Consider the following 115,343-nt stretch of genomic DNA (forward strand, 5'->3'; position numbering starts at 1 on the left):
TGAGCATACCACCGAGCCAGCGGTGGTTAACGTAGGGCATGTTGACGCGGGTTGCCTGGTCAGCAATTGCTTCCTGAGCCTGCTTCTTGGTACCAACGAACAGTACGGTGCCGCCGTGTGCAACGGTGGTCTTGACTGCTTCGTATGCCTTGTCGATGAATTCGAGTGACTGCTGCAAGTCGATGATGTAGATGCCGTTGCGCTCGGTGAAAATGAAGCGCTTCATCTTGGGGTTCCAGCGGCGGGTCTGGTGACCAAAGTGAACACCTGAATCGAGCAGCTGACGCATAGTTACGACGGGCATGTCGTCTCCTTTAGAAAGTGGTGCCGGGCAGTCCCCTGGTTCCAGGCTAGATCTGCCACGCGCATAGTAGTTATCGGTTACACGGCAAACTCTTATTGTTTTGCCCCTGGCAAACCGCCGGTAATCTTCGAAGAAGTGACGAAGTTTTCACCGTCGAGCCCTGACTGCTGGTGCAGACCGAAGGTCTCTTATCACTGCGTAAGGGATCGGTTGCTACCGCAAGAATTTACGGAGCTGTTGAGCCTTAGCATGTGCGCGGGTTTGCGCGTTGTCAGATCGTTAGGTAACTAACGATGAACACGCGTGTAAGTGCGTTCTTTGTCTTTTCGTAAAGTTCTTTACGAAAGGCAAACTGCAAGCACCAACTATACCCCAGGTTGTGGTGCATTCAGCGGTTTTGTGAGGCAAAATGCACCAAAGGAAAGGATTGAGTGATACCCCACACACCACTTACCTGTGGATAAAGTTGATAAGGGGGTATTTATCCACAGATTTAAGGGTTTTACTCCCCCAATCGACGTATCTGTGGTTCGCTCGTTACATGAACTGCACCCAGTATTTATCTTCTTTTCATTTTTATCTTCAACGGTGGACGCGCCGCGTGAGCTCCCGGACCATAATACGGGTTGCGCTGGCAATAGTGATGCTAGGGGTTATGGTAGGAAGCACCCCCGCAATTGCTGAATCCACCCCATCCTTACCCAGCTGGCACCCACCGGTGACACATCCTTATTTAGTAGATCGGGAGTTCGATAAGCCCGCGAAGAAGTGGCAGGCAGGGCACCGCGGCGTTGATTTTAGGGTTGATGCGGAGGCTAAGGTTTACTCCCCTGCTACCGGTGAAATTACTTTTTCGGGAACGGTAGTTGACCGTCAGGTGATTACCGTAACCCACAGCGACGGGCGTAAATCCAGCTTTGAGCCTGTCGCTGAACCGTTGCCAGTCGGTGAGCGCGTTGAGGCGGGGCAGGTAATTGCTGTAATGGACGCCAGTATTGAACATTGCGCGGGCGGCGGGCACTGCCTGCACTGGGGCGTGCGAGAGAAAGAGACAGAGGAATATCTGAACCCGCTGCTACTTCTGGGTGAAGGTGCGCCCTCCGTTCTCTTACCCATTACCGATGATTTTGCGGCATAGACGACAGACACCCCGTACTGCCTACCTTAAATCGCCAAGGGATGCCGTACGTCCCTTGTGAAAATACCCAAATACATTGGCATGGACGTACAGCACCCCTTGAGAGTTGAGAGCGACTACTGCAAAGAACTAGTAGGCGCGTAGGGCACCGTGATTGCTGAGTCGGTACATGAAAGCACCCATCGCATCGCGTTTCACGGGGCTGACCGCACGGAAAGTGCGGTCAGGCCACCCTGTTGAAATACCGGTTGCAGAAAGCCAGGCAATTTCGTTTCCCCTGTATGCCTGAATACCAACATACGCCATCACGTATTTTCCATTGGCTGCCTTCTCAACAGAAGGAGCCCAGGTTTCAAAACACCCTGAAACTGCCGTATTGCAGTTGGGCTGTTGCTTAACCCAGGTGCCCGGTAGAGCCAGAGTATCGTTGTACCAATAATCAGAGGCGTTCGCAGGCTTGCGACCTGCGGGGCTGACTACAGGGGTGTATCGCTGGTTGGTCGTCCATTTTTTCAGGTCGGTGGAAGTAATCAGGGGGACGTTGCCTCCGCCCATGCTCGTACCGTAGGCGTAGTAGGTGCCATTTTCTTGGAAGACATCGGGATCAGCGAGATCGCCAATGGTGATGTTATGTCAGGGTACCCACTGACCAGTTGTTACGTAAGGTTTACCGGCAACGAACCAAGGACCATCGGGGTAAGCGGACGCCGGTGGCATAGCGAGCGCTGCAGCCACTGTTGCTGCCGCTGCCGCCAAACCCACCTTTTTGAGCGCTCGAAAGCGTGAGAGAAGGGCAGACATAGAGTATGTGCTTTCTTGTGTGTGAGTGAAAAGGTTTTCGGGTTCTATGGTAGGTGCGTTGCCACCCATTGACTTTTCGGCTCAGAGGGGACGATTGCTCGAACAGGTGGCATTTACTTAGCCGCGTTTTTTGAGCAGCTGTTTCTGGTCAGCGCGGTACATAAAAGCTGCCATTGCCTCACGAGTGACGGTGGCACGGGGGCGGAAGGTGCCGTCCAACCAACCGGTTGTTATACCGGTAGCAGCAAACCAAGACACTTCATGATAGAACATGTCGTTGGCGGTGATGTCAGTAAAGGGCGAGCGTGTAGCAGCAGTGTGCGCGGGTTCTCCTGCCATGCGGTAAAAGAAAGCTGCCATGGCGTCTCTGTTAATGGCTTGGTCTGGTCGGTAGGTTCCGTCTGACCAACCAGTGCTAATACCGTTTTCTGCTAGCCAGGAAATCTCGTGGTAGAAGGGGTGGGTAGTGGGTAGGTCTTTGAAGTTGGGGGTTGTCGGTGCGGTGTAGGTAGGGGAACCCGCTAGACGGTATAGGAAGGCAGCTATATCAGCGCGGCTCACTGTTTGATAGGGACGGTAGGTTCCGTCTGACCAACCGGTGCTGATACCTGCTTGTGAGAGCCACCGTATTTCTTGTGCGAAGCTAGAACCAGTGATATCGGTGAAGCCAACGCGCGTCACTCCCCCAGTGGGTGTCCACCGTAGCTTCACGCCGCTGGTGAAAGTGACAGTGATAGAGCCATCCGGTTGAGGCACCTCACCTGTGACCGGGTAGCCCAGTGTGCGAGTAAAGCCGTTATTGCGCCAGTGCCAGTAGAGAGCGCCCTTGAGGTTGAGGGTTTGTACACCGCCCTGCGGTGACCAGATGAGGGCGGTTTCTACCCCGGTTGCGGTGCGGAAGTTTTGGATTGCTCCGGGTCCTAAGATGTGCTCCGCATCGGTGGGGTAACCGTAGGCGTTTTCGTAACCGGCTGTGCGGTAGAAAGATCCGATAGCGCCATTGAAGTAGACGGGTGCGGCACCGGTGAAAGGCGACCAGTAAATAGTTGTTCCAGAATCAAAGTTTTGGGCGTACCCGCCATCGCGTAGAGGAAATTCAGCGCCGAGGGGCTGACCGAAGTGCGTGGCACCGCCACGGCCCCAGTAGTAGTTTCCAATTGCTCCGGTCAACGCAAAACGCGGTACAAGGACAACGGCTTCCGTTGCTTTTCGGGCATTCACCATCAGGTAACCGTTAACAGAGGTTCCTGTAGCTTTGAGAATTTCGCGAATACGCTCTACCGAAAGATTCGGGTCGCGTTCCTTCATCAGGGCAACAATTCCGGTCACGTGTGGCGCTGCCATTGAGGTGCCGTGTAAATAGCCATAGGACGCAGCCCCCTGGGTATAGGTGCCGGTATTCTTTGTTGACCACAAGGGCGCAGCTGAGTTGCCACCGGGAGCCAATACATCGAGCATTGGACCCCAGTTAGAATAACCGACCATTGTGTTATTGATGCTGGTTGATCCCACCACGATAGCGCCCAGACAGTTAGCGGGCATCACTGTATTGGCGTTAATACCCTGGTTACCCGCCGAAGCAATCACCGGAACGTTGCGGGCGTGCGCGAGGTTCACGGCGTCCTGCATAACCTGAGGGCAGCGTCCGGTAGGCATAACGATACCTTCAGAAAAGTTAACCACGTGAGAGGGTGTGGGATTGTTGGGCACACCCGCCTGAGGAACTCCGGCGCTCCACGCCACACCGGCTGCCTGGTCTGAAACGTAGGTGGTGCCGTCCTTACCCATGACGCGTGCGTGCTGAATCTGGGCGTTGGGCGCCACACCGGCAACACCTATACCGTTATCGGTTGAGGCAGCGGCGATCCCGGCAACATGGGTTCCGTGCCAGGTTGAGACCAAAGAGTAATGGGGACCCCAATCACCCTCATCGTTAGGGTTGGGGTCGCGTCCATCTCCGTCGCGGGAGTGATCAATCGTTGAAACAAAGTCATACCCGGGTAGCATTTTCCCGTTGAGATCAGGGTGGGATGTCTGACCCGTATCTGCCACACCAATGCGTATTCCCTGCCCGGTTGCAAAGCGCCAAGCACCCGCGGCGTCAATGGCGCGCATATTCCACTGATAACCAGCGTAGTGGGGGTCATTCGGTGGATTGCCGGGAATTGCCGCTAAACCGCCGGCAATAATGTAATCCGGCTCTGCGTACTCAACGTTGGGGTTTTCTTCTAGCTTTTCAACAGCCTCTGCTTGCTCAGCTTTATCAAGAAAAGCACCCGCGTCAATTACCTCAGCCCCAGCAATGGTTTCTTTGACGATATCGGCGCTCTCGGTGACCGCTGTAGTGTCAGTGAGTTCTTCGACGATGCTCTCTTTAGTCTGCTCGCTGACGTCCTTAGCGAACTTGACGATGATCTGGTCAGTTTCAGCTAGCACCGTGGGGTGGGCGTTGCGTTCAATGGTTTCTTGATCTTCAGCAAGGACGCGGAGGGGCGGGGCATAGGCGCCAGCTTGAGGTGTAGATGGGGCAGCCAGTGCTGGGGTCAGCGCCCCGAAGAAAGTGAGAGCTGCTAAAGAGAGCGTGAGGCGCCGAAGCGATGTGCGTTTCATGGTTGTTCCGTTTTCGGCAGAGAAAGTGTTATGCAACTAAGTTTACCCATCAGTAGTTTTACCGCCGGAATTATTAAGGGGTACTCCGTCTTTAGAGTGGGGTTGCCCAGTTCCCCCTCAAGATATCTACGGCATCCCTCCACGGTTTTCACTTCGGGCAACCCCGGTGAAAGCACACAGCAAACCCCCGACTGAGCCAAGCCAGACGGGGGTTTTGCGTATTTATATGTAGGGCCTGCGGGACTTGAACCCGCGACCAAGGGATTAGAAAAAGCGGGGTTCATCTATATTTATAGAGAATGAAAAATAAGGCTCTGACTAGGCTTTACGCCGATTCCTTAGTGTGGTGAGATTCTTTTTTATTCATCTTCTTTCGTTTGTAATTGGACAGTTTTTGGACACCTATTTAGCCCGCCCGCCCAGCAGTGCCACAGAGCTACCTCATGGACACCACCCACCCCATGCACCACCAACAGCGAGCGCAATTCTCTGCCCTGCTCTGCCGTCACCACGCCCACCCCGGGCAACTACCGAGAAAATCTCGGTGGTTGCTTGGGACGGGAAGACCCGTGAAATGACCGCTCTGCATAAGGGCGCTGTGCCGATGTGGCTTGCCACCCTCTCAGAGAACAAGGTCAAGCAAGAAGCTCGCCACCAGCACCGCATAAAAAGCATGGGGGGGGAACCCCACCCCCTCCCCGCCCCCTTTTTCCCCGTTCGGTGGTGTCTGTCACTAGAGGTCTGTACGGTTGCCAGGGGTTTAGAATAACCCGCTTTGGAGTTGATAAATATGCGATGTCCTATCTGCGGCGCGCCGGTTTATGCGCACACAGGGGCACACCCTTTGCCAGCTACAGCCTGAACCGCGCTCGCCACCAGCTGTGGGTGTTACACCCACAGCTGCTCATTCATCCGCGGCAACAGCTGAAACTCAAAACCACCAAATCGGCGGTTTTGAAAATCACCTGCCCTTTGTGTTTGTGGAAAGTTGCCGGGGGGATATTTCTCTATACCGAGGGGTGTGACTGGCTGGTAGGAGGGGAGGGGATACCCCCGTGGAGAGAAAGGACGGCGGCACTCCGGGGCGGGGCAAAGCAGGGTGTTGCTGGTGGCGTTGTCGTCCCTTTGCTCTTGCTCTGTTGTAACCTCAACGAACGGGTGAAAAATACTGACCCTATCCACAGGGTGTTATTCCCCCGCCTGTTGAGTTCTGAACCTGTGCATCATCACAGGTGCTATGCGCTAGCGGTCAAGGGTCAGATGGCGGCGGGGTCTACCCCCTACGTTCATGGTGGCTAGGAAGTCTTGGGCAACCGATATGAACATAATATCGGTTGGTGCAGATGGTCGGCGGGCACGAGAAAGCCCCCTCATACACGGGCAAGCGTGCTACACAGATAATCTGTGTAGCTGGTGCAGATGTACGTTTTTCGTACACCAGCTAAAGCCCCTCATGCGCGGGCAGGCGGATGACAGGATTACTATTCCGGTCATCGATTCTTCATGTACGGGTGACCGCCCAGACTAGCAACCGCAAGCGAGCGCGGATACAAGAAAGCCCACGAATATCGTAGAAAGGGTTCGCGAAAGCTCCCTCTGCATTGTGGAGGTAGATACCGGCTGCGGCTAAAGCCAATGAATTTCATAGACGAGCGCGGGTAATAAGAGGGGTATGAGTTTTATTCACACCCTTTTGCGCAGACGCAGGTAAGAGGTGAAACACTTTTTACCCGAACGGTTGAAAAGTCCCTCAAAGGGTCTCCACATTCTGGTGACCCTTATATTAGCCCCCTCAGGGTGTGGTCGAGAGATGACGGTGCTCTAACCGCCACCGGCTGACAGAGACAAACGGGACATAGATTCTCTATTATCAGCTCCACTAAATTATTACCCCCCTTTTTTACCTAGGCTTGTTATATAAGAAAGTTCGCCCCGTTTGTCCCTTATGGGTTGTTTTGCCCTGTATTTACAGGGTTTTTGTAGGGACATAGACCCTAAAAAGTTTGTCCCTCGTTTGTCCCTCCTATGTCCCTTTCTGTGTGAATGCTGGGTATTTACTGTTAGCTAGATGGGTATTTTGGGCTCTTGGCAAGGTGAACACCAGCAATAAGGGACATAGAAAAGGGCACGAAAAAGGGGCGTTTGTCCCTCGTCAAACGCCCCTAAAACTCACCCGAAAACGGTAGACCAAAACCGGCAAACCGGCTGCCTCAGCCCTGTGCCTTAGTCCTCTCGCTCGTTCTCTGCCAACAAACCTATGCCCCGATAAATCCTTATGCTGTCGCTCTTGGTATCGGTCACCCCGCACCTTTCAAGCCGCTGCTTATACGCGTCCTTTTGCCAGTTCCCTTGAACCCCGTTCACCTGACAGTAATTTACGAACGCGTCCTTGAGCGTCCTAATAGGCACAGCCTGACCCGCCCCAAATGAGCACCACCCCGCCAAAAACCCCGCGAAAGGATCAGCAGCAAGCTCATATTCATTAGTCGCTGCTTGCACCACATCGGGAACGGGAATCTTCTTACCGCCCTTCCAGTAGCGCCATGCGCCCTCAATACACCACGCCAACACCTGACCGCCGTGCAACCGTGAAAGTTTGTGCTCAAGTTCCGGGTCTAATTCATCGGGGCTGATAGTGCGAGTAAAGGGAATGACCCGAATACGCCGCCACATCGAAAGCCCGCCACCTGTAGGGATAAGGGGCTTGTGATTACCCACCAAGAACAGGGAAAAAGTAGGGGTTATTTCCTCAGCATTTGCCCGCATACGCGACACATAGAGCGCGTCCCCACCTGTCAGGCGCTTAATCTTGCCCTCATTCAAAGCGTCAGCGGCGTTGATTTCAGGCAAGATAACAGCCCTTTTGCTCTTGAGCTTGTACAAAGAATGCTCATCTTGACGGGCGTTCGGGTTGCGGTCAGTGGTGACAATCAAAGGGCTTGCACTGGTGGCATAGTCCCCTAGAACGTGTTGCAGCGTATTGAAGAAAACGCTCTTACCATTAGCGCCTTGACCGTAAGCGAAAATAAAGGTGTGCTCGTATATCTGCCCATAGAGCGCCGCCCCTATCACCAGCTGCAAGTAATCAATCACCTCAGCAGGTAGCACGCTGCTCAGAAAGTTATCCCACTCACCGCCGCGCCACTGCTGGGCAGGGGTAGCGCCGGTAATCATCGTGTGAAAATGGCTAGAGTCGTGCGCTCCTATGTGCCCGGTAGACAGCTCCACCATTCCCCCCGGCGTGTTCAGTTCCAAGAGGTGAGTATCAAAACTTTTTTCGCTGATTGCTAGGCTCGGTTTAGCCAAATCAAGAACCGCGTTTATCCGCTGGGCGTTCTGCATTTTTTCCTTGAACTTGCGCTGCTCTTGCGTCTGCTGGGGCAGTTTCTGCACCGTCTGGAGAGCTTTTTTCTTAGCAGCGAGCGCATTAGGGTCTGACACCCACCGCGTGCCGTCCCACTTGAACCATTTACCCGGCTCTGAGTCAGCGAAAACCAATTCTGCTTGGTGCTCTTTCACATAGCGCTCGCTCACCCCTAGCTCAGTTTCAGCGATTACCCCGGCGGTATCGGTACTACCGACCCCCTCATAATTGCTGTGTACGCGCTCGCTAGAGGGTGCTGCCGCCTTTGTGTGGTGCGGGGTGAATGGTTGCCCGTAGCCTTGCGCGCGTAGGTCTTTAGTAAGTTGTCTCATGTCCTCGTTTCCGTAGGTGAGTAGTGCCAGCACCCGAGGTGCTGAGTAGCTTCTTTCCGCTTCAAAGGGGGCGGCGTTGGAACTGAAAACGTGCAGTACCTGCCGCCCGTCTGGTTGCTGGAAAACAGTTGCGCTGTTGCCGTGCGCGCGTTTCTTGCCGGGGCGGGTCATGAGCGTTCTGTTGCCTTGCTTGCCGTGTAGCGTCCACCCGTGCCCGGTCAGTATTTCTACTAAGTCGTTTTGCTCTGCCCAATCATCAAGAGGGCTTGCCCCTGTGGGGCGCTGGGTTGGTGCAGCAAGGCGGGGAACATACGCCGGTGCGCTGGGCGCTGGTTGGCTCTCTTGCACCCCGGGTACTGACAGTGAGGGGTCAAGGTTGCACACCTCCCATAAGAGCCGGTGAAAGCTGGTGCGCTGGGCGGGGGTAATCACAGGCACAGTGCTCAAGCCGCCGCTGATAAGCTGCCACCGGTTGCCCGTAGCATGGTGCGCCCCGGGTGTTGGTGCTATCACGGTGTAGCCACCCTCTGAGCGGGTTTCTGCTGAGACCTCAAGTACCCCGGTATCAGTGTTGGGCATACGCGCTATCTTGGTATTGCCGCTCATAGGCTGACCCTCGGGCAAGTCCACGCGGTAGAACCAATGCACCCCGCCAGAGGGCGAGCGCTCTACCCACCCGCTCAAGGCGCGTGATAGCTCGGGGTGTTCTTGGCTTAGGCGTTCTTGTATGGTCGGTAAGAGGTGCGCGGCGCGTCCCTCTATTTCCGTCATTTCAAGGTTTCCTGACACCCTGCCGGTGATAGCTGCTAGACCGTAGCTATTACCAGCGAACCAGCCTTTCACTTGTTCCGGTGTGGGCAAGGTGCTCTGAAATGGTTTCCAGCTCACGGCGGGACTTTTGGACGTGTCGCGGCGTATCGGGATAAGGCTAATGCCGTTCTCTAGGGCGTTCAGAGCCGTTTCTAAGGTTGTGGTGCTCATGCGCTCACCGCCGGTTCTTCTAACCCGCTCCAATTCCTCACCAGCAACTCGCACGCCGGGCACACCTGCAAACACTGTGCAGCGTCCAAAGCAGCCGCAAACGGGATAGGTTCAGGCACAATAAAGGCATACCCACACACCGCCGTGACCTGCTCACCCACACGCGGTAAAGACTGCCCTGTGTGACGTAAAAGGTGCAGGTAGTCATCTGCATTAGGCAACACTCTCTACCCCCTGCCCGCCCTCAGCCGCTAGCGGGCGTGACTCCTCAAGTGCCCACCATGCCAGCAGCTCACCCAGTAACTGCCGAACCTCGCTAGCGGTCAAATCATCTTGAGGCACGCTCACTACATAGCGCGGTTCAAGAGCAGGGTTATTCTCAGGGTAGATAATGGCTGTGGTCTCTAGCAGTTCGTTCTTAATACCGGCGCGTTCGAAGTAGAACAGCTCACCGGTTGCCGCGTCTCCTGCCGGGGTAAACCCGGTGGGCACTTGAATATCCCCCACCTGTATTACTGGCACAGCGCCCTCAGCAGGTGCGCCGCTTGCCGTGGTTGTAGGGCGCTCACCGCTGCCGCTGGGTAGGGACAGGTAAACGCGCTGACACTCAGGACACACCGGCAACTGAGCATAAACCCCGCTAGCAGTAGCAGCAGCAACATTATCCCTACCCACTTCTAGGGACTCACTACACAAGGCGATAACTACCCCTGAACCGCGCTCTAAGGCACGCTCACACCCTACAACCGGGATATAGTGCAGATACTCAGCTGCCGGGCTTTGGTGTGCCTCACCAACAGATACGCTAGGGGTGTTGATAGTCTGATTCATAGCTAGATAGCCCTTTCAAGTAGTAGACACAACCCGAAACGGTAATGTCTGTTCTGGAAAATGAACCCCTTGTAATTGGGGTATCTGGTGGGGTTGCCCCCGCTAGTGGTCTTGCTGGACTCACTAGCAGGTTCACCCTTTTTGCGAGCGCTCGCGGTGCTTATCTTCTTGGCGGTTGATTCACCGTGAGCGCTTTTTTCATGCCCGCGCCGCTGTTCATAGAACCCGCGCGTATTGGGTTGTTTCGGTTTTCTCATTCCTTTTTATTCCTTACTAGGTGGCGGGTGCTTACGCCGTATGTTCCCCGTCTTGCTCAAGGCTTTGCAAGACCTGTTGAGCAATCAGGGGGCGACCTTGCCACACCGACAGTACGCCGCCGGTACGCGTTGATTTTGTATAGCCTATGAACTCAACGCACTTGAGCACCTGTTTATCTCGCATGATTGAACCCCATTTAGTGTGATGATTAGGTTCACCGACTGCTGGGGTGTGTAGTTCATCGGCGGTGAAGGTGCGCCCGGTGGTTGCTAGTTCTATGGCGCGGCGGGTGGCGCGGGTGCGCCATTCCAGCGAGCGCGGGGTTTCGAGGGCTAGGGGTGTTGCCACGTTTCCACCTGTCTTTCTACGCTGTCGCGTTCATGTGGGACTGTTCCCATTCGATTACGTCGCTGAGTCGGTAGCGTACGAGCCGCCCGCCGCCGGGTCTGAAAGATTTAGGGGCGACCCCTTTCATTTCCCAGACTCGTACGGTATTCAGCTTTACGCCCTCACGCGTTGCCAGCGCTTTAGCGTCAAGAATGACCTGCGTGGGGTCAGCCTGTTCAACAATTTTGGTTTGCATCTCACACTCTTGATTAGATTAGGACTGATTTAGATGAATATTAATCATCTTCAAAATATCGTATATCAACCCTAAAAAAATGGCAATACTTGCTACGATTAGGACATGACTACACGAAAAACCGCACCCGCCAAGGGGGAACAAAAGGTTTGGGCGCTAGAGTTTAGCGACCGAGTGGCTGCAAATCTGCGTGCATACCGCGAAAAGTTGGGCATAAGTGCCGAGAAGTTGAGTAGGCTAACGAGCGATACGGGCTACACCATTCCCCGCAGTTCGCTGGCAAATCTTGAATCAGGTGCTAAAAAATCAATCACAGCACATGAGCTAGCAGTTCTTGCACAGACGTTCGGCATCCCAGAACAAGCATTAATCTGGGACATCTTTGAACCAGCAAAGGAATTTTCCTTTTCCCCGAACAGTCCAAAAGTTCCTGGATACTTAGTTTTCTCTGAGCTAAATATAAGCCAGTTAAGATTTTCTTCAAATGCCCTACTCACAACACAACTATCTTTTGTGCAATCCCTGGCAGAGATAAGAAACCAAATTATGGAAAGCGCTTATCACGCGCGTGTGACTTATCCAAATCTTGCTAATAAAGCATACGCCTTAGACCAAGAAGCCCTAGCAAGAGATTTTGAACGTCAATGCAGAATTGGAGAACTAGAACATATATCGCTCAGTGCCGGGGTGGAGATACGAGCAAAAATGGCAGAGCAGCAACAAATAAAGATATGGGACATGTGGAAACAAGATATCTATATCTCTACTTTCCCGTTTGCGGTTTTCCAGATAGTCTATGATTTTGAAAATGACTCTGATAGTGAGCTGCCGACTGACTTTAAAGCGCCACTTGGAATGCCGAAAAAAGATATGCTCACATCGCTTGGCATTGAGACCGGGAACCATAAGAAAGTTATTCGTAATGAAGATTTTCCCAAATCTCCTTACTACCAGATTACCGAAGAAGACCGCGCACGGTTTTCTCCTAAAGTCTTTTGGGAGTTCTAAAAATGCCGCGCGAAGTTAAGCCGCTAGGGACTCACGGCAAAATCAAAACCACCGCGCTACCCAACGGAACCTACCAAGCAGACACCAGACTACGCACCCACACCGGGGAAATAGTCAGAGTCAGAGCCCGCGGCGCATCAGCCTACAAAGCAGAAACAGCGCTCAAAGCAAAAATTACTGAGTACAACGCACCCCACCGACACAACAGCATTCACCCCGGAACAAAAATAACCGAACTCGCCACCATCTGGTTCGAAAGATACAAGAGCGAGAACCGCGCGGTAAACACCCTCAGCCGCTATGAGGGCGTGATTACCACCTACATTATCCCGCGCATGAAAGGGCTAACCCTCAAAGAATGCAGCGCCGGAATTACTCACAACGTCCTCACCGGAATAAAAGACACCCACGGGTACAGCAGCGCCAAACAAACTAAAACAGTGCTCTCAAACATGTTCAATTTAGCCCGTGAGTACGACGCGATACAGATAAACCCAACAGCCGGGCTGAAACTCAAAAAAGAATCAGGGCACACCAAAAAGGCAGTAGACGCACTTTCACTAGACGAAGTACAGCGAGTCACCAGCGCCCTAAGCGGCGATATTCTCACCGTAGCTCAGGTCATGCTAGGCACAGGCGGGCGCATAGGCGAGGTACTGGCTCTACGGTGGCAAGACGTAGACCTCACGCCGGGACGAGCAGCAATACATTTCACCGGAACTTTCGCACAAGCCTACGCGGGCAAGCCAGCACACCGGCAGGAAATGACTAAATCAGATTCATCATTACGCATGGTCTTTATCCCAGATGAACTAGCGGCAATCCTACGTGACCGCGCTCAAAATCATATCCCGGCGTATGCAGAGTCTACAGCGTGGGCGACCTCTGACGCGTTCGTATTCCCCTCGGGTAAGGGGACGATACTAGACCCGAACAATTACCGATCCCGGTTCAGGAAACAGATTCAGGGTGCCAACTTAGGGCGGGATATATCGCCGCATATTTTTCGTAAGACGGTGGCGACTTTGGTAAGTAGTAATGATTCACTTGCTGTTGCGTCTCAGTTGCTCGGGCATAGCTCAGAAAAAATTACTGAGGAGTACTACATCAAGAAGCTCAGTGAACAGCCGAATGCGTCTAAAACTTTGGGTGTTCTTTTTGGTGCGCCGGTTTTGTAATTGGACAGTTCTTGGACACCTTAGGCAGTTCCAACCCCCGAATGAAGAACCCCCGCTTGACTGTTTAGCCTAGTCAAACGGGGGTTTTGCGTATTTATATGTAGGGCCTGCGGGACTTGAACCCGCGACCAAGGGATTATGAGTCCCCTGCTCTAACCAGCTGAGCTAAGGCCCCGTGGTAGTACGCACGACGCGCGCAACACACCTCTAGATTACCGCAAAGTCGCAGACGCGCAAAAAATACCCTAGCCGTGCGCCTTGCGCCGGTCGTGTACCTCCGCAAGAGCTTTATTGTAGTGCAGATTTGAAACGTAGAGGGACTCAAAAATCTGCCAGGTATTTTCAGCCCGATGCGGGGCAACCAGTGCTTTGCTGGCTTTTCCCATCTGCTGCCGCCCCTCATCATCCAGCAAAAGAATCGAGGCGAGCTTCTCCGCTAGATCCCGAGCGTTGCCCGGTTCAAAGAGGTAACCGTTTTCGCCCTCGCGCACCAGATGGGGCAGAGCAAGCGCGTCCGCCAACACCACAGGTAAGGACGCGCTGAGCGCTTCAAGGGTCACCAGCGACTGCAACTCGGCAGTACCGGGCTGGCAGAAAACATCCGCACGCAGGTAACCCGCGCGAAGCTCCTCATCTGAAACGTACCCCAAGAAACGCACGCGGTCACTTATACCCAGCTCATCAGCAAGCGCCGCTAGCTTATCGCGCTGCTCACCATCACCTGCGATCTCAAGCACCGCGTGGGAAAGCTCCGCAGGGAGCAAAGCGAAGGCGCGCAAAAGAACATCGATATTTTTCTCAACCGCTAGGCGACCCACAAAGTAGATGGACAGCTGATCGGGATTCTTCTCGATGCTCTCATGGTCCTGTAGCTCATAATCCCCGATTTCAATGCCGTTAGATACCGCAATCGCATCGCGCTTAAACACTCCAGAATCGTGCATCGCCTGCACCGCGATGGGTGTCGGGGTGGTCACCACCTGCACCTTGCGCAGCACCCTACCCATATCCCACCACAGACCCTTAGCGATAGCTCCCTGAGCCGCATGGGGAACAGGCAGAAACGGCGCAAGATTCTCAGGCATCATGTGGTTGGTAGCCACCACGCGAATACCGCGGCGAACCGCCTGAGCTGCCAGCACGCGTCCCACCACCAGATGGCACTGAAGATGCACTACATCAGGCTTAACCTCATCAAGAATTCGCCCCACCTCACGCCAGATTTCCCAGGGAGAACAGATCCGCAAATACTCGTGCGTGGGTACCTTATGAGAACGCAAACGGTGCTCAGTGATACCATCCTCAATCACACGGCGGACGCTAGAACCGTTCTCGGGGTTTGCCGCAACCACGTGTACCTCATGACCACGATCTCGCATAGCAAGAGCCAAACGGTGACCGAATTGCGCTGCCCCATTAACATCGGGCGGGTAGGTGTCAGCACCAATCATCACAGTCAAAGCAGGCGAAACCATCTCATACAACCTTTGAATCACTCGGCGGGGTTTTCAACGTATTCAAGAATACCCGGTATCACAGCCCTACCGATTCTTCACAACAGTTTTGGGCAGTAAATTACCCAAGGCACAAAAAACTGGCCCGTCACCCTATCCGGTGAAGAGCCAGTTTTATAAAGGGTGTTCACCGCTTTTATTTGCGGATCAGCTTACCCAAGAAAACAATGAACGCGGTCACCGAGGCAGCCAGTGTAGCAAGCGGCTGCCAGCGTGCCTGCAGGTTCTGCGCGTCAGAAGCATTGCGACCGATACGAGCACCAGCGTTTGCAACTCGTGAAGGAGTCTGCATCGCAGCCTGCTTTGAGTTATTGGTCAGGGTCGCAAGGTTAGTCTTGACCTGAGCGGTGTGACGATCGAAATCATCGCGCAGGCTCTTCATATGCTCACGGCGCTGCTGAGTGCGTTGCTTGAGCTGATCCTCGTTAGGTGCAGGAGCAGCAGGAGCCTTCTGTGAGCCGTCTTCGTTCGTTGATTCAGCCTTCTTCTCAGTTTCCTTCTGCCTTTCCTTCTCACGCATTTCGCTCTTGACGCGCTGGGAAGTCATTGCTGAGCCTTCCTTCAGAACACCAAGGTCGTAAAGAATACCGAAGATCGCAGATTCAGGCTTGAAAGGCAGCTGTTTCATAATCATCTTGTAGCCCGCAAACGCTAGGATTGCAGCAAGCACCAAGAAAATAAGAACCAGTACCAGTGCAGCAGCCCACGGAGGCATGAGCTTCGACAGACCAACAAACATCAAAATAACCAGTGCAATTGCCATAAGCAGAGCAAAGATAAGACCAACAACAGCTACTGCTGCGCCCTTGCCAACGGCAATACCCTTGTCTTTGAGCTCAAGTTTTGCAATCTGAACTTCGTCTTTAACCTGCTTGGGAGCAAGACGGGTCAGTACCTTACCCGCGTCAGCGACACCAGTAACGCTAGCTTTAATGCGTTTAATACTGGCACGCACGCCCGATTCGGCTCGCTCTGAACCGTTAAGGTTTTCGTGAGTGGACATATCCACCTCTCATTCATAGTAAGTCTACTTCTAAAAATACTTTACGCGTCTTTATCTAAGTTTAGGCTGATTTAGCAGAACACCAAAGCCCCACTGCAAGAAAACTCACTTTACTGCGAAACTTTTAGCCCTCTTCAGCGACAACTTCAACGGTTCCCGTTAGCGTCTTGTGAACTGGGCAACGGCGCGCAATCTCAAGCAGACGCGTCCGCTGTTCAAAACTCAGCGATTCAGCAAATTCAATGACGACGGTAAAACGGCTACGGCGCTCTTTGTTAGGCATTAGTTGAGCGCAGTGGGTTACCGAAACGCGTGTGTCACCCAACTCGATGTTCTTACGACGCGCGTACATACCAACAGTCATGAGAGTGCAGGACGCCAGTGCCGACTGAAGCATCTCGTAGGGGTTAGGACCCAGCCCCAAACCACCGGGGACGCTTTCCGGTTCATCCATGACCCACGCATAGTGCTTAGTCTGCACCAAGGTCGTGAAATCACCTTCACCAGTGGCTCGAACACTGACCATACCGGTAGGCAGCTCAGCGTCTGCTACTACCTCAATCTTTTCAGCAGAAATATTCTCAGTCATATTTTCTATTTTGACAGCTTTACCGCGCGTCCGGCATATTTCGCAGTTTTTACTGCGCGTAAAGGCGCATAACAGCGAAAGCGATACCCCCTCCAACGTGACCGTCTTCAGTTTTTCCGAGTGTGCGAGGAAGTAAAAAGCTGAAGACAGAAAGCCCGTACAAACCAAATCGCCAAGGCTGTACCCAGGGTAAATGGCGGGTGCCCTGTTTTTGGGCATGAAAAAAACGCCACCCACTTGGCTGTTTAGCCTAGTGAATGGCGGTTTGCTTGCTCCCCCGACTGGACTCGAACCAGCTGTCTTCAGTTTTTCCGAGCAAGCGAGGAAACAAAAAACTGAAGACAGAGAAACAAAAAGACTCAGCCGAAGCTGAGTCTTAGTTTTGCTCCCCCGACTGGACTCGAACCAGTAACCCTTCGATTAACAGTCGAATGCTCTGCCAATTGAGCTACGGGGGAATGTTCCCTGCGATATTTCAATCGCTGCAACGAGTAATAACTATACGCAGGTTTTTGGGGTGGTGCAAATCGAAAATAAATGAAGTGCATCACATGGGCTGGTTGTTGGTGTGAAAAGCTGGCGCTCCGTCTAGTCTTGCCCTTCCATGATGCGTCTGCGCGCGATTTCGAGCTGCATAAGCTCGCGTTGGATGCGTTGGAATTCTTCGGGTGCAGCATCGGCGTTGAGCCGTTGAATTTCCATGAGGAGGTCTGATTTTTGGCGGTTGATTTGTTGTTCGAAGAGTCGGTTGAGAATATCGCGGGCGTAGCGTGCTAGTTGCTCTTCGGTGGAGGCAGGTATGGGCGCGACGGTGAGTTCCGCGAGCAGAGGGTGTACAGGTTCAGGTGCGTAGGCGCGGATGGTATTAACCCAGGTTGCTCCGGGTTCTGGCCACATCTGTGCGGCGGCTCCGATGATTCCGCGTCCGAGTGCGGCGTGTACTGAGTAGCGGAAGCTGATTTTCGCGAGTTCTTGCCATTGCCCTTGTCCCAGAAGCTGCGGGCACTGAATGATGATTTCGAGCGCTTCGCGTTCCATGCGGGCTACTGGGTCACGCATATCGGGTTGCTCGAAGGCGTCCGCGCCGGTGGCTGGCGCCTGCTCTGTGGCAGGTTCGGTGCGGGTTTGCTCTGCGAGTCGGGCACGTTCGCGGGCTGAAACCTGTGGGTTTTGTAGCGCCCAGCTGACGGCTCGTTGTACCTCGTCAATGTCAAGTCCCAGCTGACCAGAAACTCGACGTATGTAGGCAGGACGCAGGGAGGAATCTTTGATTCCCGCGACGATGGGAGCAATAGCTCGCATGCCACGTACACGCCCTTCAACGGTGGTGAGGTCGAAGGTTCGCAAAGTAGCGTCGATAGCGAATTCAAAGAGCGGACGCCTCGATTTTACGAGGGCGCGCACCGCGGCATCCCCTTGTTCAAGGCGCAGATCGCAGGGATCCATTCCCGAGGCGGCAACGGCAACGAAGGTCTGGGCAACGAAACGCTGGTCATCTTCAAAAGCTGAGAGGGCTGCTTTCTGTCCGGCGGCGTCCCCATCGAAGGTGAAAATAACTTCTCCGCCGCTGCCGTCGTCCCCCATGAGCCTGCGAATGATTTTGATGTGCCCCTCACCGAAGGCGGTACCACTGGTAGCAACGGCAGTATCAATACCGGCAACATGCGCTGCCATCACATCGGTGTAGCCCTCTACGACAACAATTTGTTTCTTCTTGGCGATGTTGCGTTTTGCAAGATCGATACCATAGAGCACCTGGGATTTTTTGTAGAGCGGGGTCTCTGGTGTGTTGAGATATTTGGGGCCTTTATCGTCCTCGTACAGACGGCGAGCGCCAAAGCCTATTGTTTCGCCGCCGAGTGCGCGGATAGGCCACACGACGCGCCCGCGAAAGCGGTCGTAGAGCCCTCTGTTACCTTCTGAGAACATGCCGGTTTCGCGCAGTTCATCGTCGGTGAAGCCACGGGAACGCAGGAATGTGAGGAGGTTATCCCAACCTTTGGGTGCATAGCCGACACCGAACTTTTTGCAGGTTTCGGGGTCAAAACCTCGCCCGCCCATGAACTTTTGCGCTTCGCTAGCGGCGGGGGTATAGAGGTTGCGTTGAAAGAATTCCGCGGCGACTTTGTGAGCGTCAAGCAGTCGTTGGCGCTTACCGGTTTCGCGTTTGTCGGGTGCTTGCCCGGCTTCGTAGTGTAGCTCGTAGTTGATGCGAGCAGCGAGCTTTTCGACAGTTTCAGTGAAAGAGGTGTGGTCCATCGCCATGACGAAAGCGATGACGTCACCAGATTCTCCGCAACCGAAACAGTGGTAGGTGCCCATCTGCGGGCGCACGTGAAAAGAGGGCGTGCGCTCATCGTGAAAAGGGCACAGCCCTTTAAAGGAGCCGATACCGGCACCCTTGAGGGTCACGTACCCCTCAACGATCTCGCGGATGTCGGTGCGAGAACGAACCTCGTCTATGTCTTCACGTCGAATTAAACCTGCCACAGATAACAGTCTAGTCCACCTATGCCGGGGTAGAGCCGGTGCTTGCTGATAGCTCAAGATTTCATGCGCTCATACGCTAAAAGCACGTTGATCCCCTTTACTGAAAAGCTATCTTCCCGTTGTTGTTATCTGTTTGAAGAGATCAAGGGCTGAGCGGTCGGTGAGTGAAGCTACCTGGTCAATCACCAAGCGCAGACGTGCGGCATCGTCATTGGGACCTAGCTCTACGAGGTCTGCACGGAAAGTTCTATCAAGTAAAGAAGTGTCTTCAAAAAGCGCGGTAACAAGAACACCGAGGACGCTGCGCTGCTGTTCGTAGTGGGGCAGCGCGTCCCGCGTGGTCATCACGTAGGCGGTGGCAATCCCCTTCATCACCGCGATTTCGTGTTCAGTTTCAAGCGGAACAACAAGAGTAGCGTTGTAGCGTACCAAGGGATCGTTCCCGTATTTTTCACGGGTTGCATGTACGGCAGCGGCGGCAAAACGACCAATCACATCTGAGGTCAGGGCTTTGAAACCCGCCATGGACGCGCGCGAGCCGCTCATGTGTGTACCCCACCGATCAATGTTCTCTAAACGCATGAGGGCGGCGTTAAGCTGCTCGTCGGTGGCATTGGGTAGATACCACTGGCGGGTTTTCTCAAAGACCCGTTCGCGTGCAGCGGGGTCATTGAGGTGATGCAGCTGCACATGACCGCCGAATACCGCGTCTTCAACGTCATGCACAGAATACGAAATATCGTCGGCAAGGTCCATGACCTGAGCTTCCATGCACTTTTGAGTGGGTGCAGCACCTGCTGCCACTGCCTCAGAACGGAACCATTCAAACACCGGCATATCATCTGCATAAGCCCCGAACTTACGGTTGGGTTTGCCATCGGTACGAGCGGGCGCTGCCTCGCGCGTCCAAGGGTATTTGCAGGAGGCGTCCAAAGTAGCGCGGGTCAAATTCAGCCCGGCACTACCATCGTCATTGCGCATGACCTTGGGTTCTAGACGGGTGAGCAACCGTAAAGTCTGAGCGTTGCCCTCAAATCCGCCGGCGTCCTGCGCTAGCTCGTTCAAAGCAGTCTCGCCATTATGCCCAAAGGGCGGATGCCCCAGATCGTGCGAAAGACAGGCGGCATCCACCAGGTCAGGGTCGCAACCCAGCATGCGCCCTATTTCTCGACCAATCTGGGCAACCTCAAGCGAGTGGGTGAGTCGGGTGCGCACAAAATCATCGGTATTCGGATCCAGCACCTGAGTTTTAGCACCCAAGCGCCGTAGGGCAGAAGAGTGCAAAATTCTCGCGCGATCCCGCTCAAACGCCGAACGGTAGACGTTGCGATGGTGCTCAGGCACCCACCGCTGAACGTCCTGCTCGGTATAACCGGTAGAGCTACCAATTTCTGGAGGCTGCCCCGCATGAGGCTGGTGGTTCGACGTAAAACTCATGGTGGGCGTCCTTTCCTAATGCTTAAAGAATATCGCTATCGTCGTCAAACCCGTATTCGGGAGGGTAAACGATAGTTCCCGGCGCTAATTCAAAATCGGGGTTAAGATTGCGCACTAAGAAGTGACTGCGCTCGATGGGCGCTTCAGTTTTAATGCCCTCGTAGCGAGCAGGTTTAAAACCCAACTGAGCGAAGAAATCTGGGGTATGAACGGCATCTGCGTGCGCGAGTAAGCAGCTGGGAGTACCTGTACTCCGCGCGTCCGACTCTGCCCGCTGACTCAAGGTAGATAGTAGTTGCATGGACGCGCCTTCCTCCCCCGCAAGCCCAGCAAGAAGAAGGGTCGGGAAGCTACCAACCCAACACCGCACAAACGCAACGTGAGCTACTGCCACGCCGATTTCAGCGCCATTATCACGAGCAGTGAGCGAGTAGTGGGGCAACCAGATAGTGCGGTTTTCCTCCAGCTCACGGAGTAACGCTAAAGTTTCGGGGCGATCAGCGTAGAGGTGGGCGTAATCGGTCATAGCATCAAGCATAAAGAAAGTACCGTCTTCGGGCGAAAATATGAGCTGCTCCCCAAAGACGGTATTTTCGCTTTAAGACGGTACATTTGAGGGGTGTTTTACCCGCCTGAGATGTCCAGCTCGGCGCCCACCAGACCCAAGCGTTCGGCGTCTCCCAGAATCCGCGAGTTTAGCCACCCATCGGGCAGGTGCGGTTTCTTCGGTGATCCAGCGCGTCCACGGGAACCTTCTACCGAGGCACCGGGATAGCCAATGGAGTGATCCAGTTCTGATAAGTATTCGCGCAAGGTCGCCAGATCAGGCACGGTTGCCATCTTGGCACGCAGCTGACCGCCCACCGGGTAGCCGTGAAAGTACCAGGCAACATGTTTACGGATTTCGCGCAGCCCCTTGAGTTCATCACCAAAAGTCTCCACCAGCAACTCAGCATGGCGGTAAATCATATCGGCAACTTCGCTCACGCCGGGGCGATGGCGCTCTTCAGAACCCTCAAACGCATTCTGCAAATCACCAAAAAGCCACGGACGACCCTGGCAACCGCGTCCAATCACTACGCCGTCAATACCTGTTTGCTCAACCATATCGATAGCGTCCTCAGCGGCGAAAATATCACCGTTACCCAAAATGGGAACATCGGGAATCGCTTCGCGCAGCTCTGCAATAGCATTCCAGTCTGCCTTGCCCGAGTACCGCTGTTCCAGGGTGCGACCGTGCAAAGCGATACCAGCGACGCCGGCGTCTCGAGCAATTTTTGCTGACTCAATAAAAGTTAGGTGGTCTTCATCGATACCCTTACGCATTTTGATAGTCAGCGGAATATCGTTACGCGATGCTTCTTTGACTGCGTTCTGCACGATGGCGGTGAAGAGGTCAGTCTTCCACGGCAGGGCAGAGCCACCACCAAGCTTGGTAACCTTGGGGACGGGGCAACCAAAGTTCAGATCGATGTGTTCGGCGCGGTCCTCTTCGACCAGCATGCGCACAGCCTTACCAACGTTCACCGCGTCCACACCGTAAATCTGCACCGAACGGATTTTCTCATCATCATCGTGTTCGATAATGCGCAAAGACTCGGGATTGCGTTCCACCAACGAACGGGCGGTCACCATCTCGTTGACGTAGAGCCCTCCCCCGTACTCACGGCACAGGCGACGAAAGGCCTTGTTCGTCACCCCAGCCATGGGAGCAAGAATAACGGGCACGTCAATAGTGTGCTTACCCAGGTGCAAGGGAGGCAGCTTGAGCTGCTTTGAGCGAGAGGTATCGATAGTTTCAGTCACCTAGCAATTTTCGCATACTCAGCGTATGCGTGGGGTTTGCGGCAACTCACAACAGAAAAAGCTAGTTTTAGAGCAAATGAGGGGCGCGCCTCTATTGCCACATACGGCAGGTCAAACAAGAGAGCCCCCCCCCCGAAAAATCCGAAAGCAATGAAGTACTCTTTTTAATCAGTTTTCTAAGATTATTTTTACAAGAACAAAAGCAGTAGGTAGGTTTTATACATGGATGAAACGCGAGTAGAACGTATTCTGCGGGCGGTCGAATGCATCCCGGCTAGTGAAGTGGCTACCTACGGCGATCTGGGCAAAATCACGGACGAATCCCCAAGAGTCATCGGTAGGGTCATGGCGACCTGGGGCTCCAATGTTCCCTGGTGGCGGGTGGTGAACGCTAAGGGTCAGATCTCCGGTCATTTTGCCCAAGCGCTACCTCATTGGCAAGCAGAAGACATAACGGTTAAAGAAGAAGCCGGTGCGGTCGCTTTGAACAAGCACCGCACCGAGCTCTCGGTTCTTCAAGTCGCTTGGTATCAGGCGGTTGCAGACCTTACGGAGTCATCATACTGCCGGTAATCCCCAGGGTTTCACCGCTGACCTAGGACGCTTCGTCCGAGGCAAGGAACACATAGGCACCTACACATTCGGCGGGCTGACCGTGGCTGGGTTACAAGGGAGTCAAGAAGGGGCGGTCAGGTACGCGGAGGACACCGCGCGGGCACAGTGCCTGCGCTAGACCCCTTGCTGAAGGTGTTCTGTGTTGCCTTAGTCAGAGCGTAATCCAGCAAGATAGCTGGGAGCTTGTATGCCTGAATCGCCACCCCCTCATCAGGGCATGGCGTCCCCAAAGACGACCATGACCAACAGAAGATTCAAAGCCCAAATCTGCAAGGGGCTCCATCTTAGAATCCAAACCCGGTTTTTCTTGCTCCTACCCCAGAGGTTTCATAGCTTCGTACTTGCTACGGGGTCATCAGTTCAGACACAATATCTCAACTCAACGCTGGTTTTAATGGTTAGTCTGTAACGCTAGGTACTGACGGCAAAGCCCCGTGCATTTCTCGTATGAAGAATTGCACGGGGCTTTGTTACACCTAGCTAGAAATTAGCGAGGGAAGAATTAGAACTTACGGTTCTGCTCGTCGCCTTCAACGATGATTTCTTCCTTGCGTACGTCAGCTGAAACGCGCTCGGTCTCAGTGTGTACTTCCTTGCCCAGTGAAACGCGCTCGGTTGCAACGGTTTCGGTTGAAACAACGGGACGCTCTTCGTGTGCGGTAACGGTTACGTCAGCGCGTGCTTCTGCTGAGTCGAAGTCGTAGCCTTCAACTACTTCGCCGTCACGAACTTCGCTGCGCTCAACAACAATTTCTTCACGACGTACGGGAACCTCAACGGTCTCGGTGTCGGTGTGAACAACCTTACGCAGGCGAACCTTGCCGGTTTCGCGTGCTGAGGTTGCAGTTGAAACGTTCAAGCGCTCTTCGTGAGCAACAACATCGCCCTCGTGCGCGTCAACGTCGCGGTGAGCGTCAGCGTGCGCTTCGGTACCTGCGACACCTGCGGTGGTGGTTGCAGTCTCGGTTGCATGTACGTCACGGTCGCCAGCTACGGGAGCTGCTGAGAGTGAGTAGTACTCGTACAAGCGCTGCTCTTCAGCAGGTGAGAGCTCGCCGTCTTCAGCGATGCTCGGAGCGTCCTTGACGAAATCCTTTGAGAAGGGAACAACAATCTCATCACCGTTGTACTGAGCGTTGTTCAGAGGTACGAAGGTCTCGTTTGCGCCAAACAGACCGGTTGCAACAGTTACGAAGGTGGGCTGGCTGTTGTCTGCGTCGAGGTAAACTTCGCCGACCTTGCCAATCTTTTCACCATCGGTTGCTACAACAACGCTGTTACGCAGGTTTTCAATTGAAGTGTTAGCCATGATTAGCTACCTTTCTTTCCCTATCATGTGAAGAGCGGTTTGCCCTTCCATCGATACTGTTCTTTCGAACTGCAGATAAGACGAACCAAGTTGACTGTTTATCACGCTACTGAGTATTTTTACCGAAAAAAATTTTTGACGAGAGTCACAGACTCCTGCCAAAATCTTCAGTTTTCAGTTTTCCCAGCCTGCCACAAACTATATGTTCAGCCCGAACTTTCTTGAGACTCAGCTTACCACCTTTCAGAAGTAGTTCGCCCACTTTCTAGTGACACAGGGCACCCCCAGTGTGTCTGAGGTAAGCAGCAAAAAATTTCGTGACTTTTTACGTCTATACCCCGTCGTCACCTGCATTACCTGTCCGTCCCCACCCTTCCGATGCATACTGACAGACCCCAAAAAGCTCACTCCTCAGAAGACCGCCTACCGTTACAAGCAGCCTTTTCTTCCTCACGGCGTGAGCCGGGTCTATCTTCCCGATTTTGCTTGATTTTTCAAGCAAAAAGACGCGACGCTACCTCGGCAAGAGGGGCGACGCGTCCACAGGTTTCAGGGTTTAGAGAGCTTTGAGAGAAGTCTCAGCTACCACCATGGTTTCAGTAACCACAGAAGCTGCCCCCGACTTCACAAAGTGGTCAATAAGCACCGCTAAATCCTCCATAGAGTCATCAACTTCAACCGTCACAGGGTACTGGTACGCCAACAGCGAAAGCACCTGAATAATAGCTTCTCGCACCCCCGCGAAGTCATAATCGTAACCAAGTAAAATTTCGGTTGCGGAGCCCTCCGCAATTTCAGCACCGGGTACATCAGCCTGCAACGGACGGTAGCTCACAGCGAAAGCCTTAATATCGCCCTTTTTGCCCTGCTTCTTGGCAGCGATGATGTCATCACGCAGAACAATCGCGCCAAAAGCCTCAGCCTCATCAGAAAGAAAGAGGCGATTGACACGCGGCAACGGTGTTTCAGCTGGAGGATCCCACGCGTGTGATCGCACATAGAAATCCCACAGTTTCTGGGTGAGCTCGATCGAGCCGGTGGCAAGATCTTCAATTGCCTGGTGGGCACGTCCATCTTCATCTTCGTGCAGTGGCACCAGTGGAATCGCACCCGCCTCAATACGAACCAGACGCGAGCGCTGCAGATTCTCCAAGCCGTGTGCCTGCGCGAACGCTTCCCCTGCGCTACCGGGTTCAACCTTCGTGCGCAGAGTATGAACACCCGAGGGAGAACTTTTCGCCAGCTCTCGAAGTTTGTTCAGCAGTAAAGTACCAACACCCTGCCTGCGGTGTTCGGCAGCAACCTCAAGATAAGACCATAAATGGCGATGATGAAGGGACGTTTCGTAAATAGTGCCCGCTGCTACCGGAATACCCAGGTGCTCAACAACCAGGGTTCTTGACCAAGGCTGGGCATCGGAGTCAGCCGTAATGGACGCACGGAATGCCTCATTCGTGCTGTTATCAGCATCGTGCCAAATCTCAAGCAGAGCTAAATCATCGCCATCTTGCCAGGGGCGAACAGTAAAATCTTTCATAACACCTCATGTGTGAATAAATGCAGCAACCGAGCTGCTCATAGCCGAAATTCTTAGTATTTACCTACCAGTCTACGAGAGCTAAAGGGCGCACCCGGCAACTGTTCACCTGAACGCAAAGTTTTGCTACGTACCAGTTAGGTATGATCGTTAGATTATGACTATGTCCAAGACTCTCGCAGATAAACCCACCATCACTGGCGACCTGGTTGAACTGCGTCCATTCGATAGCGAAGCCACCGAAGCAATGCTCAGTTTCATCAAGGAGCCCGATGTCCTCAAGCGCACAGGCACCGTACATTCTACCGAGGACGCAAAAAGCGGCGCCCCCGGTGGCTACGAGCACGCCCGCAGGTGGTACGAAACACGCAACGAGCAAACTGACCGCATCGATTTGGCGGTCTTCTCTTTGAACGAGAAAAAATATGTGGGCGAAGCAGTGCTCAACGAATATGACGCTGCAGATCAGTCACTCAACTACCGTATTCTTATTGGTTCTGCTGGACAGGACAAGGGATACGGAACCGAAGCGACCCGCCTATTAGTTGATTACGCCTTTAGAAACCTTGATATTGAACGCATCAGACTTGAGGTATTCGACTTCAACGCCCACGCCCGCTACGTCTACACCTCGGTTGGTTTCACAGAAATTGAACGCGTCCCAGACGCGCTGATCTTTGACGGCAAAACGTACGATTCCATCATCAAAGAAATAACCCGCGCAGACTTTCAAAAGTTTCAACCGCTGAAGCAGGTAGGGGCAGCTGCGTAAAAGTTACCCCGCCCCGCCTGTTGCGGTTTACGCACACGAAGCATACGAAGCACCCGTGAGGTAGCGGGTGCTTCTTTGTTGCCGCCCCTAAAAACCTTTGGTGCAAAGAGTCTATAGGACTAAGGACGCGTTGCCCTTCCCCGCGCCTCAAGCAGGGGATGAACAGCGCGTCCGGGTGCATACGCTCGCCGGTGCCCTCGCACCAAATCGCGTTCTTTTTAGAGAGCCAACTTATCTGCCAGGTAGCTCTTGACCTGACCCAAAGAAACGCGTTCCTGGTTCATGGTGTCGCGCTCACGGATAGTGACAGCATTATCTTCAAGAGTGTCAAAGTCGACGGTAATGCAGAAAGGGGTGCCGATTTCGTCCTGGCGGCGGTAACGACGACCGATTGCACCGGAGGTGTCATAGTCGATGTTCCAGTTCTTGCGCAGTTCAGCAGCCAGCTTCTCAGCAGTCGGGGTCAAGTCTTCCTTCTTAGACAGAGGAAGAACAGCAGCCTTGACCGGAGCCAGACGCGGGTCGAGCTTCAGCACAGTGCGCTTATCAACGCCACCCTTGGTGTTAGGAGCTTCGTCCTCAACGTATGAATCAACCAAGAACGCCATCATGGAGCGGGTCAAACCAAAGGAAGGCTCAATCACGTAGGGTACGTAACGCTCACCGGATGCCTGGTCAAAGTACTCAAGTTTGGCATTTGAGTGCTCGTTGTGTACACCAAGATCATAGTTGGTGCGATTGGCAACGCCCATGAGCTCGCCCCACTCGCTACCCTGGAAACCGAACTTGTACTCCAGGTCAATAGTGCCTGCTGAGTAGTGGGCGCGGTCGTCCTCAGGAACATCGAACTTACGCATGTTATCGGGATTAATGCCCAGGTCAATAAACCAGTTCCAGCAGTCATCGACCCACTTCTTGAAGTGTTCATCAGCTTCATCAGGATGAACGAAGTACTCGATTTCCATCTGCTCAAACTCGCGGGTGCGGAAGATGAAGTTACCAGGGGTGATTTCGTTACGGAAAGCCTTACCAATCTGACCGATACCGAAGGGAGGCTTCTGACGAGCAGCGGTTACCACGTTGTTGAAGTTTACAAAAATACCCTGAGCAGTTTCAGGGCGTAGGAAGTGCAGACCCTCTTCATTATCAACCGGGCCCAGGTAAGTCTTCATCAAACCAGAGAAGTTCTGGGGTTCAGTCCACTCACCGCGGGTGCCACAGTTGGGGCAGGCAATTTCAGCCATACCGTTTTCAGGCGCGCGACCCTTCTTCGACTCAAAAGCCTCAATGAGGTGATCCTGACGCAGACGGGTGTGGCAGGAAAGACACTCCACGAGAGGGTCAGTAAAGGTAGCAACGTGACCAGACGCCTCCCACACTGCCTTCGGCAAAATAATGGAGGAATCAAGACCAACCATGTCCTCGCGTCCGCGCACGAAAGTCTGCCACCACTGCTGACGGATGTTTTCTTTCAGCTCAGCACCGAGAGGGCCGTAATCCCATGCTGAGCGGGTACCACCGTAAATTTCACCCGCCTGAAAGACGAAACCGCGGCGCTTCGCAAGCGCAATAACGTTATCGAGAACTGACTTCTCTGCCATGAATCTTTTCGCTCCTTGTGCTCCACCACTGGATGCGGCGTGCTGGGGTTTCTTATTGGGTCTGTGCGTTTGAAAGTTCAACGCGCTTGAACTAGGTTACCAGCGTTCACCTGCTGCCAGGAGAAAAATGAAGCGAGTAAAGTGTGAACTATGAGTGATATTGAAGAAGTTTATATTCGCGATGAAATGATTCGCTTGGGTCAGTTTCTGAAACTCGCCTCAATGGTTGAAAACGGTGTGCATGCCCGCGAGGTTATTGCGGACGGTTTGGTCAAGGTCAACGGCGATATTGAAGAGGCACGCGGCAAGCAGCTGCACCCCGGTGACACCGTGACGCTGAACGGTGTGACTGTAAAAGTGGCACGCGAGGAGTTCTAAAGCGCGTCCCGCACGCCGGAGCTAAACGTCATTCACCTTTAGATGCACGATTCACCTGAGATGCAGAGGTGAATCGTGCATCTAAAGGCAACCCGCTTCTTGAAGGACGCAACAGCTCGGCACGCAGAGCGTCTTAGTTCATGACCTTCTGCTCAATAAATTCAGCCACGTGCCCGATTTCTTGGGCGTTGACGCCGTGACCCATGCCCGAGTACAGTCTCTTGGTCGTCTCAAAGTGGTCACCTGCGTACTCAAGGGTGAACGCTACCTTATCTTCGGGAATCACAGGGTCTGCCTGGTCGCGTCCGTAAAACAGGGGAATCTGAGCAGCAGCCACCGCGGCATTGTCAAAGTAGTTGCTCTGCGTTTCAATAACGTAGCCCGAGAGACCAATCACTGCCTTTACAGCGGTAGGACGATGACGCGCCACCGAGGTAGCCACCGCCATGCCCTGCGAAAAGCCAAGGAGGGTAATGTCGCTATAAATACCGGCGTGATCATCGAGCCACCGCAGTACATAATCACTGGCAAGTTCGACCCCGCGCACGTTCGTATTCAGGCGCTGATCCAGCGAGTACCACTGATAGCCCATTGCGCTACCGGGAATATACGCCTGATTTAGTTCAGCATCAAAAGGCGCACCTACTGGTTGCGGGGCGCGCAAAGCCACGTAAGTCATACCCTGATTCGGCAGATGCGGGGTCAGCCCCAACAGGTCTCGCTCGTTAGAACCATAGCCGTGCAAAAGCACTACCAAATGGCTATCTTCGCGCTGTTCAGGACGGTTGGAATATTCAGCGGTGTAAGTCATAGCCCCATTCTCGCACGGTGTAGTCGCACCCCAGGAATATTGAAGAGTTAGGCGTTGGCAACCCGAGCTCTTCAAGCGGCAGCAGCCACCTGGGAGGGCACTTCCCTGTTCTCCTCTTCTCGTTCACTGTGTTCGGCAAGTGCCTGACGCAGAATCCTCTCTACTTGACCGGTCTCAATCAAGAACCCGTCATGCCCTGAGGGCGAGTGAATGACCTGAGGTTCTACCGGGTGAGGCAGTGCGGACGCAAGAATGTGAGAATCACTGGGAAAAAAGAGACGATCCGAGTCAACGTAGGCAACCAACCAGTGGCAGTGCGCCGTGGGTTCTAGCGCCTGACGTAGGCTACCGCGTCCGCGCGCCACGTCGTGAGTTAAAAGAGCCTCATTGATTGCCAGGTAGGAGTTAGCGTCAAAGCGTTTAACAAGTTTTTCGCCCTGGTAGTCTAGGTAGCTTTCGACCTGGTACCTGCCGCGACCGGTGTTGTAGGAGGTCAGGGGCTGTTCGCCAGGCTGGACGTCGCGTCCAAAGCGGAAGTCGAGTTCGGCGGCAGAACGGTAGGTTGTGTGAGCGATACGGCGCGCCAAAGCCAGACCTGTTTCGGGGGCTGCTCCGTCGTAGTAGTCACCGCCCGCGAAATGAGGATCCTGACGAATCGCCAGGTTCTGCATATGCCCCCAGGCGATAGTATCTGCCGTTGCCGATGATGCTGACGCGATCACAGCACAACCGCGTACCCGATCGGGGAAAGTGGCTGCCCATTCCACTGACCGCGCACCACCCAGGGAGGCGCCGATAACATAGCTAAAACTCGGAATACCCAGGGCATCGGCTAACCTCGCCTCAGCCCGTACGGTATCACGAATCGTCACCTGCGGAAAACGAGAACCCCAGGGTTTGTTCTCTGGATCTATAGAGGAGGGAGCGGCACTGGCAGGCCCCGTTGAGCCATTGCATCCACCTAAAATATTGGGAGAAACCACAAAATACTTGTTAGTATCAATCACAGCACCCGCGCCCACGATGCCCGCCCACCAGCCCTCAGTCTCAGCATAGGCACGGGTCTTCGCATCGGCATCACCGCCTACCAGTCCCCGCGAAACGTGGGTATCACCGGTCAAGGCGTGTAAAACCAGAATCGCGTTTGAAGCGTCGTGGTTTAACTCGCCCCAGGTCTCATACGCAAGAGTAACCTCGGGCAGCACTTCGCCTGATTCAAGGGTGAGATCACCAACCGTCTCGAAACGAAGTACTCCGTCTTCACGAGCAAAATTGCGGGGTTGAATCGTCATTGATGGTTTTTCCTAGACTATTGCTGGGGTCAAAGGCAGACAGATAAAAGTAGGCGATCAAGAATAAAAATCCCCTGCCAGTGGGCGATACCCACCGGCAAGGATCGGTGGAGAGCTTAGCTAATTGCCTCAAAACCTAGTTCGAGGTCAGCAAGGATGTCATCGATGTGCTCAATACCCACCGACAGGCGAATAAAGGCAGGATTAATACCGATGGCGGCAAGCTCCTCATCAGTGGACTGCGAATGGGTGGTTGATGCCGGGTGTACCACCAGCGAGCGCACGTCGCCCACATTGACCAACAAGGAGTGAAGGTGCAAGGCGTCGACGAAGTTCTGGGCGGTAGTGGCATCAGCGTTTTTGAGGGTGAAGCCCAGCACCGCGCCGGGGCCGTTGGGAATGTATTTCTGTGCCAGCTCGTAGTAGGGCGATGAGGGTAGCCCCGCCCATGTCACCGATTCAACAGCTTCGTGGGTTCCAAGGTACTCAGCGACTTTGCGAGTGTTCTCAATGTGGCGTTCCACGCGCAGCGAGAGGGTTTCAAGACCAATAGCAATGTTGAAGGCGTTGGTGGGTGAGATTGACGAACCTAAATCGCGCAACAGTCCCACGCGGGCTTTGATGATGTAGGAGACGTTGACGCCAAAGGGTGAATCCGGTCCCAGATCACGGGCGTAGACCAACCCGCCGTATCCCTCGTCCGGGGTGTTGAACAGGGGGAACTTCTCGGGGTCTTTACCGTAATCGAAGTTGCCCGAATCAACGATGACACCACCAACCGACGTACCGTGCCCACCCAAGTATTTAGTGGCAGAATGAACCACGACGTCCGCGCCCCACTGGATGGGGTTCAGTAGGTAGGGGGTGGGAATGGTGTTATCAACAATTAGGGGCACTCCCGCCTCATGTGCAACGCCTGCAACACCCTCAATATCAAAGACATCGCCGCGCGGGTTCGGCAGGGTCTCACCGAAGAAAGCCTTAGTGTTGGGCTGGACCGCTGCTTTCCATGCCTCAAGGTCATAAGGATCTTCCACGAAAGTGGTTTCGATACCAAAGTTCTTCAAGGTGTACTTGAGCAAGTTGTATGACCCGCCATAGAGAGAAGGGGATGCAACAATATGATCGCCTGCGCCCGCTACGTTAATGAGGGCGTAGGTGGTTGCTGCCTGACCAGACGCTAGCAGCAGCGCGTCCACACCGCCTTCAAGGGCTGCAATACGCTTCTCTACTGCCTCTTGAGTGGGGTTGTTGATGCGGGTGTAAATAGGACCAAGCTCTGCCAGGGCGAAACGGTCTGCTGCCTGCTGAGAGTCTTTAAAAACAAAGGATGTAGTCTGGTAGATCGGCAGTGCGCGAGCGCCGGTTGCCGCATCGGGTTCTTGCCCGGCGTGAATCTGCTGTGTTTCGAACTTCCACCCGGTGGGGTTTGAGGGGGTGGGAATAGTGCGCTCTGACATGTATGCCTCCAATAAGTTTTGTTTTTCTTAGTGGGGCTGATGCGTACAGGGGTTGTTTTTACCCGTACACGGTCAAAGTTTCTTGAGCACACAGTACATCTGAACCCTTAGTATTACCTGCTGAGAGTGACAAAGAGTCTGTAAGCGCATCAAGCCCGCGTTTGTAACGTTTGGTGCTGCAAGGCTTAGAGCCTTGCAGTCGTTACCCGGTCTTCACCCAGGGCACCCCACCGCGGTTGGAGGGTTGCCGACCAGCTAGCTGGGGCTTAGCGCTGGCTCTCATGACCTGCCTCTATGTTTTCGTATGCACCGGTGCCCGGTCAAGACAGCCCGAATAGATTTCTTAATGTGTAAACATTACGTCAGATATTAAGCCGCCGAGATCCTGCTATAAATCAGGTTCTCGGCGCAGGGGTATGAGCTTCTTACAACACCGCCCACAGCGTAAAATGATTTTTTAAGATTTGAACTCATCGCTCAGGAAGTAAACCCTATGGTTACGCATCAGCCCCCCGTAGCAGCCCAGCATCCGACCGTTCGCACTTTTCATGAAGATAGTGTCAGCGACTCTTACGAGTGGTTGCGCGATAAAGACAGCGAAGAGGTTTTAGCTCACCTGCACGCTGAGAATGCCTACACTGAGCAGGTCACAGCGGATCAACAACCGCTCCGCGAAGCAATTTTCAGTGAGATTAAAGAGCGTACCCTTGAAACTGATCTCTCGGTGCCAGCCCGTAAGGGTTCGTGGTGGTACTTTGCGCGCTCGGTTGAGGGTGAGCAGTACCCGGTGATGTGCCGGGTTGCCGCGTCCACTACTGACGATGATATTGCCGATTACACTCCCCCGGTGATTGAACCGGGCGTTGCCCTTGCCGGTGAGCAGGTGCTACTCGATTGCAATGAGTTCGCCCGCGAGCTACCCTACTTTTCTTTGGGTGGCTACAGCGTGAGTTTCGATGGGGCGCTGCTGGCGTTCTCGGTTGATTCCAGCGGCGATGAGCGCTACACCCAGCATTTCTTGGACTGTTCTACCGGCACCCTGTTAGATGAAACTATCGACAATATTTTTGCGGGTTCTTTTCTAACTCCCGATGGTTCATCGCTGATTTATACGGTTGCCGATGAGTCGTGGCGTCCCTATGAGGTGCGTAGGCATCTACTGGGTTCAACGCAGAAAGATCAGCTGCTCTTTCATGAAGCGGACGCGGGTTTCTGGTTGGGTGCCGAAATTTCTAGCGACCAGTCCTCGCTCATTATTGAAGCCGGTAATAGTGAGTTCGCCGAGGTGTATGTGGTTGCCCTCGATGCGCTCGATAGTGTGGACGCCGCCCACCTCACCCCTGTCATCTCGCGAAATGAGGGTGTGCAGTACGGGGTTGAGCCTGTGACCGTTGCGGGCAGTCAGCACCTGCTCATTGTGCATAACTTTAGGGCAGTTAATTCTGAGGTGGTGTTAGCACCAGCTGTCCCGATGCCTTTTAACCAGTTGAAGAACGCTTGGGTTCAGGTTCTGCCCCATCAAGAGACCGTGCGTGTTGAGGGCGTGGCGCTTTCCCGCGACCGTCTGGTTGTTGCTGCCCGCGCTAACACCACGAGCAGACTCTTTTTTGCCCCTGTCTCTGCGCTGCAAGAGCTCATGGTCAGTGGTACTTCACCTAAGTTTGACGAACCTGCCGATTTCACCGAAGAACTTTATACCTGCACGCTCAGTGCCGCGCACGGAGACTCTCCCGTGGTGCGCTTTAGCTACGGTTCGTGGGTCACTCCCACTCGCATCTACGATTACTTCCCGGCAACCGCCGTACTTGAGATGCGCAAGGAAACCCCGGTTTTGGGTGGCTTTAACCGCGAGGATTACCGTGCTTACCGGGTCTGGGCGCAGGCGTCCGACGGAACCGATATTCCCGTATCCATCATGCACCGCGCTGACCTTGATCTCACCCGCGAGCACCCTGTCTTGCAGTATGGCTACGGCTCCTACGAGGTCTCTATGGACCCGGCATTCAGCATCGCCCGCCTTTCGCTACTTAATCGCGGTGTCATCTTCGCGGTCGCGCACATTCGCGGCGGTGGAGAGCTGGGTCGTCAGTGGTACCTTGATGGCAAAAAACTCGCCAAGAAAAATAGCTTCACCGACTTCGTTGCTGTTACTGATTATCTGGCTGCCCAGCCCTTTGTGGACGCCACCAACATCGTCTGCATGGGCGGTTCAGCTGGTGGTCTGCTCATAGGCGCAGTGCTCAACCTCGCCCCCGAAAAATACCGGGCGGCTATTGCTCAGGTTCCCTTCGTAGATGCCCTCACCAGCATCCTCGACCCGGAACTGCCGCTTTCAGCCCTTGAATGGGAAGAGTGGGGTAACCCCCTTGAATCGCGTGAAGTCTACGAGTACATGAAGTCTTACTCACCCTACGAGAACATCCACCCGGTACGCTACCCACCCATCGCCGCAGTGACCAGTCTCAATGACACGCGCGTCCTCTACGTCGAACCAGCAAAATGGGTTGCGAAACTGCGCGAAACTATTGACCCCACCTCGCCTGTACCCCTGCTCAAAATTGAAATGGACGGTGGTCACGGTGGCGGTTCCGGGCGTTACACCCGTTGGCGCGATGCTGCCTGGGACTACGCCTTTGCCCTCACCCACATGGGACTCTAATACCCGCTGTTGTGAATTCTGACCAGTGACCCCACACCGGCTTGAGCGCAAAAGCAAAATCCCCTTTGCTTTCTGTTCAGAAGGCAAAGGGGATTTTGCTTTGTGCTAGCTACGAGCACTCTAGAAGAGCCAGAAAGAGTTAGCCCTCAACGCCCAGCTTTTCAAGAATTAGCTCGCGGACGCGGGCAGCATCTGCCTGACCGCGGGTAGCCTTCATGACCTGACCGACGATTGCGCCAGCAGCCTGCACCTTACCGGCACGGATCTTATCGGCAACATCGGGCATCGCAGCAAGCGCGTCATCAATAGCGGTGGTGAGAGCACCATCGTCAGAGACCACAGCAAGGTTGCGCTTCTGCACAATCTCGGCAGGCTCACCCTCACCATCAATAACGAAGCCCAGTACCTGGCGGGCAATCTTATCGTTGATTTTCTTCGCTTCAATAAGCTTATTCAGTTCAACAACAGTCTGCGCAGTTGCACCGGTCTCAGCCAAATCGACCTCACGGTCCTTGGCGATACGAGCAATCTCACCCATCCACCACTTACGGGCAACGGCGGCAGGAGCACCAGCAGCAATGGTCTCTTCGATAGCGTCCATAGCACCAGCGTTTACCACATCGCGGAACTCTTCATCAGAGAAGCCCCAGTCAGCCTTCAGGCGCTTGCGACGCTCGGCAGGAGGCTCGGGCAGTTCTGCGCGCAGACGCTCGATCCACTCTTCATCAGTGACCACCGGCACCAAATCGGGCTCCGGGAAGTAGCGGTAATCATCGGCATCAGACTTAGGACGACCTGCGGTGGTTTCGCGGGTATCCTCATGCCACATGCGGGTTTCCTGAATAATCTTTTCACCAGCATCGAGCACAGCAGCATGACGCTGAATCTCGTAACGTACCGCGCGCTCCACCGAACGCAAAGAGTTCACGTTCTTGGTCTCGGTACGGGTACCAAACTCGGTGGTGCCCTTAGGCATGAGGGAAACGTTAGCATCACAGCGTACGTTACCGCGCTCCATGCGAGCGTCCGAAATACCCAGATTCTTCACGATTTCGCGAATAGCGGCAACATAGGCGCGAGCTAGCTCGGGGGCACGCTCACCGGCACCGACAATCGGGCGAGTCACGATCTCCACCAAGGGTACACCCGCACGGTTGTAGTCAACCAGTGAGAAGTCAGCACCCTGAATACGACCGGAGGAGCCACCCTTGTGGGTCAGCTTACCTGCGTCCTCTTCCATGTGTGCACGCTCAATATCGATAGTGAACACGGTACCGTCTTCTAGCTCAATATCAATCGAACCGTTGGCAGCAATCGGCTCATCATACTGAGAGGTCTGAAAGTTCTTGGGAGTATCGGGGTAAAAATAGTTTTTACGCGCGAAATGAGAGACCGGAGCAATCTCACAGCCCAAAGCCAGACCCAGCTTAATAGAAGACTCCACAGCCTTACCGTTCACCACCGGCAGCACTCCGGGTAAACCCAGCGAAACGGGAGTGACGTTAGTGTTCGGAGTATCGCCGAACTCGTTGGGAGCCGCATCAAACATCTTGGTGGCGGTATTCAGCTCAACGTGTACTTCGAAGCCCAGCACGGGATCGTACTTCTCCATGGCCTCTTCAAAGCTCAAAATTTCATCAGACATTGTGTATTACGCTCCAAAGTCGAAGTCACGAATAAGGTCACGAGTATCAGGCATCTGAGCATGCAAAGGAGCACCCCACTGAGCCTCCAACAGAGCCTCCAAACCAGCGCCTGCGCGGTAGAGACGCGCGTCCTCGTGGGCGGGGGCAGTGAACTGAATACCAACGGGCAGACCGTCTTCATCAGCCAAACCGCCGGGGATTGAGATAGAAGGAACGCCTGCCAAGTTAGTGGGCACCGTAGCGATATCACCCTTGTACATTGCCATGGGATCGCCCTTGGTCTTCTCCCCCAACTTGTAAGCGGTGGTGGGAGCAGTCGGGGAAATCAGCACATCGGCAACCTCGAACGCCTTGGCGTAGTCACGCTGAATCAGGGTACGAACCTTCTGCGCTGAACCGTAGTAAGCATCATAGTAACCGGCGCTGAGTGCGTAAGTACCCAGAATGATGCGGCGCTTAGCCTCATCACCAAAACCTGCTGCGCGGGTAGCTGACATAACGCGCTCGATAGTCACGGGACCATCTTCGGGTACAACGCGCAGACCGAAACGGACGCCGTCGTACTTAGCGAGGTTAGATGAAACCTCAGACGACATAATCAGGTAGTAAGCACCAATTGCCTCTTTCACAGAAGGCAGGGAAACCTCAACGATTTCAGCGCCAGCCTGCTTGAGCAGCTCAACAGATTCGTTGAAACGCGCCAGTACGCCCTCTTGGAAGCCTTCGCCGGTGAGCTCTTTAATAACACCGACGCGCAGGCCTTTGAGACCGCCTTCAGTAGCGCCCTGACGGGCTGCGTCCGCGTAAGCACCAACAGGTTCATTGAGAGAGGTGGAGTCTTTGGGGTCGTGACCACCAATGACCTCGTGAAGCAAAGCGGTATCAAGAACGGTGCGCGCACAGGGCCCCACCTGGTCAAGGGAGGACGCCATCGCAATCACACCGTAGCGTGAGACAGAACCGTAAGTAGGCTTAACACCCACTGAACCGGTTACCGCTGCGGGCTGGCGGATAGAACCGCCGGTATCAGTACCCAACGCCAAAGGCGCCTGGAAAGCAGCAACAGCGACAGCTGAACCGCCACCGGAGCCACCGGGAATACGATCCAGCGCCCAAGGATTGCGGGTTACGCCAAAAGCGGAGTGCTCGGTGGATGAACCCATAGCGAACTCGTCCAGGTTGGTCTTACCCAAAATAGGCATGCGGGCTGCACGAATCTTCTGAGTCACGGTGCCGTCATAGGGGCTCATCCAGCCCTCAAGCATGCGAGATGCCGCAGTGGTGGGCTGCCCCTTGGTGACAATCAAATCTTTAACAGCGATAGGCACCCCTGCAAGCTCGGGGAGCTCTTGACCAGCGGCGCGATCAGCGTCCACACCGGCTGCTACTTCCAACGCTTCTTCAGCGTTAACGTGCAGGTAGGCATTCAAACCACTCTTACCGGCAGCACGGTTGTTATCGTCCAGCGCCTCACCGTCGGTTCCCACAATGTGGTCGATGTACGCCTGGGTAATCTCAACAGAGGTCAGCTCGCCCTCGCGCATTTTCTGCGCGAGCTGGGCAGCTGATAGTTTAATAATCTCAGTCATGTGTATCTACTTACGCCTTAGCTTTCATCCAGAATTGCCGGAACCCTAAACTTACCGTCCTCAGCATCGGGAGCGCCCGACAGTGCCTCTTCGGCGTTCAGGGTATCGCTCACTACGTCTTCACGGAAAACATTCTTGAGAGGAATCGGGTGGCTCGTTGCCGGAATATCATCTGACACAGCATCAGATACAGACTTCACAGAATCAACGATGACGTCTAGCTCTGAGGCCAAAGCCACCAGCTCATCATCGCTCATCTCAATATGAGCAAGCTGCGCTAGGTGCGCAACCGTCTCACGGGTAATGGCAGACATGCAATCTCCGTTTACTCGGTGTACGTTATCCTCCCCAGTTTACCGGCATTGGAAGGCAAACACCCACCTGATTTCAGGTAAGCGGGTAAACAAAACGGTTCCCGTGCCCTTTAGGTAAAGGACGCGGGAACCGCGAAAGATTCAAAGATGAGGTTTTATATTCAAACCTCTACTCGCAATTAGCGAGCGGGAAGAATCAGAACCTGACCAATTTCAATCAGGTGGGGGTTGGGGATGATGTGTGCATTAGCCTTAGCCAATGAGTCCCAGCCCTGGTAACCGTGTGCCAGAGCGATTTCTGACAGGGTATCACCGGCAACAACGGTGTAGGTGCCAGCAGCAGGAACGGTTGCTACGGGAGCAGGTGCTACTGCAACGGGTGCAGGAGCAGGTGCTACTACAGGAGCGGGAGCAGGTGCTGCCTCAACAGGAGCTGCTACGGGTGCAGGTGCCTCAACTACCACGGGTGCAGGAGCAGGTGCTACTACAGGAGCGGGAGCAGCTGCGGGTGCTGCAACCTGAGCGGGTGCGCCACCGGTGCCGTATGCGTGAAGACCGAGCTGAGCTGAGCATGAAGGCCATGCGCCCCAACCCTGCATCTGCAGGAGGTTCTCAGCGACGCGAATCTGCTCAGCCTTTGAAGCTGCTGCGGGCGAGCCTGAGCCACCTGCTGCTGCCCATGATGAGGGGCTGAACTGCAGACCACCGTAGTAACCGTTACCGGTGTTGATGCCCCAGTTGCCACCTGATTCACACTGTGCCAGTGCGTCCCATGCTTCAACGGGTGCTGCGTTTGCGGGGGTCAATGACGCTGCAACTGCGGCACCACCGAAAGCGAGTGCTGCTGCTGAACGACGAATATTGGAAGTAGTCTTCACAATGCTCCATAAAAGGCCACCTCGCGCTCGTTCCATCCCTGGACGTCTATGCGCTGCCGTCTACCTATAAAAGTTTAGGTTTCATGTGTTTAGGCTTTGCCCTGTAGACGACGTCAGGTGTGCGGCAAAACCCAGCATGTGTTCGAAGTTTTCCGGCTTCGAACTGCCACCGAAGATGGTGGCGTTTGATTCGTTGATAACGATACTGTAACGATTTTGGTTTTGACAACCCATTTTTGAGGTTAAACACCCTAGCGAGAGTGGACTCTTATGCCCTGTGTTTCGTGGACCTGGAGGTCATCAACAATCTTTAAGCAGAAACTGTACTTTGCATTAACCGCTAGATTCCGGGTCAAAAAGGTCTATTTTCGTTATCAAATCGTTATAAAAATTTTCCACGGGGTCACCACCTGCACCAGGGGTAGAGCACCAGAAGTTTCTCCAAAAAATTTTTGAGAAAAACGTGTCGCACCGGTTAAAACCACAGGTGGTGGTGAGAAGAACCCCGCCACCACCCTCATGTTCTACTCTTGAGGTCCTTTCTCTAGGAGGTTAATAAAGCCTTCTTCATCGAGCACCGTCACACCCAGCTGTTCTGCCTTATCGAGTTTCGAGCCAGCGGAGGCACCTGCCACCAGGTAATGGGTTTTCTTTGATACTGACCCTGAGGCTCGACCACCACGAACAATGATTGCCTCTTTGACGGAGTCACGCGTGAAATTTTCGAGCGTTCCCGTCACGACAATGGTGAGACCTTCTAAGGTGCGCTCTAGAGACTCGTCACGTTCGTCCTTCATCTGTACGCCAGCAGCTGACCAGCGTTCGATGATTTCGCGGTGCCAGTCGACAGCAAACCATTCAGTAATAGAATCGGCGATTGTTTGCCCTACCCCGTCTACTGCCGCCAATTGCTCGGTCGAGGCAGCAGCAATAGCGTCCATCGACCCGAACTCGGTGGCAAGTGCGCGTGCCGCGGTTGGCCCCACATGGCGAATAGAGAGAGCAACTAATACACGCCACAGGGGCTGAGTTTTAGCTTTCTCTAGCTGATCAAAGAGTTTGAGTGTGTTGCGCGAGGGCACCGAAGGTTTACTTACGGTGCCACGGGTGTAGAAGTAGGGCACAAGCTCTGTGGTACCGGCTTTGGCGTTTTTACCTTTTTTCTCACGTTCGATTCGAACCTCGCCTAAATCTTCTGGACGCAGGTCGAACAGATAAGCCTCGCTGGTGAGCGGCGGAATCTCGGGAGCAGCGGGGGCAGTCAGCGCGCGTGCGGCTTCCTCCCCCAGTGCCTCGATATCTAGCGCCCCGCGAGAACCAATGTGGTAGATACGCCCCATCAGCTGGGCGGGGCAGGAACGAGTATTGAGACAGCGAATATCAACGTCCCCATCTTTAGCTGGTGCCAGCGGTTCTCCGCAGGAGGGGCAGTGGCTAGGCATCACAAACTCACGTTCGCTACCGTCACGTAGGGCAACAACTGGCCCCACGATTTCGGGGATCACGTCTCCGGCTTTGCGCAGCACTACGGTGTCCCCAATCAGTACACCCTTAGCTTTGACGACATCCTGATTGTGCAAGGTTGCCATCTCAACGGTTGAACCGGCAACTTTGGTCGGTTCCATCATGCCAAAGGGAGTCACCCGCCCGGTACGACCCACGCTCACGCGAATATCGTAGAGCTTGGTGTTGACCTCCTCCGGCGGGTACTTGTAAGCAGCTGCCCAACGCGGCACGCGCGATGTGTGCCCCAGCTGCTGTTGGGTGGCAAAATCGTTCACCTTGATGACGATGCCGTCAATTTCGTGTACCAAATCATGGCGGTGCTCACCGAAGTATGCAATGAACTCCAGTACCTCCTCAGCAGTGTCGAGCATCTTACTGTAGGGGCTTACCGGCAGTCCCCATTCCTCAAGGAGTGCGTACATCTCAGACTGGCTGGTAACACTCAGCCCAGAGTTCGCCCCGATACCGTGTACGAACATACTCAGCGGACGCGCAGCGGTGACGGACGCGTCCTTTTGCCGCAGCGAACCGGCAGCAGCGTTGCGGGGGTTCGCGAAAGGAGCTTTTTTCTCTTCAATCATGCGCTCGTTCAAGGCACGGAAGTCCTGGGAAGAAATGAAGATCTCGCCGCGCACTTCAAGCTCTTCAGGGTGGTCCTGCCCCGCTAAGGAGGTGGGAATGCTCTTGATGGTCAGCACATTGTGGGTCACGTCCTCACCCGTGTAACCGTCGCCGCGGGTTGCCGCGCGCACGAGCTTACCCTTGCGATAAAAGAGGTTGATGGCAAGACCATCAATTTTGAGCTCGCTCAGCCACTGGGCTTTGTGACCGGTGAGGCGCTGAGCATTCTGAGCGGTCTTCTCGATCCACGCGATGATTTCATCCAGGGAGAAAATGTCTTCCAGCGAGTACATGCGAGCGCGGTGAGTCACCGGAGCGAAAGCCGTAGAAACTTCACCGCCGACTTCTTGGGTGGGCGAATCGTTAGCTACTAGTTCGGGGTTCAGCGCCTCAAATTTTTCCAGCTCGGTGTAGAGAACGTCGTAGTCGGCATCCGAGAGAGTCGGCGCGTCATTGACGTAGTACTCGGTGCGGGCTGCACGCACTTTGTCGATGAGCTCAGCGTAGTGCTGTTTGAGCTCTTCAGATACATCGGGGCCTTCAACTTTTTCGCGGTCTGTTACAGACTCAACAATGGCTAGATCAACGCTCATGGCACTTACCTCACACACGGTTCTCTGGGGTTTTCTCGCTCAGGGGCGGGGCTTTGTCTATTGGGTGTTGTGTCTAAGTGTAGAACACTCGAAGGCTGAGTTACCCTGCCGGTAGCCGGTAGACGAACGCCCCGCTTGTGAGAGACAAACGGGGCGTTGTAGAAGGGGGGGTGAGGTTACTGCTCGTCTTTGTAGTAGAACTCCTGGTTTAGTGACCGTTCAGAGACAAATTCGGGGTCTTCTGAGCTAGCAGTGGGTTTGACCTCGTAGTCCTCAGCTTTTTCGAGGATTTCGTGAGATTCGGTAGCGGTCAATTCCTTGAGTGCTTGAGCACGCGCGTCCGCTTCTTCTTCAGTAATAGCATCGACCACAACAACGGAGATATTGTCGCGACCACCGGCGCGCAGGGCAGCTGTTTGCAAAACGTCCGCGGCGTCTTGGGGGTGTTCAACGGTGGCGAGGACGCGCGCCATGTAGTTGTGTGAGAGCTCGCCAGAAAGACCGTCAGAGCAGAGCATCAGGCGGTCACCGGGTTTTGCCGGAATGACCCAGAAATCGGGTTCCCAGTAGTTGCCGGTGCCCAGGGCGCGGGTGATGACGTTGCGGCGGGGGTGGGTCAGGGCTTCCATTGCGGTGATCTGACCGGTATCAACGAGGTACTGCACCTCAGAGTGATCAACGGTGATTTGTTCAAGACCCACACCGTCGAGTTCGCCAGAAAGCGATAGCGATTCCTCATTCGTTTGTAGGTCTTCGCCACGCACTAATCGGTAGGTGCGTGAATCGCCAACGTTGAAGACAAACCACATATTTTGATCGCCAATGTAGGTCAGCCAGGCACCGGTGAGAGTGGTGCCGGCACGCTGGTTCAAAGTGGATTTAATAGACTCATCAGCTTCACCGATGATGCCTCGCAGGCGCTCCAGGGTCTTCATAATCTGCTTGTTCAGCGCGGTCGTATTCTTGCGGCGGCGAGAGCGAAAGTTCGCCTGCGACTCCTGAGCCTCAGCCTCGCGCTCGGCAATCATATCTGCCAGTGCCTGTTCGTTCTGCTCTTTGGTCATCCCACCGGGCTGAGTGAATAGCGAAGAATAGGCGAGGGTTCGCGCTGCCAAACGTGAGGCGACCTCACCGGCTTCGTGACCACCCATACCATCGGCCACCACGGCAAGGGTGCCGGCTACGGTCAGTGCGTCCTCATTATTATCACGAAAAGCACCCTTGTCTGTTGCCTTACCGGTAAAAATCGTCAGGTGAGAGGTGCTCATTCGAAATCAATCTCCAGTTCATTACCGATGCCCGGGGTAATAGCCACAGGCGATACATTGCCAAAACCACGCACGTTACGAACGCCCTGCGGAATCAGCACAAATTTTTCATTATCTTCAATAGTTTCAGCAGTGTGATTGTCGGTCAAAACAACCCCCGGCTCTGCTAATGCCACAAGCCGAGACGCCAGGTTAACAGTGGGACCGTATACATCGCCCAAGCGGGGCATCACTCGTCCCCACACAAAAGCCACACGAGCCTCCGGCAAATCAGGATTCTCGCGAATCATCTTTGAAAGCGCCAAAGAAATACGAGCGGCAGATTCAGGTGTTTCGGTGAGGAACATAATCTCATCACCCACCGTCTTAATGATGCGACCCCCACCCACAGCAACAATCTCAGCGCACTTTTGTTCAAAAGAACGCACCAGAGACGCAAGGGTTCGTTCATTCATCTGACGCGAAAGCGAAGTGTACGATACCAAATCGGCAAAACCGATACCGCGAGCCAGCGGCAAATCGCTCTCACTAATATCTGGATCGCCCTTCTCACCGCGCAGGGCAAGTCGCACCACCGCAGCGTTGAGCTGACGGCGGTAACCATAGACCGCCAGAGCCTCGAGGTCCTCTAAAATTTCGGGCAGCACCGTCAATAGTTCTTGACGTGCCTCAGCATCGGTGGCACCGCGGTGAACCACCATGTCTTCGACGATGGTTTCGACCTGCCACGCCACCATACGATCCATCATCTGCCCCACTGAACGGATCAAAGAATTCAGACCGTCTTCGGTTACTACCCCACGCTCACGCAACTTATCTAGGCGCTTCAGAGCGTGTGCATCCATCGGGGTGAAATATTTATCGTCTTTTTTGAGGTTCGGGAACCCCAGAACCCGCCACACCTTGCGCGCAGAAAGCAGGGAAACACCCGCCATATCCGCAGCCTCTTGACGGCGAAGGGAACAGTTCTCGCCGAGCAAGGCTTTTTCGAGGCGTCGAATGCCCTGCTTAGCCCTGTCACTGCGGTACACGTTATTCAGTACGTTGTTGCCCAGAAGGTTTATTGCAGTGGTAGCTGGCCCTGTATCGGGAAGGTTGCTTGAACCTTCAGCTGTGGGTTCCACTGTGAGTACCTTTCATCAATGTCTGTGGTCACTGCGCCGCGTGTTCGTCGTGAAAATATACGCTCGCTTTTCACAGTCTAACGGATGTGAGCCACAATACTCTAAATAGTTCTTATGTTTATGACCTAAAACTTACTCTTTATTGAGTTAAAGGCAACTAAGACTTTTACTCACAACCCTCCCAGTTCGTGCTGAGCCCGACGCACCAGAGTCGAAAACTTCTGCGGGTAACCAATGCCCTGAATTAGATACTCGCCACTGCGCGTGTGCAGGGTGAGATTCCCGCATATCTTAGCCCTCCACCCAGAACTCACCATTGCACCGTGAATTTCGGGTAGACCAACTGACAGCAGCTGACTACCACGCATCTCGATCACCCTATAGTTGGTCAAAAAATGCTGATGAGACGCCCACTCCAGAACCGCACGAACGCTTTTAATCAGCGCCCACAGTGCCCCAGCAAAAACCAGCAACCCCAGAATTTTTGCGCTGGGGTAAACAGTGCTCGCAAAACTAGCGCTCACCACAGCAACGAGCAAGGACGCGAGCGCCGGCAATAAGGTACACGTATGTGCCCGCGTGCCAGCTATCACGTACTCACCTTCAAACAGCTCAGCCCTTAGTTTCATAGTCTCACCAGTCTAAAGGCTGAGCGCAAAGATTCCGAGCGAGGAGGTGCATCTTTGTGCTCAGAACCCATGCGTGAAGTGCGTGAAGAGAGTGCCCGCAAACTAGGTTGCGTGAGGGATTTCGCCGGTGCCGTGTTCGAAGCTGTACAAGGGACTCTCCAGTAAGCCCCTGATATTTCGTTGTTTATGATGCCGGACGCAGGTGTACCACATCCCCCACGGCGTAGGACTTCACCCTCCCCCTCGGATCTCGCACCATGATTTCACCGTCATCCGCGAGATCAACAGCCACACCCTGCACGATATCGTCACCGGGTAAGTGAACGGCTACTTCCTGTCCCAGGGTGATGGTGTGCAATCGTAGAAGCTCCACCAGACTTACCCCGGACGTCAGAGGGGCACTCGCGTCCCCTCCAGCCTCAGCGAACCGCCGGTAGATATCGGCAAAGGAGGCAGCAAGTGCTTGCAAAAGCTCCAAGTTATCGGGGCTCTTAGCTCCCTCAATCGCCATTGAGGTGGCAGTTTCAAACGGCAGCTGTGAAGGGTTCATAGCGGTATTGATACCAATACCCACAACAGCACTCATCTCACCGGTGGGTTCAATAGATAGTTGGGCGAGAATACCGGCAATTTTGCGGCCACCGACCACTAAATCGTTGGGCCATTTGATGCCAGCATCCACCCCTTGCTCCACAAGGGTCTGCCGGGCAGCTAAAGCCAGGATCATAGTCAGCCAGCGCAGAGCTTCGGAGCGCAGTGGCTGGGTGCTGGCGTGGGGGCGCACGATAAAGGTGGCACACAAGGCGCTGCCTGCCGGTGTCGTCCACTGCCGATCCAGACGTCCGCGCCCCGCCCTCTGGTCATCGGTGGCGAGCACAGAAAGCTCTCCCAATTTCTCGCGGGCAGTAGCATCGGGTGAGGCAAGTAGCTTAAGAGCATCAGTATTCGTGGATTCCGTCTGGGAGAAAAAACCCGCCCGCGCATAACCGGGAATATTCAGGGGGGTAAGTTGTTTAGAAGTGGACTGCATACTGTGACCTTCATGTTGTGACGGTTCGCCTAAACACGATTCAGCTTACACTTTTAGGGCAACTTGACTAAAAATTCCTGTAGTGTGTCTCACCTAAGGTAGATTTAACCTAACTAATTAGCTTTCGAGCGTCACTTTCGATGGTGACGCGCCAAGATAAGACCACATAGCAACAGAACAGGGATTCACTCATGGCTTTTTATGCAGCAACCTACGTCTACGGCGACGCTGAGGTTCAGGCAGAGCACCGCCCCGCCCACCGCGAATATCTGGGTGCGAAGTACGAAGAGGGTGTTCTGGTGGCTTCTGGTCCGTTCGTGACCGGCGATGCCCCCGGCGCCCTGTTGATTTTCAAGGCAGACTCCCAGCAGGAAGTCGCAGATATTCTCGCCCAAGATCCGATGACCCTCGGCGGCGCTGTTCTCGAAACCACCCTGCGCGAATGGAACCCCGTTTTCGGCAACCTGGGTGCCTAAAACCGCTACCCGCACCTCTGGCAGCATCGAACCATTCGCTGCCCCTCTTTGAAACCTCTCGTACGGAAAGTTGACATGACCGATAGTTCTGCACCCGAATATGATCTCACCACTACCCAGGGAAAAATCGCTGATTTTTATGCCCGCCGTGAGCAGTCGCTGCTACCCACCGGTCAGGGGCCGGTAGACCGCCAACACGAACGTGGCAAGCAAACAGCGCGCGAGCGCCTCGACATGCTCTTGGACGAGGGCTCTTTTGTGGAGTTTGACGCGCTCACCCGCCACCGCACCTCGGCATTCGGCATGGATTCCAAGCGTCCCCTGGGTGATGGTCTGGTGTCGGGCTACGGCACTATTGACGGACGTCTGGTTGCCGTTTATTCGCAGGATTTCACGGTCTACGGTGGTTCGCTCTCACAGGTGAACGGTGAAAAAATCGTCAAGGTGCAGAAGTTCGCTCTGAAGAACGGTTGCCCCATTATAGGTATCAATGACGGCGGTGGTGCTCGTATTCAGGAGGGCGTCGCGTCCCTGGCGATGTTTGCCGATATTTTCAGAATGAATGTGCGCGCCTCGGGTGTGATTCCGCAGATTTCAATCATCATGGGTCCCTGCGCCGGTGGTGCTGCCTACTCACCGGCGCTGACTGACTTTGTGGTGATGGTCGATAAGACCTCGCACATGTTCATTACCGGCCCAGACGTGATTAAAACTGTCACCGGTGAAGAAGTTGATATGGAAACCCTCGGTGGCGCCCACCAGCACAATGCGGTGACCGGCACCTCAGCCTACCTGGCTGAAGATGAAGAGGACGCTTTTGATTTCGTACGTGAGCTTGTGGAGTTCTTACCCTCGAACAACCTTGCCGAGTCCCTGCCGATAGAACATTCCCAAGAGACCGGGGTCAGCGTTGATGACCTTGATCTCGATCAGTTGATTCCTGACTCAGCCAACCAGCCCTACGATATGCGCGCAGTCATTGAAACAGTGGTTGATGACGGGCACTTCTTAGAGTTGCAGGAGCTCTACGCCCCCAATGTACTGACCGGTTACGCCCGTGTAGAGGGGCGAACCGTAGGTATTATTGCCAACCAGCCCCTGCAGCTGGCAGGTACCCTCGATATCAATGCATCCGAGAAAGCTGCGCGTTTTGTGCGTAACTGCGATGCTTTCAATATTCCCATTCTGACCTTTGTGGATGTTCCCGGCTTCTTGCCCGGTACCGATCAGGAGTTCAACGGCATTATTCGCCGTGGCGCTAAACTGCTCTACGCCTACGCCGAGGCAACCGTTCCTATGATTACCGTTATCACCCGCAAAGCCTACGGTGGTGCCTACATTGTGATGGGGTCAAAGAAACTCGGGGCTGATATCAACCTGGCGTGGCCTACCGCCCAGATTGGTGTCATGGGGGCTCAAGGCGCCGTCAATATTCTCTACCGCCGCGAACTAGCAGCCGTTGCCAAAGAAGGTGGCGATGTTGATGCCAAGCGTGCTGAACTTGTACACAAGTACGAAGAGGAACTGCTCAACCCCTACCAGGCAGCTGAACTCGGTTATATCGACGAGGTCATTGCCCCCAACGAAACCCGCGTACGTATTATGAGTGCCCTTCACGCCCTGCGCGATAAGCGAGCGTCAACGCCCGCCAAAAAACACGGCAACATGCCACTGTAAGCAGTCCTACCCGTGAAAGTTAGAGCACCTATGCCCCTCATATCAGCATCCAAAGAAACACCGGTTGCCCCCTCGCAGCCACTCTTTCAAGTGGTCAGTGGGAACCCCACAGACGAAGAAATTGTCGCCCTGACAGCCGTTATCATGCAGCAGCAGGCCTCCGCTCGTCACCGTGATTCCACAGCCTTTGAGGCCGTGCAGCGCATTTTGTTGCGCGGCCAACGACTGGGTATCGGTCTGCGCCCCGGTGCGGGCTCGTGGCGGCGGGCGCGTCCGCAATAAAGCTAACCCTCGGCTCGGGAAATTTCGGTGCGTTGACGGGTCAAACCCACCCAACCGTGTGCTCTAAGCCATAGACTGGTAGGTATGACACAACTAACCGAAATTCCCGCAGCCTACCGCGTAGAACGCGCAGAAACCGAAATTGACCGCATCGCTAACGCTCACTACGAGCGGATGCTTGAGCTAAACCCCGAGAGTGCGACTGTCGCAGGTCGTAAAGGTCGTGAGACAGAGTACGCAGATTACTCCCCGGCTGGCACTTCGCTTATCTTGCAGGCTGTTCGTGACACCCTTGACGCTCTTTCAGAGGCCACCCCCGTTGATAATATCGACGAAGTCACCCTGGACGCGATGCAGGAGCGCCTGGGTCTCATGGTGGAGATGCACGAGGCCGGTTTGGGCGAGTGGGAGATTAATAACCTTGCCTCCCCCGTTCAGAGTATTCGCTCCGTTTTTGATTTGATGGGTCGCGACACCGCTGAGGACTGGGTTCACCTTTCGGGTCGTATGCACAATGTTCCCGATGCGATTGCCGGTTATATCGAGACTCTCGAGGCTTACCGTGCTCAGGGTAAGGTCGCCGCTAAGCGTCAGGTAGAAACCGCCATTGAGCAGACCGCCGCTTACATCACAGAGGATGGATTCTTCGCCCAGCTCGCCAAGGAGATTGCTCAGAACGCCCCCGAGCTGGCAGATGAAGCGAAAATCAACGCTCGCCGCGCCATCATCGGTTACTCAGAGCTCAACACCTACCTCACCGAAGCGCTCCTGCCCGAAGCACCGGTTGAGGACGCTGTGGGTAAGAAACGCTACAGCCTTTACTCCCGCCAGTTCTTGGGTTCAACCATCAACTTAGAGGAAACCTACGCGTGGGGTATTGAAGAGCTCGATCGCATCATCGCAGAACAGCAAAAGGTCGCTGAAGAAATCAAGCCGGGCTCTTCTATCGAAGAGGCAAAAGAGGTTCTCGATGCAGACCCCGCCCGCACTCTGCACGGCACCGATGCCCTGCGCGAGTGGATGCAGGGGCTCTCTGATGCAGCCCTTGAATTCCTGGCAAAAGACCACTTCGACGTTGGAGGGCCCATGCGCAATCTGGAATGCATGATTGCTCCCACCCAAGAAGGCGGTATCTACTACACGCCCCCGGCAGCCGACTGGTCGCGTCCGGGACGCATGTGGTGGTCAGTGCCTCCGGGAGAAGACACTTTCGGCACCTGGCGTGAAACCTCCACTGTTTATCACGAAGGCACCCCCGGCCACCACCTGCAGGCAGCCGTCGCTACCGCTATGGCGGGCACCATGAACGAATGGCGCGCCAACGGCGTCTGGGTATCAGGCCACGGCGAGGGCTGGGCTCTCTACGCCGAGCGCCTGATGGAAGAACTCGGCTACCTGAGCGACCCCGGCGATCGCATGGGCATGCTCGATGCTCAGCGCCTACGCGCCGCCCGCGTCGTCTTTGATATTGGCGTTCACTGCGGTTTTGAAATCCCCGAACGCTGGGTCAAAGAACTGAAGATTGAGCCGGGCATCTGGAGCGCTGAAACCGGTAAAAAGTTCTTGGATGCCAACCTTGATATGAGCGTTGGTCAGCGCGACTTCGAGTACGTGCGTTACCTGGGCTGGCCCGGTCAGGCACCCAGCTACAAGGTCGGCCAGCGCATCTGGGAACAGCTGCGGGATAAGGCGCGTGCGGCAGGCATCAGCGACAAGGACTTCCACACCCGTGCCCTCAAGCTTGGCTCTGTGGGTCTTGATACTCTCAAGCGCACCCTCGCTTTCTAACCCACAAAAAACTCCAGACCACATACACAGGGGCTGCCAGTGATGACGGCAGCCCCTAATGTTTTTGCGTACTTTTATTTCTCGCCCGTGAAGAAAATCCCCGCATCATGGCGGGCGCGGGTGCAGATCTCGTTCACCAGACGAGAGACCTCGGTGAGCTGAGCGTAGCGCTCCAGTTGCTGAGAACTCAGCCCACCGTTCTTATGTGATTGGATGAGCTGGGCAAAATACTGGGCTTCAAAAGCCATCAAGACAGATAGCGAGCGCGGAGTATCAGCCTCAGCGCCCTCGACTGTAAACAGCAGCTCTGAGTGCTCAGGGCCTACTAACTCCACCGAACGGATATCGTTGACGCCGGTGAATACTAGGCGCTCGCGTCCTGCGTATATTTCTGCTGGGCTTGATGCTGCGTAGTCTTTAGCGACCCTGATAGTAACGTCAAAGGTGGGGTAGGTAAGAACCAGCGTACCGTGGGCGTCAACGCCTGAGGGAGCTAGCACGGCTTTGTAGCTCACGTCGCTGGGTTCGCCAAAGCAGGCAATGGCGGTGTACACAGCGTAAACCCCCAGATCGACCAGGGCACCGCCACCAAAATCTAAAGAGAAAATGTTAGGGATTTGCCCTGCGGTGAGGGCATCCCAGCGCGAGGAATACTGGGCGTAGGTGAAGCAGGCACTCGTTACCTTGCGCTTTTGTGCTTCTTCGATGACGCATGTCATGCCGGGTTCGTACATGTTGCGGGCAGCTTCTAAGACCAGCACTCCTGCGGTATCTGCTGCCCGATGCACGGATTCCCACTGGGCGGGGTTCCAAAAAGCCGGCTTCTCCACGATCGGGTGTACCCCTGCGTCGATAGCAGCTAGAGTGTGCTCAGCGTGCAGGGAGTTAGGTGAGGCGATATAGACTGCATCCAGAGAGTGGGTGAGCAGCTGCCCGATGGTGCTCGCATGGTTAGCGTCGATGCCGGTAGCCTTCGCCAGTTCTTGAGCGTTCTCGCGGCTGCGGCTCATGATAACCACCGGTTCGAAGAAACTGCGGCTAGCTTCTATAAAATGCTGGGAAATAAAACCTGTGCCAATGATACCGAGTCGAAGCATGAAAATTACCTACTCTCTTTTTCAGGTAAGCGCAAGTTCTCACGTTAAACGCGAAAGCCTGCGTACTGTCTATCACCAGTGTACGCAGGCTCTCGCCTCTGGTTATAAGAAAGGCAACGGTTAAGCGCGGACGCTTGCCCCTGCACCTACCGAAACGTCAGCTGCTGTGTAGGGCGCTGAGTCGGCAGTCAGTGACTCGTCGGTGAAACCCTCGTGATCACGCGGGGCGTTGTAAGCGGTTTCGTTCAGTAGGCCTTCGCGCTTGGCGACGATGGCGGGAACCAGTGCCTGACCGGCAACGTTGAGAGCGGTGCGACCCATATCGATGATGGGGTCGATAGCCAGCAACAGACCCACGCCATCCAGGGGCAACCCCAGGGTGGAGAGGGTCAAGGTCAGCATGACCACAGCGCCGGTGGTACCTGCGGTTGCAGTAGAACCCAGTACAGAGACCAGAACAATGAGCAGGTACTGGGAAATGCTGAGATCAATGCCGTAGAACTGAGCCACAAAAATAGCTGCCAGCGCCGGGTACACCGCAGCGCAACCGTCCATCTTGGTGGTAGCGCCCAAGGGCACAGCGAAGGATGCGTAAGCGCGGGGTACGCCCAGGTTGCGTTCGGTCACGGTCTGGGTCAGGGGCATGGTGCCTATGGACGAGCGGGAGACAAAGCCCAGCTGCACAGCAGGCCATACACCCGAGTAGTACTGTTTCACGGACAGACCATGCATTTTGACAATCAGCGGGTAGAGCACCAGGAATACCAGGGCAAGCCCCACGTAGAGCACTGCCACAAACTTGGCAAGAGATCCCATGGAGGTCCAGCCATAGGAGTAGACCGCGCGTCCAATGAGACCAAGGGTACCCAGGGGTGCAAGGCGGATAATCCACCACAGAATCTTCTGGATGATAGCTAGAGCCGACCTATTGAAGTTCAAGAAAGCTTCAGCGGGTTCGCCCACCTTGAGGGCAGCGATACCCACGGCAATGGAAATTACCAAAATCTGCAGAACGTTGAAAGAGGGGGACGCGCTCAATGCGCCCTCTGCGCTTTCTTTGACGCCCACGCTCAGGCCCACGAAGTTTGAGGGCACCAGTGAGGTGATGAAAGCGAGCCACGAGCCGGTTGTACCGCTGTAGGTTTCAGGGGTAGTGAGACCGGTGTTTGCGCCGGGCTTGGTAATAACGCCCAAGAAAATGCCGATAAGAACCGAGAAGAAAGCGGTAATTGCGAACCAGATGAGGGTCTGGAAGGCAAGACGGGCTGCGTTAGTGACCTGCGCCAGGTTAGCGATGGATGCAACCACAGCGGTAAAGACCAGGGGGATCACTGCTGTACGCAGGAGCAAAACGTAGGTAGTAGCGATGGTGTCGAGGGTGGTCATCAGCCAGTTTGGGTCTTCTTTTGGGGTGCCGCCCATGTTCAAGGCGAGTATGCCCAGCAGGATACCGACAATTAGCGAGGCAATAATTTGGTTGCCGAAGCTGGTTGCCCAGGCTGGAAATCGAGAAGTCTTGTGTGTGCTCATAGCGTCCAAGCCTAGCCGCGCTACCGCTGGGGTCGGTAGCGATTATTACGCTATATAAAGTGAAAACGGTCTGATACGCGGCTTTTGTGCTCAAGCTATCAGGGCGCGCCCCCCCACCCCGACTATCTTGCAGTGGGTGGGTGCGGTAGGCACGTCAAAGGTGTCTCTAGGGCACACGGGCGGACGCGCGTTACCCACCCAACGAGGTTGTAGCAGATGAGCGGCGGATGAGGTGCATCAGTCTGCGTTCTACAGTGCGAGCGTAATAAACGCTGTAAATTTCAGGATGTGGACGTATTCTGGCTTGTCGTGGCCCAAAATTAATGAGATGCAGAGCACGGGACGTAAAATCACGAGTGCGAATCATTCCCAGATAACAGAAAGCGTCCGCCTCTATGCCTTCACACAACGATGAATTTACATCGCTCGCAGAGACCGTGAACTTTGCCCCGGAAGAAACCAATATTCTTCGTGCTTACTATCGTTACCTTCTTCAGCTCGGTCAGCATTTTGAAGCTGAAGCTGTCATCACCGCGCTGGCAGAGAACGCTGATATTACCCGCGATTTCATTAAATTTTTCACCGCCAGTTTTGATCCTTCCACTTCTTGCAGCATCGAAGAGCGCCTAGCCGCCCGTGCAGAAGCTGGCGAGCAGCTGAACCGAAGCATCCAAGCTCTTGATGCAGGTACATCACGCGAGATTCTCAGTGCCTACGCCGAGGTAGTACAGGCAACAGTGCGCACCAACTACTACCAGAACAAAGAAACACTCGCCTTCAAGCTGCGTCCCACCGAAATTTCTTTCGCTCCCTTACCGCGCCCCCTGTGGGAAATCTGGGTCTTCTCAGAAGCTGTAGAGGGTACCCATCTGCGCTTTGGCATGGTGTCACGCGGGGGTCTGCGCTGGAGCGATCGCCCCGATGACTTCCGCACCGAGGTCTTAGGTTTGGTCAAGGCTCAGCGCGTGAAGAACTCCGTGATTATTCCCAACGGTTCTAAGGGCGGTTTCTTCCCCAAGGGTCTGCCTGACCGCGACGCGGAGAAAGAACTGTACGCTCAGATGGGAGTTGATGCCTACAAGCTCTTCATCGGTTCATTGCTGGATGTCACCGATAACCTAGTGATTGATGATGGTCAAGAGAGCCTTGTTCACCCCGAAAACGTCATTGCTCTCGACGGGCAAGACCACTACCTGGTGGTCGCAGCAGATAAAGGCACCGCGACCTTCTCAGATATTGCTAACGGTATCTCCGTTGATCGCGGCTTCTGGCTGGGCGATGCCTTTGCCTCCGGCGGCTCAATCGGCTTTGACCACAAAGAAATGGGTATTACCGCCCGCGGTGCGTGGGAAGCTGTCAAACGTCATTTTGCGGCACAGGGTCACGATTCTCAGACTGAAGAGTTCACCATGGTGGGCATCGGCGGCATGGCTGGCGACGTCTTCGGTAACGGTGTGCTGCTATCACCGGCAATCCGCCTGGTGGCTGCTTTCGACTCACGCCACATCTTCCTCGATCCCAATCCCGATGCCGCCGCCACCTTCGCAGAACGCAAGCGTCTCTTCAACCTCCCCCGCGCCTACTGGTCTGATTACAACACCGAACTGATTTCTACCGGTGGTGGAATCTTCCGCAGGAATACTGAGAGCATTGAGATAACCCCTGAGGTACGTTCCGCTCTGGGCCTTGAAGATTCCGTTACTGCCCTGACCCCGCAGGAGCTGATTCGCGCAATCATTGCCGCTCCCGTTGACTTGCTCTACACCGGCGGTACCGGCACCTACGTCCGCGCTAGCAACGAAACTGACGCTGACGTTGCCGATCACACCAACGACGATATGCGTATCACCGCCGCTGATCTTCGCGTTTCGGTGGTTTCAGAAGGCGGTAACTTGGGGCTTACCCAACTCGCCCGTATCGAAGCGGCACAGCGTGGCGTCCTCGTGAATACGGACGCGGTCGACAACTCCGCAGGCGTTGAGACTTCAGATCACGAGGTTAATCTCAAGATCTTGGTGGACCGTCTCATCGCTGCCGGTGAGATTGAAGACGATGAACGTACCGCCCTCATTGAAGCTCAGGTTGAAGAGGTCGGTCTGCAGGTACTGGAATCTAACATTAACCAGAACATTCTCTTGCAGGCTGAACGTCTCGACGGTGGTGAGCTTCTAGCGATAGCGCCGGAGTACATTGCCTACCTGGTAGACAACGCCCACCTTGAACGTGATGTGGAATTCCTGCCCACCGATGCGGAGATCGAACGTCGCGCATCAGCAGGTGAGAAGCTCACCAGCCCCGAACTTGCAGTGCTTGCTGCCTACACCAAGCTGTGGCTGACCCAGGCGCTGGTGGAGGAAGACTTCGCAGAAGATGAGAGCCTTGCTGATGTGCTGGATCGTTACTTCCCCTCCCCCGTCACAGCCAAGTACAGCCCTCACTTCTGGTCGCACCCGCTGCGTCAGGCGATTATTTCCACCAAGGTCGCTAACGAGCTCATTGACTTTACCGGTATCGCATCGGTCTACCGTCTGGGCAAGGAGCTTAGCGCCTCAGCATCTGACATCGCCGGTGCCTATATGACGGTACGCGGTGAGAAGAACCTGGCGGAGCGTTTTGAAGAGATTCGCCAGCTGCCGGCTCACACCCCGCTCGATGGGTGGAGTAGCAAGGTTCAGGACGTTCGCGACACCATTATTGAGGGCATCCGCACCCAGCTTGCGAATAAATAACCACGTATAAAGCTACTCACTCGATCCCTCCATGCCGCCGCACCCCGTACAAGAGGTACGGCGGCATAAGTCTTTACGGGCGGTATATTGGGGGTCATGACTACTTCTGTTGCACCCCACCTTGTTCTAGCCTCAAGCTCACCGGCACGCCAGAAAATACTGACCGATGCGGGAATCGAATACAGCGTTATGGTCTCTGACGTTGATGAGGACGCGGTTCTGCGCCAGGCTCAAGAAACTGCCTATTCTCATGGACTCTGGGAGATTACCCCGGCGCAGACCGCCCAGCTTTTGGCTCAAGCAAAGGCGCAGGACGTTGCCCAGCAACTAGTAGCTACCCCGGACGCCGCCGCCGGCGCTCTGGTGCTGGGATGCGATTCGGTTTTTGAGTTTGAGGGTCGCCCCTACGGTAAGCCCCATACCGCCGAGGTAGCTACCCAACGTATAACGGCAATGCAGGGCAAGACCGGTATTTTGCACACCGGCCACTGGCTAGTAGATACCCGCACCGGTCAGCACACCGCCGAGTTGCGTAGCGCCACCGTGCATTTCGCGTCCATGAGCGAGGAGGAAATTACCGCATACGTGACAACCGGCGAACCCTTGTGGGTTGCGGGTTCTTTCACCATCGACGGGTTTGGTGCCGGTTTCGTTACAGGCATCGAAGGTGAGTTTCACACCGTCGTGGGACTCTCGGTGAACGCTTTACGGTCACTTTTAGCCAAAAACAGTGTTTCGCTGCCCGAAATTTGGAAAAAATCATAAATAATTTCAAAATAGAGACTTGAGACTAAGAACATCCGTATGTTCTTGACCGGTGTGCCTTGCTAACTGATAGATTCTCCCAGCGCGCCCGGGTACATCACAAGGGCCAAAAAGGAGCACTCGTTGACAACTGCTACTCATACCCACGTTGAGGGTAAACACACCGGGCCGGTTACCAAGGTTTTGATTGCTAACCGCGGTGAAATCGCGGTGCGCGTTATTAGAGCCGCGCGTGATGAAGGTATTAAGACCGTGGCGGTCTATGCTGATTCTGATCGCGATGCCCTGCACGTCGCCCTCGCGGACGAGGCTTTCGCTTTAGGCGGTGCCACCGCTGCCCAGTCGTACCTGGTGGTAGACAAGCTGCTGGATGTTGCAGCACGCTCCGGTGCTGACGCTGTTCACCCCGGATACGGTTTTCTTTCTGAAAACGCTGATTTCGCCCAAGCAGTCATCGACGCAGGTCTTACCTGGATTGGTCCTTCCCCCGATGCTATTAACCGACTCGGTGATAAGGTCGCAGCCCGCCACATCGCGCAGAAGGTGGGAGCGCCTCTGGTGCCGGGCACCGCTGATCCGGTGAACTCCGCTGAAGAAGTCTTCGATTTCGCTGAGAAGCACGGTCTGCCCATTGCTATTAAGGCAGCATTTGGCGGTGGCGGACGCGGCATCAAGGTGGCTCGCAAACGCGAAGACATCACCGAGATGTACGAGTCAGCGGTACGCGAAGCAACCGCCGCTTTTGGTCGCGGCGAATGCTTCATCGAACGTTTTTTGGATGCCCCGCGTCACGTTGAAACTCAGTGTCTGGCGGACGCGCACGGCAACGTTGTGGTGATTTCGACTCGTGACTGCTCCCTCCAGCGTCGCAATCAGAAACTCGTTGAAGAAGCACCCGCACCTTTCTTGAGCGACGAACAAAACGAGCGTCTCTACGAATCTTCTATCGCGATTCTGCAAGAAGCCGGTTACACCGGCGCAGGCACCTGCGAGTTCTTGGTAGGCACCGACGGCACTATTTCCTTCCTCGAAGTCAATACCCGCTTGCAGGTAGAGCACCCCGTCTCTGAAGAAATTACCGGTATTGATCTGGTACGCGAGCAGTTCCGTATCGCCAGGGGCGAAGAGTTGGGCTACGGCAGCCCCGCCCTGCGCGGTCACTCCCTAGAGTTCCGCATCAACGGTGAAGACCCGGGGCGCACCTTTATGCCCGCCCCCGGCACCATCGAAAAACTCAAAGTTCCCTCAGGCCCCGGCGTCCGCTGGGACTCAGGCGTGGAACAGGGCGACACCATTGGCGGCAACTTTGACTCCATGCTCGCCAAGCTCATCGTCACCGGCGCTACCCGCGCAGAAGCTATTCAGCGCGCTCGCCGTGCCCTGGCAGAGCTGGTTATTGAGGGCATGCCCACTGTGGTTCCTTTCCACCGCGCCGTACTTGAAGACCCCGCTTTCGCCCCTGAAAACGGAGAAGACTTCTCAGTACACACCCGCTGGATTGAAACGGACTTCAACAACACTATCCCGGCTTATGATGGTGCCCCCGGTAGCGTTGATGAAGCTGAGGACGACCGTCAGCGCGTTGTTGTAGAGGTCGGAGGTAAGCGCTTGGAGGTTGTCATCCCCGCTCTCGGTGGCGCGTCCGCCCCTGCGAAGCCCGCGGCAAAGCAGCGCAAACAGCGTTCAGCCAAGCAGACCAAGGCTTCGGGCAATGACCTTACCTCGCCCATGCAGGGCACCATCGTCAAGGTTGCTGTGCGCGATGGCGCTAAGGTTTCAGAGGGCGATCTGATTGTGGTTCTTGAGGCGATGAAGATGGAACAGCCTATCACCGCCCACAAGGCGGGTAAAATTACCGGGCTCAAAGCAAAAGCGGGCGAAACCGTAAGCGCGGGCGAGGTTATCGCCTCCATCAAATAACCCCAACGTCAAGAAGACAGGGGGGCGTCATTTTTTGACCTAAAAATGACGCCCCCCTGTCCTCTTGGCATTTAGTGGGGTCGTTAGAGCATCTGGTGCAGCTGGCGGGCTGCCTCTGAGATAGATCCGCTCAGTGAGGGGTAGACGGTGAAAGTTTCGGCGACATCGTCCACATGCAGTTTCTTATCGACAGCCAGCGAAATGGGGAAGATCAGCTCTGAGGCGCGTGGTCCCACTACCACTCCACCGATGACGGTGCCGGAGTGTTTGCGGGCAATAATTTTCACAAAGCCGTCAGTGGTTGCCATCATTTTCGCGCGGGGGTTGGTAGCCAGTGGCTGCTTGTAAATATCGGCCTGGTACTTGCCTTCCTGCACCTCTTTCTCGCTCACACCCACGGTCGCAATTTCGGGAGCGGTAAAGATGTTTGAGGCAACCTGGTGAACGCGTAAGGGTTTCACCGCATCACCCACCATGTGCGCCACAGCGATGCGTCCCTGCATCGCAGCAACGGACGCCAGCGGGTAAACACCGGTGCAGTCACCGGCAGCGTAAATATTAGCCTGGGAGGTACGTGAGACGCGGTCTACCAGAATGTGCCCGCTCTCGGTGGTTTCGATACCGACTTTCTCAAGCCCCAGGTTTTCTGTATTGGGAATAGAACCCACCGCAATCAAAACGTGAGAACCTGCTACCTTACGCCCATCGGCGAGGGTAACGATGACCCCGTCACCAGCTTCGTTATAAACAGCGTTCTCTGCACGCGAGCGCGGCATGACGGTCACGCCGCGGCGTTCAAAGACGTTTTCCAGCAGAACCGCCGCGTCCTCGTCCTCGCCCGGAAGCACGCGGTCGCGGGAGGAAATGAGGGTGACCTGAGCGCCCAGCCCGTTGTATGCTGAGGCAAATTCGGCGCCGGTAACGCCGGAACCGACCACGATGAGGTGTTCGGGGATTTCGTCGAGATCGTAGAGTTGGGTCCAGTTGAGGATGCGTTTACCATCGGGCTGGGCGGTGGGTAGTTCACGGGGATGGGTGCCGACCGCCAGCAGGATGTAGTCGGCAGTCAGATCATAGGAGAGTCCGTTGTCATCTTTGACGGTAACTGTGTGGTTGTCTTTGAGGGCTCCGGTGCCCGAGATGACTTTAACTCCGTTGCGTTCGAGGGCTCGTTTGATGTCTTTGGACTGCTCTGCTGCGAGTTTGAGCAAACGAGCATTGACTTTTTCAAGGTTGGTGCGTAGGGAGTAGTGATCGTCGCCATCGACGATTTCTATACCGAGTTCTTTAACCTCGCGAAAGCGGGTCATCAGGTCAGCGGATGCGATAAGAGTTTTCGAGGGAACAACATCGGTGAGCACTGCGGCACCACCCATTCCCTTGCGTTCGATGACGGTGACGTCGGCGCCCAGGTGGGCTGCCACGAGTGCTGCTTCGTAGCCGCCGGGTCCGCCGCCGAGAATAATGAGATTGCGCTTTGATTTATCGTTGTTGAGTACCACACCTTACATTGTGAGACATATTATAGGTTTACTCAACTTGACCGGGTGCGCTCTCTCTGGCGAGATGCGTTGAGGGTTCCACCAATCATCGATGCAAGCTAGGTGTCTTTGGTAGATTGGTGGTATGACTACTTCTGATTTCTCTGCGCTGGCAACGAACGATCCCGCGCACCCGGCTCTTGCTGCTGCTCGTGAGGCGGCGTCCTTCATTGCTGAAGCGACCGACGTTGAGCAGCACGATATTGCACTGACCCTCGGTTCTGGCTGGGGTGAAGCTGCTTCACTGATCGGTGAGGCTACCCATGTTCTTTCTGCTGATGAGGTTCCCGGTTTTCACAAGGCAGCTGTTGCAGGTCACCCCGGCACTCTCACCTCAATTCTGACGCCCTCTGGCAAGCGCGCGCTGGTTATTGGTGCCCGCACCCACTACTACGAGGGACGCGGCGTTGATGCGGTGGTGCATGGCGTTCGTACCGCTGCGGCTCTGGGTGCTAAAACCATGATTCTTACCAACGGTTGCGGTGGTCTCAACCCCAGTTTCCATGAGGGTATGCCGGTGTTGATTTCGGATCATATCAACGGAACTTTCACCTCTCCTCTCAAGGGCGCACATTTTGTCGATATGACCGATTTGTATTCCCTGCGCATCCGCGACATTGCCCGCGAGATTGACCCCACCCTTCTAGAGGGTGTGTACCTACAGCTGCCCGGCCCGCACTACGAGACTCCGGCCGAGATTAAGATGGCTCGTACCTGGGGTGCTGATTTGGTGGGTATGTCTACTGCGTTAGAGGCTATTGCTGCCCGCGCTGCCGGTCTTGAGGTTTTCGGTATTTCGCTGGTCACCAATATGGCAGCTGGTATTCAGGAAACTCCTCTGAACCACGAGGAAGTTCTTGAAGCTGGTAGGAACGCGGGCCCGCGTATTTCACGTCTTCTTGCTGATATTGTGGGCAAGCTCTAGGAGGGTATGATGACTGATTTTTCTCAGGTACTCTCGGACGCTCGCGCGTGGGTTGAGATTGACCCTGATGAGGTCACTCGCACTGAGCTGTCAGAGCTGATAGCAGCGGCTGAAGCTGATGAGAATTCACCCGCCGCCCGCGACCTTGCCGAGCGTTTTTCGGGCACTTTGCAGTTTGGTACCGCCGGTTTGCGTGCTGAGTTGGGCGCTGGTCCCATGCGCATGAACCAGGTTGTCGTATCGCGGGCAGCCGCTGGTTTAGCGCTCTACGCCACAGAGCGCGCGGAGAAAGAAAACTGGCAGAAGATTACTGCCGTGGTGGGTTTTGATGCTCGCTACAACTCCGATGTTTTCGCGCAGCTCACCGCGCAGGTCTTTACGGCTGCCGGCATTGAAACTACCCTTATGCCCGCTCCCCTGCCCACTCCCGTCCTGGCGTGGGCAACCAAAGAGTACGACGCTGAAATCGGCGTAATGGTTACTGCCTCGCACAACCCTGCAGCCGATAACGGTTACAAGGTCTACTTAGGTGGCAAAGCCGTAGGCGAGGGTGAGCGCGGTACCCAGATTGTTCCGCCTTACGATGCTGATATCGCCGCTTGCATTACCCGCGCCTCAGCCCAGTCCATCGAGCGAGCTGAAAACGGCTGGAAGATTTTTGGTACCAGTATCGCTGATGACTACGCGAAGATGGTGGGTGAGCTTGAAGAATCCCGTCCGCGCGATTTGTCGATTGTATACACCCCCGTTCACGGTGTCGGTGGTAAGACCCTGACCAAGGTTTTGAACCAGGCGGGTTTCAGCGATGTTCATGTAGTGGAAGCTCAGGCACAACCAGACCCCGATTTTCCCACCGCTGCCTTCCCCAACCCAGAAGAGCCCGGTGTACTCGATCTGGCTCTAGAGCTTGCTCGGGAAGTCGACGCCGATCTGGTGATTGCCAATGACCCCGATGCTGACCGCGCTGCTTTTGCTATTCAGGACGCCGGTGCCTGGCGGATGCTGCGCGGTGATGAGGTCGGTGCAATTTTTGGGGCGATTATGCTCAATAAAATTCAAGACCCCTCTCAGGCTGTTTTCGCTAATTCCATTGTCTCCTCGCGTCTTTTGGGCGCAATGGCAACTGCTAACGGGGTGGAACACCGCGAGACATTGACCGGTTTCAAATGGATTTCGCGTGTTCCGAACCTGACCTACGGCTACGAAGAGGCGCTGGGTTACTGTGTTGATCCTGCCCGCGTGCAAGACAAAGACGGCATTTCTGCGGCACTGGTTATGGCAGATTTCGCCCAGGACGTCAAAGACCGTGGCGGTTCTCTTGCCCAGGTACTGGCGGATATCGCCACCGAGTACGGTCTCTACGCCACTGACCAGCTCTCAGTGCGAGTGGAGGATTTGAGTCTCATTCAGAAGATGATGATGACCCTACGCACTCAAACGCCCACAGAGATTGCCGGTTCGCGCGTCGTTGAATATCGCGACCTCGCGAAGGGCTCTGAGCAACTGCCGCCCACCGATGGCTTGCTGTTCTTGACCGAGGACAACACCCGCGTCATCGTACGCCCCTCAGGCACCGAGCCCAAGCTCAAGTGCTACATCGAGGTAGTTACCCCCGTTGAATCCAGCCTCGATAACACCCGTCTAGCTGCCACCCAGCAGCTGATTCGTATCAAAGAAGACCTGGCAGCGGTGCTAGGACTTTGACGAACAACACTAAAGAAGGAAGATCTCATGACTGAATTTTCATCAGCCGAACTGGCTGCCATGATTGACCACACTATCTTAGCGCCCAACGCTTCTGAAGCTGACGTACTGCGTCTTGCCGATGAAGCACGCGAGCACGGTTTCGCCTCGGTCTGCGTGAATCCCGTGTGGGCACCGGTGCTGGCGAAGGCTCTCGAAGGCTCTGAGGTTCTGCCCTGCGTCGTTGTTGGCTTCCCTTTCGGCGCATCAGCACCGGTAGTCAAAGCTTTTGAGGCAAAGACCGCCGTTGAAGCCGGCGCACGCGAAGTTGATATGGTCATCAACATTGCCGCCGTTATCGCAGAAGATAAGGATGCGCTGGTTGAAGATATCCGCGCCGTAGCCGAGGCAACCCACGCCGGAGGTGCTCGTCTGAAGGTCATCATCGAGACCTCTTACCTCACCGATAAGCAGAAAGTTCTCGCCTGCACCGCAGCTGTTGAAGCCTGCGCTGATTTCGTCAAGACTTCTACCGGCTACTCCTCAGCGGGGGCAACCGTAGAAGATATTAAGCTCATGCGCGAAACCGTTGGCCCCGACATCGGAGTGAAAGCATCCGGTGGTATTCGCGACCGTGCAGCGGCGCTCGCTATGATTGAGGCAGGTGCCAACCGCATCGGTGCGTCTAAGGGCATTGAAATTATCGGTGCCAGCGCAGCAACTGCAGACGACACCTACTAAGATTCACCGTTACACGGGTGATACACGGTAAACGGACGCGCCGGGCTACCCTCAGCCCGGCACGTCCGCATCTCTACACCACCGATCAACGAGTCATCACCGTGATTAGCGCGGTTCACACTTTAGTTTCTTGCCGATCAGCCCCTATACTGTAACCAAGCACAATTTTCTTTGTGGGCTTCCTTGCGCCCGCAGCACACACGTAAAGAGGTACCTCTCATGGCTTCAGCAGAGCACGTACGCGCAGGCAGCGCCAACGCATCAGCCCACACCACAGCCTCAGCTGCGGGCATCCACCACACCAATGAATCAGAAGCTGAAAAGCGCTCCAACGTGGAGACCCTGGGTGTGCAGGAGGGCGACTACTTCAACGGCGGTCACCCCTACTACTCAGGTACTAAAGACCTGGGCGGCAGCATCGTCATGTTCGTTGTCTGCATGGCGATTCTGCTTGGCTCGCTGTGGGCTTTCGGCACCTATCCCGAGGGTGGTTGGATCTGGTTCACCGGCGGCATCCTTCTTTACGGTCTGACCTTCATCATTCCGACCCTCTTGCTGCCATCTAAGACCACCCACGCTAAAACCGATGGCGTGACCCCTGCAATGCGCTAACGCATCACGCAGTTCTACATTTATAAAAACCGGGCGGGTTGTTCAAACAACCCGCCCGGTTTTTTGCCCGCTAGTGTGAGGGTGCTGTCGCCGGTGCTTTCTCACGCAGAATCAAGTCAATGAAACTGTGCGTCCAGTCCAAGATTTCCCGGTCGACCAAATCCTTACCACCGATTTTGGCGGTCTTAGGGCGAGGTAGCAGAATCTGCCAGTCCTCAGTACCGGGAATCTGCTTGTACAGCGCGCCGGGGTACATTCGCTCCAAACGCATTTTGCGAGATTCCGGCAAATCGTTTACCGGGAAAACCCGCACTTTGGTGCCCATCAGCTGAATCTCACGCACCCCCACCTCACGGGCGGCAATCCTCAGCAGAGCCACCTGAAAGAGGTTTTCGGTAGGCTCAGGTACAGCCCCGTAACGGTCAATCAGTTCTTCACGCACCTCGTCCAGTGCTGCCTCACTGGTAGCCTGGGCAATTTCACGGTAGGCAGCCAGACGTAACCGCTCAGATGAAACATACTCATGCGGCAGATGGGCATTGACCGGAAGCTCAATTTTCACTTCAGCAGGTGCAGCCTCTGTATCATCACCGCGATAGTTAGCCACAGCCTCCCCCACCAGCCGCAGATAGAGGTCAAAACCAACCCCGGCAATATGACCGGACTGCTCACCACCGAGTAAGTTACCTGCACCGCGAATCTCAAGATCCTTCATCGCCAGCTGCATACCCGCGCCCAACTCGTTATGAGCAGCCACCGCTTTCAGACGCTCCAAGGCAACCTCGCCCAAGGGCTTATCCACCGGATACAGGAAGTAGGCATAAGCACGCTCGCGACCGCGCCCCACGCGTCCGCGCAACTGATGCAACTGTGACAGACCGTAGTTCTGCGCACCATCAACAATCAGGGTATTGGCATTAGAAATATCGAGGCCCGTCTCAACAATGGTGGTACACACCAGAACATCAAAACGGCGCTCCCAAAAATCAACAATAATCTGCTCAAGACGCGACTCGCTCATCTTGCCGTGCGCCACCGCAATACGGGCCTCGGGAACCAGCTGCTGAATCTCAGCGGCGGTTCGCTCAATGGAAGACACCCTGTTATGTACGTAGAAAACCTGCCCCTCGCGCATCAGCTCACGACGAATGGCTGCGGTGATCTGCTTCTCCGTCTTAGCACCCACATAGGTGAGTACGGGGTGACGTTCCTCCGGCGGGGTGGCAAGGGTAGATGTCTCGCGGATGCCCGTCAGCGACATCTCCAAGGTACGGGGAATAGGCGTAGCCGACATCGCCAGCACATCAACATTAGTACGCATGGTCTTCAGCTTTTCTTTATGCTCAACACCAAAGCGCTGTTCCTCATCGATAACGACCAAGCCCAGATCTTTAAACTGGGTTGTTTCTGACAGCAGACGGTGAGTACCCACCACCACATCAATAGAGCCGTTGGTGATGCCCTCTTGAATTTCCTTGGTCTCTTTTGCTTTTTGAAAGCGTGAGAGCACAGCAACACGCACGGGAAAACCAGAGAATCGTTCGGTAAAGGTCTCGTAGTGCTGCTGTGCCAGCAAGGTGGTGGGCACCAGAATCGCTACCTGTTTGCCGTCCTGCACCGCCTTGAAAGCAGCACGCACCGCGATTTCCGTTTTACCGTAGCCCACATCGCCTGAAACCAAACGATCCATGGGAACCTCGCGTTCCATATCGGCTTTGACATCGTTAATAGCCGAAAGCTGGTCAGGAGTTTCATTGTAGGGAAAAGCCTCTTCAAGCTCTCGCTGCCAGGGGGTGTCAAGGGCAAAAGCGTGCCCGCGCGAAGCCTGACGGGCTGAGTAAAGACGAATCAGATCAGCTGCGATTTCTTTAACAGCCTTGCGAGCGCGTGATTTGGTTTTTGCCCAGTCGCTACCGCCCATCTTCGAGAGCGTAGGTGCGTCACCGCCCACATAGTTTGAGACCTGGTCGAGCTGGTCAGTTGGCACGAAGAGGCGGTCTTTGGGGGCACCGCGTTTTGAGGACGCGTATTCCAAGACCAGGTACTCTTTCATGGGTTTAGGCTGACCCGGTGTGGTTACAGCCCCCACGATGGGGCGCTGGGTCATTTCGATGAACTGACCGATACCGTGTTGCTCGTGTACCACGTAATCGCCAGCTTTGAGGCTCATGGGATCAACGGCTTTTTTACGGCGGCGCACGGGCAGTTTACCGCTGCGCAAGTCACGAGTGGTATAGGGGCTGACCTTACCCAAGATATCTGCTTCAGTGAGCAACCCGATTTTATGTTCATCGAGCATAAAGCCTTTGCCCGCGGCAGCGGTAGTGAGTTCAATGATGCCAGCCGACGGCTCTGCCACCAGGTCATCGGTACGGGCAGCCGGTATCTCAGCCTCAGCAAAAAGCTCGCTGAGGCGTTGTAAGGGACCGGTGCCGTCGGTGACAGCCACGATGCGCCACCCGTCCTTAACCTTGCGTCCCACCTCATCTAGCAAATCGCCCACATTACCTGCAAAAGAGTGGGGAACGCGCGCGGAGTAGGTAAAGACCGAAGAATCATGGTCGCCTTCATCATCAACACCCAAGGCAGTAAAAGACCACCAGCCCATTGCTTGCTCAAAAGCAAGAGCACGCATCTGAGCGATAGTTCTAAACCCGCCGGAGGCGAAAGCCCCACCGTTTTGACCCAAGTCCAGGGGTGCGTCCTGCCCGTCAGAAGCTGACTCCCAAGCCGCAAACAAGAATTCCTCGTTGGTTGCCACCAAATCATGGGCACGCGAGCGCACCTTCTCGGGCTCAAAAATCAGCGGCAGAGAGCCCTCCGGCATCAACTCAAGCAGGGTAGTCATCTCATCCACCAGGAGCGGGGTCAACGACTCCATGCCCTCAACGTAGATGCCACCGGCGATTTTTTCGAGCATGGCGGCTGCGCCGGGAAAGTCGTTTTTAAGTTTGGCGGCACGGCTCATCACCTGCGGGGTAATCAACAGCTCACGGCAGGGCGGGGCTGATAGAGAGGTGGGAGCAGTTGTAGAGGTGATAGTGCGCTGATCTGCTACCGAGAACCAGCGCATGTTCTCTATCTCGTCCCCGAAGAATTCGATGCGCACCGGGTGGTCTTCCACCGGCGAAAAAACATCGAGGATACCACCGCGCACCGCAAACTCGCCGCGCTTAGAGACGAGGTCAACGCGGGAATAGGCTGCTTGGGCGAGGGCTTTGACTACCCCATCGAAATCTTGTTCTTCGCCCACGGTCAGTTCAACGGTCTGCATCTTCTCAAGACCGGTGACGATTGGTTGCAAGAGAGCGCGCACCGGGGCGATAACTAAGGCCGGGCGGTTCGGTGAGTGCAGAGCACGAATCACCTTCAGGCGCTGCCCCACTGTATCGCTGCGCGGCGACAGCCTTTCGTGAGGCAGCGTCTCCCACGCAGGGAAGATCTCTACCAGTTCTTTATCAAGATAGGAGGCAATAGCTGCCTCAAGATCTTCAGCTTCACGGTCGGTGGCAGTCACAGCCAGCACCGTTGCCCCGGTGGACGCTCGCACCCCGCGGGCGAACTCGGCAGTCAAAGCGGGGCGAATACCGTCCACCGCACCAATTACTAAATCATCGTCACGCTCAGCCAGCGGACGCGCTGCCCGTTGCGCCAGCATCCCAAAGCGTTCATCGGTGTGCAGTAGCGAGAGAAGACCGTGCAAAGTCATGGATTCTACCTTTACAAAAGTGGCGATGGATCGGTTAGAAGCGGTGAAATAATAACGGTACTGATTCTACCTGCCAGCCTCCACCAGGCAGTGGCGATTAGATCAGAAGCATCAAAAACAGCTATGGGCTAAAAACAGTTCTTACCTACGAGAAATCTAAAGGTGCAGAAGACCTTTATCACAGATTTGTGGGCTTTTTAGTGCTTTGTTTCGTACCCACAACCGGTTAACATAGTGCTCTAGGGAATTCTTCAACGCAGATTTTAGGGGTGAAGCTGAGATTCACCGCCTGGTTTTCACACATCAGGTGTCGGTGTCAGCTTCAAATAATCTGTGGTGAAACAATAATTATTAGGGGAAATAGTTTATGTCACAGCATATGCTGGGCAGTGCTAGGTTTTTGCAACCTTCGCGCGCTGCAACTGTGTCAAGAATAGCCTCGCTAGGGGTTATAGCCGTGCTCGCTCTTGCGGGCTGTTCCGGCGGTCAAAATGATACTGGTGCGGACGCTTCTGTCAGTCCGCAGTCAACCGTTGAAACACCTTCAGAAGCACCTGTTGCTAACAGCAAGGTTGCAGAAAAACTAGAGTCTGCACCGCAGGTTAAAGCTAACGCCGAAGAAGTTGTTAAGACAGAAGAGCTCTACAATTCCTTTGAGCAAACTCTCGCTGAGCTAGAAATGGCGCAGCCCCAAGCCGAAGAAAACGATGGAGGCTCCGCAGAATCTGCACCCGAGAATAAAGACAGGTTTGCAGAGCTCAGCGCCACCTCCCAAGACCGGGTACACCAGATTGCTACCGGTAGCGCCGCCGATGAGTTTCTCGCTCAGGCTCTGGAGTACGGACTCAACGGTTGGGAACAAAAAGGCAACTCAACCATTGTGGGCGAACCCAAACTTACAGACGGTGAGTACAACGGCGAACCCGCTAAATTGCTTGAGGTCTGTCTCGATTCCTCCGATGTTGTTGTCAAAGACAGCGCGGGCAATGTTCTCAACGATTCAGGCGCCTCAAAACGCTCGCTGAATATCTTTACTCTCACCGAAGTTGACGGAACCTGGAAAATTTCCAGCCACGAGTTCCCCAATAACCCCGACTGCTAAAGCCCCTGGTCAGCTTCAAATCACAGAAGCAGCACTAGGAACTTTTAGCTTCATATCACCTTTTATATTTCTCTTTTGGGTTTTCTCAGGTCACCTGCGTCTTGTTCTCTAGCGGTACCTGCACCCACCGTACTGAAAGCTATCTTTCACCATGAAATTCCGTAACCCTTTTAAAATTGCGGCGGGCGCTGTAGCGGTAGTGAGCGTAGCAACTTTGCTACCTTTGGCTACCGCTGACAACGCCGAAGCGGCAACCGACGGTTCAAGCAGCGCTACCGCTGCCGCGTCCTGCTGGGAAATCAAGCAGAAGAACCCAGAAGCGTCCTCAGGCGCTTACTGGCTCTTTACCCCGCAGATGGACGCACCTGAGCAGTTCTACTGCGATCAGGAAACTGATGGCGGCGGCTGGGTCATGATTGGCCGAGGACGCGAAGGCTGGACAGAGGAATACACCGGCAAGGGCAAGCCCGCCGACATGGCAAATAACCCCGACGGTACTGATGCTTTCGCTCCCATTCAGCTTCCCTCAGAAACCGTGGACGCCCTGCTCGGCGACCAGCCCGTTAACCAGCTGGCAGACGGTGTACGTTTCGCGCGCCCTCTCAACCCCAACGGCACCGGGGTTCAGAACGTTTACGCTAAGCGTGCCTCCCAGGAAGACTGGAGCTGGGCTCTGCGGGCTAAAGCTCAATGGCAGGATATCCGCTTTAACGCCCCCTCAAACTTTCTTTCAGCAAGCGGCCGGTTCGGAATGTCCTACGGCAGCCTCGCCAACTTCGACCCCCGTTACAAGCGTCTAGAGTTCACAGCAGGTAGCGAAACCAACTGGAAGCTAGGCTTCGCTTTCGGCAACCTGGTGCGCGGCAACAACAATGCTGAAACCTACCACTGGTCCAAGGGTAATAACCAGCACTCTCCTTTGGGCTTCACCCAGGTCTACCTGCGCCCGAAGCTCACCCAGAAGAACCTGAACTTTACAACTATTGCTGATGCCGGCACCCCCGAGTCCCAGAGGCGCGCACTGCCCAACAGCTTCACCTCCGCGTGGAACTGGCGCACCTCAGATGCAACCGGCAGCGGTGCTACCGGTGAGATGAACTCCTATGTTCAGGCAATCACCCAGGTAGGCAACACCGTCTTCATTGGTGGTGACTTCAAGCACCTCGAATCAAAAAACGGTGAGACCGTCAACCAGTCCTACATCGCTGGTTTCGATGTGAACTCCACCGAGCTGGTGCGCACCTTCATGCCCAAGCTCAACGGCCAGGTCAAGACCATGGCTGCTCTGCCCGGTGGCAAGCTCGCTGTTGGCGGCGATTTCACTCGCGCTAATGGCACCCCCGTCACCAACTTCGTTATTTTTGATCCCGCAACCGGGCAGATTGATACTACCTGGGACTGGGATATCGCCAACCGCGGCGCATCCGGTGTGACTCAGGTGAAGACCCTTGAAGTACAAGGAAATTACCTCTACGTCGGTGGCACCTTCACCCACGTTAAGGGTGATACTTCAGGCACCTACGCCTTCTCGCGCAACGCCGCCCGCTTCGACCTCACCAACGGCAGCGTCGACTGGAGCTGGCGTCCCAACTTCAATGGCACCGTCAACGGCATTTCAGCCGCTGAAGATGGTCAGAGTGTTCACGTTGCAGGTTACTTCTCAACCAACCACAGTGCATGGGCTTGGAAGCTCGCGGCGCTAAACACCACCAACGGCAAGAACCTCACTCGTTGGGACTGGGAGCTGTCCAACGGCACCACCGCCAACACTCGTCAGGGATTCCAGTTTGACGTTCAGGACACCGGCGCACACGTATGGGCCGCAGGCGCCGAGCACCTAATTGCCCAGTACCAGAAGGGCTCCTACAAGCGTCTGAGCTCATCCATTACCAAGAGCGGCGGCGACTTCCAGGAAGTAACCTACAAAGACGGCGTCATCTACGGTGCTTGCCACTGTGGCGACTGGATTTACGAGGGTGGACGCTCATACCGTGCCCCCTGGGAAGAAAACAACAACGTTCATACCATTCGTTTGACCACCGCCTTTGACGCTGTCACCGGCGAAGTGCTTCCCGATTTCGCTCCCCTGCTACAAGGCAAGTCAGGCTTCGGTGTCTGGTCGCAGTTCTTCGATTCCAACGGTAACCTGTGGGTTGGTGGCGACATCAACCGCTCGTTGGGCGCTAACGGTGCCCAGCCGACCGTAGGTTTTGCTCGTTTCACCCCGCGTGATGTTACTCCCGCGGCTATTCCTGCCAACCTCGCGGTTACTACCGAGGGCGGCTATGACAAGCTCACTTGGAACTCGGCTGGCAACGGTCTCACCTACCAGATTCTGCGTAACGATCGCGTCATTGGTACCAGCACAGCTACTTCATTCGAGGTAGCTCATCTTGATAATGCACGCTACTTTGTGCGTTCGGTAGATCAGGCTGGTAACTACTCAGCATCTACTGCAGCTGTTGCAGTAGGTAAGGCTGAGGAAGCTCCCGTTGTAGAGCCTGTAGCTCCTATCGAGGAGCAGCCCGAAACTCCTGTGGTTCCCGAAGAAAAGCCTGAGGCACCTGTAGAGGACGAGGCTAAGCCCGAGGCTCCCGCCGTTGAAGAGCAGCCCGAGGCTCCCGCTGCCCCCGCAGAAAAGCCCGAAGAGGATGCTCAACCTGACGTAGAGCCTGTAGCGCCGGCTGAGCCCGAAGCACCTGTAGAGGACGAGGCTAAGCCCGAGGCTCCCGCAGCACCTGTTGCTCCTGATGCACCCGCCGTGAACCCTGCGTTCAAGGGCAAACTGATTGCAGCCGGCGCTCAGTGGCAGTACATCACCGACATCAACGAGTGGCAGCGCAAGAACTGGTACACCATCAACACCTCAGTGACCGGTTGGAAGACCGGCACTGCGCCCCTTGGTTGGGGTCCCGGTGTAGCAACCACTCTTGAGCGAGGCCGCTACGGCATGCCGATTTCAATCCAGGCTCGTCACGAGTTCAACCTGCCTACTACCGTTCCCGCGGGTAAGAAACTCGTTCTTCACACCCGCGCAGATGACGGCGTCGCCGTGTATGTCAACGGTGTTGAGGTAGGACGCCAGAACCTACCTGCCCAGCATTACCCCCTGACTCCTGCAGATTTCGCTGTGGATACTCAGTTCGCTATCGACAACCCGGTAGTTATTGAGGTTCCCAGCCACCTGCTGAAACAGGGTAAGAATGTGATTGCGGTCGATTCGCACGCGCGCCGTCGCAGCACCGCTAACCACACGATGGAGCTCACTGCATCGTGGCGCTAAAGCTTTGAGATAGGTTCCAGTCTCTCTGGATGGTGCCCCCACACAGTATTGAGGGTGGGGGCACCTGTTTTATAGTTTGTGTCTGAGGATAAGGCAACCCCAGTGCACGGGGTACACTACAGGGTGCGTAGGTCACAGGTTTAGCGGGAAAACGCCATTACTATTTTTTATAAAGTCCACGTATATAAAGAAAGGTCTTGAGCATGAAGAAACCATTTTCACTTCGCGTCAGCGCTGTTCTCGCGACCTTGGGGCTATGATAGCCGCTGCTGCCTCATGTTTTTGAGCTTAAGCAGAACGACCCCAAGGCTGAAAGCGATGTCTACTGGCTCTTCATCCCTTTAGATAAACGCACCCGATCAGTTCTACTGTGACTAGGAGACCAAGGGCGGCTGAATCATGATCGGACGCGAGGACTGGGTTGAAAATGATAACGGTCAGGGCGCCCAGGCTCCCGCAGACTCCTGGAACACTCCGGGCACATAACCTCTACGTTCTGAGGTATAAAACCTCTGCACACACCTATCGCCCCCTCACAAAGCTCAGGGTATAGAGGCACCTTCGATGTGGCGGGCATAAAACGTGTTTTATTTCGTTACGGAGGTATGTACAACCTAGAATATATAGACACGCTTGAGATAGATCAGTACTGAGCGCAGTGATTTCTTGGGGAAGAATCAACCGCACCGGTGCTCTACAGGCATGATTTTTGGGGATTCAACAGGGGGAAAGTATGAACTCTGCACGTTCAGTGCGTCCACGGGGTTTTAAAGATACGCTGGCGGCGCTCAATAGCGCGCAGAAGCCGGGTATTGGAGTGCCTGCCTACACCCGCTGGGTGAACCGTCATGTTGCCCGTGTTTTTGCGGCAGCCGCGGTGAAGTTTGGTATTACCCCCAACGGTGTGACCGCTATTAGCGCGGGGTTCTCTGCTCTTGGTCTCTTGGTTCTGCTGTTTGCTGCGCCCACGGTTGTAACCGGTTTTCTGGTTGCTTTACTTTTTGCATTGGGCTACGCCCTTGATTCTGCTGACGGGCAGGTTGCACGCGTGACTGGCGCTTCTTCTCCCGCTGGTGAGTGGTTGGATCACGTGGTTGATTCGGTTCGTGTGCCCTCAGTTCACTTAGCTGTCCTCGTTGGTTTTGTCCGTTACAGCGAGCACTGGGCTTTCACCGGCTGGCAGCTATGGTGGTTGCCGATGGCGTTCACGGTGGTCACTGTTGGTCATTTTATGAGCCAGATTCTTGCTGAGCAGTTGCGCAACAACCGCAAAACCGCTGCCCCGCCCACCGGCGGACCGTTGCGTTCTTTTGTGAACCTGCATATGGATGCCGGTACTCTCTGCTGGATTTTTGTTTTTTGGGGTTTCGGCTTGGGTTTTATCGTGGTCTATGGTGTGCTTTTTGCCGGTAATTTGCTCACCGTGCTGGTGTCAATGCGCCGCAAGTACATTTCTCTTTCATCCTCAGGTGCCTAAGATGTCTTACCCTCGCGTTTCAGCTGTTATCGCAACCATTGGTAGCCGCCCAGAACTGCTACGTACAGCGGTCACCTCAATCTTTAATCAGGACTACCCCGGTCACCTTGAGGTTGTTGTCTCCTATGATTACGTCGAGATTGATTCGCTGAGTGATCTTGAGGTGCCCGTCAACCGTTCTCTACTGACAGTGCAGAATACCCATGTCTCTGGTCTGGCAGGCGGACGCAACACCGGTATCGAAACCGCTACCGGCGAGCTGGTGGGTTTCTGCGATGACGATGATTTCTGGTTTACCTCCAAAGTTTCGTGCCAGGTTGAGCTGTGGCAGCAGCGTCCTGATGCAGTTGCTGTCTCTTCAGGTATTACTGTGCGTTCCGGTGGTAAAGATATTGTGCGTCTGGCACCTGAAACCGCCTCATTCGATGATTTTTTGGTATCTCGTATTACCGAAATCCACCCCTCGGCAATGCTGTATCGCCGCGCAGATCTTGTAGAGGGCGGACGCATTGGTGCGGTAGACGAGCTGCTGCCGGCGTCCTACGGTGAGGACTACGATTTGCTCCTGCGTGCGACCCGCCACGGTGAGGTCTATTCGGTTCAGGAGCCCCTTGTACTGGTGCTGTGGGATCGCCCTTCTTTTTTTGCTGGTAAGTGGCAGAACATTGCCGCTGGTCTCACCTACCTTCTACAAAAATTCCCCGAATTTGAGCGCACCCCCAAGGGTACTGCACGTATTGCCGGGCAAGTTGCTTTCGTACACGCGGCTCTGGGCAATCGTTCCCAGGCGCTGGCGTACGCGCAATCGACCCTGCGCAGAAACCCCCTACAGCTGCGTGCTTGGGCTGCCCTGCCCGTGGCGTGGGGTCTCATTAGTCCTGATATCTTACTCAAAGCCGTTGAGAAGACGGGGCGAGGTCTTTAGCCCCGCCCTTATAGGTTCTTATGCCCCAGACAGTATTTATCTCCCGATCGCAACTGCGCAAAGCCAGGCTGGCTGATGAGGTCGCTAACTACCGGTTAGCGCCCCTACCGGCGTGGCCTTTGTGGGTTTTGCTCTATGCCTTTCCGGTGATTTGGGCGATGGGTCTGATGCAGTTTGCACCCACCCTTTTGGCTGCGGTCATGCTCATGTACATGTATCTGCGGCGCTCCATTATTACCTTTGGTCCGCAGTGGCTGTGGATGGCGCTCATTGCCTGGTGTCTACTGTGTGTAGTCGCCCTCGACAGCCCCAGCCAGTTTTTGGGGTGGGCTCTGCGTTTTATCAATATCTTCAATGTTGGGGTGTACTCTCTCTACTTTTTGAACGCGAGAGAGAAAATTTCAAACCAGTCGATGCTGGGAGGTCTCTTCGTGGTCTGGCTGACGGTGGTTGTCATGGGCTATATGGGTATTTTCTTTCCCGAAGCCAGGCTAATCACCCCGATGTCTTACGTTCTGCCCGATAGCCTGACCCGCAATGAACTGGTGCGCGACTACGTTATGCCGCCCATGGCTGAGGTGCAGATGCCCTGGGGCGCGCCTAAGCCTTATATTCGCCCGTCGGCACCTTTCCCCTACGCTAATAGCTGGGGTTTGGCATACACTTTCCTGACACCCGTGGTCATGGCGATCTACGCTGCCGTGCTATCTTGGCGAATCCGTGCGGTGCTCACTGTCTTGCTGTGCGCGTCCGTGGTTCCCGCTATTGCCACCTCAAACCGCGCGATGTTCATCGGGCTGGGAGTCTCTGCCAGCTACGTAATTTTCCGGCAGGCGCTTAAAGGACGCTGGGTAGGAGCTATCTCGGGCATTCTCATCTTTGGTGGTGCCGCCCTGTACATGTGGCTATCGGGTGCAGCCACGCAAATTCTGGGCCGTCAGGAATATTCTGATTCAACGGGCGGACGCTTAGCACTCTACGAGGCAACCTGGGAAGCGACCCTCAAATCGCCTTTTATTGGTTACGGCACCTCGAAGATGAACTATGAGATTGGCGTTTCGATGGGCACCCAAGGCTATATGTGGGCGCTAATGTTCTGTTTTGGTCTGGTCGGTCTGGGCATTTTCTTGCTCTTCATTGGTTTTTCGATTGCCAGCACCTGGCGTGTGCAGTCGAGTGCAGGTATGTGGGTTCACTCGCTACCGATTGTCACCTTGAGTGTCTTTGCTTTCTACAGCTTGGATATCATGCAGCTTTCTACATTGATGCTGTGCATCTCGCTCATGATGCGCTCCAAAATCTACGGTGAGGGGCTGTAAGTCATGGCAAAATCTCTTGCGAAAAGCGGTGCGCTGGCATCGCTGTGCGTGATGTACGGTGCGGTTGCTGCGTTTGCGGCGCAGTTAGTCGTATCTAACGGCTTTGGTGCCCAGGGTTCAGGTACTTTCTTTCAGATTATGGCGCTTTTGACCGTGGGCACTTCTCTAGCGGTATTCGGCGCTGATACTGGCTTGGTACGCATTATTTCTGCCCAGGTAGCAGTGGGACGCGGTTCAGCCGTTCGTTCCTTGCTTAAGTTTGCGGTAATTCCTGCTGTGTTGTTTGCCTTCATTATTGCCAGCAGCTCTCTGATTTATGCTCTGCCAGCGCTGACTCCTGATATGCCGCAGGTCTACCGGGCGGTGCTGTACGTGTCCGCACCTTTTATCGTTGCTTCAGCCTTGATGACCCTGTGCTTCGGGGCGCTACGCGGGCTTCAGCAGGTGGTTACCTTCACCGTCTTGCAGAACGTTCTGCTCCCCTCGCTGCGTCTGCTCGCTGTTGTTGCTGTGGTAGCCCTTGGCGCAGGTTTTGTGTACTTGGCTCTTGCCTGGTCGTTACCGGTTCTATTGGTGCTAGCTGTTGCCGGTTACTTGGTCTTCCGTTATCTACCGCGTACCGCCGATACCGTGCAGGCGGACGCTATTGTTGCCGAAACCGCGAAAACCTTCTGGGGTTTTAGCTCGGCGCGAGGGGTAGCGACCATCGTTGAATCCATTCTTGAATGGATTGACGTTATGCTCATTACTGTCTTTATGGGCGTTGCCGCCGGTGGTATTTACGGTGCTGTTAACCGCTACGTGCGCGTGGGGGCGATGGTGGAACACACCGCCCGCATGGTGACCGGCCCGGCGATCAGCGCCTCCCTCGCCACAGGAGCCACCGACCGTGCCCGCACCATTTTTGTGAACACCACCCGCGTACTGGTGGCTATTGCCTGGCCTTTCTACCTCACCATGATGTTCTTCGGTCCGGCGCTTCTCAGTTTTTTCGGTAGTGAGTTCACAGAAGCTGCCCCCATTTTTTGGATTATCTGTAGCGCCATGATGCTAGCAGCAGCAGCTGGCGGTGTTCAGTCGGTATTGCTCATGAGCGGTAAATCCCGCTGGCAGCTCTATAACAAGCTCTCTTCTCTTGCTGTAGCTCTGGTGCTGAATCTACTGCTGATTCCTGCCTGGGGGCTTGCCGGTGCGGCGACCGCATGGGCAGCGGCTGTACTCACAGATACGTCACTCGCTGCCTACCAGGTCTTCAAACACGTGGGAATCCGTGCCAGCGTAGCTGAACTAGCACCAGCCGTCATATTGTCCCTTACGGTAGTGGGCGGCGGAGCGGGCTTAGTGAGCCTATTGGTAGGGCAGCACGTCACGGGGCTTTTGGTTCACCTGGTTGTTGTACTAGGACTCTACGGTCTGCTGGTACTTAAAATGAGAAAAAAGTTGGGTATCGCTTCCTTCCTTACCTCTCGCAAAAAACATTAGAAAATAGATCACACGATGAACGTACACAAGACTCAGGAGAGTGGTTAGTAATGGCGAAGCCAGAACCCACCTACTCAACCCGCCTACGAGCGGCTAATCTTCAACGCGCTAATGAGGAGTTTGCGGTCAAGCCGCTCTCACTCATGGAGCAGTTTCGCAAGGTGAAGCGCCGCCTGCCGATCTTCTTGGCTGCGATTATCGCGTGCATGCTCCTAGCTGCTGCACTCGGTTTGTTCGTCAAACCCAGCTACGAGGCAAAAACCACCCTAGTGGTACACCAGTTGCCTGCTGACCCCAATAACACCGCAACGGTGGGTCAGCGCGTTGATATCGATACTGAGTCATCCATTGCTGGCTCAAAGATTGTCACCCAAGAAGCAGCTGAGCGGGTGGACGCTGGTAACGCCTCTTTGCCCAGCGATTTGCGCGCTAACTTGCAGGTATCCGGTCACTCCCAAACAGCAATTATGGACATCTATGTGACCGATGCGAGCGCACAGCGTGCAGCTGATTTGGCGAACGCAGTAGCACAAAGCTACCTTGATCAGCGCTCAGAAAATATCGAAAAACTCGTTGAGGGTTACCAGGCAACCATCGAGTCACAGATTGATGCCACCTCGTCTCAGGCGGCGAAAACTGCCCTTGAAGAACGCCAAGCGCAGATTGCAATTACCTCGGTCTACCCCGGACGTATTATTTCACCGGCAGCGGCACCCACCGTGGCTGAGACTCACGGTACGCCTATCTACTTGCTCATTGGTTTGGTGGCGGGCAGCCTCATCGGTGCTTTCGCGGCTTTTTTCGCTGACCGCCGTGACCCCAAGGTTTCTTACCCTGACCGTTTTGAGGAAATAGCAAACCGTCCGGTGTCGCTGGTTTCCTCGGCAAATCAGGCAGAAGGCATCCGCCGTACTCTGCGTCGTATCGGTGCTCCCGAGGGTGATTTAGCGGCAGGTGGAATCAACGGTATTACGATTCACTCCAACGAGCCACGTCTTTCCAGCATCGTGTATGAACAGCTCAAGCAGGTGTTGCCCGCTAAGAGCGTCAACTTTGCCACCGCGTCCGCCTTCGAAGCTATCGAATCAGGGTCATCGGTCAAGCGCGTTATTGCCGCTAAAGCACCGCTGGTTGTTGAGACTTCGGCGAAGACTGAGCTTTCCAAACTTATGCTGGCGGCTGAAGGCACAGGCGTTATTTTCATTATTGCGAGCGCTGAATCAAGTTATAAGGCTTTGCGCGATCTTTTCGAAGCGGCTGATTTTGAAGAGGGCACCATTATTGTGCCGGTGTTCTTGACCTAACGGGCATTCTCATCGACAGGTTTTATTTCAGGGGATCAGGGGATATGAAAATTATATTGGTAGCCAGTGCTGGGGGGCATTTGGCGCAGCTTATTGCACTTGATAAGTTTTGGAAGCAGCATGAGCGTTCATGGGTAACTTTTCGGCTTCCTGAGGTTGAGGCTGCGCTGAGCGGTGAGAAGGTGGACTGGGCGTATTTTCCGACCACGCGCAATATTCCCAACGCGATTCGTAATCTGGGGGTTGCGTGGAAGGTCTTGCGCAGGGAACGCCCGGATACCATCATTTCGTCTGGTGCCGCTGTTGCTGTTCCTTTTTTCATCGTGGGAAAGTTGCTCGGCATGAAGACTGTGTTTATGGAGCCCTACGACCGTATTACGATGCCCACTCTTAGCGCCCGGATGTGCTACCCGATGACTGATTTGTTTGTGGTGCAGTGGGATGAGCAGCAGAAGGCTTTTCCCGAGTCGGTCAATATCGGTGCGGTTCTCTAGGGTCACCTGCTATATAAGGAAGTTGTATTTATGTCTGATCAGTTAGCGGACGATGGCGTTCGGACCTATGACCTTGTGGTGTCGGTGGGTACTGATTATCACCATTTTGATCGTCTGGTGGGGTGGGTTGATGCCTATTTGAAGAAGCATCCGGAGCTCACTTGCCTGTTTCAGCACGGATTTACTGCTCCCCCACGTGTAGCTGAGGGTGTAGAGCGTATGCCACGCGCTGAGCTGTTGAAGTTCTATGCCAAGGCTAAGGTGGTTGTGGTTCAGGGCGGCCCCGGTTCTATTTTGGACGCGCGAGAGGTGGGCGCTATTCCTGTGGCTGTTCCACGAGTGGCTGAGCTTGATGAGGTGGTTGATAATCATCAGATTGAGTTCTCAAAGATGATGGATGAGTACGGTGAGGCTCATCTAGTTGAAAGCGCTGAGGCTCTTGAAAAGATTTTGGATCAGGCACTTGAAGATCCGAAGTTGGTGCAGGGTGAGGTTCGCTTGCCGCAGCGGGATGTTGCGTCCGATAACCTGACGCGGGCTCTTGACGAGATGGTGGTGATCGACCGGTCACAAGAGCCTGCCCGTTTTGCCCGCAGGTTCGCGCACGTTGTGGTGGGTTTTGTCGCCCAGAAGATGAAGAAGTAGAGGGTATAGGCCCCACTGGTTATTGGTCTCACCGGTTGCTGGCGGGGTTTTCTTGTACGCTGTGGGGTGATGGACGCGTGTTTGCTCTGTACCTGCTGGCAGGTTTGGTTAGTATGGGGTGAAAGTCTTTTAGCCTGTTGAAAGGAACTCTCGTGGCTATTTCAGAGAACGTTGTTGTGAACGCGCCCTTGGAGAAGGTCGTCGCCGCTTTTGCAAGCGAGGATTTCGCGCGTTTTGTGTCGGACCGTTTGGGAATTTCTCTTGATTCGTTCTCCGTTGATGGAGACACCGCAGGTGCTTACACCGCTACTGCGCAACGTGGTGTGCCGGCTGATCGTGTTCCCGATATGGCAAAGAAGTTTGTGTCTAAGGGTCTCTCGCTAACTCAGACTGACGCGGTGTCAGCTCCTGCTGCTGATGGTTCACGCACTGTTACCAGCGACATCAAGGCTGGCGGTGTGCCCATTAGCGCAACCGCTACCCAGAAGCTCACCGCTGATGGTGATAAGACCGATGTTGCTGTGAGCGGTGAGGTCAACTCATCAATCCCCTTTGTGGGTGGCAAAATCGCTAAAGCAGCTGAGCCTTTCGCGGGTAAAGCGCTGACCAAGGTTGCACGCTCCCTCGAAGAGTGGATTGCTAGCCAGGGCTAGGCACAATAAAATACTTACATCTCCGAGGCTAAACTTGTGGAGAGACAAGAAGAGGATGCTCACCAATAGGTGCTAAGCGTCCTCTTCTTTTTTCAGTCAACAAGATGCACTCTTGATGCTCTTTGTCTGGCCTTTAGCGGTTTCTCTCTACAGAAATTGTGTGAAAAATTTTCTCCCATTTTTCAACGATCTTTTCAACCGAATTCTCCGCTATTTTGCTGAGTCCTTGGCGAGCCTTGGCTTCTCGAAGCTCAGGAGAGGTCATAGCTTGTTTAAGTGCTTCTTCGAGAGCTACCTGTGTATCGTTATCTGCCAGAAAACCTGCTCCTTCGACAAACTGGTTGAGACCTGGTGAGCACGGGGTCGCTACAGTGGGTGTGGCACATGATGCCGCTTCTAGAATGGTCATCGGCAGCCCTTCGAACCGAGATGACATAAGGTTCAGATCAGTTTTTTCCCATATCTGCATTGCTGTCTTCGAGTCGACGGGACCGTTCAGTAGAATCTGATGTTTGTTTTTGCTGCTTTCGATGAGAGTTGCCAGCTTATCTCGGTCGGCACCCTCACCGTAGATATTGAGAGTCCATTGCGGAAAGTCATGAGCGATAGCATCAAAAGCGCTAATAGCCAGTTCAAGCCTTTTTTGGTAGGTGAATCTGGTAATACATGAAATTGTGGCCCCTCTCTTTTCTGCCACAATCGACTGCACATTTTCAGATTGTAATATTGGGTTTTCTATAAACCCTATCTCTTGACCAAAATACTTGCTAGCACTCTCAGCATCTTGGCGGGTGAGCATCAATATTTCATCGAAGACATCCAACAATCTTTTCTCGACGCTAGGCAACAGCGATTGAATATATTCAGAGTCAAACGCCATGTGCATTTGATGGATAAAGAGAGAATCGCCGCCCAAACGCCGGATAAGCTTGATGGAAGACACAGCAGCTTCTGCGGAGGCGAAATTCGTGAAAACGAAAATATGACCTTTTCGACGAGGAAGAATGTACAAAAGCATTCTCAGATCAGCGTATAAACGCCAAGCTTTCTTAACTATTTTCTTTAATTTTGCAGAGCTAGTCCATAGAATCTTATGTGAATACTGAAGGTTGTATACTTGTTCACGAAAAATATAAGGAACCTTACGTGCAATTTCAAATGAGGGGTTCTCCGGAGCCTTGAAAAAACTGAAGAACTCAACATTGTATCCAGCGCCCTTAAAACCAGCACTCAGAATCCTCAGCGCAGTGTCAATACCACCGACAGCGCCGACTCTGTCATCGACTAACACAAGGTTTTTTCTCATATACTTGGTCCTCATAAGTTGCGTACATCCAATTTTATTTTACCTCTATTGAGCGTTGAGAGCCTCTAACGCAGCTCGCAGTTTCGTTGATGAGGTGTGGGCGGTGTACGGAAAGTACACAACGTTCACGCCCACTTCAGCAAAGCGCTGCTCAAGATCAAGTCCGCGAGGGGTACCTTTCCAGTCATCGCCTTTGAAGAAGGTGTTGAACCGGACGTCCTGCCAGGTCTCTAACTTATCAACTACCGTTTCGGCGCGTACCTCATCCACGAAGTCGATGTGGCTCACGATTTCCATGCGCTCGGCAAGGGGAACAACCGGCAAACGGCCTTTGGTGAGTTCAAGCATCTCATCAGAAACTACCCCGGCAATGAGATAGTCGCAGTGTTTCTTAGCTTCTCGCAGAATATTGAGATGCCCCACATGAAAAAGATCAAAAGCTCCTGCTGCGTAACCGATATTCATCAATTCCCCCAGTGCGTGCGCTGTGTGCAGCGCGGTCAAACATATTAAGGCTACGGTAGCGGCTTCCCCAAGTGCTACCGAGCCTATCGAAAAAGTATTGTTTTTTACTGTACGCCACGGGCAGGCTAGTCTGCGGTGACTGGCGCTCATAAGTGCTGGCGGTATTCAGCACTTTTTCAAGTGCACAGCCCAACCAGTGGTGTCTCTACACAGCTAGGAGCGAGCTGCCTCCTTGCTTGCTTCTTCAGCAGCTACCCACCCGAGCATGGCGCATTTAACACGCGCGACGAACTTTGAGACTCCGGCAAAAGCGGCGGCGTCCTCTAGCACCTCTTCGTTGGGCTCAATGGTGCCGCGGCTACGCAGCATATCTCTGAACTGGTCAATGAGGTCTTGAAGCTCCTCACGGCTTCGCCCCGGAGCCATCTCTGAGAGCACTGAGGCAGCTGCCATAGAGATAGAGCAGCCGTCCCCCTCCCAAGAGATTTCTTTGATTTTTAAGCAATCTTCGGTGAGGGTTACCCGCAGGTTGATTTCATCGCCGCAGGTGGGGTTGTACTGATGATTATCAGCGCTGGGCAGCCCCTGAGCTTCGGTGAGACCCTCCCCTGATCGCTGTTTAGAATGGTCGAGGATTATCTGCTGATAGAGCATATCAAGTGACATAGTTTTTCTTTTCTGCTGAGAAGAGTAACGAGATTTTACAGACCAAAGTAGCTGCGTACCTGTGACAACGCATCGAGAAAACGGTCGATGTCATCGGTGGTGTTGTAGATGTAGGTGGACGCGCGGGTTGAGGCGGTGATGCCAAGGGCACGGTGCAACGGTTGAGCACAGTGGTGCCCCACGCGAACAGCGATGCCCTGAGTGTCGAGTAGCTGACCGACGTCATGCGGGTGTACCCCGTCTACGTGTATGGACGCCAGACCAGTGCGTTCCTCACCCGCCGCCGGTCCCAGCAAACGCACCCCTTCTATCTGGCTGATACCCTCGGCTAAGCGCTGCCCCAGAGTAGTCTCCCACGCGTGGACGTTCTCCATGCCCAAGTGCTCCAAGTAGCGCACGGCTTCAGCCCACGCCACAGCCTGAGAAACACGCTGGGTACCGGCTTCAAATTTGATGGGAGCAGGCATCCACTGTGCCTCAGTCATGATCACCTTGGTGATCATAGAACCGCCGGTCAGAAAAGGAGGCATCGCTTCTAGCAGTTCGTTGCGTCCGTAGAGAGCACCAATTCCGGTCGGGGCGAGCATCTTGTGGGCCGAGAAAGCTGCAAAATCTACGCCCAAGGTTTCGAAGTTAACCGGTGTATGGGGCACCGACTGGCAAGCATCGAGCACGGTGAAAGCCCCGTGTTTCTGTGCCAGCTTTACCATAAAATCAACATTCGTTACCGAACCCAGCACGTTTGAAACGTGGGTGAAAGCAAGAATCTTAGTGCGGTCGGTGACGATTTTTTCAGCGGCATCGTAGTCGATGGTGCCATTCTCTAGCAAAGGAATGTGTTTAAGAGTTGCCCCGGTACGCGCGGCGAGAATCTGCCAGGGAATGATATTGGCGTGGTGCTCTAGCTCGGTGGTGACGATTTCGTCGCCCTCCTCTAGGGCAAACTGGCGTGCGGTTTCTCCTCCAATGCCGGCGGACGCATTGCCGAAAGAATAAGCGATAAGGTTTAGCGCTTCGGTAGCGTTGGAGGTCCACACCAGTTTGTTCTCAGCTGCCCCCACGAAACCGGCGACTGTTGCACGCGCGTCCTCGAAAGCGTCCGTCGCGTCAACTGCTAGGCTGTGTGCCCCACGGTGTACGGCAGAGTTTTTGCCCAGGTAGTAGTCACGTTCAGCGTCGAGTACCTGCAGGGGGTTTTGGCTGGTAGCACCAGAGTCAAGGTAGACCAACTGATGGTCGAAGACCTGTTGGTTCAGAATGGGAAAGTCCTGACGGATGCGCTCCACTGTCTCGTTATTCAGCGGGGTTGCCGCCGCTACTTGGTACTTTTCACTCATTCTATACACTTCCGCTTCTCTGTATTCCCATGATGCTGCCGGCACGAAACCTACCGCACAGTCCTGACTACCAGCTTAGAACCTGAGTCGGGCTAGGTGGTAGTGAGGTTACGCTGATTTACTTCTGAATAGCCTAAAATCTGCTGGGCACCAACCGTTTAAGCCCCAAAGCCGGTTTCTCTATAAATCGCCATGAAAGATAAGCAAAAGGAAGAGTCAGTATAAAAGTCAGAAGCATGTTTATTACTACATGCAACTGTTCCGACCCAAACGAAATAAGAACTTGCTGAACAGGGAAAGCGTAGATGTAAACTCCGTAGGAAAGATCATTTCTGTAGCCCCAATAAACTTTTATCACAGAAGCTAAGCCAAGCAGGGCATAGACATATAAAATTTCAAATCCGTAGAGATAACCTTTTAAATAAAATGCTGCAATGATAAAAGTTATAAACACACAGCCCCAAACAGCCAGCTGATTAATTTTTATTTTATCTCCCCAAATATAAAAGAGGCTACCCGCTAAGAACATTGGGGCTAGGCGTGCGAATTGCCAGTACATATTCATAGTAGTTGCATCAACATGTTCAAGTACGGGTCGCATGAATTCAAGTACGGGTCGCATGAACAGACTACCTAGAAATAAGACGGTAATCAGAGTTTTCTGATACTTTTTTACAAAAGGAATGAAGGCAACTGGCATGAGACAGAGGTACGCCACAAACTCATACCATAGAGTCCACGCCGAACCATTCCAAGTAGCATTGGGGTTGCCTCCCAAAGTACCTTCTATGCCCCATTGAAGTTTATACAAGTCAAAATTATTGAGAACATATGAAACAGCTGAGCTCTCAGATAGTCTTGCGTCATCTACGAAAAATAGGTGTACTGGCACAAAGAAAATGAGGATCATCAGCATAGAAACCCAATATCCTGGAAATATCCTCAGGAATCTCCGCCAGAGGTAAGATAAAGCCCCCCCTCTTTGAGCACTAGCCAATATTAGAAATCCGGAGGCACAAAAGAATAAGTCAACTGCCATTCCTGATATAAACTCAATTTTAGAGTCCAGATTACTAGTCAATGGATAAGCATGACCAATGATTACAAATGAAGCCAAGATAAATCTCAAAAAATTGAGAGAATTCTTACCCCGCAAGATTGTATCATTTATGGTCGGTGAGCTCTGATTAATCATCATTTTTGTTCCCTGCTGAATGAAACTGTTGCTGGGTCGCTACCAATCCTTTTTCAATGAGCATGCGGGTGGCATCCGCAGCGTTAGAAATCAGGAGAGGCAAAGATTTCGCTTCGGTGGAGCTGAAGGGCTTGAGCACAAAATCGGCTGTGTCCATGCGTCCGGGAGGGCGGCCGATGCCGGTGCGAACACGGTAGTAATCCTTAGTACCCAGGGCCTTAGAAATATCACGCAGACCATTATGGCCGCCCTCACCACCACCAATTTTCAGCTTAACGGTGTCAAAGGGAATATCGATCTCATCGTGAATAGCAATCAGGTGGTCCGGGTCGATGCCATAGAACTGCGCCAGCCCGGCAACAGGGCCACCAGAAGTATTCATATAGGTCAGCGGTTTGGCCAAAATAACTTTGGGTCCGCCGATGCCTAGACGACCCTCGATTACTTGGGCACGGGAACGGTGCCGTTTGAAGCTACCACCCACCTCACGTGCCAGCTCATCAATGACCATTTGCCCCACATTGTGGCGGGTCTTCTCATATTCAGGGCCAGGATTACCCAAACCAACAATGAGCCATGTATCAGCCATACCTGTCGCTTTCTTTCTACCTGTTAAAAGGTCTAAAAACTTCACGTTCACCAGTCTAAACGCAGATTCCATATAAAGAAGCCCGCACCCACCGGTGGGTGGATGCGGGCTTATACACAGTAATTACCTACTGTAAACTCAACAAGTTATTACTGCTTGTTGTTGTCTGAGTCGTGAGCTTCACCAGCCTGATCTGATTCTTCAGAAGCGGGCACGATGTCGCCATCTACTGCATCTGCATCGTCAACAGGGTTGCCTTCAGCGTCGGTGTCGCCTTCTTCACCGGGCTCGGGTACGTCGAGTACTGCAGGCTCAGCAATGTTAACAACAATTGCTTCCTCGTCAGTCAGCAGGGTAACGCCTTCGGGCATGACAACGTCAGCAGCGGTGATGTGCTCACCTACTTCGCGGCCTTCGATGTTGATTTCGATAACCTCGGGCTGCTTGATAGCGTCAGCTTCAACCAGCAGAGCGGTCATTTCGGTGTTAGCTACAGCGCCTGCTGCTACTTCACCCTCAACGTGTACGGGGATTTCAACCTCAACACGCTCGCCGCGCTTAACGATCAGCAGATCCATGTGCTGAATTTCGGGGCGGATAGCGTGACGCTGGATGTCCTTAACCATTGCCAATACTGACTCGCCTTCGATATCGAGATCGAAAACAGCGTTGGGGGTACGTGCTGCAAGAGTGGTCTCATGACCGGGCAGAACAACGTGCTTGGGTTCTTCGCCGTGACCGTAGATTACTGCGGGAATATCGCCTGCCATACGAATACGGCGTGCGTAGCCCTTACCGAATTCTTCGCGAATGGTTGCTGAAAGCTTGTATGCACCTGACATGGGTGTCTCCTTCTATATTTTGGTTGCATGAACGTACTGCGCCAAGAGATGTACTGGCGCCAGAGAGTGCGTCTCTAACCATAAGCACCAGCGTCCTGCACCCAAAAGATTCAGGGACGCGTGTGCTCGCCAGCCACCGTCAGTTTCGGACCTGCGTTCGCCCGCAATTTTCATTGAAGTGTTACAGTCCACTGCCTTGGCTTGCCTGAGCAGTTTTCTGTCAACCAATTTTTGTTTCCTCGCATACTCGGAAAATTGGTTCACAGCTACTTTGGCTTACTGCCCATTGTGGTGGGCAACTTGTTAAGTATGCCTGAGATGGCAGGCGGTCTGCAAGATATATGAGTAAAGAAACATCGTGCCCCGCCTGTCAAGGAGCGGGGCACGAGTTATTTTATTGGTTTTTCGCCAAGTAGCTTTCCAGTGCTATGCCGTGATCGCGCGGCGTGAAACCTGCTGCGATAATCTTTGACAGATTCATCGCTGAGTTAGTGGGGCGGGGCGCGAAAATCTCAGACTTGGCAAAGTACTCGGCGGTGGTTGTCTCAGAAACTCGCGTAGCATCGTGTCCAGTCAGTTCAAAAACCTTCTGTGCAAGCGCAGCCCAGGTAACGATATCGCCGGTATTCGAGACGTGATAGGTACCGTAGTTTGCCTGTGTTTTGAGCAGGTGCAAAATCGCTCCTGCAAGGTCTTCGGTGAAGGTGGGGCGGCCGTGCTGGTCAGCTACTACTGACGGGTTGATTCCGCGCTCAGCAAGAGACTTCATAATCTCAACAAAATTCTTACCTTCACCTATCACCCATGAGGTACGCACGATGTAGTGACGCGGTGCAACAGCTACTGCTGCTTCACCTGCCGCCTTCGACTGGCCGTATACGCCCAAGGGAGCTAACGGTGCGTCCGCTGTGTATTCTTCGCCCAGTGGTAAAGATCCGTCAAAAACGTAGTCGGTTGAGACGTGCACCAGCGGAATGTTAGCTTCTCGGGCAACGGCGGTGAGCGCGGCGACACCGGTAGCGTTTGCTGCCCATGCGGCAACACGCCCTTCTGAGGTTTCAGCGGTATCGACAGCTGTGTAGGCTGCGGCGTTGATGATTGCGCTAAAGGAGTGCCAGTGGAAAGTACCTTGCCAGGACGCCGGGTCGGCGATATCCAGCGTCTCGCGGGTGGTTGCGACGAAGGGTATTTCGGCTACTTCAAGCTGGCGTACCAATTCTTTACCGAGTTGCCCTCCAGCCCCAACGACCAAAATCGGTGCGGGCTTGACCGCAACGACGTCAGTAAGGTGAGGGTGGTTTTTGTCCTTATCAGAGAGTTCAGCTTGATCCAGTGAAATGGGCCAGTCAATGGCTATCGTCTCATCTGCAAGGTTCAAAAAGGAATACTCGCCTTGGGCATCTGCTGACCAGTGGTCATTAACCACATAGGTGTAGGCGGTGTTGTCTTCGAGGGTCTGGAAAGAATTACCGACACCGCGGGGTACATAGACTGCGGTATCTGGTCCGAGTTCCACGGTGACGGTCTTGCCGAAAGATTCGCCCTCCCGCAGATCCACCCAGGCGCCGAAGATTTTACCGGTGGCAACAGAAACGAACTTGTCCCAGGGCTCTGCGTGTATGCCGCGGGTGGTGCCAGCAGCTGCGTTGAAAGAAATGTTGTTCTGCACCGGGCCAAAGTCGGGCAGACCCGCAGCAACCATCTTTTCGCGCTGCCAGTTTTCTTTGAACCAGCCGCGGTTATCGCCGTGAACAGGCAGGTCAATAATGAGTAGGCCGGGAATCTTAGTTTCGTGTATTGCGAGTTCTTTTGCCATGTTCTATTGACCAGCCTTTGCGTACTTTGCCTCAACCTCGGCTTTGAGAGGCTCCCACCAAGCGCGGTTTTCTTCGTACCACTTGATGGTGTCAGCTAGACCAGCTTCAAAGTTGGTGAACTGCGGTTCCCAGCCTAGCTCTTCGCGCAGTCGGCTGCCGTCGATGGCGTAGCGCAGGTCGTGACCGGGGCGGTCAACAACGTGCTCAAAAGCGTCCTCGGGCTTACCCATGAGACGCAAGATGGTACGCAGTACGGTGATGTTGTTTTCTTCGCCATCTGCACCGATCAGGTAGGTTTCACCAATTTTTCCCTTTTCGAGAATGGTGTGTACTGCCGATGAGTGGTCGGACGCGTGAATCCAGTCGCGCACGTTCAGCCCCTCGCCGTACAGTTTTGGCTGAATGTCGGAGAGAATGTTGGTGATCTGACGCGGGATGAACTTCTCGATGTGCTGATAAGGACCGTAGTTATTGGAGCAGTTAGACATTGTTGCCTCAATACCGAAGGAACGCACCCAGGCGCGCACCAGCAGATCGGAACCTGCCTTGGTAGAAGAATAGGGAGATGACGGGTTGTAAGGAGTTGTCTCGCTGAACTTCGCCGGATCGTCCAGTTCAAGATCACCAAAGACCTCATCGGTGGAGATATGGTGGTAGCGGGTCTTGTGGGCGCGTACTGCCTCTAGCAGGGTAAAAGTACCGATGAGATTGGTGTGAATAAAGGGGGTGGGGTCGCTGAGGGAGTTGTCGTTGTGTGACTCAGCTGCATAGTGAACAACGGCGTCCGCCTCTTTAACCAACGGTTCAACAGCATCGCGGTCAGCGATATCGCCCTTCACCAGTTCAAACCGGCTAGCGTCTAAGCCTTCAAGAGATTTCTCATTAGCGGCGTAGGTCATCTTATCGAGAACCGTTACAGAGTGATCTGTGTTTTCAAGTAAGAAGTGAACAAAGTTAGAACCAATAAAACCGGCGCCGCCGGTCACAAGAATATTCGACATGTAACCAATGCTACTGCTAAATTGGGTGAATTTTGCAACGAAAATTGGTGGCGTCTGTGACAGAATATTTTCTTATGAAGGGAATTATTCTGGCAGGCGGAACCGGTTCGCGCTTGCACCCCATTACTTTGGGCATTAGCAAGCAGCTTGTACCGGTCTATGACAAGCCCATGATCTACTATCCGCTTTCAACATTAATGTTGGCGGGTATTCAGGACATCCTGATTATTACGACTCCCGCAGACCAAGATCAGTTCAAGAAACTCCTGGGAGACGGTTCTCAGTACGGTGTTCGCTTGACCTACAAGGTTCAGCCTAGCCCCGATGGTCTGGCGCAGGCGTTTCTCTTGGGAGAAGAACATATTGGTAACGACTCGGTAGCGCTGGTTTTGGGCGACAACATCTTTTACGGTCCCGGACTTGGCGCCCAGTTGCGTAAGTACACTGCTGTAGACGGAGCCGCTGTTTTTGGCTATCAAGTTGCCGATCCATCGGCGTACGGCGTTGTTGATTTTGATGAAAACTTCAAGGCACTCTCCATCGAGGAGAAGCCAGAAAACCCCAAGAGTAATTACGCGATTCCAGGGCTCTACTTCTACGACAATAAGGTCGTGGAATATGCTCACAGCATTAAGCCCTCACCACGCGGGGAGCTAGAAATCACCGACCTCAACAGAATGTACCTCGATGAGGGCAAGTTACAGGTAGAAGTACTCCCCCGCGGCACAGCTTGGCTCGATACCGGAACTTTCGACTCCTTGGCAGATGCAACGAGCTTCATTCGAACCGTTCAGGCACGCCAGGGTCTTTCGATTGGCTGCCCCGAAGAGATTGCCTGGCGTATGGGCTTCATCGATGAGGCACGTCTCTCGGAGTTAGCACAGCCTTTGGTTAAGAGCGGATACGGAAAGTATCTACTTAATCTGCTCAAATAATTTTCTTTACCCCACCTCGCAGGTCTATCTGGTATTAGTATTAAAAGCCGGTGCCATTTTGTGAACAGCTCTGCGAAGCTTCGGCTTATTTAAGGAATCCCTGATTTATGACAATTCTAGATTTTATTCGCCTGACGCGGGCGAACTTAAAGTACCTGCTAGCAGGTCTCCTCATCGGTGCGCTACTAGGGCTTGGATACTCTCTTCTTCAGCCAAAGGTCTACGCATCTTCCTCGACCGGTTACGTAACAGTTGCTGGGTCTGCTGGCATCGGTGACGTTATTTCAGGTAGCTCAGCAGCAAAAGAGAAAGCTGCCGGTTACCTTTCGCTCGCCAACAGCCGCGCAGTAGCAGAGCGTATTGTGGAGCAGCATCCTGAGCTCAATATGGATCCCAGTGAAGTAGCTGGACGACTAACCGCAACACAGGACTCTGCTTCTGCCCTCATTAAGGTTCAGGCAACTGGTAATACCCCTGAAGATGCCCAGGTTCTTGCTAACTCTGCTCTAGAGTCAATTGCGTTCGTAGCTAATGAGCTTGAGGGCAGCAACGCTGTTCGTGTTGTGCCGCTTGAAGATGCTCTGCCAAACCAGACCCCGATTAGCCCTAATACTCTTAGGAATATCCTCTTAGGCTCCCTCGCTGGTTTCCTAGCAGTGTACGGTGCTGTTTTCCTTCGCAAGGCCATCGATACTAAGGTTCGAACTCGTGACGATGCAGTCAAGTCCTCAGGTCTTGGGGTTCTTGGTATGCTACCTCAGTCTGATGACCTCGACGGAGCCAAGATCCTCCATGAGACAGGCAACCATGTCTCGCAGGAGTCAATTCGACAGCTTCGCACTAACCTGCGTTTTGTGAACGTTGACAACCCTCCCAAGTCTGTTCTGCTTACTTCATCTGAACCAGGCGAAGGTAAGTCGACTGCAGCTTCAGCTCTTGCTCACGCCTTAGCAGAATCGGGTCAGCCCACCATCATCATCGATGCTGATTTGCGCCGCCCCACTGTTGCTAAGAAGTTCCGCATTGACTCAAAGGTTGGTCTAACCGAAGTTATTGCTGGTCAGATTGAGCTTTCAGAGGCTGTCAAACAGTTTAAAGACTCGCAGCTCTTCATTCTGCCCGCTGGTCGAATTCCCCCGAACCCCTCCGAACTTTTGGGGTCGGATAAGATGCGCAGCCTGATCCGGGAGCTATCTGAAGAGTTCATGGTAATTATCGATGCACCCCCGGTGCTGCCGGTTACTGACGCTGTTCTGCTTTCTAACTCCGTTGATGGCGTGGTGTTAGTTGTATCTGTAGGCAGCACCAGTCGCGAGCACTTGCAGGAAGCTTCAAATAACCTGCAGCAGGTTGGCGCAAAACTCATAGGTCTTGTACTCAACCGAGTACCTACTGGTGGTTTCGGTGGCGGTTACTATGGCTTCGGTTACGCTTCTTCAAAGGGTTATACTGCTTACTACGGTTCAGATACATCCAAGAACCAAAAGCGGGGTTTCTCGAAGAAATTGACTAATCGCTCAAAGTAAAAGTTATTATAAAATATGAGGCAGGGCATCATTGCCCTGCCTCATATTCATGGAAGCGAATTTTATGACTAGTGAATCAGCGATGGATGCGAAAAACGCTCAGGATGTACCACTCAAGGCACGCATTACGCTGTCGCACGCCCATTTGCAGCACTTAGCGAATCTCAAGCATGTCGATGTTCTGCATGTCAAAGGCTATGCTTTTGGCACAGACACTTACCCAACAAACCGCACTAGTTCTGATGTTGATTTGTTAGTTCGCCCTGACCATGTAGAAACCTTCATTGAGGTTCTCATCGACAACAATTGGTCAGTGATGACGAGCTTTGAGGCAGGCTCCGATTATCACCATGCTATGACTGTTTACCACCCTACATGGGGGCTAGCTGATATTCATCGGTATTTTCCCGGTTTAGACGAGTCGCCTGCCGTATCTTTTGAGAAATTATGGTCTCAGAGACGCATTAAACCGCTTTCGAATTTTCCGTGTCCTACCCTTTCGATCGTTGATGCTCGCATCTTAGTGTACGTGCATTCCGCACGTTCAACGAGTCCTCTGAAAACCGATGTTCGCTATCTTGAAGACAGATTGCTTTCAAGCGAAAAGGAAGAGATGCAACAGCGGGTCAAAGAGCTAAATGCAGAACTAGCTTTTGCGGCAGCAACGGGTCGTCTCGATGAATTCGTTCACCACCGTGACTACTTATTTTGGAAGACTGCCTCAGAACCTTCACCTGAGACATTGCGCTGGTATGCCCGCGTAAAGACGGCTCGGGGACTGGGGGCTAAGGTACAAACCATCATTAATATTTTTAGAGTTAATAAAGACCATCTTGCGATGGAGCTTGGTCATACGCCCTCACGTGCAGAGGTACGCGCCAGATTCTTCTCACGGTTCGCTGTATTTACCCGTAAAAAGAGGCACTAAACTATGTTGTATTCTAGGCATCGAGCATCTGCCTTTACTCTGCGATCAGATGTTGAAAGTACTGAAAATTTCGAAACTGATTGTCTGTATATAGCTAATTTAGAAACGTCAGTTATTTCGATCATTGACGGTGTGGGAATAGCTATTTGGAATCTCTTAGAGGAACCTATTGAGGATATCGATCTCATTGCGGCTGTCGCTCAGATATTTGGTGAAACGTCAGAGGTAGTAGCTGAGGGCACCCTCACCTTTTTAGAGCATCTTCAAGAGTCAGGTTTCGTTGAGATCCAGTAGCAGCTCATCTAAGATGCGGATACCTTCAATGAGAAGAGGAAAGTCTGCGCTTTCTAGATTTTCTCTAAGTGCTGCTTGATTTCTGTGATGAATCGGTCTTCTGAGAAACTCTCCACATGTTCTTTGATGAGTTCAGCATGCCAAGTCTGAGATTCTACTACTTCTACTGCTTGAATGAGCTGTTCTGGTCGAGCCTCGTCAATAAATATGCCGTTAACGCCCTCACGGATGGTGTCTAGGTAACCACCCGCTCGAAGCGCGATAGTAGGTTTGCCAAATGCACCAGCCTCAAGGGGGGTCAAGCCGAAATCCTCATAGGAGATGGCTATTAGCCCCAGTGAATGCGCGTAGGCATAGCGCATATTAGCGTCTGAGATATCGGAAGCAAAACGGGTGTTGGGGCCAGCAAATGCCTCTAATCTGTCTTTATCAGGACCGGAGCCAACGACAAGAAGTTTCTTTCCGGTCTGCGCAAATGCTTTGACTGCCACTTCTACGTTTTTGTAGGGAAGCAAACGTGAGACAACTAAAAAATAATCTGAGTCAGCAAGAAAATCATCGAGACCATCAATTTCTTGTGATTCTTTACCTATACCGATGGAGTACGGCGGGAATACAACGGGCACATTTTTGTTGTAGACCCGGTGTATGCGTTCTTTAATCTCGGTCGAGTTAGCTAAATACTTACCAGCTCTTCTAACGGCACGATGATCCCACGTTGCAAGCCAGGGTCTCAGAATTTTAAGCGAGATTCTGACGACTTTGCCAGATTCCTGCCCCAAATACTGATTGCTCAGGTAGAGCCATCGAGCGGGTGAGTGGCAGTAGATCAAAGATTTTGCATCAAACATGAAACCGTGGGCCCACCCAGTTGAGGACACTATAGTTTTATCAGCTTTTACTCTCATCAGCTGAGAAAAAATAGGCAGCAGCGGCAGCGCCAGACGGTGATTTTTTCTGAAGATTGAAAACTTATTGAGCGGCGACACTATGATGGTGGCGTCTTTGAATTCTGGGTACGTTGTTTCAGGGTTGTACAAGGTAGTGTAAATCGGTGCCTCGGGGAAAGCCCTATGAAGGGCGAGCACCACACGCTCGGCTCCCCCGCGCTGTGTGAGGTAGTCATGAGCAATAGCTAGGGGAACACGCGGTGAACTAGCTTTGTTTTTGCTCAAGAAGGGAAAACGTACATGCATAGAGGATATTCATCGCTTTCAGTTTAGAATTTTTTGCGTGCCCGGTGGGGGTACCTGCTACCGGCGTAACCTGCTGATTCGACAATGAGTGACACTATTTTCTCACCTGCATAAAATGGCAGTTTATCGATAATTTTGTCTGCGGTTTCTCCCATTATCTTAATGGTAAATTCAGTTTGTATTCTAGCAAACGTTCTCACTGCTAGCCCCCACATACCTGTTGGTCGGAGAGGGGGTAGCGCGTTCTCACCGTGCTTTGCCAGGAATATGTTTCGTGCGGATCCTGAGTAGAGTGCCCGACGAGCTCTGCCTGCTGTTGTAGTCGCGGCGATGTGATGAGTTGTTTCTAAGCTGGGGTCGATAATAATTCGCTTTGTTTCAAGATAAACCTTGTATCCCATATCGACGTCTTCCCAACCGTAGAGTCGATAATCCTCATCGTATCCTCCAACTTTTTCAAAGAGTTCTTTCGTCATCGAGACGTTTCCGGCCCAGTAACGCCACCCTTCATCTGACAGGGTTCTGTATGCGGCTTCTTTGAATTTCTTGTTACGAGCATTACCGTAGACACGTGAATAGGCAGTTTCTGGAAATTTATTATCGTAAATACCTATCACCCCAACTCGCCCATCATTATCCTTGTGGTGAGATATATGGCGGGCAACGTATTCAGGTGACGGCTGGAGGTCATCATCACATCTGATGAGGATCTCCGCATCGGCTGAATTATGACCGGCATTGAGAGCTGCTACACGGCCTTTATTCTCTGGGAAAACAATCATTGAAAGGTTGAGGCTACCTTCATCTATATACTCTTGGATAACGGCTTTAGAGTAATCGATGTCACCATCTACCACAACGATTACTTGGAAGTCTTTTTCCGTTTGCTGTCTGAGCGCATCCAAGGGGTAGTGAAGTTTCGTAGCACCGCCACGTGTAGGAATAATAACTGCTGCCTTATAAGTCATGTTTCTCTCTAAAATTTCAGATGTTATAGCTAATCGGGCATCGAGTACCAAAACAATTATTATCTCTGATTATCCCTCGATACTCATTACATTTTTATTCTAGTCTCTTTAAGTCCTAGTGGAGTAAACTGTTTAGGTAGAACGAGGGTCAATGAGAGTCTAAAGCAGAGACGAAGCATCAACAGCAGGTGCAGTTCATGATGCCCTCATGTACACCGCTATGGTTGTTGCTGCTATGGTGCGCTCTCCACCCACCCTTTATTTTTGAATTTGCTTGCCGCACTGAAGCAGAACTTCATTTACTCTCTGTTTGCCAGCTTCTGGAGAGAAGCTCTCCCGCCACCGCCACAAGCTCTTCTTGAGAGTTTCCTCCAGCAGAGGAGAAGAGTCTCGTAATTCCTGACTGATGGTTGAAATCATCTGAGCCAGTGTTGCTGGATCTGACTGTGGCGCAATCCAAGGGTAGTCTTCCCCTACTACTTCCGGCAAAGCACCCGCATCCGAAACAATCAGAGGAACGCTAGCGCTCATCGCTTCGGCAGCAACGAGACCAAAAGTTTCATCTACCTCTGAAGGAACAACGAGAAGATCAATAGAACGCATAAAAGAGTCCGGACCGACCCAGCCCAATAGCTCCACAGCTTCGCCCAACTTATCGAGTGATTCTTGTACTCGTTGCTGGCTGGTTTCATCTACAAATTTGGCGGATCCACCAATCACGAGACGATACTGAGTCTCCTCCTGGTTGAGTGCGTATAAGGCCTCTGCCAAAGTATGGGTACCCTTAATCTCGGAGGGACGACCTAAAAACCCAACCCTTATTGGATCAGTAGGTTTACCCTTTGAAGCGGTACTCAGCGTATTCGTCCAGTTATGGAAAACGGTACTGCTTTTGATCTTGCGAGCAGTATGCTGGCTAGGCACCAGAGTTGCTGTCGCTCTGTGCCGCGCAAGCATCACAGCATATTTTTGAGCGCCAACAGGAAGTTGGTGCAGGTGAACAATCCGATTTCGCTGCCCCGCAGTTGCTAAGGAAGGAACTAAGCCATTACACCACAACAGCGCATTCCCACGGTGGCGAGAGTTCCACGCTGCTAATTGTGCCATGTATTGTTTACGGTTAGCGGCGGGTAAAGCGATAACGGGGAACCCCTCATCGCGTGCGGCTTCGAGAAGCTCAGCAGGTTCGGAAGGTGCCACAACTGTTACCTGATACTTCAATGATCGAGCTGCACGCGCGATATTAAGAAGCATTACCTCACCACCACCGATATCGCCGTTATTGGTAGCCAGTACTAGCTCGCTAGAATTCATATACACCCACCCTTAAAATATTGCTCATTTTATCATGTTCCTGCATGGACTAGGCATTGATATAGTCCACCTCAAAAACGCATTCTTTGAGAAAAATACGTAAAGGAAAGATAATACAAGCCCGAGAGTCGATGCACATACTAGAACCATAATATCTGACATACCAATTTTGGACAGTAGAACTCGAACAGGCGGAACAAACAAAAGGTGTGCTAGGTATATGGGCAAAGAATAATACCCCACTGTTTCTAGTATCCTAAAATTTATTTTTTGATAAATAATAGAAAATATTAGGAAAACTGCCAACATACCGAAAATTGAAAACAAGATACCGCTGAGCACACTTTGCGCAGTCTTATCTACATCCTGCAAAGTAGGTAGTGTCACCCTTACGCCTTGGAAAAAAATCCAAAAACATACTAAAGTAGCAAAAGTAGCAAAAGAAATGCTTAATAGATTAAACCCTGAATTCTTGATAATAATATTTCCAAATACAGATCCGCCAACAGCAAAGAAAATAAGCGATAAACCCTGCAAGTAGAAATATTCTCCATTGACTCCCCAAAAAAACCAGGCAAGAACCCCAGAACCTAAGAGCGTAAGCATAGCTCTACAGATATTATGCCAAGGCTGAAGGGTAGCGATTGCTGCATAAGCAATTGCTACCCACGGTAAAAACCACAGGTGACCCAGGGGTTTAAAGATGTTTACAACTTCTTGCCATGTAACAGGGGTATTCGCAAACCGCGAGCCTAGAATCTCATATACACCTTGGATGAGAGTCCACACCAGATAGAGGTAAAAAAATTCTACAATTCGCCTAATCAACTTTTGGGAATTTCTTCCGGCACGAAACGAAAATGAGATGTTAATACCGAAAAGAAATGCCAGCAAGGGGAGATGCAAGCTGTAAAGCACAACATGAAGATTCCTAAAGAACAAAGATTCAGAATAAGTAATTCCTGATTGAAGAATCCCCAAGTTTGCATGACCAACCACAACCCCTACTATCGCAAGACCCCTGAGAGCATCAAGCACCTCGATTCTTCTTTTCACTTGCACTATCATTTCAAGATTCCGCCCAATAGACTCTAGCCAACGTTAATACTACTTAAATGAATATATTATTTCCGAATAATGAGGCTTATTCAAAAGTAAGGAACCACCCCGCACCCACCAACTAGACAACGACCCCACCAGCGGCAAAAAATTGAGGATAAATCACTACAAATATTCTCAAAGCCACACCGGAAAAGACCGTTGCCCAACCAGCGTACAACAGGACTAACCAGCCAGCAATTCGCCACACTACTAACAAACCTCAGCCACCATCTCACCTGGGGCAAACCAGGCGGTAGACCGCCAGCGCTCACCCTAGCCCAAGGACTCAAAGCCACCTTACTCTATCACCGCCACAACCTCACCGAAGAGCTCTTAGCAGACCTCTTCGGCACCTCTGAGCCAACGATATCGCGGGGCATCAACACCATCGAACACGCCTTAGAGAAAATCCTCTCTCCACTGAATCGACCTTTGAGAGAAAGTCTAAAAGTCCCTGGCTCATTGGTGGTTGATGGGACACTCATACCCATCTGGAACTGGCGTTCATTAGGTACAACAAATTTCTCAAGGCAAGCACAAAAAGGCTGGTTTTAATCATCAGGTTATCTGCACGCTTGACGGTAAACTCTTAGCGATGACAGACCCGTTACCTGGGGCTAGGCATGATGCATATTGCTTCAAGGAGCACGGGTTGAATCGGTTCCTAGATTCTTCGACTTTGGCTGATAAGGGCTATATCGGGCTAGGGCTGGTGACACCGAACAAGAGGCCTGCTGGTGAGAAACTAGGCAGGAATCATAAGGCAGTGAATCGTCAGATCAATAGGTTGTGTTCGGTCGTTGAGCAAGTCATTGCAAATGTTAAGGCCTGGCGTGTTTTGCACACTGGGTTCAGGCGGCCGTTGGGGTCTTACCGGTGGGTGTTTTCTTCTGGTGCGGGGGTTGGTGTTTTTTGCGGCTGGGGAGACTTTTGAATAAGCCTCTTTATTTTCTAAAAATATCTTTAGACCTCAAACATGGTTTTTCTATATACCTCCAAGAAATCCAAGCAATTGGAATTGTTAAAATTAGAGTCAAAAATATATTAATCACCACACCCCAGTTCGCACTACCAAAAAAGATTAACATCTGCTGAACCGGCCATGCATAGATATAGACACCATATGAAATATCTATCTTAGAAGCAAAATCAGTCTTCACAATAGCACCAAGCTGAAGAACAGAATATGCTATAAATAACTTTGATAGATAGATATAGAAGTCCTGCTCTTCACTCACAAGCTGTAGTGATAACCCTAGGACAAGCGATAAAATTGCATATTCTTTCATTATTTTCAATTTATCAGAATAGACATATATTAAAGATCCCGCCAGAAAATAAGAACCTAAATCGAAAAAGTTTTTAAGAAAAGGAATAAAATTAGGATCTACATTTGAGTAAGCACCAAATCCCATGAGGAGGCAAAAAATAATAGGAACTATAGCCTTTTGATACGCACGTAATCGGGATGACGAGGCAAAAAATACTAGTAACCCGTAAGAAAGTATTTCATATCTAAGTGTCCAAAGCGGACTATTCCATAAACCCGGTAAAGGAACATTGTACGGTGACCCTTGAACGTCCCATCTCCACCAAGGACTTATCAACGAAAAGTTTCCCAATACATGGTTTAACGAGCTTTCGGGACTCCAAGTTTCCCCGGCAACAATTATATTTATGGGAGCAAAGATGAAAGCCACAACAAGAAGTGATCCCCAATAACCAGGGAATATCCTAAGGCCCCTTCTCCACATATAGGAAAAAGGATTCCCTTTCTGGGTACTGTGGAATATCAAAAACCCAGATATAATAAAAAATACGCCTACCGCAAATGAACTATAAGGGAACGCATATCGCTCTGAAAAATTCGCTGTTATTTGCAGACGCGCATGGTCGACTATTACTAAAATAGCCATCAATAAACGAATTATATTTAGAGAGTTTCCTCTTTGCAAAAGTTCAGATTTAAGACTCAATACTTTACACCCGTCTGTTTATAGAGGAAAGTTATTCTGCTCAGTCAACTAAAATGCTATTATTCTCTTCAGGTTTTAGAGAAACTGCAAGCATAGAAAGAGCTAACCCCATAGCGATTGCCCAAGGATAGGTCAAAATAACCTCCCCCAACCTCCAACTGCATATCGCTAGGTAGATACCGACCGACTCAGCACCCATGAACCTTCTATTGTTTATAGTTCGAACCTTTTGCTTAGATAAAAATATAATCCATAAACTTAGAAAGCATACGGCAAGAACCCATAAGATACCTCCCTCAACCATAAGAGTCCAGTAAGAGTTATGGAAGAAAAATTGCCTGTTTTCCCCTAAATCTACGGTCGCCTGCCCGAGCCCTAGACCATGCCAAGGAGCCTGTTGCACTTTCTCCCAAGCTGCTGTATCAATACGATCACGGAGCGCATCAGTGCCACTTCTATCACCAAAAAAAAAGCTATCTGCATAATTTCTTTGGAGCCATTCAAAAAACCATACGATAAATACACCAAGAAATATTTTAGGGAAAATATTAAGTTTATTTGCAAAAAAAAGCCATAGTATACCGATTAAGAATGCTGCGATACTAGTTCTTGAGCCTGTCGCCCAAAGTAGCGGCACCGAAATAATAAAGACCGCCATTTGGTAACGGGATGAACGCACAAAAAACAATAGAACTAGTGGCACAAAACCATAGTACAAACCAGATACATTCTTATCACTAATCCAACCAGTCAAATAACCTTCATAAAATTGTGGCGCTATACCTAGCTTCCATGCTATAGCGTTAAATACCAGACCGAAACTTAGTCCCACAAGATAAGATTTTATATTAATTTTCCCGTTAGCTATCATTAACATCAAAATCACTACTAAAGACATTCGAACTATTCGACGTATAGCATCTGATGGCTCTGAAAGCCCCCATTCAGTTGACACAAAGTAGAGGTAAAAAAATGAGACAAAGAATACAATTTTTATAATTTGACTTTGCAAAATGAACCGTTTTGAATTAGCGAACATCCTAATAGCTATAAGCGAAATAACAGACAGTGAGGTTACGCTTTCTCCAGCAATAAAAACTGAAAAAAATATTAGACAGAATCCACAAATAAACTCAATTATTTTTATCTCATTCGCCGTTTCGGATGCTCCATTTTTTAAAGCATCAAAGAACGAAATAAAAGTGCTCTTAGATTCTTTATAGGCTAAAGCATTCATATTTTCTCACGCTTTCCATAAACCTGAACGATTGCCTGATTCATCTGTTCTCTTGAGTAAGTAGGGGCTCCATCCAAGATCTGCGGTGATGACCACAGCTTTTCCAGCGCTCTTGCTAGAGTTCTAATCTGTTCTTGACGGTCTTTATGCGATTCTAAGGGGGCAGCCAGCTCTTCCTCGCCTACGATTTCGCGGTTTCCGCCCACGTCCGTAGCTAACACTTTCAAACCCGCGGCCTTGGCATCGAGCAACGTGTACGAGAGGTTTTCCCACATTGAGAGTTGAACGATAATATCAGCTCGTCCCATAGCTTCTAAAGGGTTGACGAAGCCGGGGAAACTTACCGCCTCAGCAATGCTAAGGTTATTTACCTGCATTTTAAGTTCAGCTTCCAGTTCACCGGCGCCCGCCACCTCTAAATGAGCTTGGGGATATTTCTGCGCTAACAGGGCGAAAGCATCTATCAAGTAATCTAGTCCCTTTTCTGGTGCCAGACGAGACAGCGAAAGCAGACGTGGAGCATTCGTATCGGAGGCTGTACGCATTTTTGCTACCGCCGTTTGGATGCCCTGCACATCGATTCCGTTGCGTACTACCTCTACTTCACGAGCACCCCACTGTTTCGCCATTTGCTCAGAGGTAGAAGCTGAGACAGAAATCTTGTGATCTGTTACCCTCAAACGCAAATTGTGCAAGGTTTTCATGGCAAGCGCACGCAACTTATTGGTATTATAGACAGCCCCACTATCAGCGATGCCGTGTTCTGTGCTTGCAAGGGCAGGCACACATAGTGCCTTATTCTTGACTCTTTTAATTTTGCGACTAGTAATAACTGCTGCGGCTACGATATCTGCATAGGCTAAATGGGCGTGAACTACCGCTGGCTTCTCAGATTCGATAGCTATATTAAGAGCGTCAAAGGATTTTTTGAAACCAGCATCAACACCGAAAGGAACCTCAGTAAGAATTCTTACACCCATTTTTTTGAGCTCGTCGGTGAGATGTCCGCTTGGAGCCAACACCACAAGTTCATAACCGGGAAGCCCGGCTGCTGCTACGTCAACAACATGCCGGGCGACCCCACCAAATTCTGGCACCGGGACAACCCATAGGGCCACCGGTGTAGAAGAATTTAGAGCCATTTTTCCAACCTATCGAGTGCGGTGAAGAAACCTTCACCGTTATTGACGTGACCCTGCCAAATCTCAGGAATGAAAGACGAGGTGGGGCTCAGCTCGCGCAGCTGCTTACCCAATGATGCCCAGTCAACATCGCCTTCGCCCACCTGAACGCCCTCACCGTCAACACCGGTGCCATCCACCAGGTGCAGGTGAATGGTGCGCGGCGCCAAGAGCTCAACAGCCTCACTCAAAGGCATCTTCAAGAAGTTAGCTGCGAGCATGGTGTGTGAGATATCCAAGCAGAGAGCAGTGTCAAAGGTATCTGCAAACTCTGCGGTGTCCTTGGGGTCCAAGAAAAGGTTATGGTACTGCTGACCGCCCATCAACCAGGGGTAAGGGGGCAAAGTCTGCGCCGCCAAACGCACGCCAGAAGTATCAAGACGCCTGAGAGCTTCACCGATACGCTCGTACTTCTCAGCACGCGCTGCAGCTGGTATGTGGGCGTCCTTAGTAAAACCGCCCATGGTGGTGACCATAATGGGATCATCATCAACAGTGAAGTAACGGGTCAGGTCACGAGTGATGTCAATAGTTCGCTGAACCTCAGCGATGGAGCGCTCCCAGATTTCCTGATCACGTGACGCCAAATCTACAAGGAAGTCCCCCGCGAAGAGGTCAGGCAGGTGGGTTGTGAATGACATATCGAGCTTGCGATCAAAGACGTCATCGATATCGATTTCAAGGTCTTTGTAGCTGAAATGAAACTCCAAGAAATCAGGCTTAGCTTCAGAAATGAGAGGCTTAAAGTCATGGTAGCGTACGGGCAGACCCCAGGGGCGATCAAATTTAAAGTCGCGACGGGTCACCAAGTCATCTTTAAGGTCACCCTCAAAGAAGAACGAACCAGCTTCAACGTCACGTGCCATAGTGCGCCCCACCAGCTGCGGTAGGTAGTTGGGCTGCAGACCGCGTCCGGGTGACTTCACCTCAACGTCTTCTGCCTGCACAACCTCACCCTTAGCAATAGTGCGAGTAGCAACCAGGGACTTAGCGAGGTTCACGCGGTTCATCAACTCGCCGGTTGAAACTTCACGAGGTGCTGCGGTACCGATAGATTCTTCGACCTCGCGAATCTGAGTCACCATAGCCTTGAATTCATCGGGTAACAGAGAAACAGTGTGGTCATTGCCCTCAAAGGTTTTATCAATGGTGAAGTGCTTTTCAATAATTTTCGCACCGCGAGCAACAGCAGCAATCGGAACATGGTAGCCGCGCTCGTGGCCTGAGTAGCCTACCAGCGACTGACCAATCTCAGCCAAACGATCCATATACGCCAAGTTCACATCTTTAAAGGGCGCAGGGTAGGTTGACTGGCACTGAAGCAGAGCGTAGGAGGCACCCGCTAAACGAATCAGATTAACAGACTCACGGATTTCCTCTTCACGGCTCATGCCGGTTGATATCAGCATCGGAAGACCACGCGACGCCATGTCACGCAGAAGCTCATGGTTAGTGAGGTCAGCAGAAGCCACCTTCAAACCCTGAACGCCGTAATCGACCAGAGCCTGCACGGAAGGGCCGTCCCAAGGAGTACACATGATATCCATATCATGCTGCTTCACATGGTCAAAGACCTCATACATCTGATCTACGTCGAAAGAGAAACGACGCAGTAGGTCAAGAGTATACTGCACGCCCAAGTCTTCACCCGCTGACTTTGAACCAGCCTGACGATAGAGCGCGTCCATGTCTCGCAACTGGAACTTCACCGCATCGGCGCCGGTTTCAACAGCCAAGTCGACCAAGCGCTTTGCCAAGTCAACGTCACCCTGGTGGTTGTTACCAATCTCAGCAATGATGAATGAAGGAGAATTTTCGGTGATAGTGTGGCGACCGATACGCAATACGTTCTGCTCATCCATAGCAATAGCAATCAGATGACCGCGCTCATCAACGAGCGGTAGCAAAGAAACACCCGTGGCAAACTCTTTTTGTAGCTCAGCGGGTTCGCTACCGAAAGCTGCTGAACGCATATTCTTATTGGCTACCTCAAGTGCTTTAGTTTCAAGAGAAGCAGTCGGATTAGCAACCAGCCAACGGCGGAAGTCACCGTCAGACAGCGCCCCCTGCAAAACACCAGACTCATTCACCAGAAAAATAATGCGCTGACCGTTGGCAGAAATCTTCTGTAGAGCAGTAAGAACAGGGTCTTCGGAAAAGACAATATAGGGGGTGGTGTTACGCTCAATAATCACGGGCGAATAATTCCTTAGTTATTGTTATCAGCATGAATCTGCTGAAGCTGGTGTTCGGCTAGAGAAAAATCGATAGGTGCGTCAATATCAACACCCTCAATTTCATCAAGCACAAAGAGTTCAATTTTACCACCAAGACGGTTATGAAGCTGCTCGTAAATCTCGGTAGTAGTGATATACATTGAGCCGTTTTCACGATATCTAAAAGTTTCGCGGGTTAGCTCCTGGCGGCGAGGACGCGCCATTACCTCGTACTGCGCGGTCGGAGGGTTGGTTGCTGCCCAAATGAAAGGACCAATGGGTATAACGCCCACCATGGAATCTGATTCTGACTCGGCAAACTGTATGATAGCCCGCTCTAAAGTACCGGGGAGTCTTACCGGGCTGGTCGCTTGCAACAACATGACCGCGTCCGGACGCTTACCCTTTTGAGTGTAAAAATCAATAGCGTGTTCAATAACCGGTTCGGTTGCTGTTACATCTTCAGCAAGATGTTCCGGTCGCATAAAAGGAACCTCTGCACCGTATTCTTTAGCGATATCAGCAAGCTCAGCATCGTCTGTTGACACAAGAACATCGACTTCGTGTACGCCCTCTAAAGCGTGTTTCGCTTCAAGAGCCTGCTCAATCGTCCACGCGACAAGAGGTTTACCTGCAATCGGTTTAAGGTTCTTCCGAGGAATACCCTTAGACCCGCCACGAACGGGAATTACACACAGTAGGCGCATCAGCTCAGTCTCTCCTTGATGTACTGCGCAATTGCTTGCGCGGGTTCTTGCGAAGGAATACCCGGTGCTGGGGTGGGTTCACTCCCCCACCTATTCATACCGTATCGGTCCCAGAACTCTTCTAACCAAGCAGGCGGGTTGGGGTGATAAACCCAAGCGGGCACACCACGAATTGCAGCCTCTAATACACCGGTAGAAAAGACTGACACCACAGGATTACTCAAATTCTTAAGAGGCTCCCGGCTTTCATCAATTTCAATACCTATTCTCGCCCACAAACGATGGGTAAGTACAGACAATTTATCTTTTTCTTGAGGGTGAGGTCGGTAACGAGCGTTATTTTCTTTGCAGAAGGTATAACCAGCTTTAGCGTAGGACGCACGCGGCAGCTCAGCCCCGTGCATCTGCCCCAGAAAAATCGGCTGCCCCGAGCTATCAGCTTTTTTCTCCCCCGTTGCCGCCTGGGCTGCATCATAAAAGAGTTGGGAACCCACTACACGGTAGTTAACGTCTGCACGGCCCGAGAGGTAAAATTTAGCGTCATCTTCGGAGAATGCTAAGAAAGTAGATTCTTTCGGCAAGGGCGGAGCATACGGAGTAATCAAACCGTGCTGAGTAACAATAAACTCTGATTGGGTCAACCTCGCAAGTCTAAAGGCAGCAGCACCGAACTTCATATAGTGACCCAGCGATAACACGCACGAGAGATCTGGCAACAGCCCCCCAAGCTCCCCCTCTGTAACGATGGTTTCTTGCCAACCATCGCCAGGTAACACATCTGAAATTCGCTCAGATGCCCACACTGCGACATCAGAGTCTAAGTGTTTCAACGGTTTGATTAATGAACTTATAGACGTTGGAGAAGCAGAATCCAGAACTGAGAGCACCCTAGTGCTATGGTTGGGGTGAGAGTAGAGAAAACCGACAACAGGTTCAGGCTCCTCCGGTGATTCGCCATGCCCCAGCAAACCGGTAACTGCTATAGGAACATTCAAAAGTGCAGTCTTGACTTTACGAATACCGTCAGCCTGCTGCTGCCATTCACGCCACGCAGATAAATCTTCCGGAAACTTTAGGCCCACAATTGATCAACCCCCTGTGCTCTGTGGAAGAAAGTATGCTCAGCCACGCTACGCTTATAACCGGCTTCTCTAATTTTTTCGCTCCACTGAGGGTCTCGAACAAGCCTCTGACTTAACTCAATCAACTCATCAAGACTTTGATAAATCAGAACTTCTTCTCCAGGCTCATAAAACTCGGCAACATCAAGGCGGTCAATGAGCTGAATGCCCTGCATACCCGGAACCTCAAAAGTGCGCATGGCTAAACCAGCCTGCAGACCGTGGATGTTGAGGGCACCGGCTGCACCGGCTTGAACTTTGTACGCTTCTGATAGAGGAATATCTCGCTCGGCAGGGATATTAGGACGCTTAATCTCCCAAGTTCGCAGTCTGTCAAATGGGTGATGAGACCATTGACGTCCATAGGCACGAACTGGGATCCCAGCCTCAGCCAGAGCCAGCACTAATTCTTCTCGGTTTTCATAGCGTGATCCCACGAACACAATCTCATTAGTGCGTTCAACTGGAAAATCCGTTAATTTCGGATTATAAGCATTTGGCACAAAGTGAGAATTAATATTTCTCGTAGAAAAAACCTCTGCCTCAGTTCTTGCGTAGCTAAGCACAGTTGGAACATGACTCAAAAATTCATGAGTGTAACGATGCCTACTAAAATCGTCATACAGCCATAGCATATAGGGAATTTTAGATTCGTTTACGGCTTCCCAGAATGAATCGCCTAAAGTATCAGCCTTAATAACTATAAGCTTATCAGGATTCACACTATGAAAAGTTTCAATCGCCTTTGACGTTGCGTCTTTCTCTGCTATTTTTTTGCCGTCAAATCCCAGCTTACCGGGGAGTTCATAAAAAACCTTATTGCGGAACTTTTCTTGGAATCTATCGAATGCATCATAGCGGTACACTGTGGTGTCGTACCCAACCTGATTGAAGCCGTCCGCAATCGAGTAGCAATAGCCGTGGAAAGATGGACTAATAATTAGCAGCTTTTCTTTTTTCACGCGTTACGCACTCCTTCCATAATTATTCCGATTTCCTGGTCTTTAATCGCTCCAGGGGATACTACATTGTTCCGCATGCTCCTCATGACGTTAAAAATATAATTACAATAAGTGACAATCTTTAGAGAAAACTCTAAGTTATGTAGCTTATCCCATTTTTTTGCGTATTTGAATCTAGAGTTTACCACCCATTGTCGACGCTGTATACTATTACCGCTGGAAGCTCCACCAGCATGCTTCACTACTAAATCACCAGAAAAAACCCTTTGAATGCCCGCTCGCTTTAATCGTAATTGGAGATCGACTTCCTCGCTATTCATAAAGTAACGCTCATCCATGCCCCCAATTTTTCGATAAGTATCGACCTGCATAATCATGCAAGCCCCCATCAACCAGTCAGTAACGACAGTTGCACCGGTAACGCACCTTAGATCATGACCAACCATTCTATGCCAAAAATTAGTGTGTTTAAACCGTGCCAATGGTGTTAGCCATTCCCAAGCAATGTGGAAGGTGGTAGGAAACCTACGACCTACATACTGGCTTTTCCCATCATGACCGATAATCTCAGGGGCAAGGAGTACATCCCCCAAGCTCTCAGCTTTTTTTAGAGCTTCCTCGATAAAATTATCCTGCACGGATAAATCAGAGTTAAGAATGAACAACCATTTACCTTGAGCAATATCAACCCCCGAGTTGACATTAGCACCAAATCCACCATTTTCATCACGATAGACTACAGTCACACCAGAGTTCTCGGGAAACCGAGTAGGCGAACAGTCATCAGCCACAATTATTTCAATATCACTATAAACAGTCTGGTCTTTTAACTGCTTTATCAAAGAAATTGTATCTGATGGATCCCCATAGAAAGGAATCACCACTGAAGCTACAGGACCATTATTCACTCTTACTCCCTAGTAAATTATTCATATATTGACAATCAAATTTTATAGACTCCATCAAAAAATAATTTAAAAATGCATCACTTAAAAACCTAAATGTACTGAAAATAAAAATAAATATTAATACTATTCAATTTCTAGAGTTTGAAAATTTCACGAGCTGGCAGCTTATTCAACAGGCAATATATTAATGCCCCGTAGAGCCTGCCACTCGTCCAGGCAAGACCCTCAAGCTCTATTTTTAATTTCTCCGAATCACTCATATTCTTAAAAAATGAGATTATAGACCAGACTTGTTTACGTACTAACATTTTAAATCCGGGGACGGTTTCCCCAAGCTCTGATCTAAAATTGCAGGCTAACTGAACTGAGGTACGCCCGTAATTAAATTTTTGTTTGAACGCTGAAACATGACTATCTCGCTGTCGATATAAAATTACAGGCTCAGGGAACCATTCAAACTGCGCTCCTTTGGCATAAAGTCGAAGGGCGAAATCAACCTCATCATGCCCTCCTTGATATGACTCATCAAACCCGCCAACTTTTTCAAACCAGCTTTTTTTAAATCCCATTGCAGCGCCCAACGCGTAGGGTTTATTATGAGGAGTATGTGGAGCAAAAGTCACACTAGCCCCAGGACTGTAAGAATTCCTACTTGCATTATAGGTGTAGTACACATAGCCAGCCCCAGCAAAATCAGCTACTTCAAGAATACGTACAAACTGGTTGACAGCCGCAGGTAAGAGCAAATCATCAGCATCAAAGATAAAAATATTGTCTGTTCCTGCGGCACAAACTCCAGTATTACGAGCATAATTTACCCCTGACCGTTCGAGGGCATCTACTCGTTTTATATAGGAGTAAGTTATTGCAAAGCCATCAATAATAGATGGTGTTGAGTCCGTACTTCGGTTATTCACGACCAGAACCTCCGACTCCTTTGGCAACTCTAACTGAGTCACTCTTTCAAGCTGCTCAGCGAGAAAGTTTTCAGCGTTATACGCAGGAATAACAATTGTTACTGGATAATTCATGATCCATAAACTTTCCGTACCCGTTCCCTATAAGCCTCAACACCATAAATTTTTGAGATTTGGGGAACATTCGTCTGAGCCTTAGTGGCATACATATCAATACTCTCTATTACCTGAATGATAGATCTTGCATATGCTGATGGAGACTCCGCAATTTGCGCTGCCCACCTTGTATCAACAATCCCCTCAATTCCAGCGTAGGTTGAGATAACTGGCACTCCAGCCAATAGAGCATCAACAGTTTTGAACTTGACTCCAGCACCTAATTTGAGGGGGACGAGCGAGGCCCATATCCCCTGATACGCATCAGCGATCTGGTCGACGACTCCCATATATGTAACCCTGCTATCCAAAGATTCAACAAGTTTTTCCGGGGCAGGGCCTACCAACCGGAGCGACACTTCCGGATGCGCTGACCAGACTTGGGGCATTACCTCATCGACCAGCCAACGCAGGGCATTCTCATTTTCCCAACGATACATAGACCCCATGAAGAGAAATGTAGGCTTTTTAGTTCGATTCAGCGTCTGAATTTTACCAAAAAACTCATCATAAATGGGCGGAGTAACTACAGCTACCTTGTTAGGGAATTTTCTCTGAGCAGACAATAAGCTTTTGTCTTTTGAGGAAAGCACAACGACCTCATCCAAAAATCGAAACATATGTTTCTCAAGAATTTTGGAAGAATAGGACTGCAATTTCCAGATGAAAGATTTTATTACATTTTCCTCTGCCATAGCCCGGCGTCCGAGCCTTTGTGAATTAACGTCATGCAGGGTCCCAACGAACTTAGCTTTGGGATTAAACAGTCGAAAACCAGGAGCGAGCAGAGCCATAGAAGCCCACTGCAAATCAACTATATCGGCTTCCTTGATTTTTTGGAGAGCTATAGGGCAGGATAAAACATCCATGAGAAATGAGACCCGGGGTGCCCACGATGAAAAGGGAGATAAAATAGAGTCAAGCGAGTCTACGAGCTTACTTCTCCTGGATTTACGACGCTCAACAATAATTGAATCAAAGGAGCTCTCTTTATTAACGTTGCTGTTTGCATCTTCAGCGATAATAAAAACAGAATTTTTGAGTTCAGTTAAAGAATCTGCAAGATTAAAAACAAGCTTTTCCCCCGCGTTGGCGGGGTTCACTTCTGGAAGAATTGGACTAAGAATAACAATTTTTCTCTTCATTATATTTTGCCCAGCCGCACCAGCTCTGAGAACTCTGGAATTTTCTTTTCAAGCTCTTGGAAGTTTCCTTGTCCCAATAATCTTCCACCTCGGAGATAATATATATTATCTGCATTCTTGATGGTCGATAGCCTATGCGCCACAATAATTGTTGTTTGTTGACCCTTTAGGTTATCAACTGTTTTAGTTATCTTATACTCTGTTTTATTATCTAAAGCAGAAGTTGCTTCATCCATTACTAGAACTTTAGGACTGCGATAAAGCGCCCGTGCAATACCAACCCGTTGTTTTTGCCCGCCTGAGAGTCTATTACCTTCTTGACCAAGATTTTCGTATATCCCATTTGGCAGGGAATCTACAAGCTCTTCAAGTTCTGTCGCCCTAACAGCCTCAAGAACCTTAGAGTCATTAATATCAGAAGATTCAAGACCAAAAGCAATATTTTTCCTCAAGTCGCCTGGTATCATCACTACATTCTGAGGAACCACTCCCAGCTGATCTTGCCATGCACGAATATCAGATTTTATATCCTTTTCTCCTGCAGTAACTTTGCCTTCGTCCGGTTCCATCAGCCCCAGAACGATATCAACCAATGTTGATTTTCCAGAACCACTTGGTCCCACAAACGCCACAGTAGAACCGTAGGGAATATGTAATGAGATATCATCTAGAACTTTTTTCTGACCACTTCCGTAACTAAAGGAAACATTATATAGGTTTATATCGCCCTTAAAATCTGTTCCTTTAGAAAAGTTTTTGTTCGTCGATTCGTGAGTAATAACCTGATTAACCTCTGAATCCAAAATATGTAAACCAGAGCGACCTGCTCTCACGAGATTAGCCGATGCAATAGCTCCATTAACGCTAGGCAACATTCGGATGGCCGCCACAGTGAACACGCCCATAATTGAAACTGCTTGCGCTGAGGGGTAGAGATTGAACAAAATCAGGGAGAGGGAGACAACGCCAAGTATAAATATAATCTCTGTTAAATACTTCGGAAGCTCAGAGTAGAAGCTATTTCTTCGATTAACGCTTGCTCTTTTTTCTGCGCCCAGCCTATATTTACCAATGAAGTTATCCGATACATCAAAAAGACGCATTTCACGAAAAGCCTGAAAAGCTGGAATAGATGCATACCAAGCGATACGTTCAGCTTCAACAACGTCTGCGCTTATCTGGTTCAGTCTTCTGCGCAAGATAATAGGGATTATGACACCAGCACCTCCAAAAAGAAAAAGTGCTACAGTAGCGGCGACAGGTGAAACATAAAAAATAACAAGCAATAATAGAAAAGCGGTGAGTGAGCTCGAAAAGAAACTTATGCTACCTAAGATTACTTGACCATATGACTGTGAAATAGCAGCAGCAAGGTTGGCATGTAAATCGGGAACCTGTTTTTGCCGATGCTTCTTATACGGAGCGTATATATACCCTTTAAAAAGATTAACTCGTGCGGTTTTTTCTAGCTGATTTACAAAACCAAGCTGCCACCACCTGAAAGTGATAGATACGATACTTTTTAAAACAAATGATACTGCAACCATACCTCCCATGATTGCAATCAAGGTTTGCCGGTTAGAAGTATTAAAGAAACTAGCTATGATACCTATAACGCCATTGCCTTCTCGAATCTCAGCACCAGAAACCAGTAGTAATAAAGGATAACTGGCACCCACGCCCAGCATTTCTATGAGAGATACGAAAGCAGCCCCAAATATCGCAAATAAAAATTTTCCACGATAAGGATAATCGATGAGCTTTAATACATTTTTGATCTGCTTAAGCATTACTTGATTATTTCTCTTCCGTCTTTTACTATTGAGGGCGCTACTGCGGTATGCATATAAAATTTTGGCGCTTGAGGATAATATTCTACTCCTGCAAGTACCAAAATTTATTCTATTCGATATACAAGTTTTTAGTTAGCTCGCCCATCAAAGAGGCTGGTCACTGAACCTTCGTCGAAGACTTCCTTGATAGCGCGTGCAATTAGGGGTGCGATGGAGAGAACGGTGAGGTTCTCGAACTTCTGGTCTTCGCGCAGGGGCAAGGTGTTAGTAACTACGACCTCGCTGGCACCGCAGTTGCCCAGACGCTCGGCAGCAGGAGCTGAAAATACCGCGTGGGTCGCAGCGATAATCACGTCTTTAGCACCCCGTTCCTTCAGCACGTTCACAGCGCCGGAGATGGTGCCACCTGTGTCAATCATATCGTCAATCAGAACGCAGACACGTCCTTCAACATCGCCCACCACGGTCTTAGAAACAGCTTGGTTGGGAACGTTCACGTCGCGAGTCTTGTGAACGAACGCTAGAGGTGCACCGCCCAGAAGCTCAGCCCACTGCTCAGCCACACGCACGCGACCGGTATCAGGTGACACAACGGTCACGTTATCGGTATCGACCTTCGACGCGATGTGATCAGCCAAAAGAGGAATAGCCATCAGGTGGTCGACAGGACCGTCGAAGAACCCCTGAATCTGCGCTGTATGCAAATCAACGCTCATGAGGCGGTCAGCACCAGCAGTCTTGTACAGATCAGCAATCAGACGAGCCGAGATAGGCTCGCGACCCTTGTGCTTCTTGTCCTGACGCGCGTAGGGGTAGAACGGCGAAACAACGGTGATTGAACGAGCCGACGCGCGCTTGAGCGAGTCAGTCATAAGCAGCTGTTCCATAATTGCGTCATTAATGGGCGCGGAGTGGGACTGAATGACGAAGGCATCTTTGCCTCGCGTTGACTCTTCAAAGCGAACGTAGTTCTCGCCATTAGCGAAAGTGTAAGCGGACGAAGGTAGAACTTCGTTGCCGAGTTCCGCGGCAATCTGCTCGGCGAGTTCGGGGTGGGCGCGACCCGAAAGTAGCACCATCTTCTTTTCGCCGGGATTCGTAATCTCAGTCATTACTGGTTATCGCTTTCATCTGATGAAGGTGACTGGTCCTGAGCTGCAAGAGCTGCCTCAGCGGCTTGGGTGCCAGCACGTTTTTCAATAACCCAGCGCTCAATGTTGCGCTGAGGAGCTTCATTAATTGCAAGCGCGCCTGCAGGCACGTCTTTGCGGATCACAGTACCGGCACCAGAGTAGGCACCGTCACCGATGGTCACGGGGGCAACGTACATGTTGTCTGATCCCATACGCACGTTATTGCCAACCGTCGAGCGGTGCTTATTCACACCATCATAGTTCACGAAAACTGAGGCTGCACCAATATTGGAGTTTTCACCAATGGTGACGTCGCCAGCGTATGAGAGGTGGGGAAGTTTAGAACCGGCACCGATTTCAGCGTTCTTGGTCTCAACAAAGGTACCGATTTTGCCCTTGGTGCCCAGCTTAGTACCAGGGCGCAGGTAGGCAAAGGGACCTACGGTGGCGTTATCAGCAATTTCAGAGTCGGTGCCCTCAGTGCGAGAAATCTTTACGTTTTCGCCAACCGTGACGTTCTTAAGGGTGGTGTCAGGGCCAATAACAGAACCGGTACCAATGTGGGTGTTGCCCTGCAGGTGAGTGCCGGGAAGAATGGTGACATCGTTCTCGATGGTCACGGTCACGTCAATCCAAGTGCTCTCAGGATCAACGATAGTCACGCCGCCAACCATATGCGAAACGGCAACGCGGTCGTTGAGCTTGCGTCCCAGCTGGGCAAGCTGCACGCGGTCATTAGCGCCTTCAACTTCCCAACGATCTTCAATATCAAGAGCCGAGGTGCGGAAGCCGTCTTCGCGGGCAATTGCTAGTACATCGGTAATGTACTTTTCGCCCTGAGCATTGTCGGTAGTAACGCGGGTGAGCGAATCGCGCAGAACTTTAGCATCAAAAGCGTAAATGCCTGAGTTGATCTCGGTAATCGCCAGCTGTTCCTCAGTAGCGTCTTTGGCTTCAACGATTGCAGTTACCTCGCCAGCCTCGTTGCGAACAATACGACCGTATGAACCGGGCTGGTCAATGTGAGTTGTCAAAACAGTGACCGCGTTCTTGCCCTCTTCGTGGAAAGCGATTAGCTTACGCAAAGTTTCAGTCTTCAGCAGGGGCACGTCACCGTAAGTCACAACGACGGTTCCCTCAATGTCTGAGCCCAAGGCATCCAGACCCAGTAAACCAACTTCAACGGCGCGTCCGGTACCGGGGATTTCATCCTGATCAACGATGGTAACGTCCGCATCGAAAGCAGTTACGTGCGCAGCAACCTTGTCGCGCTGATGGCGAACTACCACAGCTAAGCTCTTAGGCTCCAGTTCGCGAGCAACAGCCACCGCGTGCTCGACCATGGAACGCCCACCAATAGGGTGCATCACCTTGGGGGTTGAAGATTTCATGCGAGTTCCAGCTCCAGCAGCTAGAACAATAACAGCGGATGGAACAGTTGCTGTGATACTCACAGATAGAACTCCTCGTTCTAAAGGGAAACTCCCCTACCCCGAAAAATATCGGAGAAAGTAAGGGGTTGAACGCTCCGCCACAAGGACTCGAACCTTGAATAACGGCTCCAAAGGCCGCTGTGTTGCCAATTACACTATGGCGGAATGTTACCGACCAATATCATCTTCTGATCGTGAACACCGAACAATCCTATCAAAGACTTCTACATTTACGGCAATCTTGAGGCGCAGTGTCTAGCAACTTTGCCCACACCTAGCAAACGGCTACCTAAGAACCTAGTACCCTTGAAGAGTGGCACATTTACTTGGCGGCGAAGCGCTGCACCTAGAATTTCCTACCCGTACTGTCTTTGAGGGCATCACCGTGGGTGTCAATGAAGGCAACCGCATCGGCATCGTTGGTCGTAACGGTGACGGCAAGTCTACCCTCCTTAAACTTTTGGGCGGACGCCTCGCCCCAGATTCCGGCAAGGTGACTGTACGCGGCGGCACCCGCATTGGTTTTCTTGACCAGTCTGATATTCTCGACAACAGCCATACCGTAGGTTCTGCCATTGTGGGCGATACCCCCGAATACGAGTGGGCTTCGAACCCGCTGATTCGTGATGTTATTTCTGGTCTGGTTTCTGACCTTGACTGGAACGCTTCCGTCGTTTCCCTCTCAGGTGGTCAGCGTCGTCGTGTAGCACTGGCGTCCCTGCTTGCCGGTGACTGGGATGTACTGATGCTTGATGAGCCAACCAACCACCTCGACGTTGAGGCAATTACCTGGTTAGCGCAGCACCTGAAAAACCGCTGGAACAAGAACGCTGGTGGTCTGCTGACGGTTACTCACGACCGCTGGTTTCTCGATGAAATTTGTACTGATACGTGGGAGGTCCACGACGGCATTGTAGAACCTTTTGAAGGCGGTTATGCTGCCTATATTCTGCAGCGCGT

General features: G+C 52.6%; 95 protein-coding genes, 3 tRNA genes and 1 riboswitch (2 of these 99 only partly in view). Of the genes, 35 read left to right on the forward strand and 63 right to left on the reverse strand.

Going from position 1 to position 115,343, the window contains the following annotated elements; all coding sequences use genetic code 11:
* Window positions 1–304 carry the start of a 30S ribosomal protein S2 gene (rpsB, locus tag JR346_RS07660; RefSeq protein ID WP_204877317.1) on the reverse strand. Its footprint begins 503 nt before the window's first position, so 304 of the gene's 807 nt are visible here — the first part of the coding sequence; its start codon is at window positions 302–304; the stop codon falls past the left edge of the window.
* A 655-nt stretch (window positions 305–959) separates the two neighbouring features.
* Between rpsB and JR346_RS07665 the strand changes: the two genes are divergently transcribed.
* The gene (locus JR346_RS07665; protein WP_204877318.1) at window positions 960–1,442 is read left to right on the forward strand and encodes a M23 family metallopeptidase; all 483 of its coding nucleotides are present in this window, start codon (window positions 960–962) and stop codon (window positions 1,440–1,442) included.
* A 129-nt stretch (window positions 1,443–1,571) separates the two neighbouring features.
* On the opposite strand, the gene JR346_RS10410 is transcribed toward JR346_RS07665, so the two are convergent.
* The 7 genes from JR346_RS10410 to JR346_RS07700 form a co-directional block, all read right to left on the reverse strand.
* On the reverse strand, window positions 1,572–1,997 hold the full coding sequence (locus JR346_RS10410) for an S-layer homology domain-containing protein (protein WP_240333912.1): 426 nt from the start codon (window positions 1,995–1,997) through the stop codon (window positions 1,572–1,574).
* Between the two features lie 78 nt (window positions 1,998–2,075).
* Complete coding sequence (locus JR346_RS07675; protein WP_205482137.1) at window positions 2,076–2,243, reverse strand: hypothetical protein; 168 nt, start codon at window positions 2,241–2,243, stop codon at window positions 2,076–2,078.
* 117 nt (window positions 2,244–2,360) lie between these two features.
* A complete protein-coding gene (locus JR346_RS10415; protein ID WP_240333913.1) occupies window positions 2,361–4,853 on the reverse strand; it encodes a S8 family serine peptidase in 2,493 nt (830 codons plus the stop codon).
* A 2,223-nt stretch (window positions 4,854–7,076) separates the two neighbouring features.
* Window positions 7,077–9,530: a phage/plasmid primase, P4 family gene (locus tag JR346_RS07685; RefSeq protein WP_205482138.1), complete on the reverse strand. Its 2,454-nt coding sequence runs from the start codon at window positions 9,528–9,530 to the stop codon at window positions 7,077–7,079.
* A 213-nt stretch (window positions 9,531–9,743) separates the two neighbouring features.
* Complete coding sequence (locus tag JR346_RS07690) at window positions 9,744–10,361, reverse strand: hypothetical protein (RefSeq protein WP_205482139.1); 618 nt, start codon at window positions 10,359–10,361, stop codon at window positions 9,744–9,746.
* A 288-nt stretch (window positions 10,362–10,649) separates the two neighbouring features.
* A complete protein-coding gene (locus JR346_RS07695; protein WP_205482140.1) occupies window positions 10,650–10,967 on the reverse strand; it encodes a hypothetical protein in 318 nt (105 codons plus the stop codon).
* Window positions 10,968–10,983: 16 nt separating this feature from the next.
* The gene (locus JR346_RS07700) at window positions 10,984–11,202 is read right to left on the reverse strand and encodes an AlpA family transcriptional regulator (protein WP_205482141.1); all 219 of its coding nucleotides are present in this window, start codon (window positions 11,200–11,202) and stop codon (window positions 10,984–10,986) included.
* A 105-nt stretch (window positions 11,203–11,307) separates the two neighbouring features.
* Here JR346_RS07700 and JR346_RS07705 point away from each other — a divergent pair, with 105 nt between their 5' ends.
* Together JR346_RS07705 and JR346_RS07710 are read left to right on the forward strand one after the other, a co-directional pair.
* On the forward strand, window positions 11,308–12,210 hold the full coding sequence (locus JR346_RS07705; protein WP_205482142.1) for a helix-turn-helix transcriptional regulator: 903 nt from the start codon (window positions 11,308–11,310) through the stop codon (window positions 12,208–12,210).
* A gap of 2 nt (window positions 12,211–12,212) precedes the next feature.
* A complete protein-coding gene (locus tag JR346_RS07710; RefSeq protein ID WP_205482143.1) occupies window positions 12,213–13,388 on the forward strand; it encodes a site-specific integrase in 1,176 nt (391 codons plus the stop codon).
* A gap of 101 nt (window positions 13,389–13,489) precedes the next feature.
* On the opposite strand, the gene JR346_RS07715 is transcribed toward JR346_RS07710, so the two are convergent.
* The 9 genes from JR346_RS07715 to dusB all read right to left on the reverse strand — a co-directional run bounded on the left by JR346_RS07715 (window position 13,490) and on the right by dusB (window position 22,227).
* Window positions 13,490–13,563, reverse strand: a tRNA-Ile gene (locus JR346_RS07715).
* Window positions 13,564–13,633: 70 nt separating this feature from the next.
* Window positions 13,634–14,863 (reverse strand): glycosyltransferase, encoded by a 1,230-nt coding sequence (locus JR346_RS07720; RefSeq protein WP_205482144.1) that lies wholly within the window; start codon window positions 14,861–14,863, stop codon window positions 13,634–13,636.
* A gap of 175 nt (window positions 14,864–15,038) precedes the next feature.
* Window positions 15,039–15,905, reverse strand: a complete 867-nt coding sequence (locus JR346_RS07725; RefSeq protein WP_205482145.1) for a phage holin family protein — start codon at window positions 15,903–15,905, stop codon at window positions 15,039–15,041.
* Between the two features lie 124 nt (window positions 15,906–16,029).
* On the reverse strand, window positions 16,030–16,494 hold the full coding sequence (locus tag JR346_RS07730; protein ID WP_205482146.1) for an OsmC family protein: 465 nt from the start codon (window positions 16,492–16,494) through the stop codon (window positions 16,030–16,032).
* 385 nt (window positions 16,495–16,879) lie between these two features.
* Window positions 16,880–16,952: transfer RNA gene (locus JR346_RS07735), tRNA-Asn, on the reverse strand.
* A 130-nt stretch (window positions 16,953–17,082) separates the two neighbouring features.
* On the reverse strand, window positions 17,083–18,984 hold the full coding sequence (gene dnaG / locus JR346_RS07740) for a DNA primase (RefSeq protein ID WP_204877323.1): 1,902 nt from the start codon (window positions 18,982–18,984) through the stop codon (window positions 17,083–17,085).
* A gap of 108 nt (window positions 18,985–19,092) precedes the next feature.
* Complete coding sequence (locus JR346_RS07745) at window positions 19,093–20,421, reverse strand: deoxyguanosinetriphosphate triphosphohydrolase (RefSeq protein WP_204877324.1); 1,329 nt, start codon at window positions 20,419–20,421, stop codon at window positions 19,093–19,095.
* 22 nt (window positions 20,422–20,443) lie between these two features.
* Window positions 20,444–20,959: a hypothetical protein gene (locus JR346_RS07750; RefSeq protein ID WP_204877325.1), complete on the reverse strand. Its 516-nt coding sequence runs from the start codon at window positions 20,957–20,959 to the stop codon at window positions 20,444–20,446.
* Window positions 20,960–21,045: 86 nt separating this feature from the next.
* On the reverse strand, window positions 21,046–22,227 hold the full coding sequence (gene dusB, locus JR346_RS07755; RefSeq protein WP_240333914.1) for a tRNA dihydrouridine synthase DusB: 1,182 nt from the start codon (window positions 22,225–22,227) through the stop codon (window positions 21,046–21,048).
* Window positions 22,228–22,449: 222 nt separating this feature from the next.
* Here dusB and JR346_RS07760 point away from each other — a divergent pair, with 222 nt between their 5' ends.
* Window positions 22,450–22,800, forward strand: coding sequence for an MGMT family protein (locus tag JR346_RS07760; RefSeq protein WP_205482147.1), 351 nt, complete (start codon window positions 22,450–22,452; stop codon window positions 22,798–22,800).
* A 544-nt stretch (window positions 22,801–23,344) separates the two neighbouring features.
* Here the strand turns inward: JR346_RS07760 and JR346_RS07765 are convergent.
* On the reverse strand, window positions 23,345–24,151 hold the full coding sequence (locus JR346_RS07765) for a DUF2382 domain-containing protein (RefSeq protein ID WP_204877328.1): 807 nt from the start codon (window positions 24,149–24,151) through the stop codon (window positions 23,345–23,347).
* Window positions 24,152–24,707: 556 nt separating this feature from the next.
* Window positions 24,708–25,688, reverse strand: a complete 981-nt coding sequence (locus JR346_RS07770) for a GNAT family N-acetyltransferase (RefSeq protein ID WP_205482148.1) — start codon at window positions 25,686–25,688, stop codon at window positions 24,708–24,710.
* A 163-nt stretch (window positions 25,689–25,851) separates the two neighbouring features.
* Between JR346_RS07770 and JR346_RS07775 the strand changes: the two genes are divergently transcribed.
* The gene (locus JR346_RS07775) at window positions 25,852–26,460 is read left to right on the forward strand and encodes a GNAT family N-acetyltransferase (protein WP_205482149.1); all 609 of its coding nucleotides are present in this window, start codon (window positions 25,852–25,854) and stop codon (window positions 26,458–26,460) included.
* 218 nt (window positions 26,461–26,678) lie between these two features.
* Here JR346_RS07775 and JR346_RS07780 read toward each other — a convergent pair whose 3' ends face one another.
* Entirely contained in the window at window positions 26,679–28,061 is a 1,383-nt protein-coding gene (locus tag JR346_RS07780) for a glycine--tRNA ligase (RefSeq protein ID WP_204877331.1), read from the reverse strand.
* Window positions 28,062–28,211: 150 nt separating this feature from the next.
* On the opposite strand from JR346_RS07780, the gene JR346_RS07785 reads away from it, so the two are divergent.
* The gene (locus JR346_RS07785) at window positions 28,212–28,439 is read left to right on the forward strand and encodes an RNA-binding S4 domain-containing protein (protein ID WP_204877332.1); all 228 of its coding nucleotides are present in this window, start codon (window positions 28,212–28,214) and stop codon (window positions 28,437–28,439) included.
* 133 nt (window positions 28,440–28,572) lie between these two features.
* Here JR346_RS07785 and JR346_RS07790 read toward each other — a convergent pair whose 3' ends face one another.
* The 3 genes from JR346_RS07790 to JR346_RS07800 form a co-directional block, all read right to left on the reverse strand.
* Window positions 28,573–29,250: an alpha/beta hydrolase gene (locus tag JR346_RS07790; RefSeq protein ID WP_204877333.1), complete on the reverse strand. Its 678-nt coding sequence runs from the start codon at window positions 29,248–29,250 to the stop codon at window positions 28,573–28,575.
* 71 nt (window positions 29,251–29,321) lie between these two features.
* Window positions 29,322–30,542 carry a homoserine O-acetyltransferase gene (locus tag JR346_RS07795; protein ID WP_205482150.1) on the reverse strand — a complete coding sequence of 407 codons (1,221 nt, stop codon included), beginning with the start codon at window positions 30,540–30,542 and terminating at the stop codon, window positions 29,322–29,324.
* Between the two features lie 116 nt (window positions 30,543–30,658).
* On the reverse strand, window positions 30,659–32,002 hold the full coding sequence (locus tag JR346_RS07800) for an O-acetylhomoserine aminocarboxypropyltransferase/cysteine synthase family protein (RefSeq protein WP_205482151.1): 1,344 nt from the start codon (window positions 32,000–32,002) through the stop codon (window positions 30,659–30,661).
* 152 nt (window positions 32,003–32,154) lie between these two features.
* Window positions 32,155–32,289, reverse strand: a riboswitch (SAM riboswitch).
* A 206-nt stretch (window positions 32,290–32,495) separates the two neighbouring features.
* Here JR346_RS07800 and JR346_RS07805 point away from each other — a divergent pair.
* Window positions 32,496–34,661, forward strand: a complete 2,166-nt coding sequence (locus tag JR346_RS07805) for a S9 family peptidase (RefSeq protein WP_205482152.1) — start codon at window positions 32,496–32,498, stop codon at window positions 34,659–34,661.
* Window positions 34,662–34,800: 139 nt separating this feature from the next.
* Here JR346_RS07805 and gatB read toward each other — a convergent pair whose 3' ends face one another.
* From gatB to JR346_RS07850, 9 genes are all read right to left on the reverse strand, one after another.
* Window positions 34,801–36,306, reverse strand: a complete 1,506-nt coding sequence (gene gatB / locus JR346_RS07810; protein WP_204877337.1) for an Asp-tRNA(Asn)/Glu-tRNA(Gln) amidotransferase subunit GatB — start codon at window positions 36,304–36,306, stop codon at window positions 34,801–34,803.
* Window positions 36,307–36,312: 6 nt separating this feature from the next.
* Complete coding sequence (gatA, locus tag JR346_RS07815) at window positions 36,313–37,896, reverse strand: Asp-tRNA(Asn)/Glu-tRNA(Gln) amidotransferase subunit GatA (protein ID WP_204877338.1); 1,584 nt, start codon at window positions 37,894–37,896, stop codon at window positions 36,313–36,315.
* A 17-nt stretch (window positions 37,897–37,913) separates the two neighbouring features.
* Window positions 37,914–38,210 carry an Asp-tRNA(Asn)/Glu-tRNA(Gln) amidotransferase subunit GatC gene (gatC, locus tag JR346_RS07820; protein WP_204877339.1) on the reverse strand — a complete coding sequence of 99 codons (297 nt, stop codon included), beginning with the start codon at window positions 38,208–38,210 and terminating at the stop codon, window positions 37,914–37,916.
* A 179-nt stretch (window positions 38,211–38,389) separates the two neighbouring features.
* Window positions 38,390–39,088, reverse strand: a complete 699-nt coding sequence (locus JR346_RS07825) for a transglycosylase family protein (protein ID WP_240333915.1) — start codon at window positions 39,086–39,088, stop codon at window positions 38,390–38,392.
* Between the two features lie 524 nt (window positions 39,089–39,612).
* Window positions 39,613–41,808, reverse strand: a complete 2,196-nt coding sequence (gene ligA, locus JR346_RS07830) for an NAD-dependent DNA ligase LigA (RefSeq protein WP_205482154.1) — start codon at window positions 41,806–41,808, stop codon at window positions 39,613–39,615.
* A gap of 176 nt (window positions 41,809–41,984) precedes the next feature.
* Entirely contained in the window at window positions 41,985–43,076 is a 1,092-nt protein-coding gene (locus JR346_RS07835; protein ID WP_204877342.1) for a PP2C family serine/threonine-protein phosphatase, read from the reverse strand.
* On the reverse strand, window positions 43,073–44,200 hold the full coding sequence (locus JR346_RS07840) for an adenylate/guanylate cyclase domain-containing protein (RefSeq protein WP_204877343.1): 1,128 nt from the start codon (window positions 44,198–44,200) through the stop codon (window positions 43,073–43,075). The genes JR346_RS07835 and JR346_RS07840 overlap by 4 nt, the downstream gene beginning before the upstream one ends.
* A 170-nt stretch (window positions 44,201–44,370) precedes the next feature.
* On the reverse strand, window positions 44,371–44,829 hold the full coding sequence (locus tag JR346_RS07845; RefSeq protein ID WP_205482155.1) for a hypothetical protein: 459 nt from the start codon (window positions 44,827–44,829) through the stop codon (window positions 44,371–44,373).
* Window positions 44,830–45,013: 184 nt separating this feature from the next.
* Complete coding sequence (locus JR346_RS07850; protein ID WP_205482156.1) at window positions 45,014–45,859, reverse strand: biotin--[acetyl-CoA-carboxylase] ligase; 846 nt, start codon at window positions 45,857–45,859, stop codon at window positions 45,014–45,016.
* Window positions 45,860–46,050: 191 nt separating this feature from the next.
* Between JR346_RS07850 and JR346_RS07855 the strand changes: the two genes are divergently transcribed.
* The 4 genes from JR346_RS07855 to JR346_RS07870 all read left to right on the forward strand — a co-directional run bounded on the left by JR346_RS07855 (window position 46,051) and on the right by JR346_RS07870 (window position 50,082).
* Window positions 46,051–46,335: a YciI family protein gene (locus JR346_RS07855; RefSeq protein WP_205482157.1), complete on the forward strand. Its 285-nt coding sequence runs from the start codon at window positions 46,051–46,053 to the stop codon at window positions 46,333–46,335.
* A 75-nt stretch (window positions 46,336–46,410) separates the two neighbouring features.
* Window positions 46,411–48,012: an acyl-CoA carboxylase subunit beta gene (locus tag JR346_RS07860; RefSeq protein WP_205482158.1), complete on the forward strand. Its 1,602-nt coding sequence runs from the start codon at window positions 46,411–46,413 to the stop codon at window positions 48,010–48,012.
* A gap of 30 nt (window positions 48,013–48,042) precedes the next feature.
* Complete coding sequence (locus JR346_RS07865) at window positions 48,043–48,294, forward strand: acyl-CoA carboxylase subunit epsilon (RefSeq protein WP_204877348.1); 252 nt, start codon at window positions 48,043–48,045, stop codon at window positions 48,292–48,294.
* 84 nt (window positions 48,295–48,378) lie between these two features.
* Window positions 48,379–50,082, forward strand: a complete 1,704-nt coding sequence (locus JR346_RS07870; protein ID WP_204877349.1) for a DUF885 domain-containing protein — start codon at window positions 48,379–48,381, stop codon at window positions 50,080–50,082.
* Between the two features lie 74 nt (window positions 50,083–50,156).
* Here JR346_RS07870 and JR346_RS07875 read toward each other — a convergent pair whose 3' ends face one another.
* Together JR346_RS07875 and JR346_RS07880 are read right to left on the reverse strand one after the other, a co-directional pair.
* Complete coding sequence (locus JR346_RS07875; RefSeq protein WP_204877350.1) at window positions 50,157–51,179, reverse strand: Gfo/Idh/MocA family protein; 1,023 nt, start codon at window positions 51,177–51,179, stop codon at window positions 50,157–50,159.
* A gap of 120 nt (window positions 51,180–51,299) precedes the next feature.
* The gene (locus JR346_RS07880) at window positions 51,300–52,709 is read right to left on the reverse strand and encodes a dicarboxylate/amino acid:cation symporter (protein WP_205482159.1); all 1,410 of its coding nucleotides are present in this window, start codon (window positions 52,707–52,709) and stop codon (window positions 51,300–51,302) included.
* Between the two features lie 395 nt (window positions 52,710–53,104).
* Between JR346_RS07880 and JR346_RS07885 the strand changes: the two genes are divergently transcribed.
* The 3 genes from JR346_RS07885 to JR346_RS07895 all read left to right on the forward strand — a co-directional run bounded on the left by JR346_RS07885 (window position 53,105) and on the right by JR346_RS07895 (window position 58,123).
* Window positions 53,105–55,438, forward strand: coding sequence for an NAD-glutamate dehydrogenase domain-containing protein (locus JR346_RS07885; protein ID WP_205482160.1), 2,334 nt, complete (start codon window positions 53,105–53,107; stop codon window positions 55,436–55,438).
* A 96-nt stretch (window positions 55,439–55,534) separates the two neighbouring features.
* Window positions 55,535–56,203 carry a nucleoside triphosphate pyrophosphatase gene (locus JR346_RS07890; RefSeq protein ID WP_205482161.1) on the forward strand — a complete coding sequence of 223 codons (669 nt, stop codon included), beginning with the start codon at window positions 55,535–55,537 and terminating at the stop codon, window positions 56,201–56,203.
* 123 nt (window positions 56,204–56,326) lie between these two features.
* The gene (locus tag JR346_RS07895) at window positions 56,327–58,123 is read left to right on the forward strand and encodes a biotin carboxylase N-terminal domain-containing protein (protein WP_205482162.1); all 1,797 of its coding nucleotides are present in this window, start codon (window positions 56,327–56,329) and stop codon (window positions 58,121–58,123) included.
* 83 nt (window positions 58,124–58,206) lie between these two features.
* On the opposite strand, the gene JR346_RS07900 is transcribed toward JR346_RS07895, so the two are convergent.
* Window positions 58,207–59,625, reverse strand: a complete 1,419-nt coding sequence (locus JR346_RS07900; protein WP_240333916.1) for an NAD(P)H-quinone dehydrogenase — start codon at window positions 59,623–59,625, stop codon at window positions 58,207–58,209.
* Window positions 59,626–59,749: 124 nt separating this feature from the next.
* On the opposite strand from JR346_RS07900, the gene JR346_RS07905 reads away from it, so the two are divergent.
* The 4 genes from JR346_RS07905 (at window position 59,750) to JR346_RS07920 (ending at window position 63,625) form a co-directional block, all read left to right on the forward strand.
* Window positions 59,750–60,589: a purine-nucleoside phosphorylase gene (locus JR346_RS07905; RefSeq protein WP_204877355.1), complete on the forward strand. Its 840-nt coding sequence runs from the start codon at window positions 59,750–59,752 to the stop codon at window positions 60,587–60,589.
* A 6-nt stretch (window positions 60,590–60,595) separates the two neighbouring features.
* Complete coding sequence (locus tag JR346_RS07910) at window positions 60,596–62,293, forward strand: phospho-sugar mutase (RefSeq protein ID WP_370592576.1); 1,698 nt, start codon at window positions 60,596–60,598, stop codon at window positions 62,291–62,293.
* A 27-nt stretch (window positions 62,294–62,320) separates the two neighbouring features.
* Window positions 62,321–63,013, forward strand: a complete 693-nt coding sequence (deoC, locus tag JR346_RS07915) for a deoxyribose-phosphate aldolase (RefSeq protein WP_204877357.1) — start codon at window positions 62,321–62,323, stop codon at window positions 63,011–63,013.
* A gap of 219 nt (window positions 63,014–63,232) precedes the next feature.
* Window positions 63,233–63,625, forward strand: coding sequence for a hypothetical protein (locus JR346_RS07920; RefSeq protein WP_205482163.1), 393 nt, complete (start codon window positions 63,233–63,235; stop codon window positions 63,623–63,625).
* A gap of 70 nt (window positions 63,626–63,695) precedes the next feature.
* Here JR346_RS07920 and mfd read toward each other — a convergent pair whose 3' ends face one another.
* Window positions 63,696–67,334, reverse strand: a complete 3,639-nt coding sequence (mfd, locus tag JR346_RS07925; protein WP_205482164.1) for a transcription-repair coupling factor — start codon at window positions 67,332–67,334, stop codon at window positions 63,696–63,698.
* Between the two features lie 457 nt (window positions 67,335–67,791).
* Between mfd and JR346_RS07930 the strand changes: the two genes are divergently transcribed.
* From JR346_RS07930 to JR346_RS07975, 10 genes are all read left to right on the forward strand, one after another.
* Window positions 67,792–68,436 carry a hypothetical protein gene (locus tag JR346_RS07930; RefSeq protein ID WP_204877360.1) on the forward strand — a complete coding sequence of 215 codons (645 nt, stop codon included), beginning with the start codon at window positions 67,792–67,794 and terminating at the stop codon, window positions 68,434–68,436.
* A gap of 151 nt (window positions 68,437–68,587) precedes the next feature.
* Window positions 68,588–71,719, forward strand: a complete 3,132-nt coding sequence (locus JR346_RS07935; RefSeq protein WP_205482165.1) for a fibrinogen-like YCDxxxxGGGW domain-containing protein — start codon at window positions 68,588–68,590, stop codon at window positions 71,717–71,719.
* 733 nt (window positions 71,720–72,452) lie between these two features.
* Complete coding sequence (locus JR346_RS07940; protein ID WP_205482166.1) at window positions 72,453–73,196, forward strand: CDP-alcohol phosphatidyltransferase family protein; 744 nt, start codon at window positions 72,453–72,455, stop codon at window positions 73,194–73,196.
* A gap of 1 nt (window position 73,197) precedes the next feature.
* Window positions 73,198–74,121, forward strand: a complete 924-nt coding sequence (locus tag JR346_RS07945; protein ID WP_205482167.1) for a glycosyltransferase — start codon at window positions 73,198–73,200, stop codon at window positions 74,119–74,121.
* A 20-nt stretch (window positions 74,122–74,141) separates the two neighbouring features.
* Entirely contained in the window at window positions 74,142–75,440 is a 1,299-nt protein-coding gene (locus JR346_RS07950) for an O-antigen ligase (RefSeq protein ID WP_205482168.1), read from the forward strand.
* Between the two features lie 3 nt (window positions 75,441–75,443).
* A complete protein-coding gene (locus JR346_RS07955; protein WP_205482169.1) occupies window positions 75,444–76,922 on the forward strand; it encodes a lipopolysaccharide biosynthesis protein in 1,479 nt (492 codons plus the stop codon).
* 50 nt (window positions 76,923–76,972) lie between these two features.
* The gene (locus JR346_RS07960) at window positions 76,973–78,226 is read left to right on the forward strand and encodes a YveK family protein (RefSeq protein WP_205482170.1); all 1,254 of its coding nucleotides are present in this window, start codon (window positions 76,973–76,975) and stop codon (window positions 78,224–78,226) included.
* A 44-nt stretch (window positions 78,227–78,270) separates the two neighbouring features.
* Window positions 78,271–78,720: a UDP-N-acetylglucosamine--LPS N-acetylglucosamine transferase gene (locus JR346_RS07965; RefSeq protein ID WP_204877367.1), complete on the forward strand. Its 450-nt coding sequence runs from the start codon at window positions 78,271–78,273 to the stop codon at window positions 78,718–78,720.
* 30 nt (window positions 78,721–78,750) lie between these two features.
* Window positions 78,751–79,365: a glycosyltransferase gene (locus JR346_RS07970; RefSeq protein ID WP_205482171.1), complete on the forward strand. Its 615-nt coding sequence runs from the start codon at window positions 78,751–78,753 to the stop codon at window positions 79,363–79,365.
* 152 nt (window positions 79,366–79,517) lie between these two features.
* Window positions 79,518–80,018: a DUF2505 domain-containing protein gene (locus tag JR346_RS07975; protein ID WP_205482172.1), complete on the forward strand. Its 501-nt coding sequence runs from the start codon at window positions 79,518–79,520 to the stop codon at window positions 80,016–80,018.
* 133 nt (window positions 80,019–80,151) lie between these two features.
* Here JR346_RS07975 and JR346_RS07980 read toward each other — a convergent pair whose 3' ends face one another.
* From JR346_RS07980 to rfbB, 9 genes are all read right to left on the reverse strand, one after another.
* Window positions 80,152–81,309, reverse strand: coding sequence for a glycosyltransferase (locus tag JR346_RS07980; RefSeq protein WP_205482173.1), 1,158 nt, complete (start codon window positions 81,307–81,309; stop codon window positions 80,152–80,154).
* A 60-nt stretch (window positions 81,310–81,369) separates the two neighbouring features.
* Window positions 81,370–81,789 (reverse strand): adenylyltransferase/cytidyltransferase family protein, encoded by a 420-nt coding sequence (locus JR346_RS07985; protein ID WP_205482174.1) that lies wholly within the window; start codon window positions 81,787–81,789, stop codon window positions 81,370–81,372.
* A 213-nt stretch (window positions 81,790–82,002) separates the two neighbouring features.
* Entirely contained in the window at window positions 82,003–82,455 is a 453-nt protein-coding gene (gene sufU, locus JR346_RS07990) for a Fe-S cluster assembly sulfur transfer protein SufU (RefSeq protein ID WP_205482175.1), read from the reverse strand.
* 35 nt (window positions 82,456–82,490) lie between these two features.
* Window positions 82,491–83,792, reverse strand: coding sequence for a SufS family cysteine desulfurase (locus JR346_RS07995; RefSeq protein ID WP_205482176.1), 1,302 nt, complete (start codon window positions 83,790–83,792; stop codon window positions 82,491–82,493).
* A 133-nt stretch (window positions 83,793–83,925) separates the two neighbouring features.
* Window positions 83,926–84,990, reverse strand: coding sequence for an acyltransferase (locus JR346_RS08000; protein ID WP_205482177.1), 1,065 nt, complete (start codon window positions 84,988–84,990; stop codon window positions 83,926–83,928).
* Entirely contained in the window at window positions 84,980–85,576 is a 597-nt protein-coding gene (pth, locus tag JR346_RS08005) for an aminoacyl-tRNA hydrolase (RefSeq protein WP_205482178.1), read from the reverse strand. The genes JR346_RS08000 and pth overlap by 11 nt, the downstream gene beginning before the upstream one ends.
* Before the next feature lie 149 nt (window positions 85,577–85,725).
* Window positions 85,726–86,418 (reverse strand): 50S ribosomal protein L25/general stress protein Ctc, encoded by a 693-nt coding sequence (locus JR346_RS08010; protein WP_204877375.1) that lies wholly within the window; start codon window positions 86,416–86,418, stop codon window positions 85,726–85,728.
* 394 nt (window positions 86,419–86,812) lie between these two features.
* Window positions 86,813–88,234 carry a dTDP-4-dehydrorhamnose reductase gene (gene rfbD / locus JR346_RS08015; protein ID WP_205482179.1) on the reverse strand — a complete coding sequence of 474 codons (1,422 nt, stop codon included), beginning with the start codon at window positions 88,232–88,234 and terminating at the stop codon, window positions 86,813–86,815.
* Window positions 88,235–88,237: 3 nt separating this feature from the next.
* The gene (rfbB, locus tag JR346_RS08020; RefSeq protein ID WP_205482180.1) at window positions 88,238–89,236 is read right to left on the reverse strand and encodes a dTDP-glucose 4,6-dehydratase; all 999 of its coding nucleotides are present in this window, start codon (window positions 89,234–89,236) and stop codon (window positions 88,238–88,240) included.
* A gap of 74 nt (window positions 89,237–89,310) precedes the next feature.
* Here rfbB and rfbA point away from each other — a divergent pair, with 74 nt between their 5' ends.
* From rfbA to JR346_RS10515, 4 genes are all read left to right on the forward strand, one after another.
* Complete coding sequence (gene rfbA, locus JR346_RS08025) at window positions 89,311–90,171, forward strand: glucose-1-phosphate thymidylyltransferase RfbA (RefSeq protein WP_204877378.1); 861 nt, start codon at window positions 89,311–89,313, stop codon at window positions 90,169–90,171.
* A gap of 107 nt (window positions 90,172–90,278) precedes the next feature.
* On the forward strand, window positions 90,279–91,697 hold the full coding sequence (locus tag JR346_RS08030) for a polysaccharide biosynthesis tyrosine autokinase (protein ID WP_205482181.1): 1,419 nt from the start codon (window positions 90,279–90,281) through the stop codon (window positions 91,695–91,697).
* Window positions 91,698–91,761: 64 nt separating this feature from the next.
* Complete coding sequence (locus JR346_RS08035) at window positions 91,762–92,625, forward strand: nucleotidyltransferase family protein (protein WP_205482182.1); 864 nt, start codon at window positions 91,762–91,764, stop codon at window positions 92,623–92,625.
* A 3-nt stretch (window positions 92,626–92,628) separates the two neighbouring features.
* Window positions 92,629–92,919, forward strand: coding sequence for a PqqD family protein (locus JR346_RS10515; protein WP_255521871.1), 291 nt, complete (start codon window positions 92,629–92,631; stop codon window positions 92,917–92,919).
* A 53-nt stretch (window positions 92,920–92,972) separates the two neighbouring features.
* Here JR346_RS10515 and JR346_RS08045 read toward each other — a convergent pair whose 3' ends face one another.
* The 4 genes from JR346_RS08045 to JR346_RS08060 form a co-directional block, all read right to left on the reverse strand.
* Window positions 92,973–94,115 carry a glycosyltransferase gene (locus JR346_RS08045; RefSeq protein ID WP_205482184.1) on the reverse strand — a complete coding sequence of 381 codons (1,143 nt, stop codon included), beginning with the start codon at window positions 94,113–94,115 and terminating at the stop codon, window positions 92,973–92,975.
* A 23-nt stretch (window positions 94,116–94,138) separates the two neighbouring features.
* Window positions 94,139–95,083, reverse strand: a complete 945-nt coding sequence (locus JR346_RS08050) for a glycosyltransferase family 2 protein (protein WP_205482185.1) — start codon at window positions 95,081–95,083, stop codon at window positions 94,139–94,141.
* Between the two features lie 258 nt (window positions 95,084–95,341).
* Window positions 95,342–96,397 carry a glycosyltransferase family 4 protein gene (locus tag JR346_RS08055; RefSeq protein ID WP_205482186.1) on the reverse strand — a complete coding sequence of 352 codons (1,056 nt, stop codon included), beginning with the start codon at window positions 96,395–96,397 and terminating at the stop codon, window positions 95,342–95,344.
* A 24-nt stretch (window positions 96,398–96,421) separates the two neighbouring features.
* Window positions 96,422–97,435 (reverse strand): acyltransferase, encoded by a 1,014-nt coding sequence (locus JR346_RS08060; RefSeq protein ID WP_205482187.1) that lies wholly within the window; start codon window positions 97,433–97,435, stop codon window positions 96,422–96,424.
* A 222-nt stretch (window positions 97,436–97,657) separates the two neighbouring features.
* On the opposite strand from JR346_RS08060, the gene JR346_RS10630 reads away from it, so the two are divergent.
* Complete coding sequence (locus tag JR346_RS10630) at window positions 97,658–98,053, forward strand: transposase family protein (RefSeq protein ID WP_205482188.1); 396 nt, start codon at window positions 97,658–97,660, stop codon at window positions 98,051–98,053.
* The gene (locus JR346_RS10635; RefSeq protein WP_205483934.1) at window positions 98,019–98,432 is read left to right on the forward strand and encodes a transposase family protein; all 414 of its coding nucleotides are present in this window, start codon (window positions 98,019–98,021) and stop codon (window positions 98,430–98,432) included. The genes JR346_RS10630 and JR346_RS10635 overlap by 35 nt, the downstream gene beginning before the upstream one ends.
* Before the next feature lie 10 nt (window positions 98,433–98,442).
* Here the strand turns inward: JR346_RS10635 and JR346_RS08075 are convergent, their stop codons facing one another.
* The 14 genes from JR346_RS08075 to JR346_RS08140 form a co-directional block, all read right to left on the reverse strand.
* On the reverse strand, window positions 98,443–99,474 hold the full coding sequence (locus JR346_RS08075) for an acyltransferase (RefSeq protein WP_205482189.1): 1,032 nt from the start codon (window positions 99,472–99,474) through the stop codon (window positions 98,443–98,445).
* Window positions 99,475–99,514: 40 nt separating this feature from the next.
* Window positions 99,515–100,711 (reverse strand): O-antigen ligase, encoded by a 1,197-nt coding sequence (locus JR346_RS08080; RefSeq protein WP_205482190.1) that lies wholly within the window; start codon window positions 100,709–100,711, stop codon window positions 99,515–99,517.
* On the reverse strand, window positions 100,708–101,853 hold the full coding sequence (locus JR346_RS08085; protein WP_205482191.1) for a glycosyltransferase: 1,146 nt from the start codon (window positions 101,851–101,853) through the stop codon (window positions 100,708–100,710). Before JR346_RS08085 ends, JR346_RS08080 begins: the two co-directional genes overlap by 4 nt.
* Complete coding sequence (locus tag JR346_RS08090; protein ID WP_205482192.1) at window positions 101,844–104,087, reverse strand: N-acetylneuraminate synthase family protein; 2,244 nt, start codon at window positions 104,085–104,087, stop codon at window positions 101,844–101,846. Before JR346_RS08090 ends, JR346_RS08085 begins: the two co-directional genes overlap by 10 nt.
* Before the next feature lie 14 nt (window positions 104,088–104,101).
* A complete protein-coding gene (locus JR346_RS08095) occupies window positions 104,102–104,815 on the reverse strand; it encodes a cytidylyltransferase domain-containing protein (RefSeq protein WP_205482193.1) in 714 nt (237 codons plus the stop codon).
* A complete protein-coding gene (locus tag JR346_RS08100) occupies window positions 104,815–105,897 on the reverse strand; it encodes an RNA-binding protein (protein ID WP_205482194.1) in 1,083 nt (360 codons plus the stop codon). Before JR346_RS08100 ends, JR346_RS08095 begins: the two co-directional genes overlap by 1 nt.
* Complete coding sequence (locus JR346_RS08105) at window positions 105,888–106,898, reverse strand: glycosyltransferase (protein WP_205482195.1); 1,011 nt, start codon at window positions 106,896–106,898, stop codon at window positions 105,888–105,890. Before JR346_RS08105 ends, JR346_RS08100 begins: the two co-directional genes overlap by 10 nt.
* The gene (locus tag JR346_RS08110) at window positions 106,895–107,806 is read right to left on the reverse strand and encodes a glycosyltransferase family 2 protein (protein WP_240333917.1); all 912 of its coding nucleotides are present in this window, start codon (window positions 107,804–107,806) and stop codon (window positions 106,895–106,897) included. Before JR346_RS08110 ends, JR346_RS08105 begins: the two co-directional genes overlap by 4 nt.
* A gap of 134 nt (window positions 107,807–107,940) precedes the next feature.
* A complete protein-coding gene (locus JR346_RS08115) occupies window positions 107,941–108,837 on the reverse strand; it encodes a glycosyltransferase family 2 protein (RefSeq protein ID WP_205482196.1) in 897 nt (298 codons plus the stop codon).
* The gene (locus tag JR346_RS08120; protein ID WP_205482197.1) at window positions 108,834–110,024 is read right to left on the reverse strand and encodes a glycosyltransferase family 4 protein; all 1,191 of its coding nucleotides are present in this window, start codon (window positions 110,022–110,024) and stop codon (window positions 108,834–108,836) included. Before JR346_RS08120 ends, JR346_RS08115 begins: the two co-directional genes overlap by 4 nt.
* On the reverse strand, window positions 110,024–111,814 hold the full coding sequence (locus tag JR346_RS08125; protein ID WP_205482198.1) for an ABC transporter ATP-binding protein: 1,791 nt from the start codon (window positions 111,812–111,814) through the stop codon (window positions 110,024–110,026). The genes JR346_RS08120 and JR346_RS08125 overlap by 1 nt, the downstream gene beginning before the upstream one ends.
* A 131-nt stretch (window positions 111,815–111,945) precedes the next feature.
* On the reverse strand, window positions 111,946–112,929 hold the full coding sequence (locus tag JR346_RS08130; RefSeq protein ID WP_204877397.1) for a ribose-phosphate diphosphokinase: 984 nt from the start codon (window positions 112,927–112,929) through the stop codon (window positions 111,946–111,948).
* Window positions 112,929–114,404 (reverse strand): bifunctional UDP-N-acetylglucosamine diphosphorylase/glucosamine-1-phosphate N-acetyltransferase GlmU, encoded by a 1,476-nt coding sequence (gene glmU, locus JR346_RS08135; RefSeq protein WP_255521874.1) that lies wholly within the window; start codon window positions 114,402–114,404, stop codon window positions 112,929–112,931. The genes JR346_RS08130 and glmU overlap by 1 nt, the downstream gene beginning before the upstream one ends.
* Before the next feature lie 72 nt (window positions 114,405–114,476).
* Window positions 114,477–114,548, reverse strand: a tRNA-Gln gene (locus tag JR346_RS08140).
* A gap of 148 nt (window positions 114,549–114,696) precedes the next feature.
* Between JR346_RS08140 and JR346_RS08145 the strand changes: the two genes are divergently transcribed.
* Window positions 114,697–115,343: the 5' end (the start) of an ABC-F family ATP-binding cassette domain-containing protein gene (locus JR346_RS08145; RefSeq protein ID WP_205482199.1), read on the forward strand. It continues 1,183 nt past the right edge of the window; 647 of the gene's 1,830 nt are visible here — the first part of the coding sequence; its start codon is at window positions 114,697–114,699; the stop codon falls past the right edge of the window.

It is taken from the genome of Rothia sp. ZJ932 (genome assembly GCF_016924835.1).
In the GTDB taxonomy this organism is placed as follows: domain Bacteria; phylum Actinomycetota; class Actinomycetes; order Actinomycetales; family Micrococcaceae; genus Rothia.

Excerpts from the sequence above, each read along its gene's own strand:
- JR346_RS07665 (WP_204877318.1), top strand. The coding sequence starts at position 960 with ATGGTAGGAAGCACCCCCGCAATTGCTGAATCCACCCCATCCTTACCC.
- JR346_RS10410 (WP_240333912.1), bottom strand. The coding sequence starts at position 1,997 with ATGGGCGGAGGCAACGTCCCCCTGATTACTTCCACCGACCTGAAAAAA.
- JR346_RS07675 (WP_205482137.1), bottom strand. The coding sequence starts at position 2,243 with ATGTCTGCCCTTCTCTCACGCTTTCGAGCGCTCAAAAAGGTGGGTTTG.
- JR346_RS10415 (WP_240333913.1), bottom strand. The coding sequence starts at position 4,853 with ATGAAACGCACATCGCTTCGGCGCCTCACGCTCTCTTTAGCAGCTCTC.
- JR346_RS07685 (WP_205482138.1), bottom strand. The coding sequence starts at position 9,530 with ATGAGCACCACAACCTTAGAAACGGCTCTGAACGCCCTAGAGAACGGC.
- JR346_RS07690 (WP_205482139.1), bottom strand. The coding sequence starts at position 10,361 with ATGAATCAGACTATCAACACCCCTAGCGTATCTGTTGGTGAGGCACAC.
- JR346_RS07700 (WP_205482141.1), bottom strand. The coding sequence starts at position 11,202 with ATGCAAACCAAAATTGTTGAACAGGCTGACCCCACGCAGGTCATTCTT.
- JR346_RS07705 (WP_205482142.1), top strand. The coding sequence starts at position 11,308 with ATGACTACACGAAAAACCGCACCCGCCAAGGGGGAACAAAAGGTTTGG.
- JR346_RS07710 (WP_205482143.1), top strand. The coding sequence starts at position 12,213 with ATGCCGCGCGAAGTTAAGCCGCTAGGGACTCACGGCAAAATCAAAACC.
- JR346_RS07720 (WP_205482144.1), bottom strand. The coding sequence starts at position 14,863 with ATGGTTTCGCCTGCTTTGACTGTGATGATTGGTGCTGACACCTACCCG.
- JR346_RS07725 (WP_205482145.1), bottom strand. The coding sequence starts at position 15,905 with ATGTCCACTCACGAAAACCTTAACGGTTCAGAGCGAGCCGAATCGGGC.
- JR346_RS07730 (WP_205482146.1), bottom strand. The coding sequence starts at position 16,494 with ATGACTGAGAATATTTCTGCTGAAAAGATTGAGGTAGTAGCAGACGCT.
- JR346_RS07745 (WP_204877324.1), bottom strand. The coding sequence starts at position 20,421 with ATGAGTTTTACGTCGAACCACCAGCCTCATGCGGGGCAGCCTCCAGAA.
- JR346_RS07750 (WP_204877325.1), bottom strand. The coding sequence starts at position 20,959 with ATGCTTGATGCTATGACCGATTACGCCCACCTCTACGCTGATCGCCCC.
- JR346_RS07760 (WP_205482147.1), top strand. The coding sequence starts at position 22,450 with ATGGATGAAACGCGAGTAGAACGTATTCTGCGGGCGGTCGAATGCATC.
- JR346_RS07765 (WP_204877328.1), bottom strand. The coding sequence starts at position 24,151 with ATGGCTAACACTTCAATTGAAAACCTGCGTAACAGCGTTGTTGTAGCA.
- JR346_RS07770 (WP_205482148.1), bottom strand. The coding sequence starts at position 25,688 with ATGAAAGATTTTACTGTTCGCCCCTGGCAAGATGGCGATGATTTAGCT.
- JR346_RS07775 (WP_205482149.1), top strand. The coding sequence starts at position 25,852 with ATGTCCAAGACTCTCGCAGATAAACCCACCATCACTGGCGACCTGGTT.
- JR346_RS07780 (WP_204877331.1), bottom strand. The coding sequence starts at position 28,061 with ATGGCAGAGAAGTCAGTTCTCGATAACGTTATTGCGCTTGCGAAGCGC.
- JR346_RS07785 (WP_204877332.1), top strand. The coding sequence starts at position 28,212 with ATGAGTGATATTGAAGAAGTTTATATTCGCGATGAAATGATTCGCTTG.
- JR346_RS07790 (WP_204877333.1), bottom strand. The coding sequence starts at position 29,250 with ATGACTTACACCGCTGAATATTCCAACCGTCCTGAACAGCGCGAAGAT.
- JR346_RS07795 (WP_205482150.1), bottom strand. The coding sequence starts at position 30,542 with ATGACGATTCAACCCCGCAATTTTGCTCGTGAAGACGGAGTACTTCGT.
- JR346_RS07800 (WP_205482151.1), bottom strand. The coding sequence starts at position 32,002 with ATGTCAGAGCGCACTATTCCCACCCCCTCAAACCCCACCGGGTGGAAG.
- JR346_RS07805 (WP_205482152.1), top strand. The coding sequence starts at position 32,496 with ATGGTTACGCATCAGCCCCCCGTAGCAGCCCAGCATCCGACCGTTCGC.
- gatB (WP_204877337.1), bottom strand. The coding sequence starts at position 36,306 with ATGTCTGATGAAATTTTGAGCTTTGAAGAGGCCATGGAGAAGTACGAT.
- gatA (WP_204877338.1), bottom strand. The coding sequence starts at position 37,896 with ATGACTGAGATTATTAAACTATCAGCTGCCCAGCTCGCGCAGAAAATG.
- gatC (WP_204877339.1), bottom strand. The coding sequence starts at position 38,210 with ATGTCTGCCATTACCCGTGAGACGGTTGCGCACCTAGCGCAGCTTGCT.
- ligA (WP_205482154.1), bottom strand. The coding sequence starts at position 41,808 with ATGAGCGTTGATCTAGCCATTGTTGAGTCTGTAACAGACCGCGAAAAA.
- JR346_RS07835 (WP_204877342.1), bottom strand. The coding sequence starts at position 43,076 with ATGAGCACCTCTCACCTGACGATTTTTACCGGTAAGGCAACAGACAAG.
- JR346_RS07845 (WP_205482155.1), bottom strand. The coding sequence starts at position 44,829 with ATGAAACTAAGGGCTGAGCTGTTTGAAGGTGAGTACGTGATAGCTGGC.
- JR346_RS07850 (WP_205482156.1), bottom strand. The coding sequence starts at position 45,859 with ATGCAGTCCACTTCTAAACAACTTACCCCCCTGAATATTCCCGGTTAT.
- JR346_RS07855 (WP_205482157.1), top strand. The coding sequence starts at position 46,051 with ATGGCTTTTTATGCAGCAACCTACGTCTACGGCGACGCTGAGGTTCAG.
- JR346_RS07860 (WP_205482158.1), top strand. The coding sequence starts at position 46,411 with ATGACCGATAGTTCTGCACCCGAATATGATCTCACCACTACCCAGGGA.
- JR346_RS07865 (WP_204877348.1), top strand. The coding sequence starts at position 48,043 with ATGCCCCTCATATCAGCATCCAAAGAAACACCGGTTGCCCCCTCGCAG.
- JR346_RS07870 (WP_204877349.1), top strand. The coding sequence starts at position 48,379 with ATGACACAACTAACCGAAATTCCCGCAGCCTACCGCGTAGAACGCGCA.
- JR346_RS07875 (WP_204877350.1), bottom strand. The coding sequence starts at position 51,179 with ATGCTTCGACTCGGTATCATTGGCACAGGTTTTATTTCCCAGCATTTT.
- JR346_RS07880 (WP_205482159.1), bottom strand. The coding sequence starts at position 52,709 with ATGAGCACACACAAGACTTCTCGATTTCCAGCCTGGGCAACCAGCTTC.
- JR346_RS07885 (WP_205482160.1), top strand. The coding sequence starts at position 53,105 with ATGCCTTCACACAACGATGAATTTACATCGCTCGCAGAGACCGTGAAC.
- JR346_RS07890 (WP_205482161.1), top strand. The coding sequence starts at position 55,535 with ATGACTACTTCTGTTGCACCCCACCTTGTTCTAGCCTCAAGCTCACCG.
- JR346_RS07905 (WP_204877355.1), top strand. The coding sequence starts at position 59,750 with ATGACTACTTCTGATTTCTCTGCGCTGGCAACGAACGATCCCGCGCAC.
- JR346_RS07910 (WP_370592576.1), top strand. The coding sequence starts at position 60,596 with ATGATGACTGATTTTTCTCAGGTACTCTCGGACGCTCGCGCGTGGGTT.
- deoC (WP_204877357.1), top strand. The coding sequence starts at position 62,321 with ATGACTGAATTTTCATCAGCCGAACTGGCTGCCATGATTGACCACACT.
- JR346_RS07920 (WP_205482163.1), top strand. The coding sequence starts at position 63,233 with ATGGCTTCAGCAGAGCACGTACGCGCAGGCAGCGCCAACGCATCAGCC.
- mfd (WP_205482164.1), bottom strand. The coding sequence starts at position 67,334 with ATGACTTTGCACGGTCTTCTCTCGCTACTGCACACCGATGAACGCTTT.
- JR346_RS07935 (WP_205482165.1), top strand. The coding sequence starts at position 68,588 with ATGAAATTCCGTAACCCTTTTAAAATTGCGGCGGGCGCTGTAGCGGTA.
- JR346_RS07940 (WP_205482166.1), top strand. The coding sequence starts at position 72,453 with ATGAACTCTGCACGTTCAGTGCGTCCACGGGGTTTTAAAGATACGCTG.
- JR346_RS07945 (WP_205482167.1), top strand. The coding sequence starts at position 73,198 with ATGTCTTACCCTCGCGTTTCAGCTGTTATCGCAACCATTGGTAGCCGC.
- JR346_RS07950 (WP_205482168.1), top strand. The coding sequence starts at position 74,142 with ATGCCCCAGACAGTATTTATCTCCCGATCGCAACTGCGCAAAGCCAGG.
- JR346_RS07955 (WP_205482169.1), top strand. The coding sequence starts at position 75,444 with ATGGCAAAATCTCTTGCGAAAAGCGGTGCGCTGGCATCGCTGTGCGTG.
- JR346_RS07960 (WP_205482170.1), top strand. The coding sequence starts at position 76,973 with ATGGCGAAGCCAGAACCCACCTACTCAACCCGCCTACGAGCGGCTAAT.
- JR346_RS07965 (WP_204877367.1), top strand. The coding sequence starts at position 78,271 with ATGAAAATTATATTGGTAGCCAGTGCTGGGGGGCATTTGGCGCAGCTT.
- JR346_RS07970 (WP_205482171.1), top strand. The coding sequence starts at position 78,751 with ATGTCTGATCAGTTAGCGGACGATGGCGTTCGGACCTATGACCTTGTG.
- JR346_RS07985 (WP_205482174.1), bottom strand. The coding sequence starts at position 81,789 with ATGAATATCGGTTACGCAGCAGGAGCTTTTGATCTTTTTCATGTGGGG.
- sufU (WP_205482175.1), bottom strand. The coding sequence starts at position 82,455 with ATGTCACTTGATATGCTCTATCAGCAGATAATCCTCGACCATTCTAAA.
- JR346_RS07995 (WP_205482176.1), bottom strand. The coding sequence starts at position 83,792 with ATGAGTGAAAAGTACCAAGTAGCGGCGGCAACCCCGCTGAATAACGAG.
- JR346_RS08000 (WP_205482177.1), bottom strand. The coding sequence starts at position 84,990 with ATGATGATTAATCAGAGCTCACCGACCATAAATGATACAATCTTGCGG.
- pth (WP_205482178.1), bottom strand. The coding sequence starts at position 85,576 with ATGGCTGATACATGGCTCATTGTTGGTTTGGGTAATCCTGGCCCTGAA.
- JR346_RS08010 (WP_204877375.1), bottom strand. The coding sequence starts at position 86,418 with ATGTCAGGTGCATACAAGCTTTCAGCAACCATTCGCGAAGAATTCGGT.
- rfbD (WP_205482179.1), bottom strand. The coding sequence starts at position 88,234 with ATGGCAAAAGAACTCGCAATACACGAAACTAAGATTCCCGGCCTACTC.
- rfbB (WP_205482180.1), bottom strand. The coding sequence starts at position 89,236 with ATGTCGAATATTCTTGTGACCGGCGGCGCCGGTTTTATTGGTTCTAAC.
- rfbA (WP_204877378.1), top strand. The coding sequence starts at position 89,311 with ATGAAGGGAATTATTCTGGCAGGCGGAACCGGTTCGCGCTTGCACCCC.
- JR346_RS08030 (WP_205482181.1), top strand. The coding sequence starts at position 90,279 with ATGACAATTCTAGATTTTATTCGCCTGACGCGGGCGAACTTAAAGTAC.
- JR346_RS08035 (WP_205482182.1), top strand. The coding sequence starts at position 91,762 with ATGACTAGTGAATCAGCGATGGATGCGAAAAACGCTCAGGATGTACCA.
- JR346_RS10515 (WP_255521871.1), top strand. The coding sequence starts at position 92,629 with ATGTTGTATTCTAGGCATCGAGCATCTGCCTTTACTCTGCGATCAGAT.
- JR346_RS08045 (WP_205482184.1), bottom strand. The coding sequence starts at position 94,115 with ATGCATGTACGTTTTCCCTTCTTGAGCAAAAACAAAGCTAGTTCACCG.
- JR346_RS08050 (WP_205482185.1), bottom strand. The coding sequence starts at position 95,083 with ATGACTTATAAGGCAGCAGTTATTATTCCTACACGTGGCGGTGCTACG.
- JR346_RS08055 (WP_205482186.1), bottom strand. The coding sequence starts at position 96,397 with ATGAATTCTAGCGAGCTAGTACTGGCTACCAATAACGGCGATATCGGT.
- JR346_RS08080 (WP_205482190.1), bottom strand. The coding sequence starts at position 100,711 with ATGAATGCTTTAGCCTATAAAGAATCTAAGAGCACTTTTATTTCGTTC.
- JR346_RS08085 (WP_205482191.1), bottom strand. The coding sequence starts at position 101,853 with ATGGCTCTAAATTCTTCTACACCGGTGGCCCTATGGGTTGTCCCGGTG.
- JR346_RS08095 (WP_205482193.1), bottom strand. The coding sequence starts at position 104,815 with ATGCGCCTACTGTGTGTAATTCCCGTTCGTGGCGGGTCTAAGGGTATT.
- JR346_RS08115 (WP_205482196.1), bottom strand. The coding sequence starts at position 108,837 with ATGAATTATCCAGTAACAATTGTTATTCCTGCGTATAACGCTGAAAAC.
- JR346_RS08120 (WP_205482197.1), bottom strand. The coding sequence starts at position 110,024 with ATGAAGAGAAAAATTGTTATTCTTAGTCCAATTCTTCCAGAAGTGAAC.
- JR346_RS08125 (WP_205482198.1), bottom strand. The coding sequence starts at position 111,814 with ATGCTTAAGCAGATCAAAAATGTATTAAAGCTCATCGATTATCCTTAT.
- JR346_RS08130 (WP_204877397.1), bottom strand. The coding sequence starts at position 112,929 with ATGACTGAGATTACGAATCCCGGCGAAAAGAAGATGGTGCTACTTTCG.